This window comes from Ottowia sp., from assembly GCF_046348305.1.
Lineage (GTDB): Bacteria > Pseudomonadota > Gammaproteobacteria > Burkholderiales > Burkholderiaceae_C > Ottowia.
Genome location: NZ_JAXMEM010000014.1, coordinates 1 through 98,722, shown reverse-complemented (window position 1 = coordinate 98,722; position 98,722 = coordinate 1). Strand labels below are relative to the sequence as shown.

The 98,722-nt window shown below is 69.1% G+C and carries 96 protein-coding genes and 1 pseudogene; 53 read left to right on the top strand and 44 right to left on the bottom strand.

What is annotated here, in order from left to right; translation table 11 throughout:
- Together U1F38_RS16005 and U1F38_RS16000 are read left to right on the top strand one after the other, a co-directional pair.
- Positions 1-415, top strand: a pseudogene (locus U1F38_RS16005) (polyamine aminopropyltransferase); the annotation flags it as partial.
- Positions 416-645: 230 nt separating this feature from the next.
- Positions 646-2,283, top strand: a complete 1,638-nt coding sequence (locus U1F38_RS16000; protein WP_409988067.1) for an FAD-dependent oxidoreductase — start codon at positions 646-648, stop codon at positions 2,281-2,283.
- Between the two features lie 624 nt (positions 2,284-2,907).
- On the opposite strand, the gene U1F38_RS15995 is transcribed toward U1F38_RS16000, so the two are convergent.
- Positions 2,908-3,528: a glutathione S-transferase family protein gene (locus U1F38_RS15995; RefSeq protein ID WP_409988073.1), complete on the bottom strand. Its 621-nt coding sequence runs from the start codon at positions 3,526-3,528 to the stop codon at positions 2,908-2,910.
- 115 nt (positions 3,529-3,643) lie between these two features.
- Here U1F38_RS15995 and purB point away from each other — a divergent pair, with 115 nt between their 5' ends.
- Positions 3,644-5,047: an adenylosuccinate lyase gene (purB, locus tag U1F38_RS15990; protein ID WP_409988066.1), complete on the top strand. Its 1,404-nt coding sequence runs from the start codon at positions 3,644-3,646 to the stop codon at positions 5,045-5,047.
- 187 nt (positions 5,048-5,234) lie between these two features.
- Positions 5,235-5,795 (top strand): YaeQ family protein, encoded by a 561-nt coding sequence (locus U1F38_RS15985; protein WP_409988065.1) that lies wholly within the window; start codon positions 5,235-5,237, stop codon positions 5,793-5,795.
- Here the strand turns inward: U1F38_RS15985 and U1F38_RS15980 are convergent, their stop codons facing one another.
- The 10 genes from U1F38_RS15980 to U1F38_RS15935 form a co-directional block, all read right to left on the bottom strand.
- The gene (locus U1F38_RS15980) at positions 5,796-6,110 is read right to left on the bottom strand and encodes a DUF2007 domain-containing protein (protein ID WP_409988064.1); all 315 of its coding nucleotides are present in this window, start codon (positions 6,108-6,110) and stop codon (positions 5,796-5,798) included.
- Between the two features lie 85 nt (positions 6,111-6,195).
- The gene (locus U1F38_RS15975) at positions 6,196-6,363 is read right to left on the bottom strand and encodes a hypothetical protein (protein WP_409988063.1); all 168 of its coding nucleotides are present in this window, start codon (positions 6,361-6,363) and stop codon (positions 6,196-6,198) included.
- 40 nt (positions 6,364-6,403) lie between these two features.
- Positions 6,404-7,606 carry an MFS transporter gene (locus U1F38_RS15970; RefSeq protein WP_409988072.1) on the bottom strand — a complete coding sequence of 401 codons (1,203 nt, stop codon included), beginning with the start codon at positions 7,604-7,606 and terminating at the stop codon, positions 6,404-6,406.
- A 196-nt stretch (positions 7,607-7,802) separates the two neighbouring features.
- Positions 7,803-8,273, bottom strand: coding sequence for a peptidylprolyl isomerase (locus U1F38_RS15965; protein ID WP_409988062.1), 471 nt, complete (start codon positions 8,271-8,273; stop codon positions 7,803-7,805).
- 273 nt (positions 8,274-8,546) lie between these two features.
- Entirely contained in the window at positions 8,547-8,900 is a 354-nt protein-coding gene (locus U1F38_RS15960; RefSeq protein WP_409988061.1) for a hypothetical protein, read from the bottom strand.
- A 48-nt stretch (positions 8,901-8,948) separates the two neighbouring features.
- On the bottom strand, positions 8,949-9,566 hold the full coding sequence (locus U1F38_RS15955; protein WP_409988060.1) for a TMEM175 family protein: 618 nt from the start codon (positions 9,564-9,566) through the stop codon (positions 8,949-8,951).
- Between the two features lie 12 nt (positions 9,567-9,578).
- Positions 9,579-11,075: a carotenoid oxygenase family protein gene (locus U1F38_RS15950; RefSeq protein ID WP_409988059.1), complete on the bottom strand. Its 1,497-nt coding sequence runs from the start codon at positions 11,073-11,075 to the stop codon at positions 9,579-9,581.
- A 27-nt stretch (positions 11,076-11,102) separates the two neighbouring features.
- Complete coding sequence (locus U1F38_RS15945) at positions 11,103-11,522, bottom strand: DUF2141 domain-containing protein (protein ID WP_409988058.1); 420 nt, start codon at positions 11,520-11,522, stop codon at positions 11,103-11,105.
- Between the two features lie 137 nt (positions 11,523-11,659).
- Positions 11,660-12,460 (bottom strand): LytR/AlgR family response regulator transcription factor, encoded by an 801-nt coding sequence (locus U1F38_RS15940; RefSeq protein WP_409988057.1) that lies wholly within the window; start codon positions 12,458-12,460, stop codon positions 11,660-11,662.
- Positions 12,457-13,506 (bottom strand): sensor histidine kinase, encoded by a 1,050-nt coding sequence (locus U1F38_RS15935; RefSeq protein WP_409988056.1) that lies wholly within the window; start codon positions 13,504-13,506, stop codon positions 12,457-12,459. The genes U1F38_RS15940 and U1F38_RS15935 overlap by 4 nt, the downstream gene beginning before the upstream one ends.
- Before the next feature lie 207 nt (positions 13,507-13,713).
- Between U1F38_RS15935 and U1F38_RS15930 the strand changes: the two genes are divergently transcribed.
- Complete coding sequence (locus U1F38_RS15930; protein ID WP_409988055.1) at positions 13,714-13,995, top strand: hypothetical protein; 282 nt, start codon at positions 13,714-13,716, stop codon at positions 13,993-13,995.
- 299 nt (positions 13,996-14,294) lie between these two features.
- Positions 14,295-14,420, top strand: coding sequence for a hypothetical protein (locus U1F38_RS15925; RefSeq protein WP_409988054.1), 126 nt, complete (start codon positions 14,295-14,297; stop codon positions 14,418-14,420).
- Here the strand turns inward: U1F38_RS15925 and U1F38_RS15920 are convergent.
- From U1F38_RS15920 to dnaA, 5 genes are all read right to left on the bottom strand, one after another.
- A complete protein-coding gene (locus tag U1F38_RS15920; RefSeq protein ID WP_409988053.1) occupies positions 14,410-15,537 on the bottom strand; it encodes a hypothetical protein in 1,128 nt (375 codons plus the stop codon). The genes U1F38_RS15925 and U1F38_RS15920 overlap by 11 nt on opposite strands.
- A gap of 148 nt (positions 15,538-15,685) precedes the next feature.
- Positions 15,686-16,342: a phosphoribosylanthranilate isomerase gene (locus U1F38_RS15915; protein ID WP_409988052.1), complete on the bottom strand. Its 657-nt coding sequence runs from the start codon at positions 16,340-16,342 to the stop codon at positions 15,686-15,688.
- Positions 16,343-16,459: 117 nt separating this feature from the next.
- Entirely contained in the window at positions 16,460-19,036 is a 2,577-nt protein-coding gene (gene gyrB / locus U1F38_RS15910; RefSeq protein ID WP_409988051.1) for a DNA topoisomerase (ATP-hydrolyzing) subunit B, read from the bottom strand.
- Positions 19,037-19,121: 85 nt separating this feature from the next.
- Positions 19,122-20,252 carry a DNA polymerase III subunit beta gene (gene dnaN / locus U1F38_RS15905; protein ID WP_409988050.1) on the bottom strand — a complete coding sequence of 377 codons (1,131 nt, stop codon included), beginning with the start codon at positions 20,250-20,252 and terminating at the stop codon, positions 19,122-19,124.
- 141 nt (positions 20,253-20,393) lie between these two features.
- Positions 20,394-21,800 carry a chromosomal replication initiator protein DnaA gene (gene dnaA / locus U1F38_RS15900; protein ID WP_409988049.1) on the bottom strand — a complete coding sequence of 469 codons (1,407 nt, stop codon included), beginning with the start codon at positions 21,798-21,800 and terminating at the stop codon, positions 20,394-20,396.
- 307 nt (positions 21,801-22,107) lie between these two features.
- On the opposite strand from dnaA, the gene rpmH reads away from it, so the two are divergent.
- From rpmH to U1F38_RS15875, 5 genes are all read left to right on the top strand, one after another.
- Positions 22,108-22,242 (top strand): 50S ribosomal protein L34, encoded by a 135-nt coding sequence (gene rpmH, locus U1F38_RS15895; protein WP_005798102.1) that lies wholly within the window; start codon positions 22,108-22,110, stop codon positions 22,240-22,242.
- 62 nt (positions 22,243-22,304) lie between these two features.
- On the top strand, positions 22,305-22,685 hold the full coding sequence (locus tag U1F38_RS15890; protein WP_409988048.1) for a ribonuclease P protein component: 381 nt from the start codon (positions 22,305-22,307) through the stop codon (positions 22,683-22,685).
- Positions 22,682-22,969 (top strand): membrane protein insertion efficiency factor YidD, encoded by a 288-nt coding sequence (yidD, locus tag U1F38_RS15885; protein ID WP_409988047.1) that lies wholly within the window; start codon positions 22,682-22,684, stop codon positions 22,967-22,969. Before U1F38_RS15890 ends, yidD begins: the two co-directional genes overlap by 4 nt.
- Positions 22,966-24,663: a membrane protein insertase YidC gene (gene yidC, locus U1F38_RS15880; protein WP_409988046.1), complete on the top strand. Its 1,698-nt coding sequence runs from the start codon at positions 22,966-22,968 to the stop codon at positions 24,661-24,663. The genes yidD and yidC overlap by 4 nt, the downstream gene beginning before the upstream one ends.
- 89 nt (positions 24,664-24,752) lie before the next feature.
- Positions 24,753-26,333, top strand: a complete 1,581-nt coding sequence (locus tag U1F38_RS15875; protein ID WP_409988045.1) for an ABC transporter substrate-binding protein — start codon at positions 24,753-24,755, stop codon at positions 26,331-26,333.
- Positions 26,334-26,415: 82 nt separating this feature from the next.
- Here the strand turns inward: U1F38_RS15875 and U1F38_RS15870 are convergent, their stop codons facing one another.
- Positions 26,416-27,660, bottom strand: a complete 1,245-nt coding sequence (locus U1F38_RS15870; protein ID WP_409988044.1) for an amidohydrolase family protein — start codon at positions 27,658-27,660, stop codon at positions 26,416-26,418.
- A gap of 41 nt (positions 27,661-27,701) precedes the next feature.
- Between U1F38_RS15870 and mnmE the strand changes: the two genes are divergently transcribed.
- A complete protein-coding gene (mnmE, locus tag U1F38_RS15865; RefSeq protein ID WP_409988043.1) occupies positions 27,702-29,099 on the top strand; it encodes a tRNA uridine-5-carboxymethylaminomethyl(34) synthesis GTPase MnmE in 1,398 nt (465 codons plus the stop codon).
- A 6-nt stretch (positions 29,100-29,105) separates the two neighbouring features.
- On the opposite strand, the gene U1F38_RS15860 is transcribed toward mnmE, so the two are convergent.
- A complete protein-coding gene (locus U1F38_RS15860) occupies positions 29,106-29,642 on the bottom strand; it encodes a hypothetical protein (RefSeq protein ID WP_409988042.1) in 537 nt (178 codons plus the stop codon).
- 215 nt (positions 29,643-29,857) lie between these two features.
- Here U1F38_RS15860 and U1F38_RS15855 point away from each other — a divergent pair, with 215 nt between their 5' ends.
- Complete coding sequence (locus U1F38_RS15855) at positions 29,858-30,304, top strand: hemerythrin domain-containing protein (protein WP_409988041.1); 447 nt, start codon at positions 29,858-29,860, stop codon at positions 30,302-30,304.
- A gap of 19 nt (positions 30,305-30,323) precedes the next feature.
- Here U1F38_RS15855 and U1F38_RS15850 read toward each other — a convergent pair whose 3' ends face one another.
- Positions 30,324-31,121: an IclR family transcriptional regulator gene (locus U1F38_RS15850; protein ID WP_409988040.1), complete on the bottom strand. Its 798-nt coding sequence runs from the start codon at positions 31,119-31,121 to the stop codon at positions 30,324-30,326.
- Between the two features lie 156 nt (positions 31,122-31,277).
- Here U1F38_RS15850 and U1F38_RS15845 point away from each other — a divergent pair, with 156 nt between their 5' ends.
- The 23 genes from U1F38_RS15845 (at position 31,278) to U1F38_RS15735 (ending at position 54,904) form a co-directional block, all read left to right on the top strand.
- Positions 31,278-32,444 carry an acyl-CoA dehydrogenase family protein gene (locus tag U1F38_RS15845; RefSeq protein ID WP_409988039.1) on the top strand — a complete coding sequence of 389 codons (1,167 nt, stop codon included), beginning with the start codon at positions 31,278-31,280 and terminating at the stop codon, positions 32,442-32,444.
- A 9-nt stretch (positions 32,445-32,453) separates the two neighbouring features.
- A complete protein-coding gene (locus tag U1F38_RS15840) occupies positions 32,454-32,834 on the top strand; it encodes a Zn-ribbon domain-containing OB-fold protein (protein WP_409988038.1) in 381 nt (126 codons plus the stop codon).
- On the top strand, positions 32,827-33,981 hold the full coding sequence (locus U1F38_RS15835) for a thiolase (RefSeq protein ID WP_409988037.1): 1,155 nt from the start codon (positions 32,827-32,829) through the stop codon (positions 33,979-33,981). The genes U1F38_RS15840 and U1F38_RS15835 overlap by 8 nt, the downstream gene beginning before the upstream one ends.
- 38 nt (positions 33,982-34,019) lie before the next feature.
- Positions 34,020-34,925 carry an SDR family NAD(P)-dependent oxidoreductase gene (locus U1F38_RS15830; RefSeq protein WP_409988071.1) on the top strand — a complete coding sequence of 302 codons (906 nt, stop codon included), beginning with the start codon at positions 34,020-34,022 and terminating at the stop codon, positions 34,923-34,925.
- The gene (locus tag U1F38_RS15825) at positions 34,922-37,060 is read left to right on the top strand and encodes an acetate--CoA ligase family protein (RefSeq protein WP_409988036.1); all 2,139 of its coding nucleotides are present in this window, start codon (positions 34,922-34,924) and stop codon (positions 37,058-37,060) included. The genes U1F38_RS15830 and U1F38_RS15825 overlap by 4 nt, the downstream gene beginning before the upstream one ends.
- A complete protein-coding gene (locus tag U1F38_RS15820; protein ID WP_409988035.1) occupies positions 37,057-37,854 on the top strand; it encodes an SDR family oxidoreductase in 798 nt (265 codons plus the stop codon). The genes U1F38_RS15825 and U1F38_RS15820 overlap by 4 nt, the downstream gene beginning before the upstream one ends.
- On the top strand, positions 37,851-38,633 hold the full coding sequence (locus U1F38_RS15815; RefSeq protein ID WP_409988034.1) for an enoyl-CoA hydratase/isomerase family protein: 783 nt from the start codon (positions 37,851-37,853) through the stop codon (positions 38,631-38,633). The genes U1F38_RS15820 and U1F38_RS15815 overlap by 4 nt, the downstream gene beginning before the upstream one ends.
- A 43-nt stretch (positions 38,634-38,676) precedes the next feature.
- Positions 38,677-39,657, top strand: coding sequence for a tripartite tricarboxylate transporter substrate binding protein (locus tag U1F38_RS15810; RefSeq protein WP_409988033.1), 981 nt, complete (start codon positions 38,677-38,679; stop codon positions 39,655-39,657).
- Between the two features lie 3 nt (positions 39,658-39,660).
- Positions 39,661-40,821 (top strand): acyl-CoA dehydrogenase family protein, encoded by a 1,161-nt coding sequence (locus U1F38_RS15805; protein WP_409988032.1) that lies wholly within the window; start codon positions 39,661-39,663, stop codon positions 40,819-40,821.
- Positions 40,822-40,835: 14 nt separating this feature from the next.
- Positions 40,836-41,993, top strand: coding sequence for an acyl-CoA dehydrogenase family protein (locus U1F38_RS15800; RefSeq protein ID WP_409988031.1), 1,158 nt, complete (start codon positions 40,836-40,838; stop codon positions 41,991-41,993).
- On the top strand, positions 41,986-43,263 hold the full coding sequence (locus U1F38_RS15795) for a CaiB/BaiF CoA transferase family protein (RefSeq protein ID WP_409988030.1): 1,278 nt from the start codon (positions 41,986-41,988) through the stop codon (positions 43,261-43,263). Before U1F38_RS15800 ends, U1F38_RS15795 begins: the two co-directional genes overlap by 8 nt.
- On the top strand, positions 43,260-44,399 hold the full coding sequence (locus tag U1F38_RS15790) for a CaiB/BaiF CoA transferase family protein (RefSeq protein WP_409988029.1): 1,140 nt from the start codon (positions 43,260-43,262) through the stop codon (positions 44,397-44,399). The genes U1F38_RS15795 and U1F38_RS15790 overlap by 4 nt, the downstream gene beginning before the upstream one ends.
- 13 nt (positions 44,400-44,412) lie before the next feature.
- On the top strand, positions 44,413-44,868 hold the full coding sequence (locus U1F38_RS15785) for a MaoC family dehydratase (RefSeq protein ID WP_409988028.1): 456 nt from the start codon (positions 44,413-44,415) through the stop codon (positions 44,866-44,868).
- Positions 44,865-45,458, top strand: a complete 594-nt coding sequence (locus U1F38_RS15780; RefSeq protein ID WP_409988027.1) for a TRAP transporter small permease subunit — start codon at positions 44,865-44,867, stop codon at positions 45,456-45,458. Before U1F38_RS15785 ends, U1F38_RS15780 begins: the two co-directional genes overlap by 4 nt.
- Positions 45,455-46,744, top strand: a complete 1,290-nt coding sequence (locus U1F38_RS15775; RefSeq protein ID WP_409988026.1) for a TRAP transporter large permease — start codon at positions 45,455-45,457, stop codon at positions 46,742-46,744. The genes U1F38_RS15780 and U1F38_RS15775 overlap by 4 nt, the downstream gene beginning before the upstream one ends.
- 28 nt (positions 46,745-46,772) lie before the next feature.
- Positions 46,773-47,789 carry a TRAP transporter substrate-binding protein DctP gene (gene dctP, locus U1F38_RS15770; RefSeq protein ID WP_409988025.1) on the top strand — a complete coding sequence of 339 codons (1,017 nt, stop codon included), beginning with the start codon at positions 46,773-46,775 and terminating at the stop codon, positions 47,787-47,789.
- Positions 47,786-48,934: an acyl-CoA dehydrogenase family protein gene (locus U1F38_RS15765; protein ID WP_409988024.1), complete on the top strand. Its 1,149-nt coding sequence runs from the start codon at positions 47,786-47,788 to the stop codon at positions 48,932-48,934. The genes dctP and U1F38_RS15765 overlap by 4 nt, the downstream gene beginning before the upstream one ends.
- 177 nt (positions 48,935-49,111) lie before the next feature.
- A complete protein-coding gene (locus U1F38_RS15760; protein ID WP_409988023.1) occupies positions 49,112-49,861 on the top strand; it encodes an acyl-CoA dehydrogenase family protein in 750 nt (249 codons plus the stop codon).
- A gap of 9 nt (positions 49,862-49,870) precedes the next feature.
- The gene (locus U1F38_RS15755) at positions 49,871-50,668 is read left to right on the top strand and encodes a crotonase/enoyl-CoA hydratase family protein (protein ID WP_409988022.1); all 798 of its coding nucleotides are present in this window, start codon (positions 49,871-49,873) and stop codon (positions 50,666-50,668) included.
- A 234-nt stretch (positions 50,669-50,902) separates the two neighbouring features.
- The gene (locus tag U1F38_RS15750) at positions 50,903-51,766 is read left to right on the top strand and encodes an HpcH/HpaI aldolase/citrate lyase family protein (protein WP_409988021.1); all 864 of its coding nucleotides are present in this window, start codon (positions 50,903-50,905) and stop codon (positions 51,764-51,766) included.
- Positions 51,766-53,034, top strand: a complete 1,269-nt coding sequence (locus U1F38_RS15745) for an acetyl-CoA hydrolase/transferase family protein (protein WP_409988020.1) — start codon at positions 51,766-51,768, stop codon at positions 53,032-53,034. Before U1F38_RS15750 ends, U1F38_RS15745 begins: the two co-directional genes overlap by 1 nt.
- Positions 53,031-53,804: an enoyl-CoA hydratase-related protein gene (locus tag U1F38_RS15740; protein WP_409988019.1), complete on the top strand. Its 774-nt coding sequence runs from the start codon at positions 53,031-53,033 to the stop codon at positions 53,802-53,804. Before U1F38_RS15745 ends, U1F38_RS15740 begins: the two co-directional genes overlap by 4 nt.
- On the top strand, positions 53,801-54,904 hold the full coding sequence (locus U1F38_RS15735; protein WP_409988018.1) for a nitronate monooxygenase: 1,104 nt from the start codon (positions 53,801-53,803) through the stop codon (positions 54,902-54,904). Before U1F38_RS15740 ends, U1F38_RS15735 begins: the two co-directional genes overlap by 4 nt.
- Positions 54,905-54,911: 7 nt before the next feature.
- Here the strand turns inward: U1F38_RS15735 and U1F38_RS15730 are convergent, their stop codons facing one another.
- The 3 genes from U1F38_RS15730 to U1F38_RS15720 form a co-directional block, all read right to left on the bottom strand.
- Complete coding sequence (locus U1F38_RS15730) at positions 54,912-55,985, bottom strand: zinc-binding dehydrogenase (RefSeq protein WP_409988017.1); 1,074 nt, start codon at positions 55,983-55,985, stop codon at positions 54,912-54,914.
- A gap of 185 nt (positions 55,986-56,170) precedes the next feature.
- On the bottom strand, positions 56,171-56,728 hold the full coding sequence (locus U1F38_RS15725; RefSeq protein ID WP_409988016.1) for an adenine phosphoribosyltransferase: 558 nt from the start codon (positions 56,726-56,728) through the stop codon (positions 56,171-56,173).
- Between the two features lie 247 nt (positions 56,729-56,975).
- A complete protein-coding gene (locus tag U1F38_RS15720) occupies positions 56,976-58,958 on the bottom strand; it encodes a cation:proton antiporter (RefSeq protein WP_409988070.1) in 1,983 nt (660 codons plus the stop codon).
- Positions 58,959-59,022: 64 nt separating this feature from the next.
- Here U1F38_RS15720 and U1F38_RS15715 point away from each other — a divergent pair, with 64 nt between their 5' ends.
- From U1F38_RS15715 to U1F38_RS15700, 4 genes are read left to right on the top strand one after another with little or no spacing between them, the layout of a single operon-like run.
- Positions 59,023-60,000, top strand: coding sequence for an SIS domain-containing protein (locus tag U1F38_RS15715; RefSeq protein ID WP_409988015.1), 978 nt, complete (start codon positions 59,023-59,025; stop codon positions 59,998-60,000).
- Positions 60,000-60,554: a KdsC family phosphatase gene (locus U1F38_RS15710; RefSeq protein ID WP_409988014.1), complete on the top strand. Its 555-nt coding sequence runs from the start codon at positions 60,000-60,002 to the stop codon at positions 60,552-60,554. The genes U1F38_RS15715 and U1F38_RS15710 overlap by 1 nt, the downstream gene beginning before the upstream one ends.
- Positions 60,551-61,186, top strand: a complete 636-nt coding sequence (gene lptC, locus U1F38_RS15705) for an LPS export ABC transporter periplasmic protein LptC (protein WP_409988013.1) — start codon at positions 60,551-60,553, stop codon at positions 61,184-61,186. Before U1F38_RS15710 ends, lptC begins: the two co-directional genes overlap by 4 nt.
- Positions 61,183-61,974 carry an SDR family oxidoreductase gene (locus tag U1F38_RS15700; protein WP_409988012.1) on the top strand — a complete coding sequence of 264 codons (792 nt, stop codon included), beginning with the start codon at positions 61,183-61,185 and terminating at the stop codon, positions 61,972-61,974. Before lptC ends, U1F38_RS15700 begins: the two co-directional genes overlap by 4 nt.
- Positions 61,975-62,060: 86 nt before the next feature.
- Here the strand turns inward: U1F38_RS15700 and U1F38_RS15695 are convergent, their stop codons facing one another.
- The gene (locus U1F38_RS15695) at positions 62,061-62,570 is read right to left on the bottom strand and encodes an RNA recognition motif domain-containing protein (RefSeq protein WP_409988011.1); all 510 of its coding nucleotides are present in this window, start codon (positions 62,568-62,570) and stop codon (positions 62,061-62,063) included.
- 618 nt (positions 62,571-63,188) lie between these two features.
- Between U1F38_RS15695 and U1F38_RS15690 the strand changes: the two genes are divergently transcribed.
- From U1F38_RS15690 to U1F38_RS15680, 3 genes are read left to right on the top strand one after another with little or no spacing between them, the layout of a single operon-like run.
- Complete coding sequence (locus U1F38_RS15690) at positions 63,189-64,406, top strand: homoserine O-acetyltransferase (protein WP_409988010.1); 1,218 nt, start codon at positions 63,189-63,191, stop codon at positions 64,404-64,406.
- A complete protein-coding gene (gene metW, locus U1F38_RS15685) occupies positions 64,403-64,984 on the top strand; it encodes a methionine biosynthesis protein MetW (RefSeq protein WP_409988009.1) in 582 nt (193 codons plus the stop codon). The genes U1F38_RS15690 and metW overlap by 4 nt, the downstream gene beginning before the upstream one ends.
- 58 nt (positions 64,985-65,042) lie before the next feature.
- Entirely contained in the window at positions 65,043-66,398 is a 1,356-nt protein-coding gene (locus tag U1F38_RS15680; protein WP_409988008.1) for an amidase, read from the top strand.
- Between the two features lie 78 nt (positions 66,399-66,476).
- Here U1F38_RS15680 and U1F38_RS15675 read toward each other — a convergent pair whose 3' ends face one another.
- The 16 genes from U1F38_RS15675 to U1F38_RS15600 form a co-directional block, all read right to left on the bottom strand.
- The gene (locus tag U1F38_RS15675) at positions 66,477-67,157 is read right to left on the bottom strand and encodes a transglutaminase-like domain-containing protein (protein ID WP_409988007.1); all 681 of its coding nucleotides are present in this window, start codon (positions 67,155-67,157) and stop codon (positions 66,477-66,479) included.
- A 191-nt stretch (positions 67,158-67,348) separates the two neighbouring features.
- Positions 67,349-68,809, bottom strand: coding sequence for a TrkH family potassium uptake protein (locus tag U1F38_RS15670; RefSeq protein WP_409988006.1), 1,461 nt, complete (start codon positions 68,807-68,809; stop codon positions 67,349-67,351).
- A 138-nt stretch (positions 68,810-68,947) separates the two neighbouring features.
- Positions 68,948-70,333 carry a Trk system potassium transporter TrkA gene (gene trkA, locus U1F38_RS15665; protein ID WP_409988005.1) on the bottom strand — a complete coding sequence of 462 codons (1,386 nt, stop codon included), beginning with the start codon at positions 70,331-70,333 and terminating at the stop codon, positions 68,948-68,950.
- An 82-nt stretch (positions 70,334-70,415) separates the two neighbouring features.
- On the bottom strand, positions 70,416-70,838 hold the full coding sequence (locus U1F38_RS15660; protein WP_409988004.1) for a YchJ family protein: 423 nt from the start codon (positions 70,836-70,838) through the stop codon (positions 70,416-70,418).
- A 5-nt stretch (positions 70,839-70,843) separates the two neighbouring features.
- Positions 70,844-71,980, bottom strand: coding sequence for an acyl-CoA dehydrogenase family protein (locus U1F38_RS15655; protein WP_409988003.1), 1,137 nt, complete (start codon positions 71,978-71,980; stop codon positions 70,844-70,846).
- Positions 71,981-71,983: 3 nt separating this feature from the next.
- Complete coding sequence (locus U1F38_RS15650) at positions 71,984-73,306, bottom strand: glutamate carboxypeptidase (protein ID WP_409988002.1); 1,323 nt, start codon at positions 73,304-73,306, stop codon at positions 71,984-71,986.
- Positions 73,307-73,390: 84 nt separating this feature from the next.
- Complete coding sequence (locus U1F38_RS15645; RefSeq protein WP_409988001.1) at positions 73,391-74,062, bottom strand: SDR family oxidoreductase; 672 nt, start codon at positions 74,060-74,062, stop codon at positions 73,391-73,393.
- A gap of 363 nt (positions 74,063-74,425) precedes the next feature.
- On the bottom strand, positions 74,426-75,607 hold the full coding sequence (locus U1F38_RS15640) for an acetyl-CoA C-acyltransferase (protein ID WP_409988000.1): 1,182 nt from the start codon (positions 75,605-75,607) through the stop codon (positions 74,426-74,428).
- A 117-nt stretch (positions 75,608-75,724) separates the two neighbouring features.
- The gene (locus tag U1F38_RS15635; RefSeq protein ID WP_409987999.1) at positions 75,725-76,105 is read right to left on the bottom strand and encodes a type II toxin-antitoxin system VapC family toxin; all 381 of its coding nucleotides are present in this window, start codon (positions 76,103-76,105) and stop codon (positions 75,725-75,727) included.
- Positions 76,102-76,305, bottom strand: a complete 204-nt coding sequence (locus tag U1F38_RS15630; RefSeq protein ID WP_409987998.1) for a type II toxin-antitoxin system VapB family antitoxin — start codon at positions 76,303-76,305, stop codon at positions 76,102-76,104. The genes U1F38_RS15635 and U1F38_RS15630 overlap by 4 nt, the downstream gene beginning before the upstream one ends.
- Positions 76,306-76,380: 75 nt before the next feature.
- Positions 76,381-78,291: a bifunctional isocitrate dehydrogenase kinase/phosphatase gene (gene aceK / locus U1F38_RS15625; protein WP_409987997.1), complete on the bottom strand. Its 1,911-nt coding sequence runs from the start codon at positions 78,289-78,291 to the stop codon at positions 76,381-76,383.
- A 4-nt stretch (positions 78,292-78,295) separates the two neighbouring features.
- On the bottom strand, positions 78,296-78,967 hold the full coding sequence (gene can / locus U1F38_RS15620; RefSeq protein ID WP_409987996.1) for a carbonate dehydratase: 672 nt from the start codon (positions 78,965-78,967) through the stop codon (positions 78,296-78,298).
- Between the two features lie 10 nt (positions 78,968-78,977).
- A complete protein-coding gene (locus U1F38_RS15615; protein ID WP_409987995.1) occupies positions 78,978-79,805 on the bottom strand; it encodes a hypothetical protein in 828 nt (275 codons plus the stop codon).
- Between the two features lie 27 nt (positions 79,806-79,832).
- Positions 79,833-81,008: an isovaleryl-CoA dehydrogenase gene (locus U1F38_RS15610; protein WP_409987994.1), complete on the bottom strand. Its 1,176-nt coding sequence runs from the start codon at positions 81,006-81,008 to the stop codon at positions 79,833-79,835.
- Positions 81,009-81,034: 26 nt separating this feature from the next.
- Positions 81,035-81,487 (bottom strand): PaaI family thioesterase, encoded by a 453-nt coding sequence (locus U1F38_RS15605; RefSeq protein ID WP_409988069.1) that lies wholly within the window; start codon positions 81,485-81,487, stop codon positions 81,035-81,037.
- A 31-nt stretch (positions 81,488-81,518) separates the two neighbouring features.
- Complete coding sequence (locus tag U1F38_RS15600; protein WP_409987993.1) at positions 81,519-81,953, bottom strand: MerR family transcriptional regulator; 435 nt, start codon at positions 81,951-81,953, stop codon at positions 81,519-81,521.
- A 121-nt stretch (positions 81,954-82,074) separates the two neighbouring features.
- On the opposite strand from U1F38_RS15600, the gene U1F38_RS15595 reads away from it, so the two are divergent.
- The gene (locus tag U1F38_RS15595; protein ID WP_409987992.1) at positions 82,075-83,139 is read left to right on the top strand and encodes an MBL fold metallo-hydrolase; all 1,065 of its coding nucleotides are present in this window, start codon (positions 82,075-82,077) and stop codon (positions 83,137-83,139) included.
- 83 nt (positions 83,140-83,222) lie between these two features.
- Entirely contained in the window at positions 83,223-83,993 is a 771-nt protein-coding gene (locus U1F38_RS15590) for an SDR family oxidoreductase (protein ID WP_409988068.1), read from the top strand.
- Positions 83,994-84,045: 52 nt separating this feature from the next.
- Here U1F38_RS15590 and U1F38_RS15585 read toward each other — a convergent pair whose 3' ends face one another.
- Positions 84,046-84,651: a TetR/AcrR family transcriptional regulator gene (locus tag U1F38_RS15585; RefSeq protein ID WP_409987991.1), complete on the bottom strand. Its 606-nt coding sequence runs from the start codon at positions 84,649-84,651 to the stop codon at positions 84,046-84,048.
- 96 nt (positions 84,652-84,747) lie between these two features.
- Between U1F38_RS15585 and U1F38_RS15580 the strand changes: the two genes are divergently transcribed.
- Positions 84,748-85,620 (top strand): MBL fold metallo-hydrolase, encoded by an 873-nt coding sequence (locus U1F38_RS15580; protein WP_409987990.1) that lies wholly within the window; start codon positions 84,748-84,750, stop codon positions 85,618-85,620.
- Positions 85,621-85,687: 67 nt separating this feature from the next.
- Here U1F38_RS15580 and U1F38_RS15575 read toward each other — a convergent pair whose 3' ends face one another.
- Together U1F38_RS15575 and U1F38_RS15570 are read right to left on the bottom strand one after the other, a co-directional pair.
- Positions 85,688-86,410, bottom strand: a complete 723-nt coding sequence (locus U1F38_RS15575; protein WP_409987989.1) for a GNAT family N-acetyltransferase — start codon at positions 86,408-86,410, stop codon at positions 85,688-85,690.
- A 342-nt stretch (positions 86,411-86,752) separates the two neighbouring features.
- Positions 86,753-87,229 (bottom strand): Lrp/AsnC family transcriptional regulator, encoded by a 477-nt coding sequence (locus tag U1F38_RS15570; protein WP_409987988.1) that lies wholly within the window; start codon positions 87,227-87,229, stop codon positions 86,753-86,755.
- A gap of 206 nt (positions 87,230-87,435) precedes the next feature.
- On the opposite strand from U1F38_RS15570, the gene hppD reads away from it, so the two are divergent.
- Positions 87,436-88,563 (top strand): 4-hydroxyphenylpyruvate dioxygenase, encoded by a 1,128-nt coding sequence (gene hppD / locus U1F38_RS15565; RefSeq protein ID WP_409987987.1) that lies wholly within the window; start codon positions 87,436-87,438, stop codon positions 88,561-88,563.
- Positions 88,564-89,071: 508 nt separating this feature from the next.
- Here hppD and U1F38_RS15560 read toward each other — a convergent pair.
- Both U1F38_RS15560 and U1F38_RS15555 read right to left on the bottom strand, forming a co-directional pair.
- Positions 89,072-89,992: a lysylphosphatidylglycerol synthase transmembrane domain-containing protein gene (locus U1F38_RS15560; RefSeq protein WP_409987986.1), complete on the bottom strand. Its 921-nt coding sequence runs from the start codon at positions 89,990-89,992 to the stop codon at positions 89,072-89,074.
- Positions 89,989-91,020, bottom strand: a complete 1,032-nt coding sequence (locus tag U1F38_RS15555; protein ID WP_409987985.1) for a glycosyltransferase family 2 protein — start codon at positions 91,018-91,020, stop codon at positions 89,989-89,991. The genes U1F38_RS15560 and U1F38_RS15555 overlap by 4 nt, the downstream gene beginning before the upstream one ends.
- A gap of 73 nt (positions 91,021-91,093) precedes the next feature.
- On the opposite strand from U1F38_RS15555, the gene U1F38_RS15550 reads away from it, so the two are divergent.
- The 6 genes from U1F38_RS15550 to U1F38_RS15525 all read left to right on the top strand — a co-directional run.
- Complete coding sequence (locus tag U1F38_RS15550; RefSeq protein ID WP_409987984.1) at positions 91,094-92,638, top strand: glycosyltransferase family 39 protein; 1,545 nt, start codon at positions 91,094-91,096, stop codon at positions 92,636-92,638.
- A gap of 100 nt (positions 92,639-92,738) precedes the next feature.
- Positions 92,739-94,268, top strand: coding sequence for an ArnT family glycosyltransferase (locus U1F38_RS15545; RefSeq protein WP_409987983.1), 1,530 nt, complete (start codon positions 92,739-92,741; stop codon positions 94,266-94,268).
- The gene (locus tag U1F38_RS15540; RefSeq protein ID WP_409987982.1) at positions 94,265-95,275 is read left to right on the top strand and encodes an SDR family NAD(P)-dependent oxidoreductase; all 1,011 of its coding nucleotides are present in this window, start codon (positions 94,265-94,267) and stop codon (positions 95,273-95,275) included. Before U1F38_RS15545 ends, U1F38_RS15540 begins: the two co-directional genes overlap by 4 nt.
- Entirely contained in the window at positions 95,272-96,615 is a 1,344-nt protein-coding gene (locus U1F38_RS15535; protein WP_409987981.1) for a UDP-glucose dehydrogenase family protein, read from the top strand. Before U1F38_RS15540 ends, U1F38_RS15535 begins: the two co-directional genes overlap by 4 nt.
- Positions 96,612-97,187 (top strand): hypothetical protein, encoded by a 576-nt coding sequence (locus U1F38_RS15530; protein WP_409987980.1) that lies wholly within the window; start codon positions 96,612-96,614, stop codon positions 97,185-97,187. Before U1F38_RS15535 ends, U1F38_RS15530 begins: the two co-directional genes overlap by 4 nt.
- Before the next feature lie 238 nt (positions 97,188-97,425).
- Positions 97,426-98,722, top strand: a 1,297-nt coding sequence (locus U1F38_RS15525; RefSeq protein WP_409987979.1) for an NADP-dependent isocitrate dehydrogenase, incomplete at its 3' end; no start/stop codon positions are given.

The following is a 98,722-nucleotide window of genomic DNA, read 5'->3' as shown; positions in this document are numbered from 1 at the left end:
CCCCGACCCCACCAACTTCGCCATCGGCAAGCTCTACACCAACAGCTTCTACGCCCTGCTGGAGCAGCGCCTGGCCGCCAGCGGCTACGCCGTCATTCAGACCACCTCGCCGCTGGTGGCGCGCCAGAGCTTCTGGACCGTGGTGACCACCATCGAGTCGGTGGGATTCAGCGCCACGCCCTACCACGCCCACGTGCCCAGCTTTGGCGAATGGGGCTACGTGCTGGCCAGCCGCCGGCCCTGGCGCCTGCCCACGGCGCTGCCCGCCGGTCTGCGCTTTCTGGACCGGCCATCGCTGCCCCTGCTGTTCGACTTTCCGCCCGACATGGCGCGCGTGCCGGCCGAGGTCAATCGCCTGTCCAACCAGGTGCTGGTGCATACGTACGAGCAGGAATGGGGGAAGGTGCATCAATGAAACACCCCCCTGAGTCGCTGACGCGCCTCGGTGCTCGCCGCCAGAGGCGGCGGCCCTTCGGTTTGTCCAGACCTGCGCAGGCAGGTCCGGAGCCGCAGACCTCAGCCCCCTCTCTGGCGCTTCGCTTGCAGCGGGGACAACGCCAGTGGCCGGCGCAGGTCCGGCCACGGCGTTCGCTGGCTTGGCCTGCTCCGCGGCCTCTGGATCGAGACGCCAAGGCTCGCTGACTCATGCAACGTCGATTTCTGCTTCGCGGCGGCGCCGGCAGCCTGCTGGCCCTGGCGGGCTGTACGAAGCAACAGCACGGTGCCATCGAAGGCGGCTTCGCTGGCACCCATCCCGAGCGCGGTCACCTGCTGCGCGCGCCCTGGCCCACGCGCGCGCCGGACGACGTGCGCCATGTGCACACAGTGATCGCCGGCGGCGGCATCGCGGGCCTGGCCGCCGCGCGGGCGCTGCGCCTGGCCGGGCACGATGACTTTGCCCTGCTGGAGCTGGAAGACGCCGCCGGCGGCAACAGCCGCGGCATGCGGCTGGGCGGCATCGCCTGCCCGCAGGGCGCGCACTATCTGCCGCTGCCGGGCGACGATGCGCGCGCTGTGCAGGACTTGCTGGAGGAGCTGGGCCTGCGCCGGCGCGTGGCCGGGCGCTGGCAGTACGACGAGCTGCACCTGTGCCACAGCCCGCAGGAGCGCCTGTTTTTTGGCGGCCAGTGGCAGGACGGCTTGCTGCCCCAGCAGGGCGTGGGCGCCGCCACGCTGGCGCAGTACCGCCGCTTTGCCGATGCCGTGCGGCGCGCGCAGCAGGCCGCGCACTACGCCATTCCAGTGCAAAAATCATCGTTTGCGCCCAGCCAGCTTGCGCAAGACGCTATCAATTTTGAATCGTGGCTGACCCAGCACGGCCTGGACGACGCGCAACTGCGCTGGTACCTGGACTACTGCTGCCGCGACGACTACGGCGCCGGCCTGGCCCGCGTGTCGGCCTGGGCCGGCATTCACTACTTCGCCAGCCGCCACGGCTTTCACGCGCCCGGCGAGGGCGTTGACGGCGGCGCGGACGAAGACGCGAACGAAGGCGCCGGCCCGCTCACCTGGCCCGAGGGCAACGCCTGGCTGGCCACGCGCCTGGCCGCGCCCGTGGGCGATCGCCTGCACGCCGCGCGTGTGGTCGGGCGCATCGTGCACGGCCGCCATGGTGTCACGGTGGACGCGCTGGACACCGCCAGCGGCCGGCTGGAGCGCTGGCAGGCGCGCCAGGCGGTCGTCGCCCTGCCGCTGTGGGTGGCCGCGCGCGTGCTCGACCCACTGCCCGCTGCCGTGCGCCAGCGCGCCGCCGGCCTGCGCACGGCCCCCTGGCTGGTGGCCAACCTGCAGCTGCGCGCGCCCCTGGACGACCGCCCCGGCGCCGCGCCCAGCTGGGACAACGTGCTCTACGGCGCGCCCGGCCTGGGCTATGTCGACGCCATGCACCAGAGCCTGCACCCCGTGCCCGGCGCCACGGTGCTGACGTATTACCGCGCGCTGGGCGATGCGTCCGAGGGCCGCGCCCAGCTGCTGGCCCGGCCCTGGACGCACTGGCGCGACGCCATCGTCGCGGAGCTGTCCGCCGCCCACCCCGACCTGGCCGCCAAGACCGAGCGCATCGCCTTGGTGCGCCACGGCCACGCCATGGCCGTGCCCACCCCGGGCACGCTGGGCCAGGTCGCCGCCCTGCGCGCGGCGGCGCATCCGGCGCGATCGGGCGAGCTGGCGCTGGCCTTTGCCGACGCCCCGCGCCTGGCCTTTGCGCACGCCGACTGGTCCGGCTACTCGGTGTTCGAGGAGGCCTTCACGCTGGGCCATGCCGCCGGCACGGCGTTGGGGTGAAGTGGAACACCCCCAGTCTCCACTCGCTGCGCGATGTTGCGCCCACCCCCAAGGGGGCATCGCCCCTGGCCGGGGAGACCCCGGCCACGGCGATCGCGCGGCTGGCCTGCTGCGCGGCCGCTTGGCTCGTTGGGCTTGATGAGCCGCGGGTGGTGCCCGGCGCCATGGCCAACTGAAATGCCCGTGGGTCGGCTGCGTGGCGCGCGCGCTTCACACTTCTTTACTCGCCGTCAGCCAGCGGTCAGGAACTTTGCAGTATCGTCGGCCTCTCAACATGGCAAGCGTGAATTGACTCCTCCAATTGCCTTGAAGCTGCCGAGCCAACTGGCTTGTGCCGACGAAAACCTGAAGCGCATTTCCTCCTCCCTCCCTCCTCCTCCTTCGCTTCAGGCCGCCTCGGCAGCATTTTTATTCTGACCGCGTCGCTTTTGCCCCCGGGCCAAAGCGGCGCGTTTGTTTTGGGGCCGGGCCAGCGCGGACGGAACACCGCAAAGAGCCGAAAGGCCGCGCCCGCGGGCCAAGCCCGCGATCGACGTGGCCGGGCTCCCCCCGGTCAGGGGCGATGCCGCCGTGAAGAGGGGAAGGCGGCACGGAACGAAGTCCGCGCCGCTTGGGGGTGAGTCGCTATGCCGGCCTGGTATCGACAAAGCTGGGGCGCAGCATCAGCTTGTCGTCCAGCAGGCGCGCCAGGTTGGCGTGGCGCGCGCGCCAGTCCAGCTCGGCAAAGCGAAAATCCAGGTAGCCCAGCGCGCAGCCCACGGCGATGTCGGCCAGCGTCATGTGGATGCCCGCGGCGCACCAGGGCTTGTCGGCCAGGCCGGCGCTCATGGCAGTCAGGGCGTTGTCCACCTTGCCCATTTGCCGCTCGATCCAGGCGCTGCTGCGCTCGCCCTCGGCGCGGCCGGGCCAGGTTCTCTCCAGGCGCGCCAGGATGGCGGCGTCCAGCAGGCCGTCGGCCAGCGCTTCCCAGGTCTTGACCTCGACGCGCTCGCGGCCGGGCGGCGGAATCAGCTTGCCCACGGGCGAGAGCGTGTCCAGGTAGTCCACGATCACGCGCGAGTCAAATACCGCGTCCTGGCCGTCCATCACCAGGCAGGGCACCTTGCCCAGGGGGTTGGAGGCAGAGATGGTGCTGTCCGCCCCCCAGACGTCCTCGGGCACGAACTGGTAGTCCAGCTTCTTCTCGGCCAGGACGACGCGCACCTTGCGCACGTAGGGGCTGGCGAGGGCGCCGATCAATCGCATGGTCATGGGGCGGTTGCAATAGGGGCCGGGACGCCCGGCGAGCGCCGCCATTTTAGGGGTTTGCCGGTGCCGGCGCGAACGGCGGCGCGACGGGGCGCTTCTACAATCGGGGCCCATGGATCTGACCGCGCTCACCGCCCTTTCGCCGCTGGACGGCCGCTACGCCGCCAAGCTGGACGCCCTGCGCCCGCATATGGGCGAGCTGGGTTACATGCGCTATCGCGTGCAGGTCGAGCTGACGTGGTTCATCGCCCTGTCCGACGCCGGGTTTGCCGAGTTCAGGCCGCTCAGCCCCGCCGCCCGCGCGCATCTGCTGGGCCTGCTGCGCGATTTTTCCGAGCGTGACGGCGCCGCCATCAAGGCCATCGAGAAAACCACCAACCACGACGTCAAGGCGGTCGAATACTGGATCAAGTCCAAGTTCGAGGGCCGCCCCGAGCTGCAGGCCGCCGCCGAGTTCGTGCACTTTGCCTGCACCAGCGAGGACATCAACAACACCAGCCACGCGCTGCAGCTCAAGGCCGGGCGCGCCGTGCTGCTGCAGGGGCTGGATGCGGTGATCGAACGCCTGCGCGCGCTGGCGCAGCAGCACGCGCATGTGGCCATGCTCAGCCGCACGCACGGGCAGACGGCCAGCCCCACCACGGTGGGCAAGGAAGTCGGCAACGTGGTGATGCGCCTGCAGGCCGCGCGCGAGCGCATCGCCGGCGTGCGGCTGCTGGCCAAGATGAACGGCGCCGTGGGCAACTACAACGCCCACCTGTCGGCCTGGCCCGACTTCGACTGGGAGGCCTTCAGCCGCCGCGTGATCGAGTCGCCCCTGCCGGATTCAGCAACCGGCGCTGACGCACCCATGGGCCTGGGCCTGACGTTTCAGCCCTACAGCATCCAGATCGAGCCGCACGACTACATGGCCGAGCTGTTTGACGCGGTGGCGCGCGCGGACACCATCGGCATCGACCTGGCGCGCGACGTGTGGGGCTACATCTCGCTGGGCTATTTCAAGCAAAAGACCAAGGCGGGCGAAATTGGCTCCAGCACCATGCCGCACAAGGTCAACCCCATCGACTTCGAGAACGCCGAAGGCAACCTGGGCCTGGCCAATGCGCTGCTGCGCCACTTGAGCGAAAAACTGCCCATCAGCCGCTGGCAGCGCGATCTGACCGACTCCACCGTGCTGCGCAACATGGGCGTGGCGCTGGGCCACGCCGTGCTGGCCTGGCAGTCGCTCTTGACCGGCCTGAACAAGCTCGAGCTGAATGAAGCCGCGCTCGCCGCCGACCTGGACAACGCCTGGGAAGTGCTGGCCGAGCCCATCCAGACGGTGATGCGCCGCTTTGGCGTGCCCGGCGCGTATGAAAAATTGAAGGAAACCACGCGCGGCCAGCAGGTCACGCGCGAGGCGCTGCACGGGCTGATCCGCACGCTGGACATCCCCACGGCGGAGAAGGAGCGGCTGCTGGCGCTGACGCCCGCCACCTATGTGGGCATGGCGGCCGAGCTGGCGCGACGGGTTTGACGGGCCTGCGGGCCGATTTGGGCGCTGCCGGCCCTGTCTTGCAGACCGCGGAGCCGCCAGAGGCGACTCCTCTTCGGGCTGTCCGGACTCGCGCTGGCGAGTCCAGAGCCGCAGCCCTCAGCCAATCGAATCGACCGCCAGCGCTTGGTGAGAAACCGCAGACAGCTATCAAAAACAAAGCAAATCCATGGCCCTCAAGGCAACCATCTTCAAGGCCGACGTGCAGCTGGCCGACATCGACCACGGCTGCTATACCGACCTGCAGCTCACCCTGGCGCGCCACCCCAGCGAGACCGACGAGCGCATGATGGTGCGGCTGGCCGCACTGGCGCTCAATGCCCACCAGGTGCAGGATTTGTGCGGCGGCGACGCGCGCATCGGCTTTGGCGCGGGGCTGTCCAGCCCCGACGAGCCCGACGTGCTGCTGCAAGACTTCACCGGCCGCACGCGCCTGTGGATCGAAGTGGGCCAGCCCGAGGACAAGCCGCTGGCCAAGGCCTGCAGCAAGGCCGACCAGGTCATCCTCTACCCGTTTGCCAGCCAGGCCGAGGTGTGGTGGCGCGGCATCGAGGGCAAGCTGTCGCGGCTGGACAAGCTGCAGGTCTGGCGCATCCCCGCCCTTGACGCGCAGGCGCTCACGCAACTGGCCGAGCGCAGCATGCAGCTGCAGGCCACGCTGCAAGAGGGCGTGCTGACGCTGTCCAGCACGCGCGGCAGCGTCAGCGTGGAGCCGCTGCGCTGGAAGTGATCACGGGGCGGACGCCGGCATCCACGCCCCGCAGTTCCAGCACTGCTCGAAGCCGCCTTCCACCAGCTCGCCGCAGTGCGCGCAGCGCCAGCGCCGCTGCGGCAGGTGGGCCAGGTCATCGAGCAGCTGGCGCGCTCCGGCCTCGTGCTCGGCGTGGCGCAGCCAGATCTCGGGGCGGCACTGGTCGGGCGGCAGCTCGCCGGCGATGCTGCTCAGGTAGCGCCGCTCCACCGTGGCCGCGTAGCCGGCCTCGCACAGCAGATCGGCCCACACCTGGGCGATGGCGACGTTGGGGGCTTGCGTCAGGCGAAACACGGCGGCGCCGGCAAATCAAAGCCAAAATGGGTTGCAGCCGGTGTCCATCGGGCGCAAGCAGCTATCAAAAAGTAGTTGGCGAGATCTACTTGTCGGTGCGGCTGACGCCCGCATCCACCGTGCCGTACACCGTCACGCCCGAGGTCGTGGCGCCGCCGTCGGGTGCGCGCGGCGCGCCGGTGCACGCGCCCAGCAGGCCCAGGGCTGCGGCGGCCAGCGCCGCGCGAAGGAGGGGGATGTGCAAGAGGTTCATGCGGACAGTATGCGCCCACGGGCCGCGCGCGGCAAAAGCGCTACGCCCGCGGCAGCCGCCAGAACGCCGCCGCCCCCGCCAGCAGCAGCGCCGACATGGTCAGCAGCGCGGCGGTGAAGGGCGCCACGCCCAGCGCCGGCGCCCAGCTGGCGGCCACGCCGCTGGCCCACTGCATCAGCGCCACGCCCAAAAACATCGCCATCGTCAGCAGCGACAGCGCGCGCCCGCGCAGCGCCTCGGGGTAGGCGTCGCGCACATAGCCGTATTGCAAAACGCCGTAGCCCGACAGTGCGCCGTAGGTGACGGCCAAAGCCACGTCCACCCAGGCGATCGGCGCTAGGCCGGCCGCGCCCACCAGCAGCGCGGCCAACAGGGCCAGCCCCAGCATCCAGCGCGTGCGGCGTGCGCCGCCCGGGTCCAGCCGGCCAAACACGCTGGGACTGGCCATGCTGGCCAGCGTCATCACCAGCGCCACATTGCCGCTTTCCACCAGCGTGAAGCCGTGGCGCTGCACCAGCAGCGGCCCCAGCCATAGCCCGCGCAGGGTGATGAAGCCGGCGTAGGCGACGGCGGCATAGGCCACCATGCCGGCCGTTTGCGGCAGCTTGAACAGGCCGAACAGCCCGCGCAGCGCGGCCCCGGCCGTGGGCCGCTCGCCGTCGGCGCCGGCGCCGGAGGGTGCGGGCGGCTCGTGCACCTGCCAGGCCATCGCTGCCCAGGCCAGCGCGCAGCACAGCGCCAGCGCGGCAAAGCCCCAGCGCCAGGAGCTGGCCTCGATCAGCCAGGCCAGCGGCGTGGCCGTGGCCAGCACGCCCAGGCTGCCAATGCTCATCACCAGCCCCGAGGTGGCGGTAAAGCGATCGGCCGCGAAGTGCCGGCTGATGAACAGCGTGCACACCAGAAACGCCGGCGCGCAGCCCGTGCCGATCAGCAGTTGCCCCAGCAGCAGCACCGGGTAGCTGCTGGCCTGCGCCGACAGCAGCGCGCCCGCGGCGGCGGCCGGAAACGCCAGCAGGATGGTGCGGCGAATGCCCCACAAGTCCAGCGAAACGCCCATGACCAGTTGCACCAGCCCGAACGAAAAGTGAAACGCCGCCGACCACAGCCCCAGCTGCTGCGGCGACAGCTGCAACTGATCGGCCAGCGGCGGCCCCATGATGGCCCCCAGCGTGCGAAACGCCTGGCTGAGCACAAAGGCCCCGGCCAGCGCGCCCAGCATGGCCCAGGCCGTGCGCAGGGGCATGGGTGGGACGGCGGTGGTGTCGGTGGGCTGCGGGTCGGTGGCGTTCAAGGGCGTTCCTGTTTTTGCCCCCTCACCCCCTGCGAGAGGGTTGGGCTGAGGGCCGGCGGCGCAAGGCAAGTCATCGGCCCAATCCAAACGAAATCAGTCTGTAGCGTCCATCCATCAAGCGCAAGCAGCTACTTCATTGATAGCGGCATCAATGATGATGCCCGTGCGCTCCATGCACGTGCCGGTGCGTGATCTCTTCCTCGGTGGCCGCGCGCACCGCCTTCACCGTGGCGGCAAAGCGCAGGTCGTGCCCGGCCAGCGGGTGGTTGCCGTCCAGGTGCACCTCGGGCCCCTTGATCTTGACCACGTTGTAGGCCATCGGCCCATTCGGCCCCGCGCCCTGCAACTGGCCGCCCACCTTGACGCCCGGCGGAAATTCGCTCCTGGGGATGGTGCGCACCAGCGCCTCGTCGCGCTCGCCAAAGGCATCCCGGGCGGCCAGTTCCAGGTCGATCGACTGCCCCACCTCCAGCCCGGCCAGCGCCGCCTCGACCTTGGGAAACAGGTTGTCATAGCCGCCGTGCAGATAGGCGGTGGTGCCCGCGTCCAGCGGCTTGCCGCTGCGGGCGTCGGTGATCTTGTAGGCCAGGGTGACGGCGCTGTCTTGGGTGATGGGCATGGGGTCGCGTGAAATCGTGGTTGAGGCCGGCGGCAGGGTGCGCGCGGCAAAGCCGTGACTCTAACGCCCGGCGTGTCGAGTTGTGGTCAGGCTTGTGCCCGAAGTATTCTCGAAGAGCAGCGTAGCCGAAAATAGGCCGCTGCGGTGGATTTGCAGCCGACAATTTCCAAGTCCGACGAGCTCTTGGGTGCGTTCAGGGGATGCGGCTCGGCATGAAGCTTGGATTGGAGGAAGCAAGGCCTGTCGATGCGTTGATTGCTTCGATGGCTGCTCTCAAAGCAGCCGCTGCTCCTGTTCGCCCCATATTTGCATCAATGCCTGCATCTCTGCTCCCGTGAAGGCGCCCGTCACTCTCACTTTCTCATGCACGAGCTGGACCGCGACGATGGTGCGCAGAAATTCGGGTTCGTGGCGCAGGCGAGCCAGTGCATCCTGCTCGCCCCGCAGCAAAACGAAGCCGTGCATATCGCCGCCATGCGGCTCCAGCAGCACGACGTCTATCGTGTCCAGACGGCCCTGCTCTTTCACTGCTGTGAGGTAGTGCATCGCCTCGTCCAGTACCTGCGCTGCCGTCTTTTCCCTGCCGGGAATGATCGGCCCCCAACCTACCAGCAATGCGGCTTTCATGATCTGCCTTCCATCGTGCAAACAAAAAAACGCGCCAGAGGTGGCACCTCATCGGCCTGCCGCCATGCGTCGCGCCAGTGGTGCGAATGCGGCCAGCATCCATGCGAACATTGCCGCCGACGGGTGCACCAGGGCCAGCGGTATCGAGAGCAGGAACACCGCCGTCGGCCACATCACTACGGCAAGGGCCTGGCGGTATTCACCATCACTGACGGCGGATTGCGTCAACGCTTGCGTGCGAGCGATGGCGACGATGAACAGCAGCATCAGGCCGGTGGCTGCCACCACGGATGCGTAAAGCACGACGGCCAGCGGGTCGCTGTCGCCGTAGTGCGCGAGCGCCGCGGTCGGAAAGTTCAACGAGATCAGCGCCAGCATGAAACCGATGTTGGCCAGGTTGTAGCCGCGGCTGGTGCGGCGTACGCGTCGGCTGAGGCGATGGTGCGCAAGCCAGAAGCCGCTGATCACGGTGAAACTCAGCAAAAAGGCGAGCACGCCGGGCAACATCTGGCCCAGCAGCGTGCGCAGCGGCCCGCGTGAGCCTTCAGGAAAGCGGATCTCCAGCGCCAGCACGGTGAGCGCAATCGACACCATGCCGTCGCACAGTGCATTGATGCGTTCCGGTCCAGGTTCCGGGTCGCTGGGCAGGTCGATGGCGGTATTCATCGTGCAGCCTCTTCAGGCGGGTACGAAGATGGCGTGCAGGCCGAGCGGCATCACGCGGTCCATGCGCGCCTGCATGAGGGGGCCGTCGGCCAGGTGCTGTGCGTCGAAAACCGACAGCAGCATCTGCTGGCGCGCGAGGTCCAGCGCCGTGCCCATGACCCAGCCTTCACCCTCGCGCCCCCGCCCGCCGGGACGCGGCACGAAGATGTGTTCCTCCACCATCACGTCCTTGCCGTAGCGGTAGAGCTCATGCGCACCGCTCGCCACGTCCAGCCGCATCACGGCATCAAAGCCGGGGCGTTCGCCCGCATCCACGCGCGCAGCGGTAAAGACCTGCCGATAGGTGCGGCCAACAATGCGCGGATCGACCCGCGGAAATTCGGCCACCAGCGGCAGCAGGTGCTGTTCAGCCTTGCCCGTGGCGGGGTTGAGTTCCAGCAGCGCTACGGCGGTGTGTTCCTTTTCGGCATATTGCCCGCGCATCAGGTCCTTCAGCGCCGTGGTCGCCGCCCAGGCGCTGGGCGAGCGGATGCAGTCCAGGCGCACCACGCCCTTGTCCTCACACGCATTGCCGATGTGAAACACGAAGCCGGTCGGCAGCGTGAACCACTGCGGCGCATCCAGCCGGTCCTTGGCCAGCAGCAGCACGCGCAGGCCAAGCTCCGGTCGCCAGACGTGGCTGTCCAGGAAGGTCTCTCCGGCTTCGGCGCGGGCGCGATCGAACACCAGCGGCGGCAGCAGGAACACGAGGTGGCGCTCGGTCACCGCGAAGTCATGCACCATGGCGATGTCGGGCACCGGGAGGCTGGCAGCAGCGGCCAGCTCGCCGCCAGGTTTGACGTGGTAGATCGACAGCAGACCCGCCGAGCTGCTGATGCCGAAATTCCACAGCGTTCCGTCTGGCTCGATCTTGGGGTGAGCCGAGAACGGCATCCCGGCGTAGTCGGGTGACCAGACCTTGGGACCGCGGGTTTCCAGCGTCTGCGCGTCCATTTCGGTGGCCGAACCTCCTTCCCACAACGCCATGAAGCGCCCGCCATGCGCAAGCACGCTGGTGTTGGCGACGTTGATCGCGTCTGGCGCGGTGATTGCATCGGCGCCCGGCGGGTTGGTGGCGAAGGCGGCGCGCACCGGACGACCTGCCGCGCTGTCGGCGAGGAATTTTTCGGTGCGCACGAAGCGCCCGCGGTGTGTCACGCCTTTGTCGCTGAGCGTGTAGCGCTGCACCATGCCATCGCCGTCAAAGAGGTGGTGGTAGCGCTCGCCACCCAGCGCATGGCGCGCGGGGCCGTTGCGGTAGAAGCTGCCCGCCAGACCCCTCGGCATGCGCCCCTGCACGCTCAGGGCCATGGGGGCGGCGTCTTGCTGCAGGCCGACGTAGCCCAGCGTCCATGGGTGGCTGGCCCGGGCAGCGGCAAAGGCGGCGGCGGTGCTGTCGGCGCTGGCTGCTGCGTTCGTGCCGAGGGGCGGTGCTGCCGGCCGCGGCCAGCAGGGTGTGGAGGAAATCACGGCGTTGCATGGTCACTCTCCTGCTGCTCAACGCAGATGAACGGTGATGGTGGTGTCGCCCTGCAGCTCGATGGCCGCGGCGTCGAAGTCGGGGGCGCCCATGCGCCCGCGTGCGTCGCGGCTGAAGCCGTAGCGCTCGATGGGAATGCCGGCGACGTTGCTGTCGAGCTTGCCGTTGCCGTTCTCGTCGTGAAACAGCGAAAGCGCGTAGCGCCCCGCGGGCAGATCGCGGTAGATCAGCAGCACGCGCGCGGCGGCTGGCTGGCGCTCGCCTGCGCGCGGCGTCTTGAGCCAGCTTGCGGCATCGGCGTACAGCGCACCGTCGACGGTGCCCTTGTCGGAGCGGGCGCCCAGTACTTCAACGGTCAGGTCGTGGGCGCAGGCGCTGGTGGCCATCAATGCCAGGCTCAGTGCGCCGACGCAGAAGGAACGGCAGGGAAGTCGCATGAAAGAGGCTCCTGTGACGGGTGTCGGTCGTGTGATGACCGGCACTGTAGGAAGCCGCGCGCCGTGCAACCAGCGGATTGCGACAGGCAGGCGCAGGCGGTGCGCCAAGCGTGTCCAGGCTCGACCGAACCGCGCCGTTACATGGGGCGAAACAGGTGCGCGAAGGCGCGGCTGACCTTGAGCGGGCGGGCCAGGCCGCGCACCGAGAGACTGCAGTGACCCAGCTCGTCGCGCGTGGCGCTGACGATGTGGCGGCTGTTCACCAGCAAGCTGCGGTGGATCTGGATGAACTCGCCACCTGCTATGCGGGTGGCGAGTTCGCGCAGGCTCATGCGCACCAGGGCCTCCCCTTCGGCGGTGACCACGGTCACGTACTTGTCGGTGGCTTCCAGGCAGATCACATCGGCGACGGCAATCATGCGCACCGTGTTGCCCACGCCGGCGCGGATCACGCGGATCGGTTCGCGCGCCGTGTCGCTCGTGGCGAGTGCCTGCATCTGCTGCACCTGTTGCGCCGCTTCGCCCGCGCGAGGCAGCGTGCGTGCGGCAAGCCGCTCTTGCAGCCTGGCCACCGTGGCGGCCAGGCGTTCGGGCGTCACCGGTTTGAGTACGTAATCGATGGCGGCGTGCTCGAAGGCCGAGACGGCAAATTCGTCATAGGCGGTGACGAACACCAGCAGCGGAGCGGGGTGCGTTTCGGGCCACTCGTCGCTGACGATTTCAGCCACCTCCAGTCCGGTGCGTGCCGGCATGCGGATGTCCAGAAACAGCACATCGGGCAGCAGCGCCAGCGCCTGCGCGGTGGCCGCCAGGCCATCCTCGGCCACGGGCGCCAGCCGCAGCCCGGGCCAGGCACCCTGGAGCAGACGCACCAGGGTGCGGGCCAGCACGGGCTCATCCTCGGCGATCAGGGCCAGGGGCGCATGGGGCGTGTTCATGTCGGGATCCTCACGATGGCGCGCATGCCCGTTGGGTGCTGGCGCAGCAGCCGCAGGCTGGCGCGCTCACCATAGAGCGCACGCAGACGTTCGCGCACCTGCGCCAGGCCAAAGCCGCCATCGGCAGTGGGTGGCTGATCGGCGGGAAGACCCAGGCCGGTGTCGTTCACCTCCAGTTCCAATCCCTGTGCGCCCAGGCGCGCGCTCACCCGCACGCTGCCGCCGCCGATCTTGGGTTCGATGCCGTGCTTGAGCGCGTTTTCCACCAGTGGCTGCAGCAGCATGGCCGGCACGGGTGTGGCCTGCAGAGCCTCAGGCAGGTCCAGCGTGTAGTGCAGGCGTGCTCCCAGGCGCAAGGCCATGATGTCCAGATAGGCCGCGAGCTGGGCGAACTCGGCGGCGAGCGTCGTGTTGTCGCTGCGTGAGGCGGCCAGGGCACCGCGCAGCCAGGTAATCAGGCGGTCAATCATCAGTCGCGCGCTGGCGGGATCGTCATCGACCAGTGCTCGCAGATTGGCCAGGGTGTTGAACAGCATGTGCGGGTCAAGCTGCGCGCGCAACATGCGCAGCTCGGCTTCGGCGGCCAGCTGCTGCGCGCTGGCGCGCGCCATGGCCTCGCTGCTCAGGCGGCTGCGCAGCCAGGTGAGGTAGCTGACAAAACCGCCGGCAAGCAGCGTGGCGCCGATGGCCGCCAGGCGCGCGTCGTCGACGCCGATGATGCGTATCGGCTCACCCAGTACCGCATACGCCGTGGTGTAGCCCAGTACATAGCCCAGCGGCAGGCCGACACCCAGCGCGATCAGCAGCGCCGCGCGAGCCCCGCGCCTGCGCACCCAAGGCAGCTGGCGCACCAGCGCGCCGCAGAACGCCACCCACAGGCCGATGCATTCGGAAAACCACAGGTTGCGGCCAAAGCTGTCGTGTTCGGGCTCGGCCAGCGTCAGCATGGCGGCCACCAGCACGCAGAACAGGCCGGTGAGCACGAACAGGCGCAGCGTGCGCGTGGCGCCTTCGGGGAGGGGGGAAACGGGTGGGGTCAGTGTCATGGCGGCACGCGATCGGGCGTGCCACTCTAGGCCAAAGCGGCGTGCTGGGCGTAGCCGGTGGTGCCGATGGCAGCCTGAAGGCGCGAACGGTCGAAATCGTTGAGTAAAGCGTATTCCTTCAGTTCGGCTAAAGACGGATCACCAAAATGTACTGGATGGGGTGCGCTCGTAGAGGGGCGTGCCCGAAGTACAGGGCGACCGAAAAACATGAGTACCCATATTGTCGAGATGCGTCTGGCCATGAAAACCACCATCGAATTGCCGCAATCCCTGTTTGCACAGGCCAAGCGCTATGCCGCTGCGCACGACATGACCCTGAAAGCCCTGATCGAGCAGGGCTTGTGCGCGGTGATGACCGAGAGCCAGCCCGACGCGCCCTTCAAGCTGCGCGATGGCAGCTTTCACGGGGGACGCGGCTTGACGCCCGAGTTCGAGAACGCCGACTGGGCGCAAATTCGCGACGCCATCTACGAAGGCCACGGCGTGTGATTGCCGTCGACACCAACCTGCTGGTCTAAGCCCACCGCGCAGAAAGCCCCTTTCATGCGCGTGCTGCCGCCCGGCTTGCCCAGGGCCCATCGACGTGGGCCATTGCCTGGCCCTGTCTCCACGAGTTTTACAGCGTGGTCACCCATCCGCGCATTTTTGCAGTGCCAACGCCGACGGCAGCCGCGTTGGGCCAAATCAGCGCCTGGTTGGAGTCCCACAGCTTGCTGCTGTTGTCGGAAAGCGACTGACACTGGCCTCAACAGCATGAGCTGATCGCGCAGGCGCAAGTTCAAGACTCCATGGTGCATGACGCCCGCATCGCCGCGCTGTGCCTGGCCCACGGCGCGCGTGAGTTGTGGACCGCCGACTGCGACTTCAGCCGCTTCGCTGGCGTGCGCACGCGCAATCCCTTGCTCACGGCTTGACCAACCCCTGCATCCGCACCACCTCAAAATCGGCGCCCTTCACGGCGCCCAGCTCGCGCAGCAGCGCGTCGTTGTTCCAGCGCGCGTCGGGTGCGCCGCTGATGTACCAGTTGGAGCCGTTGTCGGCCACGAGCATGCCGTAGGTCTTCAGCGCCTGCAGGATGGCGCGCGACTCGGTGCTGGTGCCCGCCGGGATCGCGTAGCTCGCTTTCAGCCGCACCCGCATGCCCATGGGCGGCAGGCTGGCGCTGGTGTCGCTGGACGCCCAGTGCGTGGCCGGCGGCACATAGGCGCGGCGCGTGCGGCTCACCGTAAAGCGCAGCGCGTGGGCAATCACGCCCGTCGCCGCCTCGTCATAGCGCGCCAGGCCCGGAAAGATCGGCAGCCCCGCCGCGTCGGCACTCGTCCAGCCCGGCCGCCCGCCCGGGCGCACCGTGTTGCTGTCGAGGTGAAACACCGCGCCGCCGCTGGCCAGCCAGCTGCCATCGGCCTGCGGCACCGCGTTGCCCAGTTCGTACAGGCGGTTGGCGCTGCGGTCCACCACCAGCACGTGCCGGTCGCCGCCAAAGGGGCCGCCGTCGGCGCGCTGTCCCTCGATCGGCGCGTTGGGCGGCACCGGGTAGGGGCCCGGGTCGCTCTCATCGCCGTAGTCGGTGAACGTGATCTTGACCTTGGGCTGCCCCGCGCCCACCACCACGTAGGGGATGCCGATCGGCGCGCCCTCCCACAGCCCCGCGCCAAAGTCCGGGTGCAGCCCGCGCGTGAGCCCGATGCTGGCGATCAGCGCGTCCGAATCCGGATCGACCGGCGCCTTTGAGATGTCCGTGTTCCAGGCGTTGTCGGCCGGAAACGGCAGCGCCCCGTTCAGGCTGGCGCCCGGGCCCAATGAGGCGGCCTGCAGGTTGCCGTAGGTGGCGCTGCCCGATGGGGGCGTGGTGGGCGCGGGCGTCGTGGGCGGAGCGGTGGGGGGCGCCGTGGGTGGCGCAGGCTGCGCCGGCGTGCCTGCGCCGCCCGGCCCGTCCGATCCGCCGCCGCACCCCGGCAAGGCGACCGCGCCGGCGACCGTCAGCATCACGGCCCAGCGGCACCAGCCGCGCGACTGCCCGATGGCATGCATGTTGGTTCCTCCAAGTTTGCCCGGGCCTTGCGCGGGCGTTGTGATCTTGAACGCACCAAGCCCATCATCGCAGTCTTTTCCGTGGGTTTGGCGCGGGCCTGCCTCGCCCCTGCGTGCCTGGCGGCTTGATTGGCTGTCGCCTGTGCGCTCAGCCGCCGGCAGCCGCCACCGCGGCCATGAACGCGCGAAGTTTTTTCTCGTCCAGGTGGTCATCGGTTCGCACGCTCGTGCACAGATCGAGTCCAAACGGTCGAACCGAGTGGATGGCTTCACCGACGTTGTCGGCTCGCAAGCCGCCCGCGAGGAAAACCGGAACCGACGACCGCGCCACGATTTGCGCGCTCAGGGACCAATCGTGCGTGCGCCCCGTGCCGCCGAGCTCCTTGACCGCAAGATTCTGATTGCCGGAATCGAGAAGCAGCGCGTCCACTTCATGGGCCGCCGACAGGGCTTCGTCCACCGACGCCCGATGGGTCACGTGAACCACCTGTACGAGAGAAATGCCCGGAAGCAGTTCGCGCAGCGCCGCATGTCCGCCTTTGGGCAGGCGATCGCACAGTTGAACCGTGGTGGTGCGGCAGCGGCGGTGCTGCGCTGCAATCTCCACTGGATCGGTTCGGCTCGTGAGCAGGAACGTGGCCACGGGTGGCGGCACGGTGGCCGCGACTTGCGCGATGCAAGCCTCCGATATGACCCCCGGCCCACTCGGCATCTCCGATACCAGCCCCAGTGCAGACGCGCCACACCGGACAGCAAGTGCCGCCTCGTCAGCGGAGCCGATGCAGCAAATCTTGATGCGTATCACGTGTCACCTTCCTTTCCTGCCGCCCACCAAGGTGCGGCTGATGACGGGCTCTGGAGCGACGTCAGTGTCGACGGGCGCGTTCAGCGGCGCCGTGGACGCCGAGGCGTCCGTGTGGCCTCACACGTCGATGTTCCCCGCCCGCAGCGCATTCGTCTCGATGAACGCCCGGCGCGGCTCCACGTCGTCGCCCATCAGGGTGGTGAAGACCTGGTCGGCGGCGATGGCGTCTTCGATCTGCACGCGCAGCAGGCGCCGCACGGCCGGGTCCATGGTGGTTTCCCACAGTTGCTCGGGGTTCATCTCGCCCAGGCCCTTGTAGCGCTGGCGGCTGGTGGTGCGCTCGGCCTCGGCGATCAGCCATTGCATGGCCTCGCGGAAGCTGCCCACGGCCTGCTCGCGCTGGCGCTCGCCTTCGCCGCGCGTGACCTTCGCGCCTTCGCCCAGCAGGTGCTGGAAGGTCTGCGCGGCGGCCACCAGTGCGGCGTAGTCGCCGCCATGCACAAAATCTTGCGGGATGACGCTGCTCTTGATGTTGCCGTGGTGGTGGCGGCTGATGCGCAGCACCGGGCGCTCGGTGCGGGGGTCGAGCTGGGCGGCCACCTCGGGCGCGCCGCCGTTGGCCTGCTGCTCGTGCAGGTGCGATTGCAGCTCCACGGCGCTGGCTTGGGCGGCCTCCAGCGTGTCCATGTTCAGCGCCACGCCGCTGGCGATGGCGCGCAGGGCTTCTTCGTCCATGAAGGCCGCCAGGCGCGCGATCACGCCCTCGGCCAGCTGGTGCTTGCGCGCCAGGTCGGCCAGCGCCTCGCCGGTGATGGGCTGCGCGTTGCCGCCGGGGTGCACCACGGCGTCCTTCAGCGCCACGCGCAGCAAAAAGGCGTCCAGCGCCGCATCGTCCTTCAGGTACAGCTCTTCCTTGCCGGACTTGACCTTGTACAGCGGCGGCTGCGCGATGTAGATGTGGCCGCGCTCGACCAGCTCGGACATCTGGCGATAGAAAAAGGTGAGCAGCAGGGTGCGGATGTGCGCGCCGTCCACGTCGGCGTCGGTCATGATGATGATGCGGTGGTAGCGCAGCTTGTCGATGGCAAAGTCGTCGCTGCCGTTCTTGCCGTTGCCATTGCCGTCCTCGGCGGTTTTGCCGATGCCGGTGCCCAGCGCCGTGATCAGTGTCACGATTTCGTTGCTGGACAAAAGCTTTTCATAGCGCGCGCGCTCCACGTTCAGGATCTTGCCGCGCAGCGGCAGGATGGCCTGGAACTTGCGATCGCGCCCCTGCTTGGCGCTGCCGCCCGCCGAGTCGCCCTCGACGATGTAGATCTCGCACTGCGAGGGGTCTTTTTCCTGGCAGTCCGCCAGCTTGCCGGGCAGGCCAAAGCCGTCGAGCACGCCCTTGCGCCGCGTCATCTCGCGCGCCTTGCGGGCGGCTTCGCGCGCGCGCGCGGCTTCGACGATCTTGCCGCAGATGATCTTGGCGTCATTTGGCCGCTCTTCCAGGTACTCGGTCAGCGCTCGGGCCACGATGTCCTCGACCGGCGCGCGCACTTCGCTGGAGACCAGCTTGTCCTTGGTCTGGCTGGAGAACTTGGGCTCGGGCACCTTGACCGAGAGCACGCACACCAGGCCTTCGCGCAGGTCGTCGCCGCTCACGTCCACCTTGGCCTTCTTGGCTAGCTCGTTGACCTCGATGTACTTGGTGATCACGCGCGTCATGGCGGCGCGCAGGCCCGTCAGGTGGGTGCCGCCGTCGCGCTGCGGGATGTTGTTGGTGAAGCAGAGGACCTGCTCGTTGTAGCCGTCGTTCCACTGCATGGCGACTTCCACGCCGATCTCGGTGCCGGGGATGCCGCCGTAGGTGTCGGCCGCTCGCGTGCCGGTGGCGTGGAAGGCGTTGGGGTGCAGCACCTTCTTGCTGCCGTTGATGAAGCCCACGAAACCCTGCACGCCGCCGGCGCCCGAGAAGTCATCCTCCTTGCCGGTGCGCTCGTCGATCAGGCGGATGCGCACGCCGTTGTTCAGGAAGCTGAGCTCGCGCAGGCGCTTGGCCAGGATGTCGTAGTGAAAGTCGTTGTTTTCCTTGAAGATTTCGGTGTCGGGCAGAAACCGCACCTCGGTGCCGCGCTGGTCGGTGTCGCCGGTGATGCGCATGGGCGAGACTTCGACGCCGTTCACCGTCTCCAGCAGGCGGTTTTGCACAAAGCCGCGGCTGAACTCGATCTCGTGCTTCTTGCCCTCGCGGCGCACCACCAGGTGCAGCCGGCTGGACAGCGCGTTGACGCAGGACACGCCCACGCCGTGCAGCCCGCCCGACACCTTGTAGCTGTTCTGGTTGAACTTGCCGCCCGCGTGCAGCTCGGTCAGCGCGATCTCGGCGGCCGAGCGCTTGGGCTCGTGCTTGTCGTCCATCTTCACGCCGGTGGGAATGCCGCGGCCGTTGTCCACCACGCTGAGCGATCCGTCGGCGTGGATGGTGACCACGATGTCGTCGCACCAGCCGGCCAGCGCCTCGTCGATCGAGTTGTCCACCACCTCGAACACCAGGTGGTGCAGGCCGGTGCCGTCGCTGGTGTCGCCGATGTACATGCCCGGGCGCTTGCGCACCGCCTCCAGCCCTTCCAGGATCTGGATGGCGCTCTCGCCGTAGCCGCCGGCCGGGGGGGTGGGCGCTTGTTCAGGGGTGGGGCTGGACTCGGTCATCACGAAACTCTCGATCAATTGAAGCTCAAAACCCGCCAGGGCGGGCGGGTTTGCTGGGCCGGGCGCTCTGTAAAAAAGAGCAAAATCAGATTCGCATTGGCATGACGACGTACTTGAAACTGTCGTTGCCCGGCAGCGTGATCAGCGCCGAGCTGTTGCCGTCGGCCAGCTCGATGCGGATCATGTCCTCGCTGCTCATGTTGGCCAGCGCGTCGATCAGGTAGGTGACATTGAAGCCGATCTCGATGGCGTCGCCGCCGTAGTCGATGTCCAGCTCGTCGACCGCCTCTTCCTGCTCGGCGTTGTTGGAGGCGATCTGCAGCGTGCCGGGCTCGAAGTTCAGGCGCACGCCCTTGAACTTCTCGCTGGTCAGGATCGCCGCGCGCTGCAGACTGGCCAGCAGCGGCGCGCGCCCCAGCGTGACGTGGTTGCGGTGGTTCTTGGGAATCACGCGGTTGTAGTCGGGGAACTTGCCTTCGACCAGCTTGGTGACGAACTGCATGCCGCCAAAGCTGAACTTGGCCTGGTTGGCGGCAAACTGCATCTCGATCATGGGCGCGGCCTGGCCCTCGGGGACGTCGGCATCCGACAGCAGGCGCTGCAGCTCGATCACCGTCTTGCGCGGCAGGATCACCTCCTGCTTGGGCACTTCCACATCCAGCGTGGCGTTGGCAAAGGCCAGGCGGTGGCCGTCGGTGGCCACCAGGCTGAGCTGCTTGCCCTCGGCCACGAACAGGATGCCGTTCAAGTAGTAGCGGATGTCGTGCACCGCCATGGCAAAGGCCACCTGGCCCAACAGGGTTTTGAGGGTTTTTTGCGGCACGCTGAAGGCGGGGCCGAAGCTGGGCGCCTCCTGCACCAGCGGGAAATCCTCGGCCGGCAGCGTTTGCAGGGTGAACTTGCTCTTGCCGCCCTTGAGGACCAGCTTGGACTGCTGCGCCTCCAGGCTGACAGTCTGGTCGGGCGGCAGGGTGCGCAGGATGTCGATCAGCTTGCGCGCGCCCACGGTGGTGGCAAAGGTGGCGTTGTCGCCGCCCAGCTCGGCCTGGGTGCGGATCTGGATCTCGAGGTCACTCGTGGTCAGCTGAATGGTGGGGCCCGTCTTGCGCAGCAGCACGTTGGCCAGCACCGGCAGGGTGTGGCGCCGCTCGACGATGCCCGCCACGGACTGAAGCGCCGCCAGCAGCTTGTCTTGGGTGGTCTTCAGAACGATCATGTATTCCTCTGAATGATGCGCGCGCGCCGCGCGTCGTTGTCGCCGAAGTGGGCGCCGGGCACAGCCGGGCGCTTATTTTTGTGAACCCCGTATTGTCGCCGCTTTTGCATGTGGTTTCGTTTGCGTTGGGTGGCGCCGGGGTCAGCCTTTCAGGGTCTGTTCCAGCAGGTGCAGTTGCTGGTTCAGCTCGGTCAGTTGCTGGCGCTCGCCGGCGATCTTGCGCACCGCGTGCAGCACCGTGGTGTGGTCGCGCCCGCCGAACAGCTCGCCGATCTCGGGCAGGCTTTTTTGCGTGAGCTCCTTGGCCAGGTACATGGCGATCTGGCGCGGGCGGGCAATGCTGGCCGGGCGCTTCTTGCTGTACATGTCGGCGACCTTGATCTTGTAGTAGTCGGCCACCGTCTTCTGGATGCTTTCGACGCCGATCTGCCGGTTCTGGATGGACAGCAAATCGCGCAGCGCCTCGCGCGCCAGCTGGATCGATACCTCGCGCTGGTTGAAGCGCGAATAGGCCAGGATCTTGCGCAGCGCGCCCTCCAGCTCGCGCACGTTGGAGCGCACGTTCTTGGCGACGAAGAACGCCACCTCCTCGGGCATCTGCGCGCCCTCGGCGCCGGCCTTGTTGATCAGGATGGCCACGCGCATTTCGAGCTCGGGCGGCTCGATGGCCACCGTCAGGCCCGCGTCGAAGCGCGACACCAGGCGTTCGTGGATGTCCGTCAGCCCCTTGGGGTAGGTGTCGCTGGTCATCACGATGTGCGACCTCTTGGCCAGCAGCGCCTCGAACGCGTTGAAGAACTCCTCCTGCGTGCGGTCCTTGTTGGCGAAGAACTGCACGTCGTCGATCAGCAGCAGATCCAGCGAGTGGTAGCGCTGCTTGAACTCGTCGAAGGTCTTGCGCTGATACGCCTTGACCACATCCGACACGAATTGTTCGGCGTGGATGTAGAGAACCTTGGCGTCGGGACGATCGGCCAGCAGTTTGTTGCCCACCGCGTGCATCAGGTGCGTCTTGCCCAGGCCCACGCCGCCGTAGATGAACAGCGGGTTGTACAGCTTGCCGGGCGCCCCGGCCACGTGCAGGGCGGCGGCGCGCGCCATGCGGTTGGCCGAACCCTCGACCAGCACCTCGAAGGTCAGCGCGCTGTTCAGCCGGCTGCGGTGGGCCGACTCGGCCGGCTCGCGCGCGCCGGGCTCGCCCAGCTCCATCTGGGCGGGAGCGGGGGCCTGCGCCGGCGCGCTGCCCGCAACATCGGCCATGCCCGGCAATTGTTTGTTGGTGGCCGTTGCAGGCGGAGCAAGCGCTAACTCAAGCTGCACAGGCTGGCCATTGAGCTGCTCCAGAATGGCCAGCATGCGGGCCGCGTACTGCGCCCGAATCCAGTCCAGCTTGAAGCGGTTGGCGATCAGCAGCGTCACCCGCGAACCGTCGGCGCTGGCCTGTGCGGACAGCGGCTTGATCCAGGTGTTGAACTGCTGCTCGGGCAGCTCCTGCGCCAGCACGTCCAGACAGGCCGGCCACAGGCTGAGATGGGATTCGGGCTTCACGAAAGACTTGTCAAAAATTGTTGCGCACCCGTCCACGCATTGTGGACAAGTGCACCCTCCAAACCGTCCCGATTGTATGGACCCTCGCACTTGTCCACAATCCCGCGGCGGCCCTGGCGAGGGTCTTGCATTGCCGCACACGCGCAAGCCATTGGCGGATCAACAAATTTTTGCGATAATGCCGGGTTTTCCTTGATCGGCGGGCGGGTTTTGCGCGCTGGCGCCTTGTATCGGCTGGGGCTCGCGTGGGCCTCGCATGGGTTGCAGGGGCGCTGCCGGTCATTCAAAAATTCTCGAGAGAGCCATCATGAAACGTACTTATCAGCCTTCCAAGACGCGCCGTGCGCGCACGCACGGTTTTCTGGTGCGCATGAAGACGCGCGGAGGCCGCGCGGTCATCAACGCGCGCCGCGCCAAGGGACGCAAGCGCCTGGCCGTCTGAGCCGGGGTGCCCCAGGGCCGATGGCTGCCGGGCTGACTGCGGTGTCGCCAGCGGGTGGCGCGGTGCAGCACTTGCGAACGCGCGCGCAGTTTCAGGCCTTGCTGGCGCATCGGCCGGTGGCGCGCACGGCGCATTTCGCCCTGCATCGCTTGCCCGTGCCGGCCCCCGGCACGCCCGAGGCCACCCTGTTCGGCGCGCCTGCCCAAGCTTGGCTGGGCGCCATGGTGCCCAAGCGCTGGGCGCGCCGCGCCGTCACGCGCAACGCCATTCGCCGGCAAATCTACGCCGTGGGTGCCGATCGCCTGGCGGCGCTGCCCGGCGCGCGCCTGGTGCGCCAGCACGCCGTTTTTTCGCTCGCCCAGTTTCCCAGCGCCACGTCGACCGCCCTGAAGGGCGCGGTGCGCGCCGAGCTGCTCGAGTTGCTGGCGCGGGAGCCGTCATGATGCAGCGCCTGCTGATTGCCCTGGTCAAGGGCTATCGCCTGCTGCTCTCGCCCTGGCTGGGCTCGGCCTGCCGCTTCGAGCCCACCTGCTCGCGCTATGCGCTGCAGGCGCTGGAGCAGCACGGCGCGGCCTGGGGCAGCTATCTCACGCTGCGCCGCCTGGGCCGCTGCCACCCGTGGTGCGCCGGCGGGTGCGATCCGGTGCCGGCCGAGCGTCCGCGCCTGTTTTCCCATTTGACCGGCGTGCGCCCCGAGCCGCCCGGCAACCGTTCCGAGCCGTCATGAACGACATCCGCCGCACCATTCTCTGGGTGATCTTTGCCTTCTCGCTGGTCATGTTGTGGGACCAGTGGCAGGTGCACAACGGCCACAAGGCCACGTTCTTTCCCAGTGCCTCGCCGGTGGCGGCCAAGCCCGGCGCGGGTGCGTCGGCCGTGCCGCCGGCCGCGGCCGCCAGCACGCCCGCGGCGGTGCCCGCAGGCGGCGCCGTGGCCAACGCCAGCGGCCAGCCGCCGGTGTCCGAGGGCGCCGCGGTGGCGCACGAGCGCATCACCGTCAGCACCGACGTGCTCAAGCTCACCTTCGACACCGAAGGCGGCTCGGTGATCGAAAGCGAGCTGCTGAAGTACCCCGACGACACGCAGGCCGACCGCCACGTGCTGCTGTTCGACAGCCAGAGCAACGAGGTGTACCAGGCGCAGTCGGGCCTGATCGGCGGGGCCTTTCCCAACCACAAGACGCCGATGGCCTTCGGCGGCGACAAGACGCTGGCCGACGGCGCGCAGCAGCTGGTGGTGACCTTCACCTCGCCGGTGGTGGGCGGCGTCAAGCTGGTGCGCACCTACACCCTCACGCGCGGCTCCTACGTGATCGGCGTGCGCAACGAGGTCATCAACGACGGCAGCCAGCCGGTGCGCCCGCAGCTGTACGTGCAGCTGGTGCGCCACGGCGCCGAGCCGGGCAGCAAGACGCCGTTTTATTCCACCTTCACCGGCCCGGCCTTCTACACCGACGCCAAGAAGTACCAGAAGGTCAGCTTCGGCGACATCGAGAAGGGCAAGGCCGAGTTCGTGAAGCAGGCCAGCGATGGCTACGTGGCCATGGTGCAGCACTACTTCGCCAGCGCCTGGATGTTCGCGCCCGACACGCCGCACGACAACTTCGCCCGCCAGATCGGCCCCAACCTGTACGCCGCCGGCATGATCGCGCCGCTGGCCGAGATCGCCCCCGGCGCCCACCAGGCCGTGGACACGCGCCTGTTCGTCGGCCCGCAGGTGGAGACCATGCTCGAGTCGGTCACGCCGGGGCTGGAGCTGGTCAAGGACTACGGCTGGGTCACCATCGCGGCCAAGCCGCTGTACTGGCTGCTCGACCAGATCCACAAGGTGCTGGGCAACTGGGGCTGGTCCATCGTGGCGCTGGTGCTGCTGCTCAAGATCGCGTTCTACTGGCTCAACGCCAAGGCCTACGGCAGCATGGCCAAGATGAAGGCGCTCAACCCCAAGATCACGGCCCTGCGCGAGCGCCTGAAGGACAAGCCGCAGCAGATGCAGATGGAGATGATGCGTATCTACCGTGAGGAGAAGGTCAACCCGCTGGGCGGTTGCCTGCCCATGCTGGTGCAGATCCCCGTGTTCATCGCGCTGTACTGGGTGCTGCTGTCGTCGGTGGAGATGCGCGGCGCGCCCTGGATCGGCTGGGTGCACGATTTGTCGGCCAAGGACCCGTACTTCATCCTGCCGGTGGTGATGACGATGACCACGCTGCTGCAGACGGCGCTCAACCCCGCGCCGCCCGACCCCATGCAAGCCAAGATGATGTGGATCATGCCGCTGGTGTTCAGCGTGATGTTCTTCATGTTCCCGGCCGGCCTGGTGCTGTACTACGTCACCAACAACCTGCTGTCCATCGCCCAGCAGTGGATCATCAACAAGCGCATGGGCGTGCCGCCGCAGTTCAACCTGCCGAAGTTCTCCTGATCGGTGAAAACCCCTCCAAAGGCCGCCTTCCAGCGGCCTTTGGTTTGTGTAGGATGCCCTGTTCATCCCTTCACGAATTCAGGAGACCCATGAAACACGCCGCCCTCAAGTTCGGCCTGATCGCCGCCGCCACCCTGGCCCTGCTGCAGCCCGTTGGCGCCGCCACCCTGCGCATCGGCGGGGCCAACGACATCCTCACCTTCGACCCGCACGGCCAGAACCACCAGACCACGCTGGCCTACCAGCAGATGGTGTACGAGACGCTGGTGCGCTACAACGAGAAGTTCGAGGTGGTGCCGGGGCTGGCCACCGAATGGACCTTCGTCACGCCCACGCAGCTGCGCTTCACGCTGCGCAAGGGCGTCAAGTTCCACGACGGCGCGCCCTTCACCGCCGACGACGTGGTGTTCTCCATCACCCGCGCCATGACGCCGCCCTCCAACATGGGCGCCTACGTGCAAAGCGTGAAGGAGGCCAAGAAGGTCGACGACCACACGGTCGACCTGATCCTCAAGGGCCCCAGCCCCGTGGTGCTGCGCGAGCTGACCGGCTCCTACATCATGAACAAGGCCTGGGCCGAGAAGAACAACAGCGTCAAGGCGCAGGACTACAAGGCCAAGGAAGAAAACTTCGCCTCGCGCAACGCCAACGGCACCGGCCCGTTCAAGCTGGTGTCCTGGCAGCCCGACACCAAGCTCACGCTGGTCAAGAACGACGCCTGGTGGGACAAGCCCAAGGGCAACATCGACGAGGTGGTGTTCACGCCCATCAAGTCGGCCGCCACGCGCTCGGCGGCGCTGATCTCCGGCCAGGTCGATCTGGTGCAGGACCCGCCGGTGCAGGACATCGACCGCATGCGGCGCGACACCAACCTGAAGGTCATGGACGGGCTGGAAAACCGCACCATCTACCTCGGCTTCGACCAGTTCCGCGACGAGCTGCCCGGCGTCAAGGGCAAGAATCCGCTCAAGGACAAGCGCGTGCGCCAGGCGCTGTATCAGGCGGTGGACATCGGCGCCATCGAGCGCAACGTGATGCGCGGCCTGGGCAAGCCCACCGGCACCATGATCGCGCCCATGGTCAATGGCTGGACCAAGGAGCTGCACGAGCGCGCCTCCAAGTTCGACGTCGATGCCGCCAAGAAGCTGCTGGCCGATGCGGGCTACCCCGACGGCTTCGAGCTGACGCTGGACTGCCCCAACGACCGCTACGTCAACGACGAGGCGATCTGCCAGGCGGTGACGGCGATGTGGACCAAGGCCGGCGTCAAGACCAAGCTGCAGACCAACCCGATGTCGATCCACTCGGCCAAGATCCAGCGCTTCGAGACCAGCGCCTATATGCTGGGCTGGGGCGTGGCCACGTTCGATGCGCTGTACTCGCTGGACTCGCTGATGCACACCGTCGATCCCAAGGGCGGCGCGTCGGGCAACTTCAACAACGGCCGCATGAGCAACCCCAAGGTCGACGCACTGATCGACGGCATCAAGACCGAGATGGACACCAAGAAGCGCGACGGCATGATCCACGAGGCGCTGCAAATCGTGAAGGACGACTACAACTACCTGCCGCTGCACGACCAGGTTCGCCCCTGGGCCATGCGCAAGAACGTGACCACGGTGCACCGCGCGGATGACCGTCCGATGCCCACCTGGACTACTATCAAATAAATAGCTGTTTGCGCTTATCCAACAAGCGCTGCAGGCTGATTTGATCTAAAACCCCGGGCCTTGCGGCGCCGGGGTTTCTTCATCAAGGCAACTGGTTGAAGCGCAGCTGCCCGCCTTGCATCACCACGGCGATGCGCTCGCCCTGGCCCGTCAGGCAAGCCAGGTCTTGCAGCGGGTTGCCATCCACCAGCAGCAGGTCGGCGCGCGCGCCCGGCGTCACTTCGCCGATCTCGCCGCACTGGCCCAGCAGCTCGGCGCCGATCAAGGTGGCGCTTTGCAGCACCTCCAGTTTCGTTTGCACCTGGGCGCGGATCAAGAGCTCCTCGCTTTGCAGCGGGTGCGATGCGCCCAGCAGGTCGGTGCCCAGCGCCATCTTCACGCCCGCGGCCTTGAATATCTCCAGCGAGCGCAAGCCCGCCGCGCGCACCTGCTCGATCTTGGCCACGCTCTCGGGCCCCAGACCCAGCCGAGCGCCATCGCGCGCCAGCGCCTCGTAGGTGATGAGGGTGGGCACGGCATACGCGCCCGTCTCGGCCATCAGCGCGGCGGTGGACGCGTCGATCAGGTTGCCGTGCTCGATGCTGCGCACGCCGCATTCCACCGCGCGGGCAATCGCCGCCGGCGTGTAGGCGTGCGCCAGCACCATGGCGTGGCGCGCGCTGGCTTCGTCGACGATGGCGCGCGTCTCGTCCACCGAGTAGCCCATGGCGTCGATCGGGTCGGTGGGCGAGGCCACACCGCCCGAGGACATGATCTTGATCTGGTCGGCCCCCATCTGCAGCAGCTCGCGCGCCGCGCCGCGCACGGCATCCACGCCATCGACCACGCGCGTGCTGGCCAGCCGCTGGCAGCCGCAGCCCACCGGTAGCAGGCGGTCGGAGCGCGGGCGAAAGTCGCCGTGCCCGCCGGTGGGGCTGAGCGCCGGGCCGCTGACCGAGAGGCGCGGGCCGATCACGGTGCCGTCCATGCCGTCTTCGACCGCCTGCTTCAGCGCCCAGTCGGCCCCGCCGCAGTCGCGCACGGTGGTAAAGCCCCGGCGCAGCATGCCGCGCAGGATGGGCAGGGCGCGATAGGCCAGCGTGGTGTTGGGCGTGCCCGCCAGCAGGCCCAGGTTGGTCTGCGAGAAGGTGACGTGCACGTGGCAGTCGATCAGGCCGGGCATCAGGGTGCGGCCGTCGCCGTCGATCAGGCGCGCGCCGGGGCTGGCGATGGGTGTGGCGCTGACTTCGCGGATGCGCCCGCCCTCCACCAGCACCGCATGGCCTTCCAGCAGCACGCCTTGGCGCACGTCGAGCACGTGGACGTTCTTGAACAGGATCGGGCTCATGGTGGCGCGGGCGTGGGTCGGCAGTCGCGGACAATCATGCCATGCACGCCGCGCAAGACCCCATCGTCGCCATCGCCACCGCACCCGGCCGCGGGGCGGTGGGCATCGTGCGCGTGTCGGGGCGCGGGCTGCTGCCGCTGGCGCGCGCGCTCACGGGCCGCACGCCGGCGCCGCGCCACGCGACCTATGCCGCGTTTCTTGACGCCGACGGCAGCCCCATCGACCACGGCCTGGCGCTGTACTTTGCAGCCCCGCATTCGTACACCGGCGAAGACGTGCTGGAGCTGCAGGCCCACGGCGGCCCGGTCGTCCTGCAACTGCTCTTGGCGCGCTGCCTACAGGCCGCGAGCCAGGTCGATGCGGCCACCGGCCAGCCGCTGCTGCCCCGCCTGCGCCTGGCGCGCCCGGGCGAGTTCACCGAGCGCGCCTTTCTCAACGACAAGCTCGACCTGGCGCAGGCCGAGGCGGTGATGGACCTGATCGACGCCAGCACCGAGCAGGCCGCGCGCTCGGCCAGCCGCTCGCTGGCGGGCGCCTTCTCGCGCGAGATCCATCAACTGACGGACGGCCTGATCCAGCTGCGCATGCTGATCGAGGCCACGCTGGACTTTCCTGAAGAAGAAATCGACGTGCTGTCGGCGCACGACGTGCGCGGGCAGCTATCACAATTGCAGCAAACCCTGGCCGGCGTGCAGGGGCGAGCGCGCCAGGGCGCGTTGCTGCGCGAGGGCATCCAGGTGGTCATTGCCGGGCAGCCCAATGCCGGCAAGAGCAGCTTGCTCAACGCGCTGGCCGGCGCCGAGCTGGCCATCGTCACGCCCATTGCCGGCACCACGCGCGACGTGGTGCGCCAGACCATCCAGATCGAGGGCGTGCCGCTGCATGTGCTGGACACCGCTGGCCTGCGCGATGCGGGCGACGAAGTCGAGCGCATCGGCATCGAGCGCGCCTGGCAGCACATCGAGCGCGCCGACGCCGTGCTGTGGCTGCACGACCTGATGCGCCAGGACGATGCCGACTACGCGGCCGGCGAGGCGCACATTGCCGCCCGCCTGCCCGCTGGCGTGCCCGTGCTGCATCTGTGGAACAAGCACGATGCCGCACCAAAGGCCGCCATCCCGGCCGATGGCATCGCCCTGTCGGCCAAGACCGGCGAAGGCCTGGCCGCGCTGCGCCAGCGCCTGCTGCAACTGGCCGGCTGGCAAGGCGGCGCGGGCGAAGGCCTGTTCATCGCGCGCCAACGCCACCTGCAGGCGCTGGCGCGCGCTGCTGCGCATTTGGAAGCAGCCGGCGCCCATCTGGTGGGCGCTGCACCGATGCTCGACTTGTTGGCCGAGGAGTTGCGCCTGGCGCAAAACGCCCTGGGCGAGATCACGGGCGAGTTCTCCGCCGACGACCTGCTGGGCGTGATCTTTGCGCGCTTTTGCATCGGCAAGTGAGGCCGATCAGCGCATCGTGTAGTTGAGCTGAAACATCAGCCCCGCGGTGCCCAGCACGTTGATCTGCGCCCCCCAGTTGCGCGAGAAGTCGTAGCCCACCGCCGGAATCGCCGTCAGGCCCCAGCCGCTCTTGGCGTTGAACGGAATCTTGCGGTGATAAGGCGCCTTGTAGCCATGGATGACCCCGCCCGTGAGCTTGACGAACAGCCCCGGCGTGCTGTCCAGCGGCCGCCATTGCCAGCCGTAGTACAGGTACTGGGTGGGCTGGCCAAAGGAATTGCGAAACAGCGCCAGGCCCGCGATGCGGCGCTCGTCCAGCGCCTTTTCGGCCTGCACCAGCCAGACGTAGGCGTGCCTCTGCGTGTCCGGCTCGAAGTCGTGCTCCTTGCGCGCTTGCGAGTAGTGCACGGTCCAGGGCGAAACGCCGAACGTCCAGCCCGACAGGGCCCCGCCACCCGAGTCGGACGGTGCCGGCTGCGCGCCGGCGCCGCCCTGCGCCAGCGCGAGCGCAAGGCCAAGCGACAGGGTACGCAGGGTGGCCATGGGGCATGAAGGTGGGCAGCGTCGCCCAAGGCGATTGCGGGGTGAGGGAAAGCGGTCGATAAAGGCAATCATGGGCCAGTCCGTACCCGGGGGTGCAACGGTTTGTCACGCTCGGCTGCAAGCCGCGGGTGGGCGCGCCGGTATCCGCGCTTGCAGCGGGCCCTTTCGGCTGGCGCTACGGTACGGGACACGCACACGTTTCCGGAGAGCGCACCATGAGCCCCAACCAACCCAGCGCCTTGCTGGAGCAGCAGCACCGCCGCATCGACGAGGGCATCAAGGCCGCCATCCAGGGCGCCGCGCCACCCGCGGCGCTGGCCGAGGCCCTGCAGCTGCTGCGCCAGCACATCCACCTGGAAGAGGCGGTGCTGTTTCCGCCACTGGAGCGCGCGGGCCTGAGCATGCCCATCTTCGTGATGCAGCGCGAGCACGGCCAGATGTGGCCGCTGATCGACGAGTTGCTGGCCGCGGATGCCGCCACCATGCCGGCGCTTGGGCGCGAGCTGTTTCAGATGCTGCAAATCCACAACCCGAAGGAGGAGCAGATTCTCTACAAGGCCGCCGACCAGGCGGACGAGGCGGGCAACGACGGCGCCTTGCTGCACGCCCTGCAGGCTGCGTGCATGCCCGAGGGCTGGGTTTGCGCGATGGCGCCGCGCTGAGCGCCCGCACGGGCGGCATTCAGCGCGGGCGTGGGTAGTCGCCGGCAAATCCTAGCGCGCGCGACATCTGCTCGCCACAGCGCACCACCTGAGCCCGAAATTTTTCAGCGTCGCGTTCGTAGCGCGCGGTGGGCCCCGCCATGCCGACGGCGGCGAGCAGCTGGCCCTGGCCATCGAACACTGGCGCCGAGACGCCCGTGGCGCCCTCGATCGAGCCGCTGCTGCTGGCGCAACCGGCGGCGCGGATACGGCGCAAGGCTTGTTGCAGTGCCGTGCGGCTGGTGATGGTGTGGTGGGTGACGGCGGTCAGCGGCGTGGCCTCGATGTACTGGCGCTGGCGCTCGGTGGTGGTGAAGGCCAGCATGGTCAGGCCCAGCGAGGTGGAGTACAGCGGGCGGTGCGCGCCCACGTTGGCCGAATAGCGGAGCCAGCTGCTGGCCTCGATCACGTCCACGTAAATCAGCTCGCGCCAGTCCTTGCTGGGCACGCCCACCATCACCGTCTCCTGGCAGGCCTTGTGCAGCTCGGCCAGCCAGGGGCGCACGTTGCCCGGGAAGGCGTCGGTGCGCTGAATCATCGCGGCCAGGCTGAAGGTTTCTTGCCCCAGGCGGTGGTGACCGTTTTCGGACATGACGTAGCCGCCCGCCTCCAGCGAGCGCAACAGGCTGAACAGGCTGGTTTTGGGCAGTTGCAGCGCCTCGGCCAGCTGCGCCAGGGGCAGGCCGTCGCGGTGGCGGGCGAGCAGGGTGATGACCTGCATCACCCGCACGGGGGCGCGCGGCGGGGCGCTGCGGTCGGTGTCGTCCTGGGGCGGCATGCGGTGAATGCAGGTGAGGGTGCGGCGCGAAACGCGGTCGTCCGGATAAACCCTTGCCCGGCTTGACAGTTGGGCCGGGGGATTTCAATAATTCTCTTATCGAAATGCGTATTCTAATATCGGAACAAACCCGAAGTTCAAAACCCGGCCCCCGCCATGTCCTTTGAAATCACCCCCGAGCAGCAAGCCATCCGCGAGGCGGTGCTGCAATCGTGCACGCCCTTTGGCGACGAGTATTGGCTGGAGCACGACCGCACGGGCGAGTTCCCGCACGATTTTTACGCCGCCATGGCCCAAGCCGGCTGGCTGGGCATGGCCATCCCCGAGGCCTATGGCGGCTCGGGCCTGGGCGTGACCGAGGCGGCGCTGATGATGCAGACCGTGGCCGAGACGGGCGCCGGCATGAGCGGCTGCTCGGCCTTTCACATCAACATCTTCGGCCTGATGCCCATCGTGGTGTTCGGCACCGAGGCGCAAAAACAGCGCTTTCTGCCGCCCATGGTGGCCGGGCGCACCAAGTCCTGCTTTGGCGTGACCGAGCCCAATACAGGCCTGAACACCACGCAACTGAAAACCCGGGCCGTGCGCCATGGCGACCGCTACGTGGTGCACGGCCAGAAAGTGTGGATCTCCACCGCCCAGGTGGCCGACAAGATTTTGCTGCTGGCGCGCACCACGCCGCTGGAGGAGTGCAGGAGCCACAGCCACGGCCTGTCGCTGTTCTACACCGATCTGGACCGCAGCAAGGTGGCGGTGCGCCTGATCGAGAAGATGGGGCGCAAGGCGGTCGACTCCAACGAGCTGTTCATCGACGGCCTGGAGATCCCGCTGGAGGACCGCATCGGCGAGGAAGGCCAGGGCTTCAAGTACATCCTGCACGGCATGAACCCCGAGCGCGTGCTGATCGGCGCCGAGGCCATCGGCATTGGCCGCGCCGCGCTGCGCCGCGCCGCGCACTACGCCAAGGAGCGCGTGGTCTTCAATCGCCCCATCGGCCAGAACCAGGGCATCCAGCACCCGCTGGCCGCCAACTGGATGGAGCTGGAGGCCGCGCACCTGATGATGCTCAAGGCCGCCGGCCTTTACGACCAGGGGCGCGAGTGCGGCGCCGAGGCCAACGCCACCAAGTACCTGGGCGCCGAGGCCGGCTTTCACGCCTGCGAGCGCGCCATCCTCACGCACGGCGGCTTTGGTTATGCCAAGGAATACCACGTCGAGCGCTACCTGCGCGAGGTCATGATCGCGCGCATCGCGCCGGTGAGCCGCGAGCAGATCCTGTCCTACATCGCCGAGCGTGTGCTGGCCTTGCCAAAATCCTACTGAGTGCCCCGCATGCCTGACCTGACCCCCGAACGCAGCTGGCTCGAGGCGCTGGAGCAAGGGCGCTTCTTGCTGCAGCGCCGCGCCAGCACCGGCGCTTTCATCTTTCCGCCGCGCGTGGCCGAGCCGCGCACCGGCGCCACCGACCTGGAGTGGGTTGCCGCCAGCGGCGCGGGCGTGGTGCATGCCGTCACCGTCATCGCGCCGCGCCCGCCGGCCGCGCCCTACACCGTGGCCCTGATCGACCTGGCCGAGGGGCCGCGCGTGATGGGGCGCGTCGAAGGCATCGCGCCCGATCAGGTGCGCATCGGCCTGGCGGTGCAAGCGCGCGTGAGCCGCATCGACGGCGTGCCGGCCTTGCTGTTCACGCCGCGGGAGGCCGAGCATGCGTGACGCCTTTCCTCGCGCCGCCACGGCCATTGTCTCCACCGCCACCCACGGCATTGGCGAAGCGCCGGGCCAAAGCGCCATGGAGCTAGCCGTGCGCGCCAGCCTGCTCGCCCTGGGCCGCGTGGGCCTGACGCCCGCCGACGTGGACGGCCTGTTCATCGCCCTGCCGCACGACTACTTTGCCGGCCTGGGCCTGGCCGAATACCTGGGCATCCACCCGCGCCTGACCAACAACAGCCGCGTGGGCGGCTCGTCCTTTCAGACCTATGTGTTGTGGGCCGCGCTGGCGCTGGCGGCCGGCCAGTGCGACGTGGCGCTGATCACCTACGGCAGCAACCAGCGCACGGCCAGCGGCAAGCTGCAAAGCTCGCTCCGGCCCTCGCCCTTCGAGGCGCCGTACCAGGCGCTCACGCCGGCCTCGGCCTACGCACTGGCGGCCTCGCGCCACATGCACCAGTTTGGCACCACGCGCGAGCAACTGGCCCAGGTGGCCGTGGCCGCGCGCCAGTGGGCGCAGCGCAACCCCGAGGCCTTCATGCGCGATCCGCTCACGGTCGAGCAGTGCCTGGCCTCGCGCATGGTCTCCTCGCCGCTGTCGGTGCGCGACAGCTGCCTGGTCACCGACGGTGCGGCCGCCCTGGTGATGACGCGCGGCGATCGCGCGCGCGATCTGTGCCTGCACCCGGTGTACGTGCTGGGTGCGGCCGAGGCCACGCACCACCGCATGATCTCCACCATGCCCGATTTGACGGTGACGGCTGCCGCCGAATCCGGCGCGCGCGCCTACGCGCAGGCAGGCATCGGTCCGCAGGACGTGGACGTGGTGCAGCTCTACGACGCCTTCACCATCAACACGATCCTGTTTCTGGAAGACCTGGGCTTTTGCCCCAAGGGCGAGGGCGGGCGCTTTGTCGAGGGCGGGCGCATCGCGCCGGGCGGCAGCCTGCCGGTCAACACCAATGGCGGCGGGCTGTCCTGCGTGCACCCGGGCATGTACGGCCTGTTCACCCTGGTCGAGGCGGCGCGCCAGCTGGCCGGCGAGGCCGGCGAGCGGCAGGTGAGCGGCGCCGAGATTGCGCTGGCGCACGGCAACGGCGGCGAGCTGTCGAGCCAGGCCACGGTGGTGCTGGGCACCGGCGCGGCGCTGTGACGAATCAAGCAAGGAGATCGAACGTGGCGACACAAGGCATGCTGCAAGGCAAGGTGGTGGTGGTAACGGGCGCGGGCAACGGCATTGGCCGCGCCATTGCGCTGGTGATGGCGCGCGAGCAGGCGGCGGTGGTGGTCAACGACATTGGCGCGGGCCTGGCCGGCGATGGCCGCGACAACACGCCGGGCCAGCAGGTGGTCGATGAAATTCGCGCCAGCGGCGGCCAGGCCGTGCTGAGCACCGACAGCGTGGCTGAGGCCGCCGGCGCCGAGCGCATCGTGCAGGCCGCGGTCGATCACTTTGGCCGGGTCGATGCGGTGGTCAACAACGCCGGCATCCTGCGCGACGCCATCTTCCACAAGCTGAGCGTGGCCGACTGGGAGGCCGTGATCCAGGTGCACCTGCACGGCAGCTTCTACATGAGCCGCGCGGCGGCGCGCTTTTTCAAGGAGCAGCAATCGGGCGCGCTGGTGCACATGACCTCCACCTCGGGCCTGATCGGCAACCTGGGCCAGGCCAACTACTCGGCGGCCAAGCTGGGCATCGTGGCGCTGTCCAAGTCCATCGCCCTGGACATGGCGCGTTTCAACGTGCGCTCCAACTGCATCTCGCCCTTTGCCTGGAGCCGCATGACCAGCTCGGTGCCCACCGACACGCCCGAAAAGGCCGCGCGCGTGGAGCGCAACAAGCAGATGACGCCCGAGAAAATCGCGCCGGTGGCGGTGTACCTGGCCAGCGATGCGTCGCAAGGCGTCAACGCCCAGGTCTTTGCCGTGCGCAACAACGAGATCGTGCTGATGAGCCAGCCGCGCCCGCTGCGCTCGGTGCACCGCGGCGAGGGCTGGACGCCCCAGACCGTGGCCGAGCACGCCATGCCCGCGCTGCGCGCCAGCTTTGTCGGCGTGGAGCGCTCCAGCGACGTGTTCAGCTGGGACCCGATATGAACGCCCCCCTGGGCTCCATGCTGGACGCCGACGCCGGCCTGCGCGCCCTGATGGCGCCCGCCAGCGTGGCCGTGGTCGGCGCCTCGTCCGACCCCGGGCGCATCGGCGGGCGGCCGATCGACTGGATGTGCCGCGCCGGCTTTCAGGGCGCGATCTACCCCGTCAACCCCACGCGCGCCGAGGTGCAGGGCCTGCCCGCCTACGCCAGCGTGGCCGACTTGCCGCACACGCCCCAGGCCGCCATCGTGGCCGTGCCCGCGCCCCAGGTGCTGGAGACCATCGAGGCGCTGGGCGCGCGCGGCGTGCGCGCCGCCGTGGTGTTCAGCTCCGGTTTTGCCGAGATGCCGGGCGACGGCGCGCAGCGCCAGCAACAGCTGGTGGATGCCGCGCGCCGTCACGGCCTGCGCCTGCTAGGGCCCAACTGCCTGGGCTTGTTCAACGCGGCCATCGGCTGGTATCCCACCTTCACCTCCTCGTTCGAGGGCGGCTGGCCGCTGCCCGGGCGCATCGGGGTGGTCAGCCAGTCGGGGGCCTTTGGCTCCTACCTGATCACGCTGGCGCGCGACCGCGGCATCGGCACGCCGCAGTGCGTCACCACCGGCAACCAGGCCGACGTGACGGTGGGCGAGATCATCCGCTGGTATGCCCAGGATCCCGACGTCGACGTCATCGCCGCCTATGTCGAGGGCGTGACGCAGGCCGACGTGTTTGTAGACGCGCTGGCCGCCGCGCGGCGCGCGCGCAAGCCCGTCATCCTGCTCAAGGTGGGGCGCAGCGCCATCGGCCACCACGCGGCGCAGTCGCACACCGCTTCCATCGCCGGCGACGACGCGGTCACCGACGCCGTGCTGCGCGAGTTTGGCGTGCTGCGCGTGCGCTCGGCCGAGGAGCTGCTGGATCTGGCCTACGTGGCCACCCGCAAGATCTACCCGGTGGGCAACACGCTGGGCGTGGTCACCGTCAGCGGCGGCGTGGGCGTGCTGGTCAGCGACATCGCCGAGGACGAAGGCCTGGCCATGCCGCCCATGCCCGCGGCGGCGCAGCAGCGGCTGCTGGAGCTGCTGCCCTATTCGTCGCCCGTCAACCCGGTGGACTGCACCGCCCAGGCCGTCAACGACGCCAGCCTGGTGCGCCGCTTCACCGAATCCATGGTGGCCGACGGCGGCTATCAGTCGGTGCTGAGTTTTTATGCCCAGCTGGCCGACGTGCCCGGCGTGGGCGAGCGCCTGCGGGGCGACCTGAGCGCGCTGCGCCAGCAGCACCCGGATCGCCTGTTTGTCGTGTCGGCCACCATGGCGCCCGAGCGCCGCGGCGCCTGGGACGCGGCGGGCCTGGTGGTGCTGGAAGACGCGGTGCGCGCCACCCATGCCATTGCCGCCATGGGCCGCCTGGGCGACGGCTTTGCGCGGGCGGCGGCTCCGATGCAGGTGGATGCGCCCGCACTGGCCCTGCCGCCGGGCCCGCTGTCCGAGGCCCAAGCCAAGCAGCTGCTGGCTGGCCACGGCATTGTCATGGCGCCCGAGCAGGCCTGCGCCGACGTCGACGCCGCCGTGCGCGCGGCGCGCGAACTGGGCTGGCCGGTGGTGCTCAAGATTCTCTCGCCCGACATCGCGCACAAGACCGAGATCGGCGGCGTGCTGCTGGGCCTGGACAGCGAAGCCGCCGTGCGCGATGGCTTTGCCCTGTTGCTGCAACGCGCGGCGCAGCATGCACCCACCGCGCGCATCGACGGTGTGCTGGTGGCGCGCCAGCTGCAAGGCGGCACCGAATGCATCATGGGCGTGCAGCGCGACCCGGTGTTCGGCCCCGTAGCCATGTTCGGTCTGGGCGGCATTTTTGTCGAGGCGCTGCGCGACGTGGTGCTGCGCCGCTGCCCCTTTGACGAGGCCGAGGCCGAACGCCTGATCCGTTCCATTCGCGCCGCCGGCGTGCTGACCGGCCTGCGTGGGCGCCCGCCCGCCGACGTGCCGGCGCTGGCGCGCATGTTGTCTCGGCTGTCGGTGTTTGCGCACCGCGCGCAGGGCACGCTGCAAAGCATCGACTTGAACCCGGTGCTGGCCCTGCCCGCCGGCCAGGGCGCTTATGCGCTGGATGCGCTGGTGCAAACCCGCTCGGCCGAAGGGCTGCCGACATGAAGCCGCGCTACGACTTCAGCGGCCAGACGGTGTTTGTCTCGGGCGGCACCAGCGGCATTAACTTGGGCATTGCCGAGGCCTTTGTCCAGGCCGGCGCGCGCGTGGCGGTGATGAGCCGCAACCCCGAGCGCGTGGCCGCCGCGCAGGCGCAGCTGGCGCGCCATGGTGGCGCGGTCATGGGCCTGACGGGCGACGTGCGCGAGCCCGAGCGGGTGCAGCAGGTGCTGGCCGAGGTGCATGCGGCCTGGGGCGCCATCGACGTGCTGGTGTCGGGCGCGGCTGGCAATTTTCTGGCGCGTGCGCTGGATTTGTCGCCCAAGGGCTTCAAGGCCGTGGTCGATATTGATCTGATGGGCACCTTCCATGTGCTGCGCGCGGCCCACCCTTTCTTGCGCCAGCCGGGGGCCTCGATCATCAACATCTCGGCGCCCCAGTCCTACAACCCCGCGCCCATGCAGGTGCACGCCTGCGCGGCCAAGGCCGGGGTCGATCAGGTCATGCGCGTGCTGGCCATGGAGTGGGGCGCCGACGGCATCCGCGTCAACTCCATCGTGCCCGGCCCGGTGGAGGGCACCACGGGCCTGGCCAAGCTGGCCTCCGACCAGGCGCGCGCCGGCATGGCGCGGCGCGTGCCGCTGGGGCGCCTGGGGCGCGTGCAGGACATCGCGGCCATGGCGCTGTTCTTGGGATCGCCGGACGCCAGCTACATCACCGGCGCGCTGATCCCGGTGGACGGCGGCATCTCGCTGCTGGGCGCGCGCAACCACGCGCTGGACGAGGAGGGGGCGACATGACGCAAGACGTATTGCAAGCCCAGGCGGTTGACGGCGTGCTGCTGTTGCAACTGCGCGCGCCCGAGGTGCGCAACGCCCTCAGCGCCGAGATGAAGCAGGCCCTGCACGCGCAGGCGCGCCGCTTTGTCGAGGACGACGCGCTGCGCTGCCTGCTGATCACCGGCTGCGACGCAGTGTTTTGCGCCGGGGGCGACTTGCGCACCATGCAGAGCGACCGCAGCACCGTGGGCGTGCGCCGGCGCATGGCGCTCACGCACGCCAGCATCCGCCTGCTGGCCGAGTGCGAAAAGCCCATCGTCACGGCGGTCAACGGCGCGGCCGTGGGCGCGGGCCTGTCGCTGGCGCTGATGGGCGACGTGGTGCTGGCCGCCGAGGACGCGTATTTCATGGCCGGCTTTGCCAACGTCGGCGTGCTGCCCGACATGGGCCTGCTCTACCACCTGCCGCGCACCGTCGGCCGCGTGCAGGCCAGCGACCTGCTGCTGACCAACCGGCGCGTGGACGCGGCCGAGGCCCTGGCCCTGGGCCTGGTCAGTCGCGTGCTGCCGCAGGTCGATTTTCTGGATCAGGCGCTGGCGCTGGCGCGCCGCATCGCCAGTGGGCCGGCGGTGTCGTTCGGTCTGGCGCGGGCGCTGATGGCGGGTTCGTACAAGGACAGTTTTTGCGAGTTCCTGCTCAAGGAAAGCCTGGCGCAGGCCGTGGTGTTTGGCACCGAGGACTTCGCCGAGGGGGTGAGCGCCTTTGGCGACAAACGCAAGCCCCGTTTCACTGGCCGTTGATCGCGGCCGCATTCATCATTCAGAACAGCAACCAGGAGACAACATGCATCCTCTGATCAAGTTTCTGCGCACGACCTTGTGGGCAGCCGCCACGCTGGCGGCGGGCGCTGCCATGGCGAGCTACCCCGACAAGCCCATCAAGCTGATCGTGCCCTACGCGCCCGGCGGCATCACCGACAACCTGGGCCGCGCGCTGGCCGAAGGCGTGGGGCGCGAGCTCAAGCAGCCCATCGTGGTCGAGAACAAGGCGGGGGCCAGCGCCATGATCGGCACCGGCATGGTGGCCAACGCGCCCGCCGACGGCTACACCCTGCTGATGGCCTCCAACGGCAACATGACGGTGACGCCGCTGGTGCTGAAAAACCTGACCTACGACCCGATCAAGGCGCTGCGCGTGATCGCCATCGTGGCGGAAATCCCCACCGTGGCTGTTACCAATCTGCAGACACCCGTGACCGACCTGCGCTCATTCGCCGCCTATGCCAAGGCCAACGACGGCAAACTCAACTACGCCTCGCTCGGGCAGGGCAACGTGCTCTATCTCACGGTCCGCAAACTCGAGAGCGAGCTGGGCATCCGCATGACCGAGGTGCCCTACAAGGGCAGCGCACCTTCGCTCACTGCGCTGATGGCCAACGACGTGCAGTTCTACGTCGACGTGCTGCCGGGGGCCCTGCCCTTCATCCAGAGCGGCAAGCTCAAGGCGCTGGCCGTGCCGGGCGACAAGCGCATCCCCTGGCTGCCCGACGTGCCGACGCTGCAGGAGGCCGGCTACAACAAGTTCCACGCCGTCAGCTGGCTGGGCTGGGCCGTGCCCAGCGCCACGCCGCCCGAGGTGGTGAGCAAGCTGCAAGAGGCCATTGGCCGCTTTGCGCAGAACGAGAATTTTCGCGCCACCTTCACCAAGGCCGGCGTGCTGATGCTGCCGGCCATGACGCCCGCGCAGGTCGACGATTACCTGCGCGCCGACCGCGAGCGCTGGGGCGCGCTGATCCGCGAGCACAACATCTCCATCGACCAGTAAGCCATGCATGCGCACGATCTGGAGGCCGAGCACGCCTTGCGCGCCGAGGTGCGTGCGTTCCTGCGCACGGCACTGCCGCCCGCGCTGCGCGCCAAGGTGCTGGCCCACGAGCCGCTGGCCAAGGCGGACTATGTTGCCTGGCAAACCATCCTGAACGCCCGCGGCTGGCTGGCGCCCAGCTGGCCGGTGGCGCGCGGGGGCACGGGCTGGACGCCGCGCCAGGTCTACGTGTTTGAGGAGGAATGCTGGCTGGCCGGCGCGCCCGAGGTGTTTGCCTTTGGGCCCAAGATGCTGGCGCCGGTGCTGATGCAGCACGGCACGCCCGCGCAGCAGGACTTTTATCTGCCGCGCATCCTCGCCAGCGCCGACTGGTGGTGCCAGGGTTACTCCGAGCCCGGCGCCGGCTCCGACCTGGCCTCGCTGCGCACGCGCGGTCGGGTGGAGGGCGACAGCCTGATCATCGACGGTCAGAAGACCTGGACCACTTTCGCGCACTGGGCCAACCGCATGTTCTGCCTGGTGCGCACCGACCCGCAGGCCAAGCCGCAGGAGGGCATCTCCTTCGTGCTGCTGGACATGGACACGCCCGGCATCACGGTGCGCCCATTGATCCTGCTGGACGGCGCGCACGAGGTCAACGAGGTGTTCTTCGACCAGGTGCGCGTGCCGCTGACCAACGTGGTGGGGCCACTCAACCACGGCTGGACCTGTGCCAAGGCGCTGCTGGGACACGAGCGCTTCAACGCCGGCAAGATCGGCCGCTCGCTGCGCGAGCTGCGCCTGCTCAAGCGCCTGGCCGCGCAACCCGACGCGCGCGGACGCAGCATGCTGCACGATGCACGCTTTGCCGAGCGCATCGCCAGCGCCGAGGTCGATCTGCTGGCGCTGGAGCAAACCACGCTGCGCCTGATTGCCGCCGCGCAGGCCGGCGCCAGCATCGGAGTCGAGCCCTCAATCCTGAAAATCCGCGGCACCGAGATCGCGCAGCAGCTGTCGCTGCTGCTGGTGCAGGCCTCGGACGCCGTCGCCAGCACCCATGTGGAGGGGCTGCCCACGCCCATGGCCCTGGTGCGCCAATACCTGAACTGGCGCAAGCTGTCGATCTACGGCGGCTCCAACGAAGTGCAACGCAACATCATCGCCAAGTTCGCGCTCGGCCTGTGACCGGAGAACCCAAGGTGCAACACGCGACCGCCGAGCAACAAGCCCTGCGAGACAGCGCCAGCCGCTTTCTGGCGCAGCAATGCGATTTCGCGCGCCATCGGCGTCGCCAACAACAGCACCCGGCCGAATTCGACCGCGCCCTGTGGACCCGCATGGGCGAGTTGGGCTGGCTGGGCGTGATGCTGGCCGAGGAGGTCGGCGGCCTGGGCCAGACCCCCCAGGCCGCGCTGGCCCTCGTCGAGGCCATGGGCGGGCAGTTCGTGTCAGAGCCCTATGCGCCGGCCCTGGCCGCGGCCCAGCTGCTGCAAACCCTGGGCAAGCCGGGGCAGCAGGCCCGCTGGCTGCCCGCGCTGTGCACGGGCGCGGCCCTGGTGCTGCCGGCCCACGCCGAGCCCGGCGCGCGCGCGCGGCTGACCTGCGTGCAAACCCGCGCCGTGCGCGATAGGGAGGGCCACCGTCTCGACGGCCGCAAGAACGCCGTGCCCTGGGGCCAGGCGGCCGACGCCTGGCTAGTGTCGGCCCGCACCGCCGGCCCGGTCGATGACCCCGCGGGCATCTCGCTGTTCATCGTGCCGCGCGATGCCGCCGGGCTGCGCCTGGAGTTGCGCGAGGGCATCGCCGGCGAACCACTGGCCGATCTGGTGCTGGATGGGGTGCGGATGCCGCAGGACGCCCTGCTGGGATCCCCCGGACAAGCGCACGCGGCGCTGGAGGCCGCCCACGCATTTTTGCTGGCCGCCGCCTGCGCCGAAGCCGTGGGGACGCTGCAAGCCGTGCTGCAAGCCACGCGCGACTACGCCTGCACGCGCCAGCAGTTCGGCGCGCCGCTGGCGCGCTTTCAGGTCATCGCCCACCGGCTGGTGGACATGTTCACCCAGGTGCAGCTGGCGCGCTCCATGGCCCAGCTGGCGGCCCAGCTGCTGGACACGCCGGGCGACGCGGCAACGCAATCGCTGCGTCTGTCGGCCTGCAAGGCCCAGGTCAGCGTGGCCTGCCACTTTGTCGGTGAGCAGGCCGTCCAGATTCACGGCGGCATCGGCATGACCGACGAGCTGGCGCTGTCGCACCAGGTGCGGCGGCTGCTGGCCATCGAGCGGTGTCTGGGCGACCGCTTTCACCACCTGGGCGTGCTGAGCGAGCGCGTGATGCAGGGGGAGGGCCTGTATGCCTGACCAAACCCCCGGCGGATCGGCCGCGGGCGCGCCCAGCCGTCCCGCGCCCCTGCACGGCATCCGCATCATCGACATGACCTCGGTGCTCATGGGCCCCTTTGCCTCGCAGGCGCTGGGCGACATGGGTGCCGACGTCGTCAAGATCGAGGCCCCCGCGGGCGACGTGGTGCGCCAGATCGGTCCGGCGCGCCACGCCGGCATGGGCCCCATCTTTCTCAACACCAACCGCAACAAGCGCAGCGTGGTGCTTGATCTCAAGCACCCCGACGGCGTGGCGGCCTTGAAGCGCCTGCTGGCCGACGCCGACGTGCTGATGTACAACGTGCGCCCGCAGGCCATGGCGCGCCTGGGCCTGGACTACGACAGCGTGCGCGCCGTCAACCCGCGGCTGGTGTATGCGGGGCTGTTCGGCTTCGGGCAGGACGGGCCCTACGCCGCTCGCCCGGCCTATGACGATCTGATCCAGGGCGCGGCCACCTTGTCCCACCTCATCGCCCGCTCCAGCGGCGACATCCCGCGCTACGTGCCCACGGCCATGGCCGACCGCATCGTCGGCCAGACGGCGGTGGGCGCCATCCTGGCCAGCCTGCTGGCGCGCGAGCGCAGCGGCCAGGGCGACCGGGTGGATATCCCCATGTTCGAGACCATGGTGGGCTTCGTGCTGGGCGACCACCTGGGCGGCCTCACCTTCGACCCGCCGCTGGACGCGGGCGGCTACGCGCGCCAGCTCTCGCCCGAGCGGCGGCCCTACCGCACGCGCGACGGCTACATCTGCGCCCTGGTCTACAACGACAAGCAGTGGGCCGGCTTCTTGGCCGGCATCGGACGCAGCGCCTTGCCGCAAGAAGACGCCCGTTTTGCCAGCTTTGCCAGCCGCGCGCAGCACATCGACCACGTCTACGGCTGGCTGGCGCAGGTGTTCGAGCAGCGCAGCACGGCCGAGTGGTTCGAGCTGCTGGAGGCCGCCGACGTGCCCTTCATGCCCATGCACGACTTGCACAGCGTGCTGGACGATCCGCACCTGCAGGCCACCGGGTTTTTCCAGACCGTGCAGCACCCCAGCGAAGGCACGCTGCGCAGCCTGCGGCTGGCCCCGCGCTGGCAGGGCGCGCGCATCGCCGCGCCGCGGCTCGCGCCCACGCTGGGCCAGCACACCGAGCAGGTGCTGGGCGAGGCCGGCTTCAGCGCCGCCGAGGTGGCGCAGCTGCTGGCCAGCGGGGCCGCCGCCGGCACCAGCCCGCAGCGCGCCGCGCGGGGAGAAGCCCAGTGACCGCCCGCGGCCCCCTGGCCGGCCTGCGCGTGCTCGAGTTTGCCGGCATCGGCCCTGGCCCCCTGTGCGGCATGTTGCTGGCCGACCTGGGCGCGCAGGTGATCCGGCTCGACCGCCCGACGCCCAGCGGCCTGGGCATCGAGCGCCCGCCGCGCTTTGACTTGCTGCTGCGCGGCAAGCGCACCCTCAAGCTTGACTTGAAAATCGCCACGGGCGTGGCCCTGGCGCGCGCCCTGGCGCGCCGCGCCGACGCGCTGATCGAGGGCTTTCGTCCCGGCACCATGGAGCGCCTGGGCCTGGGCCCCGACGTCTGCCTGCAAGACAACCCGCGCCTGGCCTATGGCCGCGTCACCGGCTTTAGCCAGCAGGGGCCGCTGGCGCAGGCCGCCGGGCACGACCTGAACTACATCGCCCTCACCGGCGCGCTCGACGCCATCGGCCGCCAAGGCCAGCCGCCCACGCCGCCGCTAAACCTGCTGGGCGACTACGCCGGCGGCTCGATGTTTCTGGCCATGGGCCTGCTGGCGGCCATCGTGCAGGCGCGCGCCAGCGGCCAGGGCCAGGTGGTGGACGCCGCCATGATCGACGGCGTGGGCGCGCTGATGACGCCCTTCTTCGGCCTGCACGCCGCCGGCCTGCACGACGGGCCGCGCGGCACCAATTTGCTCGACTCGGGCGCGCCGTTCTACGACGTGTATGCCTGCGCCGACGGACAGTACGTCTCGATTGCCGCCATCGAGAAAAAATTTCGCACCGTGCTGCTGGAGCGCCTGCGCGCGGCGGGCGCCGATGTGGCCGGCCTGCCCGACTTTGACGACTGCGCACGCTGGCCCGAGCTGCGCGCGCGCCTGGCCGCCATGTTTGCCGCGCAGCCGCGCGCCCACTGGTGCGCCGCGCTGGAGGGCAGCGACGCCTGCTTTGCCCCGGTGCTGGCCGCGCAGGCAGCGCCGGCCCATCCGCACCATGCGGCACGCGCCAGCTTCATCACCGTCGATGGCGTGGTGCAGCCCGCACCCGCGCCGCGTTTTTCAGCCACGCCCAACGCCACGCCCGCGGCGCACGACGACGCGTTTGATGCGCGCGAATGGGCGCTGGCCTGGGGCGTGGACGTGGACGCGTTGCAAGCATTGGATTGAGAAAGGCAAGACGATGGCAGGACTGTATTTCGAGCAATTTCACGCGGGGCAGTGCTTCGAGCACGCCTGGTCGCGCACCGTGACCGAGATGGACAACACCATGTTCTCGCTGCTCACCATGAACCCGCAGCCCCTGCACCTGGACGCGCACTTCGCGGCCGAGACCGAGTGGGGCCAGCGCCTGTTCAACAGCCTCTACACGTTGGGCATTCTGGTGGGCATGAGCGTGAACGACACCACGCTGGGCACCACGGTGGCCAACCTGGGCATGAGCGACGTGCGCTTTCCCAAGCCAGTGTTTCATGGCGACACGCTGCGCGCGCGCACCGAAGTGATCTCCGTGCGCGCCAGCCAGTCGCGCCCGGCTTGCGGGTTGGTCGAGTTCGAGCATACCGGCCTGAACCAGCGCGGCGAGGTGGTGGCCGTGTGCAGACGCACCGCGCTGATGAAGATAAAGCCCGCCCCATGAGCCCGACTGCGGCCCAGCCCCTGACAACCGCCGCGCCGGCCTGGTACGGGCGCCTGCGCCGCGCGGCGGACGCCATCGATGGCGTGCTGGTCAGCCTTGGCTGCCTGCTGCTCTTTGCCCTGATGTGCCTGGTGGTCGCCGACGTCGGCCGACGCTATCTGTTCAATGCGCCCATCGGCTGGTCGTACGAGGTGATCAATCACTACCTCATGCCGGGGGTGTTCTTCTACACCGTCTCGCACACGCTCAAGGCGCACTCGCATGTGGCGGTGGACATCGTGCACAACTACGTGGGACAGCGTACGCGCTATGTGTTCGAAACCATCGGCACGCTGCTGGCGCTGCCGGTGTTCGCACTGGCCACCTGGCTGGCCGCCGGCAAGACTTGGGACGACTTTCGGACCGCGGCCGAAGCCAGCAGCGGACTGGCCGTGCCCACTTGGACCATCAGCGTCGTACTGCCTATCGGTTTCGGCATGCTGACGCTGCGCCTGGCGCTCAACGCCATCGGCTACGTGGCAGCCCTGGCCAGTGGCCACCCCGTGCAGGCGCTGCCGCCCATCTCGGGCACGGAGGAGGGCGCCGAATGAGCACTGCCTTCATCACGCTGGCGCTGTTCGGCCTGCTGGCCATCGGCATGCCGGTTGCCTTTACCCTGGCCTTCACCGGGGCCATTGGCCTGTATACGGTCGGCGGCTGGCAGGCTTTGTCAGGTGTGCTGTCCACGGCGCCGTTGTCCAGTGTCGAGTCCTATGAGCTGATCTCGGTCCCCCTGTTCATCCTGATGGCTGAGTTCGTCATCATGAGTGGCGTGGCGGACAAGCTGTTTGCCGCCGCTGCCACCTGGGTCGGGCGCGTGCCCGGCGGGCTGGCGATGGCTACCGCACTGGCCGGTGCGGGCTTTGGCGCCATCTCGGGCTCCAGCACGGCGTCGGCCGCCACGCTGTCGTCCACCACCTTGCCGGCCATGCTCAAGCAGGGCTACGACCCCAAGCTGAGCGGCGGCGTGGTCGCCATCTCGGGCACGCTGGCCATGCTCATCCCGCCGTCGATCGCGCTCATCCTGTACGGCATCATCGCCGACGTCAGTATCGGCGCGCTGCTGATCGGGGGCGTGATTCCCGGCATCCTGGTTACCCTGGTCATCATCGGTACGGTGTGGGTGCTGGTGCTGATCGAGCCCAAGGCCGCGCCGCAGGGGCGGGCCTACACATTGCGCGAGAAAATGCAGTCGCTGCGCGTGGTGGGCCCCATGCTCTTTCTGTTCATGGCGGTGACGGGCGTGATCTATACCGGCGTGGCCACCCCCACCGAGGCCTCGGGCCTGGGCGCGTTCGGGGCTTTCCTGATCGTTCTGTGGGAACGCAAGTTTACGCGCGCCGGTCTGGCCAAGGCCCTGCTGCATGCGGCGCACGCAAGCTGCATGATCGTGATGATCATCGTCTGCGCCAAGATCTTCGGTTACTACTTCACGCTCACGCAAAGCACGCAGGCGCTGGTGGCCTGGGTCAGCGCGCTGGAGGTCTCGCGCTGGGTCATTCTGGCGCTGATTCTGTTCGGCTACCTGGTGCTGGGTTGCCTGATGGATCAGGTGGCCATCCTGATTCTCACCGTGCCCATCGTTCTGCCGGTGATCAAGGCATTGGGCTTCGATCCGGTATGGTTCGGCGTGATCGTGATCCTGATGGCCGAGGTCGGCCTGGTGACGCCGCCCGTGGGTCTGAACGTGTTCGTGGTGGCGCGCTACGCCAAGCGGCCACTGGCCGAGATCTTTGGCGGCGTGTGGCCGCACGTGTTCAGCCATCTGCTGCTGGTGGCGTTGCTGGTGGCTTTTCCCCAGATCATCCTGTGGCTGCCCGCCCAGATGGGCGGCTGAGATTTCAACCCCTAGAAGGAGACATGATATGACCCGCCTGCTCGCAAGCTGCCTGGCAGCCGCCGCCCTGTGCGTCACCGGTCCGACCTCGGCCCAGACCAAGATCAAGGTGGCCGATTCGTTTCCGGTCGGCCACTACCTGCCCAAGTACTTCACCACGCCGATGATGGAGCGCCTGAAGGCCGATCCGGCGGCCAAAGGCCTGGAGTTCGAGTACTACCCGGCCGAGCAACTCGGCAAGGCCAAGGACATGCTCTCGCTCACGCAGTCGGGCCTGGTCGATATCGCCTACGTCGGCCCGGGCTTCGTGTCCGACAAGATGCCGCTGTCGGTGGTGGCCGAGTTGCCCCTGCCCTACACCGGCTCCTGCCAAGCCACGCTGGCCTATTGGAGCCTGGCCAAACCCGGCGGCCTTCTGGACAAGAAAGAGTTCGCGCCCAACGGCGTGCGCCTGCTGTTCACCATCGTGCTGCCGCCCTATCAGGTCATTACGCGCAAGCCCTTCTCCACGCTGGCCGACATCGAGGGCATGAAGATCCGCGCCTCGGGCTCGGCCAAGGAGCTGCTGCTGAAAAAGCTCAAGGCCGTGCCGGTGCTGATGCCCACGCCTGAGGTTTACGAGTCGCTCTCGCGCGGCACCATCGACGGCGTGCTGTTTCCTTTCAACAGCCTGGCGCCGTACGAGATCGACAAGCTGTCCAAGACCGGCACCATCGGCTCCAACTTCGGCTCCTACGTTGCCAACTGGGTCATCAGCGAAAAGCGCTACCAATCGCTGCCGCCCGCGCTGCAGAAAGACCTGTCGGCCATGGGCGACGAGCTGACGCACAGCGTGTGCAAAAAGGTCGAGCAAGATGAGGCCGGCGACATCGAGAAAACCCGCGCCGCCGGCGTCAAGCTCACGCCGCTGTCTCCGGCCGACGCGCAGACCCTACATCGTGTGGCCGCCGAAGTGGCCACTGAATGGGCGCAAAACCTCGACCGGCGCGGCAAGAGCGGCACCGAAGTGTTGAGTGCCTTCAAGGCCGGCCTCGAAGCCAAGTGACCTCCACACTGGCGCTCACCCGGCTGCCGCCCGAGGCCCAGGCGCTGCGTGCGCCGCTGCGCGCTTTTCTGGACGAAGCCCTGGCGGGCATGCCAGCCGACCGGCGGGCGCGCTCATGGTTGGGCTTTGACGCCGCCTTCAGCCGCGAGTTGGGCCGCCGCGGCTGGATCGGCCTGGCCCTGCCGCGCGAGTACGGCGGAGGCGGCCGCGGCCAGCTGGAGCGCTTTGTCGTGGCCGAGGAGCTGCTGGCGCGCGGCGCGCCGGTGTCGGCGCACTGGATCGCCGAGCGCCAGAGCGCGCCCATGATCCTGCGCTGCGGCAGCGAGGCGCAAAAGCGCTGGCACGTGCCGCGCATCTGCCGCGGCGAGTCGTTTTTTGCTATTGGCATGAGCGAGCCGCAGGCCGGCTCCGACCTGGCCAGCGTGCGCACGCGCGCCACGCGCACCGCCGACGGCTGGCGCCTGAACGGCCACAAGATCTGGACCACCAACGGTGCCGAGTGCGACCACATGATCGCGCTGGTGCGCACCTCGGGCGAGCCGGGCGATCGCCATCGGGGCCTGTCGCAGCTGCTGATCGATCTGCGCACGCCGGGCATCACCGTGCGCCCGATCGAGGACCTGACGGGTGATCGCCACTTCAGCGAAGTTTTTTTCGACGACGTGCAGCTGCCCCACGAGGCCTTGCTGGGGGCGGAGGGCGAGGGCTGGCAGCAGGTCAACGCCGAGCTGGCCTACGAGCGCAGCGGGCCCGAGCGCATCTACTCCAGCATCGTGCTGCTCGACACCTGGCTGGCGCAGCTGCGCGCCCGTGGCGACGCCGGCGAAGCGGCCACAGCCCTGGCCGGCCGGCTGGTGGCCGAGCTGGCCACCTTGCGCTCGCTGTCGCTGGCCGTCACCACCAAACTGGCCGCTGGCGAAAACCCGATGAACGACGCGGTGCTGGTCAAGGACCTGGGCACCGGCTTCGAGCAGAACCTGCCCATCGCCATCGCCGAGCTGCTGGACGCCAGCGCCGCGCCCGTGTCGGACGAGCTCGCGCGCACGCTGGCCTATGTGACGCAGTTTGCCCCGACGTTTTCGCTGCGCGGGGGCACGCGCGAAATCCTGCGCGGCATGATTGCGCGCGGCTTGGGGCTGCGATGAGACACACCCCCAGTCTTCACTCGCTGCGCGATGTTCCGCCCACCCCCTTGCAGGGGGCATCGCCAGTGGCCGGGGAGACCCCGGCCACGGCGATCGCTGGCATGGCCTGCTCCGCGGCCTTGGGGTGCTTTGGGCTTCATGCTTCACGGGCGGTGGCTGACGCCTTGGGTCACTGACATGAACGAGTTTTCGCAATCCCTGGATCGCCTGCTGGCCGAGCAATGCCCGCCGGCGCGCGTGCGCGAGATTGAGCGCGGGGCTTCGCCCGACGGGCTTTGGCGCCAGCTGGAGCAATCCGGATTTCTCGACGCGCTCGCACCCGCCGAGCGGGGTGGCGCCGGCTTGGGTTTGGCCGAGGCTTTCGAGCTGTTCACGCTCGAGGGCCGCCACGCCCTGCCCATTGCCATGGCACGCGAGATGGCGGCGCGCGCGCTCGGCGCGACCGAGCTGCCGCGTGCGCTGGGCGCCGTGGTGACGGCGGCGCAAATGGTGGGTGCGCTCGAGCGCGTGCTGGAGCTCTCCGTGGCCTTTGCCAACCAGCGCGAGCAGTTTGGCCGTCCGATCGGCAAGTTCCAGGCGGTGCAGCACCAGCTGGCGGTGATGGCCGAGCAGGTGGCCGCCGCGCGCATGGCCGCGCAGATCGGCTGCCAGGGCGAGGCGCTGCTGCCCGACACGCTGCACGCCGCCGTCGCCAAGTCGCGCGCCAGCGCGGCCGCGGCCATCGTCGCGCCGATGGCGCACGCCATCCACGGCGCCATCGGCGTCACGGCCGAGCTCGACCTGCAGCTGTACACGCGCCGGCTGCACCGCTGGCGTGGCGAATACGGCTCCGAGCACGCCTGGAACCTGATCCTCGGTCAGGCCGTGCTGGCCGCCGATCAACCCCTGGCGCTCGACTTCATGCGCGCCAGCCTGCTTGCCGAATGAGGTGAACCCATGAGCAACATCCTTGTCTACGAACAGCGCGGCCCGGTCGTCACGCTCACCTTGAACGCCCCCGAGACGCGCAACGTGCTCACCGGCAACAGCGCGCCCGACGAGTTTGTCCAGGCCTGCGCCCGCATCAACGCCGACCCCTCGGTGCGCGCCGTGGTGCTCACCGGCGCGGGCAGTGCGTTCTCGGCGGGGGGCAACCTCAAGGACATGCAAGCCCTGTTCGACCGCAGCCCGGCCCAGCTGCGCGAGTGGTACCGCCACGGCGTGCAGCGCCTGGCGCTGGCGGTGTACCAGCTGGAGGTGCCGGTGATCTGCGCCGTCAACGGCCCGGCGATTGGCGCCGGTTGCGACCTGACGACCATGTGCGACATCCGCATCGCCTCCGAGCGCGCGGCGTTTGCCGAGAGCTTCATCAAGGTCGGCCTGATTCCGGGCGATGGCGGCGCCTGGCTGCTGCCGCGCGTGGTCGGCAAGAGCATGGCCGCCGAGATGACCTACACCGGTCGCACGCTGGACGCGCATGAGGCCCTGGCCATCGGTCTGGTCTCGCGCGTGGTGCCGCACGAGCAGCTGATGCCGCAGGCGCAGGCACTGGCCGAGCAGATCGCCGAGCAACCCGGCGTGACGCTGCGCATGGCCAAGAAGCTGCTGCGCGAGGGCGAGCGCCTGGACTTCGCGCCCCTGCTGGAGCTGTCGGCCGGCCTGCAGGCGCTGGCGCACAAAACGCCCCAGCACCAGGAGGCGGTCAACGCCTTCGTCGAAAAGCGCAAGCCCGATTTTTCGAAATTTTTCGATTGATGGTGCAGGCGAACAACCGAACAGCCGGACGCAGAGGACGCAAAGAAAACGCAAAGGACGCAAAAGAAGCAAAAATATTTTGAACACCCGCTGGTGGCTGCACGCAGTCTGCACAAATAGCTATCCAATTCATAGTGTTTCGGTATTTTTTGCGTCCTCTGCGAATCCTTTGCGTCCTCTGCGTCCGGCTGTTTGAACGCATCGTCCCCAAGAACCTTTCACACCTACGCGCCCATGATCCGATCGCTTTTTTTCGCCCCCGCCAACCGGCCTGACTTGGTGCTCAAGTTTCCGCGCTTTGACGCGGACTGCTGCGTCATCGACCTGGAGGACGGCACGCCGCCGGGCGAGAAGCTTCGCGCCCGCGAGATGCTGCACGACACCGTGGCCCAGGTGCGCGCGGCCGGGCTGCACGGCCTGCTGATGGTGCGCGTGAACGTGCCCGCATCGCCGCACTACCTGGCCGACCTGCAGGCCGCCTTCATGAGCGATGTGGACGGGGTGGTGATTCCCAAGCTGGAGTCGCCCGAGCAGGCCTTTCCCGTCGTGCACTGGATCGCCCAGCGCGACGCGGCCGCGCCGCGTGCGCAGCCGCGCGGCATCGTCGGCGGCATCGAATCGGTGCGCGGTGTGCTGAACGCCGTGGCTTTGTGCGAGCGCATCGCCGCCATGGGCGCGGTGTACTTTGGCGCCGAGGACTACGCCGCCGACATCGGCGGGCGGCGCACGCCGCGCGGCGACGAGGTGCATGCCGCGCGCTCGATGGTCGTGATGGCGGCCAAGGCGGCCGGGCGCATCGCCATCGACCAGGCGGTGATCGACATCCGCGACGACGCGCTGTTTCTGGAGGATGCGGCGCGCGGGCGCGACCTGGGTTACGAAGGCAAGATTTGCGTCACCCCCGGCCAGGTCAAGCTGGCGCACCAGGCCTTCTCGCCCACCGCCCAGGAGCGCGCCGATGCCCAGCGGCTGGTCGCCGCCTATGAAGCGGCCATGGCCCAGGGCCTGGGCACCATCGACTTCGAGGGGCGCATGGTTGATGGCCCGCTGCTCAAGCGCGCGCAGCAAATCCTGGCCGTGTCGGTGGGAGCGCCCTGATGCAGACCATTGCCCTGGACCAGCTTGACCTGGCGCGCTTGGTGCGCCCGGGCGACGGCGTGATCTTTCAGCAAGGCTGCGGCGAGGCGCTCAATTTGAGCGAAAAATTCGTGGCGCAGCGCGCCGCCTACAGCGGCGCCAGCGTGTTCTTCGGCTCGGGCTTTTCACGCAGCTTTGCGCTCGAGCACGCCGACCACCTGCGCTTTTCGGGCATCGGCGGCATCGGCACGCTGCGCAAGCTGGCCAGCAGCGGCGCGCTCGACCCCATCCCCTGCCACATCTCGGCCATCGAGGGGCTGCTGCGCCAGCGCATCATCCGCGCCGACGTGCTGATGCTGCAGGTGAGCGAGCCCAACGAGCGCGGCGAATACAGCTGGGGCCTGGTCAACGACTATGTGCGCACCGCCCTGCAACAGGCGCGCGTGGTGATCGCCGAGGTCAACCGGCAAATGCCCTGGGTGCCTTGCGAGCGGCCGCTGCTGGCGCACGAGATCAGCGTGGCCGTGCCCACCGACCGCGCGCCGCTGGAGCTGCCCGCCGCGCCCTTTGGCGAGCTGGAGCGGCGCATCGCACACAACATCGGCGATTTGATCGGCGACCGCGCCACGCTGCAAATGGGCATCGGCAGCGTGCCCGAGGCCATCATGGGCATGCTGGCCGACCGGCGCGAGCTGGGCATTCACTCGGGCATGGTGGGCGACTCGGCGATGCGCTTGATGCAGTGCGGCGCCGTCACCAATGCGCACAAGGGCATCGACGCCGGCGTCACCGTCAGTGGCGTGCTGTTCGGCACGCACAGCCTGTACCGCTTTGCGCACCGCAACCCGCAGATCCGCCTGTGCCCGACGAGCTACACGCACCACATCTCCACGCTGTCGCGGCTGAAGAACTTCGTCTCCATCAACTCCGCGCTGGAGGTGGACTTGACCGGCCAGATCAACGCCGAGGCCATCGGCGGCGACACCATCGGCGCGGTCGGTGGCCAGGTTGACACCATCCGCGGTGCGGCGGCATCCGAGGGCGGCGTGTCCATCGTCGCCCTGCCGGCGTCGGGCAAACAGGGCGACTCGAAAATCGTCAGCCGCCTGTCGGGCCCCGTCACCACCGCGCGCAGCGACGTGGACGTGGTGGCCACCGAGCACGGCGTGGCTCATCTGCGCGGACGCAGCCTGCGTCAGCGCATCCGCGCGCTGATCGCCATCGCGCCGCCCGAGCACCGCGAGCGCCTGCGCGCCGAGGCGCGCCAGCAATGGGGAGAAAACCTGTGAACCTGACCGAAGAAATCCGCTTCGAGGTGGAGGACGGCGGCATCGCCGTCATCACCATCGACCGCCCGCAGGCGCGCAACGCCATCAACGCCGGCGTGATCGAGGGTCTGCGCCTGGCCTGGCAGCGCTTTGCGCAAGATGACGCCTTGCGCGTGGCCATCCTCACCGGCAGCGGCGACAAGGCCTTTTGCGCCGGCATGGACCTCAAGCAGGCGGCGGCCACCGGCCTGCGCATTCCGCCGCGCGACATGTTCCCCATCCTGGGCGACGCGGTGAAGCTGGACAAGCCGGTGATTGCCGCCGTCAACGGCGTGGCTTATGCCGGCGGCTTTTTGTTTGCGCAAATGTGCGATTTGTGCGTGGCCAGCGACAACGCCCTGTTTGGCATCACCGAGGCCAAGGTCGGCCGCGGCATGCCCTGGGCCGCGCCGCTGGCGCACATGCTGCCGCAGCGCGTGATGATGGAGCTGCTGCTGACCGGCGCGCCCATGACGGCGGCGCGCGCCCATGCGCTGGGCTACGTCAACGCCGTGGTGCCGCTGGCCGAGCTGCGCGAGGCCGCGCTGGCCATGGCGCGCAGCATTGCCGCCAACGCGCCGCTGACGGTGCGCGCCGCGCGCGAGCTGGTCTACCTGGCCAGCGAGATGGGGCGCTCGGCCGCGCTGCGCGCCGCCTATCCCTTGTTTGACAGCGTGTACCTGAGCGAGGACGCGCAGGAAGGCCCGCGTGCCTTTGCCGAAAAGCGCGCGCCACGCTGGAGTGGTCGATGAACAACCGCCTGTGCGCCATGTTCGGCATCGAGGCGCCGATCTTCGCCTTCTCGCACTGCCGCGACGTGGTGGTCGAGGTGTCCAGGGCCGGCGGCCTGGGCGTGCTGGGCATGGCCCGTGCCCACCCCGACCGGGTGGAGGAAGACCTGCGCTGGATCGACGCGCACATCGGCGGGCGCCCGTATGGCGTGGACATCCTGATGCCCGCCAAATACGAGGACGTGGCCGAGGTGGACATCGACGCCCTGCCGCCCGAGCACGTGGCCTTTGTGCAGCAGTTGCTGGACGAGGCCGGCGTGCCGCGCCTGCCGCCCGATCAGGCCGACCGCGCCGCGCGCGAGCTGCTGGCCGGCTTTCACATGACGCCGCGCGAGAGCCTGCGCATGCTCGAGGTGTGCCTGCGCCACCCCATCAAGCTGATCGTCAACGCCCTGGGCAGCCCGCCGCGCGACTTGGTGGAGCGTGCGCACGCGCTGGATATCAAGGTGGGCGCGCTGGTCGGCCAGGTGGCGCACGCGCGCAAGCACCGCGACGTGGGCTGCGACCTGGTGGTCGCCGTGGGCACCGAGGCCGCGGGCCACACGGGCGAGATCGGCTCGATGGTGCTGTGGCCGCGCATCGTGGATGCGGTGGCACCTCTGCCGGTGCTGGGCGGCGGCGGCGTGGGCCGCGGGCGCCAGCTGGCTGCCGCGCTGGCGCTGGGCTGCGAGGGCGCGTGGTGCGGCTCGATCTGGCTCAAAACCGTGCAAAGCGAGCTCACGCCCGAGATCCGCGCCAAGCTGCTGGCCGCCGGCGAGCGCGATGCGGTGCTGACCCGCACCGTCACCGGCAAGTCCTGCCGCACGCTGCGCAACGCCTTCAGCGCGGCCTACGACGCGCCCGGCGCACCCGAGCCGCTGCCGGCGCCCTTGCAGAACATGCTGTGGTGGGCCCACGGCCGCACCCGCGTGGAGCGCGCCCGGGCCGAGCCCTTTCTGACCTACCCCGTGGGGCAGCTGGTGGGCGACATGAACGCGGACAGTTCGGTGCGCCAGGTGGTGCAGGACATGCTGCTGGAACTGGCCGAGACCAAGGAGCGGCTGGACGCCATGTTGGACTGACCGCGGGTCACCCGAACACGATCACCCCGCGCGCATTGCGGCCGGCCTGCAGGTCGGCAAAGGCCTGGGGCGCTTCGGCGATTGGATAGGTGCGGGTGATCAGCTCGTCCAGCTTGATCTTGCCGGCCTTGTACAGCCCCAGGATGCGCGGCGCGTCCACGCGCGGGCGGGCCGATCCGAAGTAGCTGCCGCCAATGCTCTTCTCGTCAAAAGTGAGGCTGGCGGTGCGCAGCGTGGTGGTTTCCTTGGCACCGGCCACGCCCACCACCACGGCCTGCCCGCCCTTGCGCAGCACGCCGTAGGCGGTGGCGGCCAGCTCGCCCGAGCCGACGCATTCGAAGGCGTAGTCGGCGCCGCCGTCGGTCAGCTTGCGCACCGTCTTGACGATGGCCTCGTCGCCCTTGGAGTTGAGCGTGTGGGTGGCGCCCAGGGTCTTGGCCAGGCCGAGCTTGAAGTCGTCGATGTCCACCGCCACGATCATGCGCGCGCCGGCCACCGCCGCGCCCTGGATCGCCGACAGCCCCACGCCGCCGGCGCCGAACACCACCACCACCGAGCCCGGCGCCACGCGCGCCGTGTTGGTGGCGGCGCAAAAGCCCGTCATCACGCCGCAGCCGACCAGTGCGGCCGAGCGCAGCGGAGCGTCGCCGGCGATCTTGATCAGGCTGCGCGTGTCCAGCGTGGCGTACTCGGCCATCACGCCGCAGCCCGAGAACACGTTTAGCGGCCGACCCTGCGCGTCGCTGGTGCGCAGCTGGCCACTGGGCAGGGTGGTCAGGGTGCGGGCGCCGACTTCGCACAGCGCCGGGCGACCGATGGTGCAATAGTGGCACACGCCGCACATGGTCACGAAGGACGACAGCACGGGGTCGCCCACGGCGAATTCGCTCACGCCGGCGCCCACCTCGACCACCACGCCCGCGCCTTCGTGGCCCAGGATCAGCGGCGGCGCAAAGTTGATGGTGCCGTTGGTGGCCGACAGGTCGCTGTGGCACACGCCGCAGGCCGCCAGCTTGATCATCACCTCGCCGGCCTGCGGCGGTGCGACCTCGATGGTTTCGACCACGACGGGTTGGTTCAATTCACGACAAATGACGGCTTGGGATTTCATGGGGGTGGCCCGTGGTGATGGATGAACGGATCAGAGAAAACCGGACGCAGAGGACGCAAAGGATTCGCAAAGGACGCAAAAGAAACCCATGAAAACCCTTTGAATTTTTTGCGTCTTCTGCGTGATCTTTGCGTCCTCTGCGTCCGGATGTTTGATCATGCGCTCGCAAAGTCCACCAAAGTGAACAAGGCAAGCCCCGCCTCGCGCAGGCGCTGCGAGCCGCCCAGCTCGGGCAAGTCCACGATGGCTGCGCCCTCGGTCACCCGGGCGCCCAGTTTCTCCAGCAGCTTCTTGCCCGCCATCATGGTGCCGCCGGTGGCGATCAGATCGTCGATCAGCAGCACGCGCTGGCCGGTCTTCACGGCATCGGTGTGCAGCTCCACGGTGGCGCTGCCGTATTCCAGCTCGAAGGTTTCCTGCACGGTGGTGAACGGCAGCTTGCCCTTCTTGCGGATGGGCACGAAGCCGACGTTCAGCTCGTAGGCCACGACCGCGCCGATGATGAAGCCGCGCGCGTCCAGCCCGGCCACCACGTCGGGGCGCAGCGCCGGGTCCATGTAGCGGTGCACGAAGGCATCGATCAGCACGCGAAACACGCGAGGGTCCTGCAACAGCGGCGTGATGTCGCGAAACTGCACGCCCGGCGTAGGCCAGTCGGGCACGGTGCGGATGTGCTGGCGCAGGTAGTCGGTGACGGCAAGCGGTGGGGTCATGGCGGCAGGGGGCCTCAAGCAGTTCAAGGTCCATTGTGCCGCGTTGTCACGCACCCTTCGCAACGTCGGCCCATGGTGATCGCGTCGCCCGCATGCCATGAAATTCAAAGGGACGAAAGGCCGCGCCGGGCCAGTGGCCCAGCCCCTGGCCAGCCAACAAAAGGTCCACCGGAGCTTTTGTGCGCAGGCTCGGCCCCCGTGAACGGGGTTGACGCAACATCGCGCAGCGAGTGGAGACTGGGGCCGGTCAAGGATTGAGCAACTGCTCGGCGCGCGTCAGCGCCTCGGCCTTGCCTGACAGCACCAGCGTCTCGCCGCCCTCCAGCAGCAGGTCGGTCTGCGGCGTCTGGGGCGTGCCCTGGCGGCTGCGCAGGCGCACCACGCGCAACGCGCCGCTCGCGGCCAGCACGTCGGCCAGGCGTTGCCCGGCGGCGGCGGGTGACACCGTGATCGTGGCCAGGCGCTCGGCCTCCAGCTCGTCCTCGTGGCTGTCGGCGGCGCCGTGAAAGAACCCGCGCAGCAGGCCGTAGCGCTGCTCGCGGTACTGCTGCACGATGTGGATGACGCGCCGCATGGGCACGCCCACCAGCGCCAGCGCGTGGCCGGCCAGCATCAGCGAGCCCTCCTGCGACTCGGGCACCACTTCGGTGGCGCCGGCGGCGCGCAGGCGCTCCAGGTCGCGGTCGGTCTGGGTGCGCACGATCACCGGCGTGTGCGGCGCCAGCGCGCGGATGGTGGCCAGGGTCTTGAGCACCACGGCGGTGTCCAGGTAGGTCAGCACCACCGCGCTGGCGCGCGCCAGGCCGGCGGCCGTCAGGGTGGGCGCCTTGGTGGCGTCGCCATAGGCCACGGCCTGCCCGGCGGCGCGCGCCTGCTGAACGTGGTCGGGGTCCAGGTCCAGCGCCAGGGTGGTGATGCCTTCATGCTCCAGCATGCGCGCCATGGCCTGGCCGCTGCGGCCGTAGCCGCAGATCAGCACGTGACCGCTGGTGTTGATGGATTTCACCGCGATGTGCGTCATCTGCAGCGACTGCTGCAGCCACTCGCTGGCCACCAGGCGCAGCACGATGCGGTTGCTGGCCATGATGATGAAGGGCGTGGCCAGCATCGACAGCACCATCGCCGCCAGGATGGGGTGAAACAGCTCGGGCGCCACCAGCCCTTCGCGGCGGCTGAGCGTGAGCAGCACGAAGCCGAACTCGCCCGCCTGCGCCAGGTACAGCCCGGTGCGCAGCGCCGTGCCGGTGCCCGCGCCCAGCAGCCGAGCCAGCACGCTCACCAGCACCAGCTTGAACAGCACCGGCACCACCAGCAGCAGCAGCACCAGTGGCCACTGCAGCACCACCTGGCGCAGGTCCAGCAGCATGCCGATGGTGACGAAGAACAGGCCCAGCAGCACGTCGTGAAACGGCCGGATCTCGGCGGCCACCTGCACGCGAAACTCGGTCTCCGAGATCAGCACCCCGCAGATGAACGCCCCCAGCGCCAGCGACAGGCCCGCCTGCTGCGTCAGCCACGCCAGGCCCAGCGTCAGCAGCAGCAGGTTGAGCATGAACAGCTCCTGGCTGCGCCGGCGCGCGACGATGACGAGCCAGCCGCGCATCAGGTGCTGCCCGCCCCACAGCAGCAGCGCGATCAACACGATCGCCTTCAGCCCGGCGGCGGCCAGGCTGCCCAGCAGCTGCTCGGGCGGCGAGCTGAGCGCCGGGATCAGCACCAGCAGCGGCACCACCGCCAGGTCCTGCAGCAGCAGCACGCCCATCACGCGCTGACCGTGCTCGGACTCCAGCTCCAGCCGGTCGGCCATCATCTTGACCACGATGGCGGTGCTGCTCATGGCCATGGCGCCCGACAGCACCAGCGCGGTCTGCCAGTCCATGTGCCAGACGGTGGGCAGCAGCCAACCCAGTGCCATCGAGCCGCAGGTGACCAGCAGCATGGTCCACAGCACCTGCGCCAGCCCCAGCCCGAACACGTGCCGGCGCATGGCGCGCAGCTTGGGCAGGTTGAACTCCAGCCCGATCACGAACATCAAAAACACCACGCCGTATTCGCCCAGCTGGCGGATGCCCTCGGCGTCCTGCCCGAAGGCCAGGCCCAGCGTGTGCGGCTCCATTGCCACGCCGGCCAGCAGGTAGCCCAGGATGGGCGGCAGCTTGGCCCAGCGGCACGCCGCCACCGCCAGCACGGCGGTCAGCAGGTACAGCAGCGTCAATTCCAGCGAACTCAGGCCCATGCGCGATGGTAGTGCAGCCGCTCGCGCCGCCGATGGGCCGGCCGATAGAATCGATCGGATGAGCCTGGACCCCGATCACGCCCTGCGGCTGGCCCGCGAGGCGCTGGACATCGAAGCCGACGCCGTGCGCGGCCTCAAGCAGCGCCTGGGCGCCGGCTTCACGCAGGCGCTGGCGCTGATGCTGGACGTGCGCGGGCGCGTGGTGGTCATGGGCATGGGCAAGAGCGGCCATGTGGGGCGCAAGATCGCCGCCACGCTGGCCTCGACCGGCACGCCCGCCATGTTCGTGCACCCGGCCGAAGCCAGCCACGGCGATCTGGGCATGATCAAGCCGGTGGACGTGGTGCTGGCCATCTCCAACAGCGGCGAGAGCGAGGAGCTCAACGTCGTCGTGCCCCTGGTGCGCCGCCTGGGCGCGCCCCTGATCGCGATGACCGGCCATGCCGACTCCACCCTGGCGCGCCACGCCGACGTGGTGCTCGACAGCGGGGTCGAGAAGGAAGCCTGCCCGCTCAACCTGGCGCCCACCGCCAGCACCACCGCGCAACTGGCGCTGGGCGACGCGCTGGCCGTGGCGCTGCTCGATGCGCGCGGCTTCAAGGCCGAGGACTTTGCCCGCTCGCACCCCGGCGGCGCGCTGGGGCGGCGCCTGCTCACGCGCGTGCAGGACCTCATGCGCAGCGGCGCCGACGCGCCGCGCGTGGGCCCCGACGCGAGCTTCGCCGAGCTGATGCGCGAGATGACGCACAAGGGCCTGGGCGCGTCGGCCGTCACCGACGCGCAGGGCCGCCTGCTGGGCATCTTCACCGACGGCGACCTGCGCCGCCTGGTCGAGACCGGGCGCGATTTGCGCGCGCTCACCGCCGGCCAGGTCATGCACGCCCAGCCGCGCACCATCGGCCCCGGCGCGCTGGCCGCCATGGCCGCCGAGCAGATGGAGCTGCACCGCATCACCGTGCTGCTGGTGACCGATGAGGCCGGGCAACTGCTGGGCGCGCTCAACACCAACGACCTGATGCGCGCCAAGGTGATCTGATGCAACCGGCCCAGACCTGGCCCCCCGAGCTGCTGCTGCGCGCGCAGGGCATGCGCGTGCTGCTGCTCGACGTCGACGGCGTGCTGACCGACGGCGGTCTGTACTACGGCGCCGAGGGCGAGTTGCTCAAGCGCTTCAACACGCTGGACGGCCACGGCCTGAAGCTGCTGGCGCGCGCCGGCATCGTGCCAGCCGTCATCTCCGGGCGCGACTCGCCGGCCCTGCGCCAGCGCCTGGCGGCGCTCGGCATCGGGCACGTGCGGCTGGGCTCCGAGGACAAGTTGCCCGCAGCGCAAGCCTTGCTGCAAGAGCTGGGCATCGACTGGAGCCAGGCCGCCGCCATGGGCGACGACTGGCCCGACCTGCCGCTGCTGCGCCACGCCGCCTTTGCCTGCGCGCCGCCCAACGCCCACGCCGAGGTGCGGGCGTTGGCCCACCACGTCACCGCCTTGCCCGGCGGGGGCGGCGCGGCGCGCGAGCTGTGCGACCTGCTGCTGGCCGCCGGCGGCCACTATCGCCGTCTGCTCGAGCAGCACCTGGGGCCCACGCCGTGAGCGCATCGACGAGCGGTGCCCGCCTGTGGCGCCACGGCAAGGAGCAGTTCTTTGCCTGGCTGCCCGCGCTGATGATGGGGCTGTTTGCCCTGGGCACGGCGTGGCTGGTGCGCCAGACGCCCAGCTTCAACGCCGCCGCGCCCGAGCAGCCGGTGCTGCACGAGCCGGACTACTGGATGCGCGAGTTCTCGGTGCGCAGCTTCGACGCCCGGGGGCAGCTCAAGTCGGAATTGATGGGCACCGAAGGCCACCACTTCCCCGACACCGACACGCTGGAGGTCGCCCAGCCGCGCGTGCGCTCGTTTGACGCGCAGGGGCAACTCACGGTCGGCCGTGCCGAGCGCGGCCTGTCCAACGGCGAGGGCACCGACATCCAGCTCTATGGCCAGGCGCGCGTGGTACGCGAGGCCGCCGCAGCCGCCAACGGCCACTCCGCCGCGCCCCGGCTGGAGTTTCGCGGCGAGTACCTGCACGCCTGGACCGAGGAACGGCGCGTCAGCTCCGACCAACCGGTCGAGCTGCTGCGCGGCGCCGACCGCTTCACCGGGGATCGCTTTGATTACGACGAGAAAAGCGGCATCGCCAACCTGCGCGGCAGCGTGCGCGGGGTGATCCAGGCCCGGCGCCCGTGACGCCGGCCCCGGCCGCTTCGCTGGTGTTCATCACCGGCGCCTCCAGCGGCATCGGCCAGGCCCTGGCCCAACGCTACGCGCAGGCCGGCTGGCGCCTGGCACTGGTGGCGCGGCGCGCAGCCGCACTCGGCGCCTGGGCGCAGGCCCAGGGCTGGGGACCCGAACGCTGCCAGGTCTACGGCGCCGACGTCTGCGTGACGGACGAGATCATCGGCGCGGCGCAAGCCTGCTTGGCGCGCCAGGGGGTGCCCGACGTCGTCGTCGCCAACGCCGGCATCAGCATCGGCATGGACAGCGCCGAGCGGGCGGATCTGGAGGTCATGGCGCGCATCTTCGCCACCAACAACCTGGGCCTGGCCGCCACCTTCCACCCCTTCATCGAGCCGATGCGCCAGCGCGGCCGCGGCGCCCTGGTGGGCATCGCCAGCGTGGCGGCCATCCGCGGCTTGCCCGGCCATGGCGCCTACTGCGCCAGCAAGGCCGCGGTCGTCAGCTATTGCGAGAGCTTGCGCGGCGAGTTGCGCGGCAGCGGCGTGCGCGTGCTCACCCTGGTGCCCGGTTACGTCGATACACCGCTGACGCGCGGCAACCGCTACCCGATGCCCTTCATGCTCAGCCCCGACGCGTTTGCCGCGCGCGCCGTGCGCGCCATTGCCGCCGGCGCCAGCTACCGCGTCATTCCGTGGCCCATGGGCGTGGCGGCCAAGCTGCTGCGCCTGTTGCCCAATGCGCTGTTCGACCGGCTGCTGGCCGGGCGCCCGCGCAAGGCCCGGCAGGCACCGTCGTAGGCGAGGGTGGCGGATGCACTTGCCGGGCAAGTCAAGACAAAAAGGGCTCCCGAGGGAGCCCTTTGCTGTCGTGCGATGACGCCGAATCAATAGTCGTCGTGACCGCCGCCGCCTTCACGGCGACCACCGCCGCCGCGCGGGCCGTTGCCATAGGGGCTGCGAAAGCCGCCGTCACGGCCACCGCCGCCGTAGCCGCCACCACCTTCACGGCGACCGCCGCCGTAGCCGCCGCCGCCACCACCGTAGCCGCCGCCACCGCCGCCTTCACGGCGACCACCGCCGTAGCCGCCACCGCCGCCACCACCGTAGCCGCCGCCGCCAAAGCCACCGCTGCGCGGCGGGCGCGCTTCCATCGGGCGCGCCTCGTTCACGACGACGTTGCGGCCGCCCAGGGGCTGGCCGTTCATGCCGTTGATGGCCGCTTGCGCTTCTTCATCGCTGCCCATCTCGACAAAGCCGAAGCCCTTGGAGCGACCGGTGTCGCGCTCCATCATGACCTTGGCGCTGGTGACCGCACCGAACTGGCTGAACGCCTGCTCGAGGTCTTGGTCGCGCACGGAATACGGCAGGTTGCCGACGTAAAGTTTGTTGCCCATCGAACTGGGACTCCTCAATGACAATGGAAAAGCGATGGAGTCCGCAAAACGCCTTCGACGACGCTGGGCAGCGCTGGCAACGAAGGGAAACTGACTGTTTTCACCGCAAGATCACAAAAAGTGTGCGGATGCACACCCGCGCGATTATGCGTCAGAAACGCCGGCGTCAAGCACGAAAATATTGACCTTTCACAACAGTCAACTATCACGCTGCCCCCCGGCCGCCATGCGGCGGTGCCCGCGCTGGCCAGGCGCTTGGCGCAGATTTCGGGGCATCGCCAGCCTGTGCGTTTGTTGCAACACGGGCCTGTTTTCGGGTCAGAGGCATGGGCAAGGGCCCTCAGCCTCGGCTCGGCGGCCTTTGCATTCGCTTCGCGCTGGTCCCCCGCGAGGCGCGCCGGCGCTATACTGCAACGCACCAGCGCCGATTTGCTTCCTGCTTGCGGGCGCTTTTACAAATGCAGCTAAAGACGGACAAGCGCATCCACCCGGCTTTCCGCCTCTTTGGCCAGCCGGGTTTTTTTTGCCTCCGGGTCGCCCCCAGGGCAAAAAGCCGTCCCCTCGGGGGCAGCGAACCTTGCGCAGCGAGGAAGCGTCGGGGGCATTTTCTGGGTTGCCATGTCGCTTATCGCCACACCGCAAAGCCTGCATTTCCAGGCGCCGCTGCCGCTGCAAAGCGGCGCCAGGATCCGCGGCTACGACCTCACCTACGAGACCTACGGCCAGCTCAACGCTGCGCGCGACAACGCCGTGCTGGTCTGCCACGCGCTCAACGCCTCGCACCACGTGGCCGGGGTGTATGCGGGGCAGGACAAGAGCGAAGGCTGGTGGGACAACATGATCGGCCCCGGCAAGCCGGTGGACACCGATCGCTTCTTCGTCATCGGCATCAACAACCTGGGTTCGTGCTTCGGCTCCACCGGGCCCATGCACGTCAACCCCGACACCGGGCGCGTGTATGGCGCGGACTTTCCGGTGGTGACGGTGGAGGACTGGGTCGATGCGCAGGCGCGTCTGCTTGACGAGCTGGGCATCCCGCAACTGGCCGCCGTGATGGGCGGCAGCCTGGGCGGCATGCAGGCGCTCAGCTGGACGCTGCAATATCCAGAGCGCGTGCGCCACGCCGTGGTGGTGGCCAGCGCGCCCAACCTGAGCGCCGAGAACATCGCCTTCAACGAGGTGGCGCGCCGCGCCATCGTGACCGACCCGGACTTTCACGGCGGCCACTTCTACGAGCACGGCGTGCTGCCGCGCCGCGGGTTGCGCATCGCGCGCATGATCGGCCACATCACCTATCTCAGCGATGACGTGATGAACGAAAAGTTCGGCAGAGAATTAAGGCCCCCCACGCTTCCTGCTTCGCATGGTGCGCTGCCCCCACAGGGGGCTCTCGCGCCTAGGGGCGGCCCGTCGGCGCTCGCCGCGCCGCTTGCGCCGTCGTATCGGTATTCGACGCAGGACGTGGAGTTCCAGATCGAGAGCTACCTGCGCCACCAGGGCGACAAGTTCAGCGAGTACTTCGACGCCAACACCTACCTGCTCATTACCCGCGCACTCGACTACTTCGACCCGGCGCGCGCCTTTGACGGCAACCTGACCCGGGCGCTGGCACGCGCCGCCTGCAAGTTCCTGCTGGTGAGCTTTTCAACCGACTGGCGCTTTGCCCCCGCGCGCTCGCGCGAGATCGTCAAGGCCCTGCTGGAAAACCGCCGCGCCGTGAGCTACGCCGAAATCGACGCACCCCACGGACACGACGCTTTTTTGCTGGATGACCCGCGCTACATGGGCGTGGTGCGCTCCTATTTTGATGGCATTGCGCAAGGAGCCGCGGCATGAGCGACACCCAACTGCTCAACACCGTGGCCGCCCTGGTGCCGCCCGGCAGCCACGTGCTCGATCTGGGCTGCGGCGATGGCCAATTGCTCCAGCAACTGGCGCGCGAGCGGGGCTGCACCGGCTACGGCATCGAGATCGACGACGCCAACGTGCTGGCCTGCGTGCGCCGCGGCGTCAACGTGCTGCAGGTCAACCTGCACCAGGGCCTCGCGGCCTTTGCCGACCAGAGCTTCGACGTGGTCCTGCAGATCAACACCTTGCAGCACCTGCGCAACGCCGAGGTGATGTTGCGCGAGACGGTGCGCGTGGGCCGCGTGGGCATCGTCGCCTTTCCCAACTTTGCGCACTGGGCCAACCGCCTGTCGGTGCTGCGCGGGCGCATGCCCGTCACCGCGCGCCTGCCCTACGAGTGGTATGACACGCCCAACATCCGCGTGGGCACCTTCAAGGACTTCGAGGTGCTGGCCGGCAAGAACGGGCTGAAGCTGCTGGACGCGTTTGGCTTCGAGGACGGCCACGTCGTGCGCCGCTGGCCCAACCTGATGGCGGGCACGGCGGTGTTTGTGCTGCAGCGATAGCCTACAGGTCGAATCGGCCACCAGCCCTTGTGAACAAATCGCAACCAGCTACAAAAACATGAGTCATCTGCCCACACTCGAACAGCTCGGCGCGGCCTTGGCTGCTGGCCGCACCCGCGCGCTGGCGCTGACCGAAGCCGCCTTGGCGCGCGCGCAGGATGCGGCGGGCGAGGGCGCGCGCGTGTTCACGCACATCAGCCGGGAGCGCGCCCTGGCGGCTGCGCGCGCCAGCGACACCCTGCGCGCCGCCGGCATCGTGCGCTCGCCGCTGGAGGGCATCCCGGTTTCCGTCAAGGACTTGTTCGACGTGGCCGGCGAGGTCACCACGGCCGGATCGGCGGTGCTGCGCGGCGCGCCGCCGGCCACGCGCAACGCCCCCGTCATCGACCGCCTGATCGCCGCCGGCGCGGTGATCGTCGGGCGCACCAACATGAGCGAGTTCGCGTTTTCGGGCCTGGGCCTCAACCCGCACTGGGGCACGCCCGCCAATCCCTGGGACCGCGCCAGCCGGCGCATTCCCGGCGGCTCCAGCAGCGGCGCGGCGGTGTCCGTCACCGACGGCATGGCGGCGGTGGCCATCGGCAGCGACACCGGCGGCTCGGTGCGCATTCCTGCGGCGCTGTGCGGCCTGACCGGGTTCAAGCCCACGCAGCGACGCGTGTCCATCGACGGCACGGTGCCGCTGTCCACCTCGCTGGATTCGATCGGCCCGCTGGGCGCCAGCGTGCGCTGCTGCGCCATCACCGACGCCGTCCTGGCCGGCCAGCCCGTGCCTGCGCCCACGGTGCGCGACGTGGCCGGCACCCGCCTGGCGGTGCCACAGACCGTGGTGCTCGACGGCATGGACGCGACGGTGGCGTCGGCGTTCGAGCGCGCGCTGTCGCGCCTGTCCGCGGCCGGTGCGCGCATCACCCGCCTGGCCGTGCCCGAGTTCGCCCAGTTCGCCGCCCTGAACGCGCGCGGCACGCTGGCGGCCGCCGAGGCCTGGGCCTGGCACCGCGCGCTGCTGGCCGAGCGCGGCGCCGAATACGACCCGCGCGTGTCCAGCCGCATTCGCGGCGGCGAGAAGATGGGCGCCGCCGACTACATCGACCTGCTGGCCGCGCGCCGGCGCTGGATCGCGCAGGTCGGGGCGCGCGTATCCGGCTTCGACGCGCTGGTCCTGCCCACGGTGCCGATCGTCGCCCCGCGCATGGCCAACCTCGAAGCCAGCGACGAGGCCTACTTCGCCGCCAACGGCCTGATCCTGCGCAACCCCACGCTGATCAATTTTCTGGATGGCTGCGCGCTGTCGCTGCCCTGCCATGCGCCGGGGCAGGCGCCGGTGGGGCTGATGCTGGCGGGCCCGGGCGGGCGCGACCCCGACATCCTGGCGCTGGGCCAAGGCGTGGAGTTGCTGCTGCGCGCCGCCTGATTTCCAAGCGATTTCGGCCGCTGATCGGCCATGGACCTGCGCAGACAGCTATTCAATAAGTAGCAATCGAGCCTTGTTTCAGCGGCCCGCGACAGGCTCGCGCGCCACGTCGGTCAAAAAGTCGCCCTGCGCGCCGGCGCCCTGCATCCAGTCGCCGTAAACGCGATGAAAGTCGGCGGTGATCTGCGCCAGCGGCAGGTCGTCGAACGCCCCGCGCTGGTTCACGTATTCCATGTGCCGGTGGCCGGCCGCGTCGAAGGCGTGGTAGATCGAGTCGTGCACGCCGTCGAAGTCGAGCGGCAGCAGGCCGAACTTCTCGCACAGCTCGATGTTGAAGGCCGGCGTGGCCTTGCGCCAGGCGCCATCCAGCCACAGATCGGTGTAGCCGTGCCAGATGAACAGGTCGGTCTTCATGGTCTGGCGCATGCGCTCGGTGGACAGGTGGTTGCGCACGTCGGCAAAGCCCAGCCGCGCCGGAATGCCCGCCGCGCGCGCCACCGCCGCCAGCAGCGTGGCCTTGGGCACGCACCAGCCAAAGCCGTTGGCCAGCACCGTGCTGGCGCGCATGCCGGCGGGCGACAGGTCGATGCGGTAGGGGTCGTAGCGAAAGCCGTCGCGCACCGCCAGCACCAGGGCGACGGCGCGCTCGCGGTCGGTGCCGCCCTGCGCGTGCTGGCGGGCAAAGGCCTGCACGGTGGGGTGGTCGCGGTCGATGGCGGGGGTGGCGGCCAGGTGGGCGGGGGTGGGTTGGTCGGGCATGGGCTGATCCTATCGCGTGAATCGACACTCAACAGCCAAACGCAGGACGCCGGGGTTTCGCAGAAGACGTAAAAACTCAAGGAAGGTGCGTCGCTTTCGCTTCGATGCTGCGCCTCATGTCAGGCCGCTTCACCAAAGTGAATTTTTTGCGTCCTCTGCGTCTTCTTCGCGTCCTCTGCGTCCGGTATTTCTCATCGCTTCCAGAACTGCGGTGTCAGCAGCACCAGCATCGACAGCAGCTCCAGCCGGCCCAGCACCATGGCCAGCGCGCACAGCGCCAGTTGAAAGTCGGTGAACGAGGCGTAGTTGCCGGTCGGCCCGATGCGGCCCATGCCGGGGCCGATGTTGTTGACGTTGGCAATCACCGCGGAAAAGGCGGTGACCACGTCCAGGCCCGAGGCCAGCAGCGTCATGGTCAGGGCCACCATGACGCCGCCGTAGATCAGCATGAAGGCCATCACGTTGGCCACCACGTCGTTGGCGATGCGCGCGCCGCCCAGGGTCACCGGATGCACCACGCGCGGGTGCAGGATGCGCAGCAGCTCGCGCTGGGCCAGCCGCACCAGCACCAGCATGCGCACCATCTTGATGCCCCCGCCGGTGGAGCCGGCGCAGGAGACGAAGCAGCCCAAGAACAGCATCAGCGTGGGCACGAAGGTCGGCCAGGTGAGGTAGTCGGTGGTCGAGTAGCCGGTGGTGGTGGCCACCGACACCACCTGAAATGCCGCGTGCCGCACGGCGCCGGGAAAGTCGTCGTACACGCCGCGGGCGAGCAGCATCACGGTGACCAGCGCGGTGACCAGCAGCAGCACGGTGACGTAGGCGCGCACCTCGGCGTCGCGCGTGAGCGGTGCCAGCGAGCGCAGCTGCCACAGCAAAAAATAGCGCGCAAAGCTGATGCCGGCCAGGGTCATGAACAGCACCGCCGTCCATTCCAGCTGCGGCGAATTCCAGTAGCCGAAGCTCTGGTCGTGCGACGAGAGCCCGCCCAGGCCCACCGTGGTGCACATGTGCATGAAGGCGTCGGCCCAGCTCATGCCACCCCAGCGGTAGGCCAGAAAGCAGGCCAGCGACAGCACGAAGTAAACGCCCCACATGCCGCGCGCGGTTTCGGCGATGCGCGGGGTCAGGCGTGAATCCTTCATCGGGCCGGGCATCTCGGCCTTGAAGATCTGCAAGCCGCCCAGGCCCAGGAAGGGCAGCACCGCCAGCGCCAGCAGCATGATGCCCAGCCCGCCGATCAACTGCAGAAAGCAGCGCCAGATGTTGACCGAGGGCGCCAGCAGGTCCAGTCCCGCCAGCGACGTGGCGCCGGTGGCCGTCAGGCCGCTCATGGCCTCGAAGTAGGCCTGCACCACGCTGATGCCGTGCACGGTGAACAGCAGGGGCAGCGCCGCATACACCGGCAGCACCAGCCACACCAGGTTGACCAGCAGGAAGCCGTCGCGCACCGTCAGCTCGCCGCGGCTGCGCCGCGTGCGCCACCACAACCACAACCCCGTCAGCAGCGTGAGGCCGAAGCACCCGGCCCAGACGGACAGGTTGCGCCCGTTGTCATCCCACCAGTCCCAGGCCATGGGCACCCAGAAGGCAAACGAAAAGCCCATGATGACCCAGGACAGGATCAGGAAGGCGGGGGCGAAGCGGGTCATGATCGAACTCCCTCCCCCTCTGGGGGAGGGTTGGGGTGGGGGCCAGCGGCGCTGGAGTGGCTGGCGCGCGCCCCCATCCCAACCTTCCCCCAGAGGGGGAAGGAGATGAGAACCAACGTGGACAAGCCCGCGCGCATCTCAAAAAAAAGTGGCCCGCACCTGAAACAGCTTTTCCACCTCGCGCACCATGCTCTTGTGCGGCAGGAAGATGATCACGTGGTCGTCGGTCTCGAACAGCGTGTCGTGGCGCGGCACCAGGGTGTGGGCGGCGTTGCCCGCGCCGCGCACGATGGCACCCACGCGCGCGCCGGCGGGCAGCTTGATCTGATCCACGCGCCGGCCGACGAGGTGCGAGGTCTTGGCGTCGCCGCGGGCCACGCCCTCCAGCGCCTCGGCCGTGCCGCGGCGCAGGCTGTGCACCGCCGCCACCGCGCCGCGGCGCACGTGCAGCAACAGCTCGCCGATCATCGCCTGCGCCGGCGAGATGGCGATGTCGATGGTGCTGCCCTGCAGCATCTCGGCATAGGCGCGGCGGTTGACCAGCGCGATCACGCGGCGCGCGCCCATGCGCTTGGCCAGCATCGCGGCCAGGATGTTGTCCTCGTCGTCGCTGGTCAGCGCGATGAACAGGTCGGTCTCGCCCACGCCCTCGGCGCGCAGCAGCTCCTCGTCGGCGCCATCGCCCTGCAGCACCAGCATCTCGCGCGGCAGCTCGCCGGCCAGGTAGTCGCAGCGTTTGCGGTCGGCCTCGAACACCCTCACGTCGCACTGGCCCACCAGCTCGCGCGCCAGGCGCAGGCCCACGCGGCCGCCGCCGGCGATCATCACGCGGCGCACGCGGCGGTCGGGGTTGCCGATGGCGCGCAGCGCGGGGCGCAGGCTTTCGAGGCCGGTGAGCACGAAGATCTCGTCGCCGTCCTGCACGCGCGTGTCGGCCGCGCAGGGCTGTTCGGCGTCGTTGCGGTAGACGGCGACGATGCGCATCGGCAAGTCGGGGTGCTGCTGGCGAAATTCGGCAATGCTGCGGCCGGCCAGCGCGCTGCCCTCGGCCACGCGCACCACCGCCATGTGCGCCTGCCCCTGCGAAAAGCGCACCACCTGCAGCGCGCCGGGGTAGTCGATCAGCAGCTGGATGTAGCGCGTGACCGATTCCTCGGGGCAGATCATGCGGTCCACCGCAAAGCCGTCCTTGCCCAGCAGTTCGTCATCGCGAAACTCGGACGAACGCAGGCGCGCGATGGTGCTCGGAACGCCGAACACGTCGTGCGCCACCTTGCAGGCCACCAGGTTGGTGGCGTCGGTGCCGGTGGCGGCAATGAACAGATCGCAGTCGTCGGCGCCGGCGCCGCGCAGCACCGAGGGCAGGGTGCCGTTGCCGGCCACGCCGCGCAGTTCCAGGCGCTCCTCCAGCTTGCGCAGCAGGACCGGGTCGGTGTCGATCAGCGTGATGTCGTTGGCCTCGGACACCAGGGTCTCGGCCACGCTCTCGCCCACGCGGCCGGCGCCGAGGATCAGGATGCGCATGCCGGGTCTCCCGAGTCAAGGAAAACTATCATTGTTGTAGCTGGTTGCGCTGAATGGGTGCCGGCTGTGGGCCAAAACGATTCTAGAACAAGAGGCCGTCCACGTAAAACCAGCGCCCGGCCCCGGCGTCCTGCTCGCGCACGAAGCGGCTGCGCTCGTGCAGGCGCTGCGCGCGTGCGCCGCCGGTGCGCGAGCGGGCGACGAATTCGACCTCGGCATGCGTGTCATCCAGCCGCCGATGTGCGCGCACTTGCAGGCCCAGCCACTGCACGCCAGGCGCCAGCGTCAGCGCGGCCGGGCGCGTGCTGGCGTGCCAGGTGGCCAGCAGGTACGCGGCGTCTTCACGCACGAAGGCCGAGTAGCGCGAGCGCATCAGCGCCTCGGCGTCCGGGGCGGGGGTGTCGGCCAAGTGCGCGATGTAGCGGCCGCAGCAGCCGAGGTACGGCGTGCCAGCGGGGCGACCGCCGCAGGGACACGCGGCGGCGCGAGTCAGGCGCTCGGCCATGGGGTTCAGAGTGCGCGGGTAATGATGATCTTCTGCACGTCGCTGGTGCCCTCGTAGATCTGGCACACGCGCACGTCGCGGTAGATGCGCTCCAGCGGAAAGTCGCTGACGTAGCCGTAGCCGCCCAGGGTCTGGATGGCGGCGCTGCACACGGCCTCGGCCGTCTCGGTGGCAAACAGCTTGGCCATGGCGGCTTCCTTCAGGCAGGGCTGGCCGGCGTCGCGCAGGGCGGCGGCGTGCCAGATCAGCTGGCGCGCAGCCTCCAGGCGGGTCGCACATTCGGCCAGCCGGAAGGCCACCGCCTGGTGGTTGATGATGGCGGTGCCAAAGCTCTCGCGCTCCTTGGCATACGCCACGGCCACCTCCAGTGCGCTGCGCGCCATGCCCACGCTTTGCGCGCCGATGCCGATGCGCCCGCCCTCCAGCGCGCTCAGGGCAATCCTGTAGCCCTCGCCCTCTTCGCCGATGAGGTTGGCGGCCGGCACTCGGCAGTCCTGCAGGTTGATCTGCGCCGTGTCGCTGCTGTGCTGGCCCAGCTTGTCTTCGAGGCGCGCCACCTGCCAGCCGGCGTTGCCCAGCTTGTGGGTGGGCACGACAAACGCGCTCATGCCGCGCTTGCCGGCGGCCTTGTCGGTGACGGCGATGACGATGGCGGCGTGGCCGTTGGCACCGCTGGTGATGAACTGCTTGACGCCGTTGAGCACGTATTCGTCGCCCTGCCGCACGGCCGTGGTGCGCAGGGCGGATGCGTCGCTGCCCACGTGCGGCTCGGTCAGCGCAAACGCGCCCAGCATCTCGCCGCGCGCGGCCGGCGCCAGCCACTGCTGCTTTTGCGCCTCGCTGCCGTAGCGCATCAGGATGGCGTTGTAGGGGCAGTTGGTCACGCTGATCGGCGTGCTGGTGCCGCCGTCGCCGGCGGCGATTTCTTCCAGCACCAGCGCCAGCGTGAGGTAGTCCAGCCCGGCGCCGCCGTATTCCTCGGGTACGCAAATGCCGTAGGCGCCCAGCTCGGCCAGGCCCTTGTGGGCGGCGGCAGGGAAGGTGTGGGCCTTGTCCCATTCACCTGCGTGGGGCCACAGCTCCTGCTGCGCAAACGCGCGCACGGCGTCGCGAATCATTTGCTGGTCTTGGGTCAGCAGCATGGTTCAGCCCCCGGACGACAGGGTCTTGATCAGCCGCGCGGCCAGGTACAGGCGGCGCGGGATGGCGTCGATCTCGACGTATTCGGCCTTGTCGCTGTGATAGCCGAAGCCCGGCAGGCCCAGGCTCTCGATCACCGGCTTGCCCGACAGCGCCGCATAGGCCGCGTCGGTGCCACCGCCCACGCGCGGCACCACGGCGATCTTGTGGCCGGTCTCCTGGTAGATCGCCACGGCCTGCTCCACCATCTTGCGCCCGCCGACATTGGCGTTGAAGGCGGGGCGCCCGAAGTCGGGCGTGATGGTGATCTGCGCCTTCTCCAGCTTTTTCTTGCCCTGGATGCGCTGCTCCAGCGTGGCCAGCAGCTGGTCCAGGTCCTCGCGGCGGGCGTAGCGGATATTGGCCTCCAGGTTGGCCGCGTCGGGGATGATGTTGGGCACCTTGCCCGCCTGGCCCACCGTCCAGTTGAAGCGCAGATCACGCGCCTTGTCGTCCAGGTCCATGGTGCGCAGCACGATGTCGGAGGCCTCGACCAGCGCGTTCACGCCCAGCTCGGGGTTGGCGCCGGCGTGCGCCGCCAGGCCCTTGATCGCCACCTTGTAGTACACGATGCCGGCCGTGCCCAGGATCAGCGATTCCTGCCCGGCCATGGTGGGCTCGAAGGACAGCACGTTGTCGGCCTGCGCGGCCAGTTGCTGGATGAGGGCACGCGAGCCGAAGGAGCCGCGCTCCTCGTCGGTGTTGAACAGCACCACCACCTCGCCCCAGCCATCAAAGCCGCTGGCCTTGAGCAGCTTGAGCGTGTGCAGGATCACGGCGATGCCGCCCTTGTCGTCGGCAATGCCGGGGCCGTAGGCCAGGTTGCCCTCCACGCGAAACGGCGTCTTGGCCAGCGTGCCCTTGGCGTACACCGTGTCCATGTGCGCCATCAGCAGCAGCTTGCGCGTGCCCTTGCCCGGGATGCGGCCGATGATGTTCTCGCCCGCCACGCCGGCGTCGGGCTTGTGGCGCGACACGGTGGCGCCCAGCGCCTGCAGCTGCTGGGTCAGCAAGTCGGCCATGGCCGCCATGCCGGCGGCGTCGCCCGTGCCCGTTTCGATGTTGACCAGTTGCTCCAGTGTCTTGAGCGTGGCGCCCTGGTCGGCCGTGGCAGCAGCCATCAGGGCGCTGTCCACGCCACGGGCGGGCGCGGGTACAGCCGCAAGTGCGGCGGTGGTGCTGGTGGCTGGTGCGCTGCTGGCGCTGCCCGAGCCGGGTTGAGCACAACCGGCCAGCAGGGCCAGAGCGACGACGGTGGCGCCCCATGGGGCGCGGGCTTTGCAATGCATGGGTGGTCTCCTCGTGTGTCGGTGGTCTCTCTGTGCCTGACACTTTAGCCCAGCGCATGGGCGGCGCGGCCAAGCGACCCGGACCTACCAGCCGTCCAGGCGCGAGCCGTCGTAGCGGATGAAACTGCCGCGGTCGGCCGCACCCAGCGCCGCCACCACGCGCCGCAGGCCGGCCACGCTGTCGGCGGGCGCGACCGGTGCGCTGCTGCCGCCCATGTCGGTGCGCACCCAGCCGGGGTGCAGGCACACCAGGATCGCCCGCGGGTAGCTGTGCTGCGCGGCGGCCACCACCATGTTGAGCGCCGCCTTGCTGACACGGTAGAGCCAGTCGTTGCTGCCCGCCACCGTGGCGATCTGGCCCATCGTGCTGGACACGAACGCCATGCGGCCGTCGGCGGCCTCGACCAGCGGCGCCACTTGCGGGATGAGCTGCATCGCCCCCAGCACATTGGCGTGCATGACGTGATCGAAATCGGCCTGGGTCGGCGGCTGGTGCGCGTCGGCGCGCGAGCCCATCACGCCGGCCACCTGCCAGGCGGTGTCGATCTTCTCGCCATCGAGCTGCCAGGCCAGGCCGCTCACGCTGGCGGGGTCGGCCACGTCCAGGCGCAGCGCCTCGGCGCCCAGCGCGCGCAGGCGTTCGAGCGCGGCGTCGTCGCGCGCGCTGGCGATCACGCGCTCGCCGGCGGCCCGGGCCTGGCGCGCCAGCTCGAGCCCGATGCCGCGCGAGGCGCCGATGATGAGGGTGGTGGGCATGGTGGCGTTTATGAATGAAAAATGGCTTTGGCGCTTGTGCAGCAAGCGCAAACAGCTATTAAATCAGAAGCATAAAGCCAGAAGATGCCACGGTTTCGCACAGAACGCAAAGAACTGAGATGAAACACCCCCAGTCTCCACTCGCTGCGCGATGTTTCGCCCACCCCCTGAAGGGGGCATCGCCAGTGGCCGGGGAGACCCCGGCCACGGCGATCGCTGGCACGGCCTGCTCCGCGGCCATTGGGCTCTTTGGGTTTCATGCTCTGCGGGTGGCGCGCAGCGCCATGGATAACTGAAATGGACTTCTTCTGCGGCCTTTGCGCATTCTTTGCGTCCTCCGCGTTCGGCCGTTGGCATGGCGGCCTACACCACCTCCAGCGCCACCGCCGTCGCCTCGCCGCCGCCGATGCACAGCGTGGCCAGGCCTTTCTTCAGGCCGCGCGCCTTCAGCGCATGGATCAGCGTCACCATGATGCGCGCACCGCTGCAGCCGATCGGGTGGCCCAGGGCGCAGGCGCCGCCGTTGACGTTGACCTTCTCGTGCGGCACCTTCAGATCGTGCATCAGCGCCATCGGCACCACGGCAAAGGCCTCGTTCACTTCCCACAGATCGACGTCGCCCACCGTCCAACCCGCCTTTTGCAGCGCCTTCTCGGTCGCGCCAATCGGCGCCGTGCTGAACCACTCGGGCTCCTGCGCGTGCGTGGCGTGGCTGACGATGCGCGCCAGCGGCTTGCAGCCCAGCTTCTTGGCGGTGCTCTCGCGCATCAGCACCATGGCGGCGGCGCCGTCGTTGATGCTCGAGCTGCTGGCGGCCGTCACCGTGCCATCCTTCTTGAAGGCAGGCTTGAGCGTGGCGATCTTGTCCAGCTTGACCTTGCCCGGGCCTTCGTCGGTGTCCACCACGCGCTCGCCCTTGCGGTCCTTCACCGTCACGGGCGCGATTTCGTCCTTGAATGCACCTGATTTGATAGCGGCCTGCGCCCGCTGCACGCTGGCAATCGCAAAGTTGTCCTGCTGCTCGCGCGTGAAGTGGTACTTGGCCGCGCAGTCCTCGCCGAAGGTGCCCATGCTGCGGCCGGGTTCGTAGGCATCTTCCAGGCCGTCGAGCATCATGTGGTCAAAGATGCGGTCGTGCCCCATGCGATAGCCCGCGCGCCCCTTTTGCAGCAGGTAGGGCGCGCCGGTCATGCTCTCCATGCCGCCGGCCACCAGCACCTCATGGCTGCCGGCCACCAGCATGTCGTGCGCGAACATCGCCGCGCGCATGCCGGAGCCGCACATCTTGGACAGCGTCACCGCCCCCGCACTCTTGGGCAGCCCGCCCTTGAAAGCGGCCTGCCGCGCCGGCGCCTGGCCCTGGCCGGCCATCAGGCAGTTGCCGAACAGCACCTCGGTGACGAGTTCGGGCTTGATGCCCGCGCGCTCGACGGCGGCCTTGATGGCCACGCCGCCCAGGTCGTGCGCGGCCAGATTGGCAAAGTCGCCCTGAAAGCTGCCCATGGGGGTGCGGGCGGCGGAAACGATGACGATGGGGTCGGACATGTCGGAGCTCCTTTTCAAGAATCGATGGGATGGATTGCCAAGCGGCTGTGGGGCAGCCACAAAATCATGGGCGGGACGGCGTGGGGTTTCATGATGACCTGTTGCAGAGGATCGGCGTCAAAGCAAGGGTGCTGCATGCAGGGCCCCAAAGCGCTCGGCCAGGGCGCCAAGCCGCTTGTCCAGCGTCCACAGCCGCGCGCCCGGCGTCATCAGGGTGGATGCCAGCAGCAGCACGTCCACCAGGCCGCAGCCCTGGCCGAACAATTGTTCGCGGTCCACGAAATCCATGGCTTCACGCACGCTGGCCTGTCGCGCCGCTTGCAGGTTGTCGAGGTCGGACAGGGTCTGCTGGCGTCGGGGCGGCGTGCCGCAGGCAATCTCGCCGATGACGAGCGGATGCGCGAGCACCTGGTCGGCGGCGAGCAGCGCGGCCAGAGCGCCGTTGTGGCGTCGAAAGTGATCGACCCACACGCTGGTGTCGACCAGCACGCTGGTCATGCCGGCGCGCGCTCGCGGCGGCGGGGAATGTCCTTCATGTCGGGGCGGCTGGCGCCCAGGGCGGCCAGCCGCTTGGCCGATTGCACCCGCACGAAGGTTTTGATGGCCTCGCGGAACAGGTCCGCCTTGTCCATCTCCGGGTCGGCGACTTCGAGCGCTTTTTCGTACAGCGCGTCGTCGATGGTGACCGTGGTTCGCATGGGGATTCCTTCAATGACCATGTCAATATACATCCAATTTGATGCGGTGCGCCATCAAAATGGATGCAGACCCTGTCATTCCGACGGCTCTATCGCCGTGGCCGGTGCCGTGGTATCCGGCCGATCCGCGGGCGTCTCCACGCTGGCGGCGCGCGGGTCCGCCAGCTCGCGCGCGCCGGCCACGCCGCCGTTGAAGTCGAAGCGTCGGTGCGCGCCGTAGGGATAAAAATCGATCACCTCGCCGCGCTGGATGCGCTCCTTGTTTTGCTGCCAGAACTCGGGCGTGAGCAGATCGGCGTGGTGGCGCATGAAGGCGGCGCGCACGCGCGGGTTGCCCAGCAGGAAGGGGGCGAAGGTCTCGGGAAAGACGTCGCCCTTGGCCACGGGGTACCAGGGCTCGCCGCTCAACTCGTCTTCCTCGGTGCGCGGCGGGGGCACGTGGCGAAAGTGGCAGTCGGTGATGTATTCGATTTCGTCGTAGTCGTAGAACACCACCCGCCCGTGGCGCGTGACGCCGAAGTTCTTGTAGAGCATGTCGCCCGGAAAGATGTTGGCGGCGACCAGGTCCTTGATGGCGTTGCCGTATTCGATGACGGCGTGCTCCAGCTGCGCCTGCGCGGCGGCGTCGTGCTCGCCGGCGTCGAAGGCCTCCTGCAGGTAGAGGTTGAGCGGGATCATGCGCCGCTCGATGTAGGCGTGCGCGATGATGACCTCGATCTGGCCGTCGCCGTCGCGGTCGGAGATTTCGAGCTGGCTGGGCGCGTGCTGCGCCAGCTCGGCAATCAGCTCGTCCTCGAAGCGCGCGCGCGGAAAGGCCAGCAGCGAGAACTCCAGGGTGTCGGCCATGCGGCCCACGCGGTCGTGGTGCTTGACCAGCTGGTACTTGGCGCGCACCTGCTCGCGCGTGGTGTCCTTGGGCGGCGCGATGCGGTCGCGGATGACCTTGAACACGTAGGGAAAGCTGGGCAAATCGAACACCAGCATCACCATGCCCCGGATGCCGGGCGCGATGCGGAAGCGGTCGGTGGAGTGCCGCAGGTGCCACAGCAGGTCGCGATAAAACAGGTTCTTGCCCTGCTTGGCCAGGCCCAGGGTGTTGTAGAGCTCGGCGCGCGGCTTGCGCGGCATCAGGCTGCGCAGGAACTGCACGTAGGCCGATGGAATCTCCATGTCCACCATGAAGTAGGCGCGCGAGAAGGAAAACAGGATCAGCAAATCCTCTTCGCCGAACAGCGCCGCATCGACATACAGCGTGCCCGGCGCGCGGTGCAGGATGGGCAGGGCAAACGGGACTTCGCGAAAGCCGTTGATGATCTTGCCGACCAGGTACGCGCCCTTGTTGCGATAAAACAGGCTGGTCAGCACCTGGATCTGGAAGTTGCTGCGCGGCCGGCCGTCGCCCAGCTCGCGGCGCATGGCGGCGGCCACCCAGCCGGCATCGCGCCCGATGTCCTCGAAGTGGCAGCGCAGCTCGAACGATTCGATCACCTCGCGCACGGTGTCCGCCAGCGCGTCCAGCCGCGGGTAGAAGGCGCGAAACGTGGGACGCGTGCGCGGGCCTTCGGTCTCCATGTACTCGGTGCTGATGGCCGGGCGCACGAAGATGAAGTCGTTCTGGAAGTAGTTGCGGTGCAGGATCTTGGTGGTGACCGAGTTGAAGAAGGTCTCGGCCAGCTCGGGCTGCTGGTGGCGCACCAGCATGCCGATGAATTGCAGCTTGACCTGCTGCCACACGTCCATGGGTTGCGCGCCGGCGGCAAACTCGCGCTCCAGCCGGCGCACGCACTCCTTCACGCGCAGGTCGTAGAACTCGATGCGCTCGCGCTGCGCGCGCTGCTGGCCGTGCCAGTCGCCGGTCTCGAAGCGGTGCTTGGCGCGTGCGCTTTCCGTGCGAAACAGGCGGTAGTGGCGGTTGAAGCCGTCGATCATCGCGCGCGCCAGCTCGTGTGCCAGCGCGGCTTGCTCGGCGGTCAGCGCCGGGGTCATGGGCTCAAGCCGCGTCGGTGTTGACGGGCTGCCTTGGATAGCGCTTGATGGCGTCGCTGTAGACCTGCACCACGTGGTCGGCGCGCGACATGGTCACGCCCAGGTCTTTCACCAGCCCGTCCTTCAGGCCGTAGCACCAGCCGTGCACGGCCAGCTTCTGGCCGCGCGCCCAGGCGTCCTGCACCACGGTGGTTTCGGCCACGTGGCCGACCTGCTCGATCACGTTCATCTCGCACAGCGTGCTCTCCTGCTCGGCGGTGCACAGGTGCATCCAGCGGCCGCGGTGGCGCTGCTTGACGTCGTGCACGTGGCGCAGCCAGTTGTCGCCCAGGCCGATGCGCTGCTCGCGCAGCACCGCCAGCACGCCGCCGCAGCCGTAGTGGCCCACCACCAGGATGTGCTCGACCTTGAGCACGTCCACCGCGAACTGGATGACCGACAGCGCGTTCAGGTCCGAGCTGACCACCACGTTGGCCACGTTGCGGTGCACGAACACCTCGCCCGGCTCCAGGCCCGTGACCTGGTTGGCGGGCACGCGACTGTCGGAGCAGCCGATCCACATGTACTTGGGGTTCTGCTGCTGCGCCAGGGTTTTGAAGAAGCCCGGTTGCTCGCGCTCCATGCGCTCGGCCCAGGTGCGGTTGTTGTCGATCAGGTGTTGCAGGGAGTCGGGCATGGTGGGGCTTTCAACGAGACAGGTTGGGCAAGACGGCTTCTTGCTGCGTGAAGATGCGGGCAATGGGCTCCGGCGTCACCGAGACGCCGCCCGAGAACGGGCGGTCGTTGGTGGCGATCATGTAGACCAGTGAGCCGTAGCTGAAGACGAACAGGGTCATGGCCATGATCCGGTTGCGACGGTGGTGCACGGTCACTTCGATCATCACGGCCGCGCAGCACAGCAGCAGCACGGCCACGATCATCCATTGGGGGCTGTCCATTTTGCCCAGTGCCAGCTGCGAGCGCTGGGTGCGCAGGCGCTGCAGCTCGCGCAGCTGCACCTGGATGTTCTCGATCACGCCGTCGCTCACCGCGCGCGCCGCGCGGGCGGGTTGCAGGGCGGCCAGGCCGACGCCGATGCGGATCAGCGCCGGCGACAGCCCCAGCGGCACCTGCGCGCGCTGCAACTGCTCCCATTCGCGCGACAGCTCCTGCGTCACGTAGTGCGTCAGCTCCTCCTGCAGGGCCGCGGACGCCGTGGCGGGCAGCTCGGTCAGCGCGTGCTGCAGGGCGGCCACGGTGCGGGCTTCCTGCATGACGTTGTCCTGGGCCTCGTTGTAGCGCCGCGAGACGTCGCTGGCCATCAGCCCGATGACCAGCGAGGTGGGCAGCGCGATCGCCGTCACCAGCCCCGGCGGAAAGCTGGACGCCTGCCGGTCGCCCGCATACCGGCGCACCGCCGTCAGCAGCAGCCCGACCAGCAGGGCCAGCAAGGTCGTGCCGAGCAGGCAGGTGGCATACAGGGCGGGCTCGCTGAGGTTGTAGACCCAGTGGTACCAGATCGGGGCGGAATACATGAACGGCGGGTCGGTCGATGGGGTGGCTCAGCAGGTCTCGGCAAACAGCTCGCGGCCGATCAGCATGCGGCGGATTTCGCTGGTGCCGGCGCCGATCTCGTACAGCTTGGCGTCGCGCCACAGGCGCTCGACGGGGAAGTCCTTGGTGTAGCCCACGCCGCCCAGCGCCTGGATCGCCTCGCCGGCCATCCAGGTGGCTTTTTCGGCCGAATACAAAATGGCACCAGCCGCGTCCTTGCGAAAGCTGCGCGCGTGGTCGGCATGGTCGGCGGCGCGGCCCACGGCGTAAACGTAGGCGCGCGTGGCCTGCCAGGTGCTGTACATGTCGGCCACCTTGCCTTGCATGAGCTGGAACTCGCCGATGCTCTGGCCGAACTGCTGGCGCTCATGCACGTAGGGCACCACCGCGTCCATGCACGCGGCCATGATGCCCAGCGGCCCGCCCGAGAGCACCGCGCGCTCGTAGTCCAGCCCGCTCATCAGCACCTTGGCGCCCATGCCCTCGCCGCCCATCACGTTCTCCGCCGGCACCTCGCAGTTGTCGAAGAACAGCGGATACGTGTTGCTGCCGCGCATGCCCAGCTTGTCCAGCTTGGTGCCGGCAGAAAAGCCCTTGAAGCCCTTCTCGACGATGAAGGCGGTCATGCCGCGCGCGCCCATCTCGGGCTCGGTCTTGGCGTAGATCACCAGCGTGTCGGCGTCGCCGCCGTTGGTGATCCACATCTTGCTGCCGTTCAGCACGAAATAGCCGTCCTTCTTGTCGGCGCGCAGTTTCATGCTGACCACGTCGCTGCCGGCACCCGGCTCGCTCATCGCCAGCGCGCCCACGTGCTCGCCGCTCACCAGCTTGGGCAGATATTTCTTCTTCTGCGCCTCGCTGCCGTTGCGGTGAATCTGGTTGACGCACAGGTTGGAGTGCGCGCCATAGGACAGGCCCACCGAGGCCGAAGCCCGCGAGACCTCTTCCATCGCCACGATGTGCGCCAGATAACCCAGCGCGGTGCCGCCGTATTCTTCCTTCACCGTCATGCCGTGCAGGCCCAGCTCGCCCAGCTTGGGCCAGAGCTGGTGGGGAAACAGGTTGTCGCGGTCCACCTGTGCGGCCAGCGGGGCGATTTCTTCGGCGGCAAAGGCGCGCACCGCCTCGCGCAGGGCGTCGATGTCTTCGCCCAGGTGAAAGTTCAGGCCGGTCAAGTTGCTCATGGTGAGGGTCTCCTGAAAAAATTGAATCAATACGCCTTGGGCACGGCCATCAGCGTCTGCTGCATCAGCGCGCAGGCGCTGGCCCTGCCGTCGTCCGCCACGTGCGTGATCTCGGCGCTGGTGACGATCAGGCGCTTGCCCGGCTTGACCACGCGGCCGATGGCGCGCAGGCCGCCGCCCTGGTCGTTGCCCAGAAAGTTGATCTTGTACTCCACCGTGACGACTTCCATGCCCTCGGGCGCGACCGTGAGCCCCGCGTAGCCACCGGCAATGTCGGCCAGCGCGCCGATGGCGCCGCCGTGAAAGCCGTCCTGCTGCTGCGTCACCTTGTCCGAATAGGGCAGCCACAGCTCGACCTCGCCCGGCGCCACGCGCACCAGGCGTGCCTGCAGGTGGCGCATCAGGCCCTGGCGGGCCAGGCTGTCGGCCACGCGCTGGTGCAGGGCGGGGTGCGGGATGGGGGGCGCTTCGGTGGTCATGGTCAAGGGGCGATTTTGCGGGACCAAGGCGTCAGACCGGCGCCTTGGCGGGCGCGCGCCGCGCCGCCGGGGACTGGGGCGCCAGCCGCGCCAGCAGGGCGCGGGCGTCTTTTTCGTGCTGGCTGATCTCGCCCAGCGTGGCCTGCAGCTCGGCCAGTTGCGCCTCCAGTTGGGTGCGGTGCTGGCCCAGCACGGCCAGAAAGCGCTCCAGCTGCGGGCGGCTGTCGCGCGGGCTGTCGTACATGTCGATCAGCTCGCGCGCCTCGATCAGCGACAGGCCCAGGCGCTTGGCGCGCAAGGTCAGTTTCAGGCGCGTGCGGTCGCGGTTGCTGTACACGCGCTGGCGCCCGCCCGGGCCGCGCCGCTCCGGCTGCAGCAGGCCCATGTCCTCGTAAAAGCGCATGGCACGCGGCGTGAGGTCGAACTCGCGCGCCAGGTCGCTGATGGTGTAGGTGGTGGCGGTCATGCTGGGGGCGGCTGTCGCGCGCGTGCTGTGCAGGCGGGGCGCGCTGTTTCTACAATGCTCCGTTCACTTGACGTTCACGTCAACTGCGCCGCGATCCTACTCCACCGACGAGCTCCTCTCCATGTCCCTTTCCGCCGAACTCGAACGCGCCTTGCACTATCCGCTGGCCGACCAGTTGCCCGCGCCTGGCCGCGCCATCACCGTGGCGCCCGGCGTCAAGTGGATCCGCATGGCCCTGCCCTTCGCGCTGGACCACATCAACCTGTGGCTGCTGCGCGACCGCTTTCAGGGCCGCGAGGGCTGGACGGTGGTGGACTGCTGCATCGACCACGCCGAATCGCGCGCGCTGTGGGAGCAGGTGTTCGCGCACGAGCTGGAGGGCCTGCCGGTGGTGCGCGTGGTGGTCACCCACATGCATCCCGACCACATCGGCCTGGCGCACTGGTTGTGCGAGCGTTGGCAGGCGCCGCTGTGGATCAGCGGCACGGATTTTCAGACCGCGCGCTACGCCTGCGAGGTGGTCAACAGCTTTGGCGGCGAGCGTTTGGCCGAGTACTTCCGCAGCCACGGCATGGTGAGGCCCGACGATCTGGAGCAGATCCGCAACCGCAAGAACTACTACCGCGGCCTGGTGCCCGACGTGCCCAAGTCGTATGCGCGACTGTTCGACGGCATGGGCCTGGCCATCGGCGGCCAGACCTGGCGCTGCATCGTCGGCTACGGCCACGCGCCCGAGCACATGGCCTTGCATTGCGAAGGGCTCGGCGTTTTGATCAGCGGCGACATGGTGCTGCCGCGCATCTCCACCAACGTCAGCGTCTACGAGATGGAGCCCGAGGCCGACGCGCTCACGCTGTTCCTCGACTCCATCGACCGCTTCAAGCCGCTGCCGCAAGATACCCTGGTGCTGCCTTCGCACGGCAAGCCTTTCAAGGGCCTGCATACCCGCATCCAGCAACTGCACGACCACCACCGCGAGCGTCTGGCCGAGGTCATGGAGGCTGCGCGCGCCAAGCCCGTCAGCGCCTACGACATGCTGCCCGTGCTGTTCAAGCGCCCGCTCGATCTGCACCAGACCACCTTTGCGCTGGGCGAGTCGGTGGCGCATCTGCACCGGCTGTGGCATGGCGGGCAGATGGCGCGCACGCGCGATGCGCAGGGCATCTGGCGCTTTTCTCCCGCTTGACCATTCAAGCCAAATCGACCCCTGGCGCTTGACAGGCAAGCGCAAGCAGCTATTAAATTGATAGTGACGGAACCTTGCCCATGATGAACATCGAGAACCTGTTTTCGCTCCAGGGCCGCAGCGCCCTGGTAACCGGCGGCTCGCGCGGCATCGGCCGCATGATTGCCGAGGGTTTTTTGCGCGCCGGCGCGCGCGTCTATATCTCGGCGCGCAAGGCCGAGGCCTGTGATGCCGCGGCGCGCGAGCTCTCGGCCATCGGCCCCTGCGTGTCGCTGCCGGCCGACGTGTCCACGCTGGACGGCATTCACGCGCTGGTGGCGGCGTATCAAAAGCACGAGCCGACGCTGGACATCTTGGTCAACAACGCCGGCGCGGCCTGGGGCGCGCCGTACGCCGAGTTCCCGGAAAGCGGCTGGGACAAGGTGGCCGACCTGAACATGAAGACGCCGTTCTTTTTGACGCAGGCGCTCACGCCCATGCTCAAGGCGGCCGCCACCGACCACCTGGCCAAGGTGATCCACATTGCGTCCATCGACGGCATCAGCGTCAACCCCTGGGAGACCTATTCCTACGCCGCCAGCAAGGCCGGCCTGATCCACCTGACCAAGCGCATGGCCATGACGCTGGCGCCCCAGCGCGTCATCGTCAGCGCCATCGCACCGGGGCCGTTTGCGTCGGAGATGAACAAGAGCGCGCGCGACCATGCCGACGAGGTGGCCCAGCGCACGCCGGCTGGCCGCATCGGCACGCCCGAGGACATGGCCGGCGCGGCGATCTACCTGGCCTCGCGCGCGGGCGACTACGTGGTGGGCTCGACCCTGGTGGTGGACGGCGGCGTGGCCTGGGCCAGGTAGCGCCGGGCGCCGCAGCGCGGGCCCGTCATGGGCGCAAGGCCTGGTGCGAGGATCAAGCGGGCGGCGGCGCGCACAGCGCAAGCAGGCCGCGCTCGTGGGCCGCGGGGTCGGCGTTGTGCACGATGGCCGACTGCACGACAAAGCCGAGGATGAGCGACAGCAGGGTCTGCGCCACATCCTGGGGCGCCGCCGCCGCGTCCAGCGCGCCCTCGGTCTGCCAGCGCCGCACGCGGTCGGCCAGGCGGTCGCGGAAGGCGGCATAGAAGTCGCGCATCAGGCCGCGCAGGCGCTCGTTGCGCTGCGCCTCGCTCCAGCCGTGCAGCGCGATGCGGCACAGGTTGTAGCCGGGGCGCGCCGTGAACGACTCGATCGCCGTCGTCACCTGCTGCACCAGCGCCGGCACGCTGCACTGCTGCGGCGCCTCGAGGATCGGCTCCAGCAACTGGCCCAGGCGGCTCAGCGAGCTGCTGATCGCCGCCACGATGATGTCGTCCTTGCCGGCGAAGTAGCGGTACATCGCGCTGGCCGACAGGCCCGACTCGGCCATGATCTGCTCCATGGTCGTGGCCTGCACGCCCTGGCGGTAGAAGCAGCGCCAGGCGGCATCCAGAATTTGCGCCTGGCGCGCGGCGCGGTGTTCGTCGCTGATCTTTGGCATGGGGGCATGGTAGCAAAAGGGAATGAATATTCCTTGACATCCCTTGTCCAGTGGCGCTTTAATGGGGAACGTTCATTCCCTTTTGGAGGCTGCCCCATGAGCTACGCCCGGCTGCGCGTGCACCACCTGAACTGCGCCTGCATCCAGCGCCTGGACATCGGCGGCAAGCAGCTCGGCTGCCACGTGCTGCTGGTGGAGACGCCCGCCAGCGGCCTGGTGCTGGTCGATACCGGCCTGGGCACGCTGGACTATGCCGACCTGACCTCGCGGCTGACCAAGTCCTTCGTCTATGGCTACGCGCGGCCGAAATGCGACCCGGCGCTGGCCGCGCTCAACCAGATTCGCGCGCTGGGCTTTGATGCGGCCGACGTGCGCCACATCGTGATGACGCACATGGACCTGGACCACGTGGGCGGCCTGGCGGACTTTCCCCGGGCCAAGGTGCACCTGCATGCGGCCGAGCTCAGGCAGTGCACCGAGCGGCGCACGCTCAAGGACCGGCACCGCTACCTGCCCGCCATGTGGGCCCACGGGCTGGATACCGAGACCTACGAGGTGCAGGGCGAGCCGTGGTTCGGCTTCGAGGCGGTGCGCCAGCTGCGCGGCCTGCCGCCGGAGATGCTGATGGTGCCGCTGTTCGGCCACACGCTGGGCCACTGCGGGGTGGCGGTGCAGGCCGCGCACGGCTGGTTGCTGCACGCCGGCGACGCGTACTTCGACCCGCGCGAGGTCAAGGGCGCACGCCGTCGATGCGCCTGGAAGGTGGGTCTGTTTCAGGCAGTGGTGCAGACCGATCGCGCGCTGCGGCTGCACAACCAGGCACGCCTGCGCGCCTTCACGGCCGATCACCCCGAGGTCGAAGTGTTCTGTGCCCACAATCCCTGGGAGCTGGAGGCCGCGCAGCAGCGCCGCGTGGCCGGTATCGACGAGGCCGCCGGTGCGGCACGGACATGGCCGGTGCCCGCGTGATCCGCGGGTGCCGGCCCGGCGTTCGCGGCCACCGGGACGGCCTGGACTGGCGGCCGCGCCGCCGCGCTCAGCGCCCGCTGCGGTGCACCGCGTCGCTGGCGCCGGCGCGCACTTCCTGCATCGTGGCCAGCACGTTGCGCAGCTTGGCGGATTCGCTCTTGATCCAGTAGTCCACCTGGCCCACCTGGTCGGCCAGCAACGCGTCGAGCCGGGTCTTGAACGTGGCCTCGGGCAGGCGCAGGTAGCCTTCGGTTTCGCTGCCGGCGCGCTCGACCACGGCGCCGGCGTTGCGCGCGATCTTCAGCATGGCGGTGTTTTCGCTCAGGACGTGGACGTAGAGCGTGCCGACGCCGCTGTTGACGGCGTGGATGGCGGCGCGCTCGAACAGCAGCGCGCCATAGCCGCGCCCGCGCGCGTGCTTGGCCACCGAGACGCCGAACTCGGCAACGCCGGCCTTCTGCATGTCGGCTGGCATGGCCAGGTGCGCCATGGCGATCATCTGCAGCCGGCGGTTGAAGATGCCGAACACCTGGTCGCGCTCGAAGTCCAGGCCATCCACGTACTGGCGGATTTGGTCGTCATTGGCGGCGTAGCCAAAACGCAGGTAGCGGTCATGCTCGTCCAGCGCCAGCAGGTGGCGCGCGATGCGGGAGCGGTAGCGCACGCCGATCCCGCGGATCGGCACGATGGTGCTGGCCTGTGCATAGGCCTTCGGATCAGTCGCACGGGTGTCCGTGGGGCTCACGGCCGGCGCAGCGACTGCGGGACGGGAGGTATCGAATGTTTCCATGCCCCGCATGTTAGGGCGCATGCATAGAGTTGCCACTCCAAAGTGGGCGGAACTCGATCGGACGGCCGGAGCAGGCCGCGGAGCCGGCCAGGCCAGCGGTACCCGTGGCCGGGGTCTCCCCGGCCACTGGGTGCGCCCCCTCAAAAAAGGGGGCGAAACATCGCGCAGCGAGCGCAGACCACGAGCAGGGAATTCGCCAAAGCCGTCCAAGTGGGCACTTTGAAGGCCGCGCAGCCGGCCATGCACGGGGCACCCGTGGCCGGGGTCTCCCCGGCCACTGGGTGCGCCCCCTCGAAGGGGGGAGGCGCAACAACGCGCAGCGTGTGGAGCCTGGGGGTGAGCCTATATCGGCAGGGCCGTGGTGGATTTGACGCGATCCATCACGAAACTGGTCTTGCAGTCCTGCACGGCGGGGTGGCGCAGCAGGGTGTCCATCATGAAGCGCGAATACGCCGCCATGTCCTGCACCACCAGGCGCAGCAAAAAGTCCATCTCGCCGGTCAGCGCCGCGCACTCCACGACCTCGGGCCAGTTCTGCACGCTGGCGCGAAACTCGTCCATCGGGTTGCGCTTGGCGCCGCCCTGGTGCTTTTCCAGGCGCACGTTGACGTAGGCCACCAGGCCCAGGCCCACCGCCTCGGGCCGCAGCAGGGCCACGGTGCGCTCGATCACGCCGCTGTCTTCCAGGCGCTTGACGCGCCGCAGCACGGCGCTGGCCGACAGGCCCACCTGCTCGCCGATGGCATCGCAGGGCTCGCGCCCGTCCGCCTGCAGGCGCAGCAAAATGGCGCGGTCGAGCTTGTCGAGAGGGCTTGGCATCGTGGCGCAATTTTACGGCTTCCATGGGTCATTTCTTGACCATTGATGGGCCTCGTTGTTGATATCGCACAAAAAACGTGTGCCAATATTGATTGAAGCGCATACAAACTGCGGCAGTATCGGTTTGACACCGGTCAAACGCTGGAAATCGGCCCTCCACTCGGCCTACAGTGCGGGATTCACCCGCCACACCGGAGACAAGGCCCATGACCGCCTCGCAAGCAAACACCCCCGCCGCCGCCTGGGACAACCCCATGGGCACCGACGGCTTCGAGTTCATCGAATACGCCGCACCCGACCCCAAGGCCATGGGCGCGCTGTTCGAACGCATGGGCTTCACCGCGGTGGCCAAACACCGTCGCAAGAACGTCACGCTGTACCGCCAGGGCGAGATCAACTTCATCATCAACGCCGAGCCCGACAGCTTTGCCCAGCGCTTTGCGCGCCTGCACGGGCCCAGCATCTGCGCCATCGCCTTTCGCGTGGGCGACGCCAAGGCCGCCTACGAGCGCGCCATCAGCCTGGGCGCCTGGGGTTATGCGGGCCACGCCAATCCGGGCGAGCTGAACATCCCGGCCATCAAGGGCATCGGCGACTCCATCATCTACCTGATCGACCGCTGGCGCGGCAAGGACGGCGCGAAAGAGGGCGACATCGGCAACATCGGCTTCTACGACGTCGATTTCGAGCCCTTGCCCGGCGTGCACGGCAGCGCCGCCATCAGCCCCGAGGGCTACGGCCTGACGGTGGTCGATCACCTGACGCACAACGTGCACAAGGGCCGCATGGACGAGTGGGCCGGCTTTTACGAGCGCCTGTTCAACTTCCGCGAGGTGCGCTACTTCGACATCGAGGGCCAGGCCACCGGCGTCAAGAGCAAGGCCATGACCAGCCCCTGCGGCAAGATCCGCATCCCCATCAACGAAGAGGGCAACGACCAGAAGGGCCAGATCCAGGAGTACCTGGACATGTACCACGGCGAGGGCGTGCAGCACATCGCGCTGGCCAGCAAGGACATCTACCACGCGGTGGACCAGCTGGGCATGGCGGGCGTCAAGCTGCTGAACACCAGCGACACCTATTACGAGCTGCTGCCCAAGCGCATCCCGGGCCTGAAGGAGCCGATCGCCGAGCTGCAGTCGCGCAACATCCTGGTCGACGGCCGCCAGGGCGAGCTGCTGCTGCAGATCTTCAGCGAGAACCAGCTGGGGCCCATCTTCTTCGAATTCATCCAGCGCAAGGGCAACGAGGGCTTTGGCGAGGGCAACTTCAAGGCCTTGTTCGAGACCATGGAGCTGGACCAGATGCGGCGCGGGGTGCTGAAGGCGACGTGAATGGGTGTTGGATGCGCTGCTGGCCGGGATGTGCGCCCGGCGGCGCAGTCACTTTCTTTGCCTCGCCAAAGAAAGTAACCAAAGAAAGGCGACCCCGCTGGCCGTGTCCCTGCGCTTCGCTTCGGGCAACCTGCGATGCTCGTGCGCAGGGCGGCGCTGCGGAACTCACTTCGCGGCTGCGCCGCTCCGTTCAGACAACCGCAGCGAGTCAGAGCACGAAGCATGGGCATGCTGCGCTGCCCATGCCCGCCCCACGCCCTGCGCTTCTCGGCACGGCCAGAGGGGCGTTGAAAGCCGCGCGGGCCCTCGCTGCGCTCGACCCCGGATTTGCTCCCTCTCCCTCTGGGAGAGGGCAGGGGTGAGGGCTACCACGCTTTAAAAAGAATAGCTTCTTGCACTTGCTCTGAAAGGGATACAGGCCGATTCAATCAAGATTTCGGTATTCCTTCGCGTCCTCCGTGCAAGCTTTGCGCTCTCTGCGTCCGGCGGACTTGTTCGAGCCATTGCCTCAACCCGCGCGCCGCGGCAAGCCAAACGCCAGCGCCCCGAGCGCGCCCTGCGCCAGCGCATAGGCGCCGTAGATCAAGCCCACGCCCACGGCCGCCGGGGCCGCCACGCCGAACGGCGCCAGCGCGGCTACGGCGGCGGCCTCGCGCGTGCCCCAGCCGCCGACGCTGACGGGCAGCGCCGCCATCAGGAACACCGGCGCGATGGCGAACGCCCAGGCCGCGGGTGACAGCTGCACACCAAGCGCCAGCCCGCCGCCGGCCAGCGCGGCGGCCGACAGCAGCTGCACCGCCACCGATGCCAGCACCTGCCAGCCCAGCTGGGCGTTGAAGTCGGGCCGGTCCACTGCCGTGCGCAGCGGCGCCAGCCAGCCGGGGCGCCAGCGGCGCAGCACCAGTGGCAGGGCCCAGGGCAGCGCCAGCCACAGCGCCGTGCCCGCCAGCAGCAGCGCGACGAAGGCGCCCGGCGACAACTCCAGCCAGGGCGCCAGCACGCCGGCGCAGGCCGCCGCGCCCAGGCCGCCGATGGCGCACAGCATCCACAGGCCGCTGGCGCGGTCCAGCACCACCGACCAGCTCGATGCGGCGGTGTCCTGCCCGGCGCGGCGCAGCACCACGGCGCGGTACACGTCGCCGCCGACCACGGCGCCGGGCAGCAGCGCGTTCAGCCCCATGGCCTGAAAGTACCAGCGGCAGGCGTCGCGCGCTCCGAGATCGGCGCCCAGCCAGCGCGCCAGCGCGCGCCAGCGCAGGGCCGAGACTGCGTTGGAGGCGATGCCCGCCAGCAGCCCCGCCGCCAGCCACAGCGGCTGCGCCCGGCCCAGCTGCGCGGCCACGCGCCCCGGGTCGGCCAGCGCCAGCACGGCGCCCAGCACGGCCAGGCCCAGCAGGCCCCGCAGCAAGGCCTTGCGCACCCGCTTCACGCTATGATTGTTGAAGCTGCTTGCGCAGGATCGGCGGGCGCTGAAGGTGGATTTGGCTTGTCTTCGCGCACCAGCTCGTCGGCGTAGAACTGCGGCGCCCCGCCGGCCTCGTGGTAGATGCGCATGAGCAGCTCTCCGATCAGTCCGGCGGCAACCATCTGCACCCCCATCAGCAGCAGCATCACGCCGATCAGCAGCAGCGGGCGGCCGCCGATGTCGTGGCCCAGCAGCTTGACGACCAGCAGGCCCAGCAGGATCAGCGTGCCCGGCGCGGCCAGCCACAGCCCCAGGCCGCCGAAGGCGTGCAGCGGGCGCTGGCGGTAGCGCATGAAGAAGACCACCAGGACCAGGTCCAGGATGACGCGAAAGGTGCGGTCGATGCCGTACTTGGACACGCCGCGCGTGCGCGCATGGTGGCGCACCGGCACCTCGGTGATGCGCGCGCCCGCCTCCTTGGCCAGCGAGGGGATGAAGCGGTGCAGCTCGCCGTACAGGCGGATGCGGTCGATGATGGGCCGGCGGTAGGCCTTGAGCGCGCAGCCGTAGTCGTGCAGGTGCACGCCGGTGACGCGCGAGATCAGCCGGTTGGCGATGCGCGAGGGCAGCTTGCGCGAGAGCTCGGCGTCCTGGCGGTCCTTGCGCCAGCCGCTGACCATGTCCACGTCCGGGTCGCGCTCCAGGCGCGCCAGCAGCAGCGGGATGTCGTCGGGCTCGTTTTGCAGGTCGGCGTCCAGCGTCACCACGTAGCGGCCGCGCACGCGGTCAAAGCCCGCCTGCAGCGCGCTCGACTGGCCGTAGTTGCGCGCCAGGAACACCGGGCGCAGCCAGGGCCGCGTGGCAGCCAGCTCGCGCAGCGTGGCGCGGCTGGCGTCGGTGGAGCCGTCGTCCACCGCCAGCAGCTCGAAGGCGAGCGGCTGCGTCGCCATCGCCTGCGCGATGCGCTCCACGAGGTCGGGCAGGTTCTCCGCCTCGTTGTAGATCGGCACGACGATGGAGACGGCGGGTGGGTGGGCTTGGGCCGTGGGCATGGGCGCGGTTCAGGCACGGATAATCGAGCGGCCATTGTGCCTGCCCCGCAAGGGGCGGCGCGGGCTTCGGTCCATGTCCTCGCTGCCCTCCGCTTCGCTTCCCCAGTTGCCAGCCGCGGCTGCCGGCGCGCTGCCGGCCGTCATGCGCCGGCCGCTGCTGTGGCTGCTGGCCTGGGCGGCGGCGCACGTCGCGCTGCGTCTGGCCCTGTCGTCCGCGCTGCGCTGGGACGAGGCCGAGCAGACACTGTGGTCGCAACACCTGGCCTGGGGCTACGGCACGCAGCCGCCGCTCTACACCTGGTTGCAATGGGGGCTCAACGCGGTGCTGGGGCCCAGCGTGCTGTCGCTGGCCGTGCTCAAGCACGCGCTGCTGGCGCTGACCTACCTGTTCATGGGTCTGGCCGCGCGCGCCCTGCTGCCGCCGCGCGCGGCGTGGTGGGCGGCCGCCAGCATGGTGATGCTGCCGGCGCTGGGCTGGTCTTCGCTGCACGACCAGACGCACACGGTGCTGGTCACGGCCGTCACCGCCGGCACCTGGTGGGCGCTGATCCGCCTGATGCAGTCGCCGCGCCCGGCACGCTATGCGCTGCTGGGGCTGATGGCGGCGCTGGGCATGCTGTCCAAATACAACTTCGCGCTGTTTGCCGCCGCGCTCGGCCTGGCGGCGCTCAGCGTGCCGGCGACGCGCGCCGTGCTGCTGGCGCGCGGCCTGTGGATCACGGCGGCGGTGGCGCTGGTGCTGGTGTTGCCGCACGCGCTGTGGCTGTTCGACCACTTGCAGGCCACGGCCGTCGCCATCACCGACAAGCTGGAAGTGCGGCCCGCCGGCGGGCGCATCGACGGTCTGGGCGAGCTGCTGGTCACCCTGCTTTCGACCCTGCTGCTGTGGACCCTGCTGGCGGCCTGGGCGTTTCGCGGCGCCTGGCTGCGTCGGCCCCCGGCGGATGCGGCGTCACCCGCGCCGTGGATGAAGCCGCTGCTGGCGCGCTATCTGGCGGCGGTGCTGGCGGCGTTCGTCGGCATGGTGCTTGTCGGCCACGTGACCGAGTTCAAGGAGCACTGGCTGCAGCCGCTGTTCTGCGTGTGGCCGCTGGCCGCCTTCGTGTGGCGCCCGCAACTCGAATCGGCGCCCGGTGGCCGGCGCTTCACCGGCGCCGTGCTGGGCGTGGCGCTGCTGTTCTTCGTGGCAACCGCCGCCTATCCGTGGGTGGCCGGCTGGCGCGGCCGCCCGGGCGAGCTGAACCAGCCCATCGTCGCGTTGGCCGAGCAGCTGCGCGCGGCCGGCTACGACGGGCGCAGCCCGGTGATTGCCGCCGACCACATGCTGGCCGGCGCGCTGCGCACGCGTTTTGCCGCCGCGCCGGCCATCGACTGCGATGGCGACGCGCTGCCGGTGGCCGCCTGCGTGGCCAGGCAACTGGCCGCCGCGCGTGCCGCCGGCCTGGGCTGGCTGCTGATCGCGCGCGACGACCGCCTGCCGACCGACTGGTGGGCCGATGCGCAGGCCGTGCTGCCCGCAGGCCACGAGCCGCAGCTGCTGGAGCTGCCGCGCCGCGCCGTGCCCGCGGGCAGCGCGCCCGCGTCCTACCGCTACATCTGGTCGCCACCGCCGCGGTGATCGGCGCCCTTGATGGAGACATCGGGCGCCGCAGCGGGTGGCGCCGGCGCTTGCTGGCGCACTGTGCGTCCGGCCGGGCGTGCGTTAGAGTCGGGCGCTGATGCCTGCTGACGCCGCGCCGGCCGCGCCGCCGCTTCGCTTTCCGCTCGATCGCCCGCTGCTGTGGCTGCTGCTGCTGGCGCTGGGGCACGTGGCGGTGCGGGTGGCGATTTCGCCGGCCCTCAAGTGGGACGAGGCCGAGCAGATGCTGTGGTCGCAGCATTTGGCGGCGGGCTATGGCGGGCAGCCGCCGCTCTACACCTGGCTGCAGTGGGCGGTCAACGCCATCGTCGGCCCCAGCGTGCTGGCACTGTCGGTGCTCAAGCACGCGCTGCTGGCGCTGACCTACGTGCTGATGTGGGGCGCCGCGCGCGAGCTGCTGGCCGTGCGCGGTGCCTGGTGGGCGGCCGCCAGCATGATGCTGATGCCGGCGCTGGGCTGGTTTTCGATTCGCGACCAGACCCACACGGTGCTGGTCACCGCCATGAGCGGCGGCGCCTGGTGGCTGCTGCTGCGCCTGGTGCGCGCGCCGCGTCCGCGCGATTTCGCGCTGCTGGGTCTGGTGTGCGCGCTGGGCCTGCTGTCCAAGTACAGCTTTGCGCTGGTGGCGCTGGCCATGCTGACGGCGGCGCTGTCGGTGGGCGTGGCGCGCCGCGCGCTGCTGGCGCCGGGCTGGTGGTGGGCCCCCGTCGTCGGCGTGCTGGTGGTGCTGCCGCACGCGCTGTGGCTGGTCGGGCAGTGGCAGGGCGTTGCGGCCGACACCGTGAGCGATATGGACATCGACGCCCAGCGCGGCTGGGCCCAGGGCCTGCTGGAGCTGGCGCGCAGCGTGGGCGGCACGCTGGCGCCGTGGGCGCTGCTGGTGCTGGCGGTGTTTGGCCGCGCCGCGTGGCGGGGGCCGACCACGCCGGTGGCGCCGTGGGCGCAGCGCGTCTTCGTGCGGTACCTGGCCTTGATCGCCCTGGCCTTGCTGCTGATGGTGCTGCTGGGTGGCGTGACCGCGTTCAAGGGGCGCTGGGTGCTGCCCATGGTGTGCATGGTGCCGCTGGCGGCCTTTGCCGCCCGCCCGCAACTGCAGGAGCACCCGCGCGCGCGCCGCTACACGCTGGCCGTGACCGGCATCGCGCTGGCCTTGCTGGTGGCGGGCGGCGTGCGGCCCTGGTTCGGCAGCCGGCAGGGCACGCCCGACGCGCTGGCCAGCCCGATCGTGGCGCTGGCGGCGGCGCTGCGCCAGGCCGGCTACGACGGGCACAGTCCCATCATCGCGTCGGATCACATCACGGGCGGCACGCTGCGCACCCGTTTCCCGCATGCGCCCGTGCGGGCCTGCGCCGTCACCGACGGCATGCCCGTCGCCGACTGTGTCGCCGCCGCCGTCCAACAGGCCAAGGCGGCCGGGCAAGGCTGGCTGCTGATCGGCTGCGAGGAGAATTGCGAGGGCAGCGCCGGCTGGTGGGCGCTGGCCAGCGCCCGCCTGCCGGCGCTGCCGTCGCGCGCCGTCGAGTTGCCCTACGGCATGGGGCGCGCGGATGCGTCGGCGCGCTATCGATTCCACTGGCAGGCCCCGGCTGCCCCAAAGCCATCATCATGAGCACCACCCTGGTCACCGGCTGCGCCGGCTTCATCGGCATGCATTGCGCACAGGCGCTGCTGGCGCAGGGCGAGCAGGTGGTCGGCATCGACAATCTCAACGCCTACTACGACGTCGCCTTGAAAGAGGCGCGGCTGGCGCGCCTGGCGGCGCAGCCGGGCTTTGCCTTCGAGCGCATGGACGTGGCCGACCGCGCCGCCATGGCCGCGCTGTTCGCACGCGTGCGGCCCGCGCGGGTGCTGCACCTGGCGGCGCAGGCGGGCGTGCGCTACTCCATCGACGCGCCCGACGAGTACACCGACGCCAACCTGCTGGGCTTTGCCAACGTGCTGCAGGGCTGCCGCGCGGCGCAGGTGGCGCACCTGGTGTTTGCCAGCAGCTCCAGCGTCTACGGCGGCAACACCCGGGTGCCGTTCTCCGAGCGCGACGCGGTCGACCACCCCATCAGCTACTACGCCGCCACCAAGAAGGCGGGCGAGGTGATGGCGCACAGCTACGCCCACCTGTACCGCATCCCCACCACCGGCCTGCGCTTTTTCACGGTGTACGGGCCCTGGGGGCGGCCCGACATGGCGCTGTTCAAGTTCACCCGCGCCATGCTGGCGGGCGAGCCGATCGACGTGTACGGCGAAGGCCGGCTGGTGCGCGACTTCACCTACATCGACGACATCGTCGCCGGCGTGCTGCGCGTGCTGGCCAAGCCCGCCACGCCCGATGCCGGCTACGACGCCGCCGCGCCCGCGCCCGGCACCAGCAGCGCGCCGTACCGCCTGTTCAACATCGGCGGCGGCGCGCCCACGCTGCTGCGCGACTACATCGCCGCGCTCGAGTCGGCGCTCGGAATCGAAGCCGTCAAGCGCCTGCTGCCGATCCAGCCCGGCGACATGCACACCACCGCGGCCGACACCACGGCGCTGGCGGCCTGGGTCGGCTTCACGCCTGCCACCCCCGTGCGCGAGGGTGTGGCACGCTTCGTTCGCTGGTATCGGGAGTTCTACCCATCATGAAAGTCACGATCTTCGGCACCGGCTACGTCGGTCTGGTGCAAGGCGCGGTGCTGGCCGACGTGGGCCACGACGTCATCTGCGTGGATGTGGACGCGGCCAAGGTGGCGGCGCTGCAGGCGGGCCGCATCCCCATCCACGAGCCCGGCCTGCAGCCCATGGTGCAGGCCAACCAGGCGGCCGGCCGGCTGCGCTTTTCCACCGATGCGCGCGAGGGCGTGCGCCATGGCGCGCTGATCTTCCTGGCCGTGGGCACGCCGCCCGACGAGGACGGCAGCGCCGACCTGCAGCACGTGCTGGCCGTGGCGCGCACCATCGCCACCCACATGGCGGCGCCCAAGACCATCGTCAACAAGTCCACCGTGCCCGTGGGCACCGCGGACCAGGTGGCGGGCGTAGTGCGCGCGGTGCTGGCCGAGCGGGGGGCGCAGATCGCCTTCGAGGTCGTCTCCAACCCCGAATTCCTCAAGGAAGGCGCGGCCGTGGAGGACTGCAAGCGGCCCGACCGCATCGTCATCGGCACCGCCAGCGCCGCCGCCGAGGCCACGCTGCGCGAGCTCTACGCCCCCTTCAACCGCAACCACGACCGCATCGTGATGATGGACGTGAAGAGCGCCGAGCTGACCAAGTACGCCGCCAACGCCATGCTGGCCACCAAGATCAGCTTCATCAACGAAGTCGCCAATCTGGCCGAGCGCCTGGGCGCCGACATCGAGGCGGTGCGCCGCGGCATCGGCAGCGACCCGCGCATCGGCTACAGCTTCATCTACCCCGGCGCGGGCTATGGCGGCAGCTGCTTTCCCAAGGACGTCAAGGCGCTGATCCACACCGCGCGCGAGGCCGGCGTCGAGCCGCTGCTGCTAAGCGCCGTCGAGCGGCGCAACGACGCCCAGCGCCGCGTGCTGGGCGAGCGCCTGGCCGCGCACTACGGCGCGCGCCTGCGCGGCAAGACCATCGCCGTGTGGGGCCTGGCCTTCAAGCCCGAGACCGACGACATGCGCGAGGCCCCCAGCCGCACCCTGCTGGCGCAGCTGTGGGCGGCCGGCGCGCGTGTGCGGGCGCATGACCCGGCCGCCATGGACGAGGCGCGCCGCGTGTTCGGCGAGCGCGCCGACCTGACGCTGTGCGACACGCCCGCCCAGGCGCTGCAGGGCGCCGACGCGCTGGCCATCGTCACCGAGTGGAAGGCATACCGCGTGCCCGACTTCGAGCAGATGGCGCGGCAGCTGGCCGACCGCATCGTGTTCGACGGGCGCAACCTCTACCAGGGCGAGCAGCTGGCGCGCCACGGCCTGAGCTATGTCTCCATCGGGCGGGCGGTCAGCCGCCCCGACGCCGAATGAAGCGCCGGCACGCCCCGCGGCGCCGCGCCTGGCTGGCCGCGCTGCTGGCCGGTGCGCTGGTGGGCTGCGCCGGGCCATGGGACGGGCCGCGCCAGATCACGGTCTCGCGCCAGCGGCTGCAAGACGGCATCGCGCGGGCCTTTCCGGTGCAGCGCAGCCTGGCCGGCCTGGCCGAGCTGAGCCTGCAAGCGCCCACGCTGACGCTGCTGCCGCAGACCAACCGGCTGGGCCTGGCCCTCGACTGGGTGCTGGCCGAGTCCCTGGATGGGCGGCGCCTGACTGGCCGCATGGCGCTGGACTTCGGCCTGCGCTACGACGCCGAGCAAGGCGTCATCCGCATGGTGGATGTGCAGGTGCGGCAGCTGGACGCGGACGCGCTGAATGCGACCCAGCGCGCCTGGGTGGCGCGGCTGGCGCCTCCGCTGCTCGGCCAGCTGCTGTCCGGGCAGGTGCTGTACCGCGTGCCACCCGAACCCCTGGCGCAGGCGCGCCAGCGCGGCCTGCAGGTGCGGGCGCTGCAGGTGCTGCCCGACGGCCTGCGCATCGACCTGGACTCGGCCCCGGCGGGTTGAGCGGCCCATCGGCCGCTTGATTTGTGGCAAAAACCGCCCCCAGCGCCCGGCTGATCGGCGCAGGCAGCTATCAAAAACATAGTTGTCGCAGGGTGGTCGCAAGGTCTTGACAGCGCGTAACATCGGCACATGGGCCGGCGACGGCGCGCCCGCGGCGAGCGGGCGTGCCGTCGGCCACAAGCGCGCCGGCCCACACCCAGGCAACCACCCCGAACCGAGCCCACAGGAGTTTTCGCGCATGAGCACGCCGTCCACCATCATCTACACCCTGACCGACGAGGCGCCCGCGCTGGCCACGGCCTCGTTGCTGCCCATCGTGCGCACCTTCGCCAAGGCGGCGGGCATCGACGTGCAGACCAGCGACATCTCGGTGGCCGCGCGCATCCTGGGGCAGTTTCCCGAGGCGCTCACGCCCGAGCAGCGCGTGCCCGACAACCTGGCCGAGCTGGGCAAGCTCACCTTGAAGCCCGAGGCCAACATCATCAAGCTGCCCAACATCAGTGCCTCGGTCGCGCAGCTCAAGGCCGCCATCAAGGAGCTGCAGGGCAAAGGCTACAAGCTGCCCGACTACCCCGAGAACCCGACGAGCGACGCCGACAAGGACATCCGCGCGCGCTACAACAAGTGCATCGGCAGCGCCGTCAACCCGGTGCTGCGCGAGGGCAACTCCGACCGCCGCGCGCCGCGCGCCGTCAAGGAATACGCGCGCAAGCACCCGCACAGCATGGCCGAGTGGAGCCAGGCCTCGCGCTCGCATGTCTCGCACATGCACCACGGCGACTTCTACGGCGGCGAAAAGTCCATGACGCTGGACAAGGCGCGCGACGTGAAGATGGAGCTGATCACCAAAGCTGGCCGGACCATCGTGCTCAAGCCCAAGGTCAGCCTGCAGGACCGCGAGGTGATCGACAGCATGTTCATGAGCAAGAAGGCCCTGCTCGCGTTTTACGAGCAGCAGATCGAGGACGCGCGCAAGACCGGCGTGATGTTCTCGCTGCACGTCAAGGCCACCATGATGAAGGTCTCGCACCCCATCGTGTTCGGCCACTGCGTGCGCATCTTCTACAAGGAGGCGTTCGCCAAGCACGCCAAGCTGCTGGCCGAGCTGGGCGTCAACGTCAACAACGGCATGGTCGATCTCTACAACAAGATCGCCAGCCTGCCCAAGAGCGTGCAGGACGAGATCAAGGCCGACATCCACGCCTGCCACGAGCACCGCCCCGAGCTGGCCATGGTCGATTCGGGCAAGGGCATCACCAACTTCCATTCGCCCAACGACGTCATCGTTGATGCCTCCATGCCCGCCATGATCCGCAACGGCGGCAAGATGTACGGCGCCGACGGACGCCTGAAGGACGTCAAGGCCGTGATGCCCGAGAGCACTTTTGCCCGCATCTACCAGGAGATGATCAACTTCTGCAAGTGGCACGGCGCGTTCGATCCCAAGACCATGGGCACCGTGCCCAACGTCGGCCTGATGGCCCAGCAGGCCGAGGAATACGGCAGCCACGACAAGACCTTCGAGATCCCCGAGG

What these genes read in the sequence shown, in the direction of transcription:
- U1F38_RS15710 (WP_409988014.1), top strand. Translation starts at nt 60,000, where the DNA reads ATGCAACCGGCCCAGACCTGGCCCCCCGAGCTGCTGCTGCGCGCGCAG.
- U1F38_RS15975 (WP_409988063.1), bottom strand. Translation starts at nt 6,363, where the DNA reads ATGAACCTCTTGCACATCCCCCTCCTTCGCGCGGCGCTGGCCGCCGCA.
- U1F38_RS15925 (WP_409988054.1), top strand. Translation starts at nt 14,295, where the DNA reads ATGGTGCATGACGCCCGCATCGCCGCGCTGTGCCTGGCCCACGGCGCG.
- U1F38_RS15660 (WP_409988004.1), bottom strand. Translation starts at nt 70,838, where the DNA reads ATGGCCGAGCGCCTGACTCGCGCCGCCGCGTGTCCCTGCGGCGGTCGC.
- U1F38_RS15810 (WP_409988033.1), top strand. Translation starts at nt 38,677, where the DNA reads ATGCATCCTCTGATCAAGTTTCTGCGCACGACCTTGTGGGCAGCCGCC.
- U1F38_RS15550 (WP_409987984.1), top strand. Translation starts at nt 91,094, where the DNA reads ATGTCCTCGCTGCCCTCCGCTTCGCTTCCCCAGTTGCCAGCCGCGGCT.
- gyrB (WP_409988051.1), bottom strand. Translation starts at nt 19,036, where the DNA reads ATGACCGAGTCCAGCCCCACCCCTGAACAAGCGCCCACCCCCCCGGCC.
- U1F38_RS15780 (WP_409988027.1), top strand. Translation starts at nt 44,865, where the DNA reads ATGAGCCCGACTGCGGCCCAGCCCCTGACAACCGCCGCGCCGGCCTGG.
- U1F38_RS15805 (WP_409988032.1), top strand. Translation starts at nt 39,661, where the DNA reads ATGCATGCGCACGATCTGGAGGCCGAGCACGCCTTGCGCGCCGAGGTG.
- U1F38_RS15960 (WP_409988061.1), bottom strand. Translation starts at nt 8,900, where the DNA reads ATGAAAGCCGCATTGCTGGTAGGTTGGGGGCCGATCATTCCCGGCAGG.
- U1F38_RS15840 (WP_409988038.1), top strand. Translation starts at nt 32,454, where the DNA reads ATGCCTGACCTGACCCCCGAACGCAGCTGGCTCGAGGCGCTGGAGCAA.
- U1F38_RS15690 (WP_409988010.1), top strand. Translation starts at nt 63,189, where the DNA reads ATGTCGCTTATCGCCACACCGCAAAGCCTGCATTTCCAGGCGCCGCTG.
- U1F38_RS15605 (WP_409988069.1), bottom strand. Translation starts at nt 81,487, where the DNA reads ATGACCACCGAAGCGCCCCCCATCCCGCACCCCGCCCTGCACCAGCGC.
- can (WP_409987996.1), bottom strand. Translation starts at nt 78,967, where the DNA reads ATGCCCGACTCCCTGCAACACCTGATCGACAACAACCGCACCTGGGCC.
- metW (WP_409988009.1), top strand. Translation starts at nt 64,403, where the DNA reads ATGAGCGACACCCAACTGCTCAACACCGTGGCCGCCCTGGTGCCGCCC.
- U1F38_RS15630 (WP_409987998.1), bottom strand. Translation starts at nt 76,305, where the DNA reads ATGCGAACCACGGTCACCATCGACGACGCGCTGTACGAAAAAGCGCTC.
- U1F38_RS15745 (WP_409988020.1), top strand. Translation starts at nt 51,766, where the DNA reads ATGCAGACCATTGCCCTGGACCAGCTTGACCTGGCGCGCTTGGTGCGC.
- U1F38_RS15855 (WP_409988041.1), top strand. Translation starts at nt 29,858, where the DNA reads ATGAGCCCCAACCAACCCAGCGCCTTGCTGGAGCAGCAGCACCGCCGC.
- U1F38_RS15655 (WP_409988003.1), bottom strand. Translation starts at nt 71,980, where the DNA reads ATGCTGCTGACCCAAGACCAGCAAATGATTCGCGACGCCGTGCGCGCG.
- U1F38_RS15775 (WP_409988026.1), top strand. Translation starts at nt 45,455, where the DNA reads ATGAGCACTGCCTTCATCACGCTGGCGCTGTTCGGCCTGCTGGCCATC.
- U1F38_RS15680 (WP_409988008.1), top strand. Translation starts at nt 65,043, where the DNA reads ATGAGTCATCTGCCCACACTCGAACAGCTCGGCGCGGCCTTGGCTGCT.
- U1F38_RS15530 (WP_409987980.1), top strand. Translation starts at nt 96,612, where the DNA reads ATGAAGCGCCGGCACGCCCCGCGGCGCCGCGCCTGGCTGGCCGCGCTG.
- U1F38_RS15635 (WP_409987999.1), bottom strand. Translation starts at nt 76,105, where the DNA reads ATGACCAGCGTGCTGGTCGACACCAGCGTGTGGGTCGATCACTTTCGA.
- U1F38_RS15935 (WP_409988056.1), bottom strand. Translation starts at nt 13,506, where the DNA reads ATGACACTGACCCCACCCGTTTCCCCCCTCCCCGAAGGCGCCACGCGC.
- U1F38_RS15940 (WP_409988057.1), bottom strand. Translation starts at nt 12,460, where the DNA reads ATGAACACGCCCCATGCGCCCCTGGCCCTGATCGCCGAGGATGAGCCC.
- U1F38_RS15735 (WP_409988018.1), top strand. Translation starts at nt 53,801, where the DNA reads ATGAACAACCGCCTGTGCGCCATGTTCGGCATCGAGGCGCCGATCTTC.
- U1F38_RS15825 (WP_409988036.1), top strand. Translation starts at nt 34,922, where the DNA reads ATGAACGCCCCCCTGGGCTCCATGCTGGACGCCGACGCCGGCCTGCGC.
- trkA (WP_409988005.1), bottom strand. Translation starts at nt 70,333, where the DNA reads ATGCGCATCCTGATCCTCGGCGCCGGCCGCGTGGGCGAGAGCGTGGCC.
- U1F38_RS15850 (WP_409988040.1), bottom strand. Translation starts at nt 31,121, where the DNA reads ATGCCGCCCCAGGACGACACCGACCGCAGCGCCCCGCCGCGCGCCCCC.
- U1F38_RS15675 (WP_409988007.1), bottom strand. Translation starts at nt 67,157, where the DNA reads ATGCCCGACCAACCCACCCCCGCCCACCTGGCCGCCACCCCCGCCATC.
- mnmE (WP_409988043.1), top strand. Translation starts at nt 27,702, where the DNA reads ATGCACGCCGCGCAAGACCCCATCGTCGCCATCGCCACCGCACCCGGC.
- U1F38_RS15595 (WP_409987992.1), top strand. Translation starts at nt 82,075, where the DNA reads ATGTCCCTTTCCGCCGAACTCGAACGCGCCTTGCACTATCCGCTGGCC.
- U1F38_RS15670 (WP_409988006.1), bottom strand. Translation starts at nt 68,809, where the DNA reads ATGACCCGCTTCGCCCCCGCCTTCCTGATCCTGTCCTGGGTCATCATG.
- U1F38_RS15815 (WP_409988034.1), top strand. Translation starts at nt 37,851, where the DNA reads ATGACGCAAGACGTATTGCAAGCCCAGGCGGTTGACGGCGTGCTGCTG.
- U1F38_RS15785 (WP_409988028.1), top strand. Translation starts at nt 44,413, where the DNA reads ATGGCAGGACTGTATTTCGAGCAATTTCACGCGGGGCAGTGCTTCGAG.
- U1F38_RS15585 (WP_409987991.1), bottom strand. Translation starts at nt 84,651, where the DNA reads ATGCCAAAGATCAGCGACGAACACCGCGCCGCGCGCCAGGCGCAAATT.
- dnaN (WP_409988050.1), bottom strand. Translation starts at nt 20,252, where the DNA reads ATGATCGTTCTGAAGACCACCCAAGACAAGCTGCTGGCGGCGCTTCAG.
- U1F38_RS15570 (WP_409987988.1), bottom strand. Translation starts at nt 87,229, where the DNA reads ATGCCAAGCCCTCTCGACAAGCTCGACCGCGCCATTTTGCTGCGCCTG.
- U1F38_RS15600 (WP_409987993.1), bottom strand. Translation starts at nt 81,953, where the DNA reads ATGACCGCCACCACCTACACCATCAGCGACCTGGCGCGCGAGTTCGAC.
- U1F38_RS15615 (WP_409987995.1), bottom strand. Translation starts at nt 79,805, where the DNA reads ATGTATTCCGCCCCGATCTGGTACCACTGGGTCTACAACCTCAGCGAG.
- dctP (WP_409988025.1), top strand. Translation starts at nt 46,773, where the DNA reads ATGACCCGCCTGCTCGCAAGCTGCCTGGCAGCCGCCGCCCTGTGCGTC.
- U1F38_RS15535 (WP_409987981.1), top strand. Translation starts at nt 95,272, where the DNA reads ATGAAAGTCACGATCTTCGGCACCGGCTACGTCGGTCTGGTGCAAGGC.
- U1F38_RS15575 (WP_409987989.1), bottom strand. Translation starts at nt 86,410, where the DNA reads ATGGAAACATTCGATACCTCCCGTCCCGCAGTCGCTGCGCCGGCCGTG.
- rpmH (WP_005798102.1), top strand. Translation starts at nt 22,108, where the DNA reads ATGAAACGTACTTATCAGCCTTCCAAGACGCGCCGTGCGCGCACGCAC.
- U1F38_RS15845 (WP_409988039.1), top strand. Translation starts at nt 31,278, where the DNA reads ATGTCCTTTGAAATCACCCCCGAGCAGCAAGCCATCCGCGAGGCGGTG.
- U1F38_RS15860 (WP_409988042.1), bottom strand. Translation starts at nt 29,642, where the DNA reads ATGGCCACCCTGCGTACCCTGTCGCTTGGCCTTGCGCTCGCGCTGGCG.
- U1F38_RS15820 (WP_409988035.1), top strand. Translation starts at nt 37,057, where the DNA reads ATGAAGCCGCGCTACGACTTCAGCGGCCAGACGGTGTTTGTCTCGGGC.
- U1F38_RS15875 (WP_409988045.1), top strand. Translation starts at nt 24,753, where the DNA reads ATGAAACACGCCGCCCTCAAGTTCGGCCTGATCGCCGCCGCCACCCTG.
- U1F38_RS15965 (WP_409988062.1), bottom strand. Translation starts at nt 8,273, where the DNA reads ATGCCCATCACCCAAGACAGCGCCGTCACCCTGGCCTACAAGATCACC.
- aceK (WP_409987997.1), bottom strand. Translation starts at nt 78,291, where the DNA reads ATGACCCCGGCGCTGACCGCCGAGCAAGCCGCGCTGGCACACGAGCTG.
- U1F38_RS15715 (WP_409988015.1), top strand. Translation starts at nt 59,023, where the DNA reads ATGAGCCTGGACCCCGATCACGCCCTGCGGCTGGCCCGCGAGGCGCTG.
- U1F38_RS15920 (WP_409988053.1), bottom strand. Translation starts at nt 15,537, where the DNA reads ATGCATGCCATCGGGCAGTCGCGCGGCTGGTGCCGCTGGGCCGTGATG.
- U1F38_RS15725 (WP_409988016.1), bottom strand. Translation starts at nt 56,728, where the DNA reads ATGACCCCACCGCTTGCCGTCACCGACTACCTGCGCCAGCACATCCGC.
- U1F38_RS15995 (WP_409988073.1), bottom strand. Translation starts at nt 3,528, where the DNA reads ATGCGATTGATCGGCGCCCTCGCCAGCCCCTACGTGCGCAAGGTGCGC.
- U1F38_RS15695 (WP_409988011.1), bottom strand. Translation starts at nt 62,570, where the DNA reads ATGGGCAACAAACTTTACGTCGGCAACCTGCCGTATTCCGTGCGCGAC.
- U1F38_RS15610 (WP_409987994.1), bottom strand. Translation starts at nt 81,008, where the DNA reads ATGAGCAACTTGACCGGCCTGAACTTTCACCTGGGCGAAGACATCGAC.
- U1F38_RS15985 (WP_409988065.1), top strand. Translation starts at nt 5,235, where the DNA reads ATGGCCCTCAAGGCAACCATCTTCAAGGCCGACGTGCAGCTGGCCGAC.
- U1F38_RS15640 (WP_409988000.1), bottom strand. Translation starts at nt 75,607, where the DNA reads ATGTCCGACCCCATCGTCATCGTTTCCGCCGCCCGCACCCCCATGGGC.
- hppD (WP_409987987.1), top strand. Translation starts at nt 87,436, where the DNA reads ATGACCGCCTCGCAAGCAAACACCCCCGCCGCCGCCTGGGACAACCCC.
- U1F38_RS15580 (WP_409987990.1), top strand. Translation starts at nt 84,748, where the DNA reads ATGAGCTACGCCCGGCTGCGCGTGCACCACCTGAACTGCGCCTGCATC.
- U1F38_RS15590 (WP_409988068.1), top strand. Translation starts at nt 83,223, where the DNA reads ATGAACATCGAGAACCTGTTTTCGCTCCAGGGCCGCAGCGCCCTGGTA.
- U1F38_RS15795 (WP_409988030.1), top strand. Translation starts at nt 41,986, where the DNA reads ATGCCTGACCAAACCCCCGGCGGATCGGCCGCGGGCGCGCCCAGCCGT.
- U1F38_RS15650 (WP_409988002.1), bottom strand. Translation starts at nt 73,306, where the DNA reads ATGCATTGCAAAGCCCGCGCCCCATGGGGCGCCACCGTCGTCGCTCTG.
- U1F38_RS15750 (WP_409988021.1), top strand. Translation starts at nt 50,903, where the DNA reads ATGATCCGATCGCTTTTTTTCGCCCCCGCCAACCGGCCTGACTTGGTG.
- U1F38_RS15930 (WP_409988055.1), top strand. Translation starts at nt 13,714, where the DNA reads ATGAGTACCCATATTGTCGAGATGCGTCTGGCCATGAAAACCACCATC.
- U1F38_RS15955 (WP_409988060.1), bottom strand. Translation starts at nt 9,566, where the DNA reads ATGAATACCGCCATCGACCTGCCCAGCGACCCGGAACCTGGACCGGAA.
- U1F38_RS15870 (WP_409988044.1), bottom strand. Translation starts at nt 27,660, where the DNA reads ATGAGCCCGATCCTGTTCAAGAACGTCCACGTGCTCGACGTGCGCCAA.
- U1F38_RS15835 (WP_409988037.1), top strand. Translation starts at nt 32,827, where the DNA reads ATGCGTGACGCCTTTCCTCGCGCCGCCACGGCCATTGTCTCCACCGCC.
- U1F38_RS15645 (WP_409988001.1), bottom strand. Translation starts at nt 74,062, where the DNA reads ATGCCCACCACCCTCATCATCGGCGCCTCGCGCGGCATCGGGCTCGAG.
- U1F38_RS15555 (WP_409987985.1), bottom strand. Translation starts at nt 91,020, where the DNA reads ATGCCCACGGCCCAAGCCCACCCACCCGCCGTCTCCATCGTCGTGCCG.
- U1F38_RS15545 (WP_409987983.1), top strand. Translation starts at nt 92,739, where the DNA reads ATGCCTGCTGACGCCGCGCCGGCCGCGCCGCCGCTTCGCTTTCCGCTC.
- yidC (WP_409988046.1), top strand. Translation starts at nt 22,966, where the DNA reads ATGAACGACATCCGCCGCACCATTCTCTGGGTGATCTTTGCCTTCTCG.
- U1F38_RS15830 (WP_409988071.1), top strand. Translation starts at nt 34,020, where the DNA reads ATGCTGCAAGGCAAGGTGGTGGTGGTAACGGGCGCGGGCAACGGCATT.
- U1F38_RS15760 (WP_409988023.1), top strand. Translation starts at nt 49,112, where the DNA reads ATGAACGAGTTTTCGCAATCCCTGGATCGCCTGCTGGCCGAGCAATGC.
- U1F38_RS15540 (WP_409987982.1), top strand. Translation starts at nt 94,265, where the DNA reads ATGAGCACCACCCTGGTCACCGGCTGCGCCGGCTTCATCGGCATGCAT.
- U1F38_RS15970 (WP_409988072.1), bottom strand. Translation starts at nt 7,606, where the DNA reads ATGCCCCTGCGCACGGCCTGGGCCATGCTGGGCGCGCTGGCCGGGGCC.
- U1F38_RS15755 (WP_409988022.1), top strand. Translation starts at nt 49,871, where the DNA reads ATGAGCAACATCCTTGTCTACGAACAGCGCGGCCCGGTCGTCACGCTC.
- U1F38_RS16000 (WP_409988067.1), top strand. Translation starts at nt 646, where the DNA reads ATGCAACGTCGATTTCTGCTTCGCGGCGGCGCCGGCAGCCTGCTGGCC.
- purB (WP_409988066.1), top strand. Translation starts at nt 3,644, where the DNA reads ATGGATCTGACCGCGCTCACCGCCCTTTCGCCGCTGGACGGCCGCTAC.
- yidD (WP_409988047.1), top strand. Translation starts at nt 22,682, where the DNA reads ATGATGCAGCGCCTGCTGATTGCCCTGGTCAAGGGCTATCGCCTGCTG.
- U1F38_RS15945 (WP_409988058.1), bottom strand. Translation starts at nt 11,522, where the DNA reads ATGCGACTTCCCTGCCGTTCCTTCTGCGTCGGCGCACTGAGCCTGGCA.